Origin of the sequence: Micromonospora sp. NPDC085948 (genome assembly GCF_040686315.1) — a bacterium.
Lineage (GTDB): Bacteria > Actinomycetota > Actinomycetes > Mycobacteriales > Micromonosporaceae > Micromonospora.
In genome coordinates, this window is sequence record NZ_JBFBJW010000004.1 from 484,995 (window position 1) to 575,415 (window position 90,421).

Annotated in this window: 91 protein-coding genes and 1 tRNA gene (1 of these 92 running past the window's edge); 49 read left to right on the forward strand and 43 right to left on the reverse strand. The window is 71.4% G+C overall.

The features are described 5' to 3' along the window. Window positions 1–80, forward strand: the end of a protein-coding gene (locus AB0O48_RS14735; protein ID WP_357244101.1) for an A24 family peptidase. Its footprint begins 601 nt before the window's first position; the window shows 80 of its 681 coding nt (coding positions 602–681); its start codon lies beyond the left edge, outside the window; its stop codon occupies window positions 78–80. A gap of 149 nt (window positions 81–229) precedes the next feature. Here the strand turns inward: AB0O48_RS14735 and AB0O48_RS14740 are convergent, their stop codons facing one another. Then, window positions 230–859 (reverse strand): phosphatase PAP2 family protein, encoded by a 630-nt coding sequence (locus AB0O48_RS14740; RefSeq protein WP_357243677.1) that lies wholly within the window; start codon window positions 857–859, stop codon window positions 230–232. Between the two features lie 170 nt (window positions 860–1,029). Here AB0O48_RS14740 and AB0O48_RS14745 point away from each other — a divergent pair, with 170 nt between their 5' ends. Continuing rightward, window positions 1,030–3,429 carry a glycosyl hydrolase family 65 protein gene (locus tag AB0O48_RS14745; protein WP_365065776.1) on the forward strand — a complete coding sequence of 800 codons (2,400 nt, stop codon included), beginning with the start codon at window positions 1,030–1,032 and terminating at the stop codon, window positions 3,427–3,429. Window positions 3,430–3,508: 79 nt separating this feature from the next. On the opposite strand, the gene AB0O48_RS14750 is transcribed toward AB0O48_RS14745, so the two are convergent. After that, window positions 3,509–3,973, reverse strand: coding sequence for a hypothetical protein (locus AB0O48_RS14750; RefSeq protein ID WP_357243683.1), 465 nt, complete (start codon window positions 3,971–3,973; stop codon window positions 3,509–3,511). Window positions 3,974–4,164: 191 nt separating this feature from the next. On the opposite strand from AB0O48_RS14750, the gene AB0O48_RS14755 reads away from it, so the two are divergent. Together AB0O48_RS14755 and AB0O48_RS14760 are read left to right on the forward strand one after the other, a co-directional pair. Continuing rightward, window positions 4,165–5,325: a low temperature requirement protein A gene (locus tag AB0O48_RS14755; RefSeq protein WP_357243686.1), complete on the forward strand. Its 1,161-nt coding sequence runs from the start codon at window positions 4,165–4,167 to the stop codon at window positions 5,323–5,325. Window positions 5,326–5,339: 14 nt separating this feature from the next. Further along, entirely contained in the window at window positions 5,340–6,236 is an 897-nt protein-coding gene (locus AB0O48_RS14760; RefSeq protein ID WP_357243689.1) for a helix-turn-helix domain-containing GNAT family N-acetyltransferase, read from the forward strand. Window positions 6,237–6,253: 17 nt separating this feature from the next. Here AB0O48_RS14760 and AB0O48_RS14765 read toward each other — a convergent pair whose 3' ends face one another. From AB0O48_RS14765 to AB0O48_RS14775, 3 genes are read right to left on the reverse strand one after another with little or no spacing between them, the layout of a single operon-like run. Beyond that, entirely contained in the window at window positions 6,254–6,655 is a 402-nt protein-coding gene (locus AB0O48_RS14765; protein ID WP_357571701.1) for a hypothetical protein, read from the reverse strand. 52 nt (window positions 6,656–6,707) lie between these two features. Beyond that, window positions 6,708–7,574 carry a class I SAM-dependent methyltransferase gene (locus AB0O48_RS14770; RefSeq protein WP_357571702.1) on the reverse strand — a complete coding sequence of 289 codons (867 nt, stop codon included), beginning with the start codon at window positions 7,572–7,574 and terminating at the stop codon, window positions 6,708–6,710. Then, complete coding sequence (locus tag AB0O48_RS14775) at window positions 7,574–7,867, reverse strand: hypothetical protein (protein WP_357571703.1); 294 nt, start codon at window positions 7,865–7,867, stop codon at window positions 7,574–7,576. The genes AB0O48_RS14770 and AB0O48_RS14775 overlap by 1 nt, the downstream gene beginning before the upstream one ends. 56 nt (window positions 7,868–7,923) lie before the next feature. On the opposite strand from AB0O48_RS14775, the gene AB0O48_RS14780 reads away from it, so the two are divergent. Both AB0O48_RS14780 and AB0O48_RS14785 read left to right on the forward strand, forming a co-directional pair. Beyond that, on the forward strand, window positions 7,924–8,568 hold the full coding sequence (locus AB0O48_RS14780) for a TetR/AcrR family transcriptional regulator (RefSeq protein WP_357243698.1): 645 nt from the start codon (window positions 7,924–7,926) through the stop codon (window positions 8,566–8,568). 83 nt (window positions 8,569–8,651) lie between these two features. Further along, window positions 8,652–9,392 carry a hypothetical protein gene (locus AB0O48_RS14785; protein ID WP_357571704.1) on the forward strand — a complete coding sequence of 247 codons (741 nt, stop codon included), beginning with the start codon at window positions 8,652–8,654 and terminating at the stop codon, window positions 9,390–9,392. Here the strand turns inward: AB0O48_RS14785 and AB0O48_RS14790 are convergent. After that, window positions 9,389–10,261 (reverse strand): LysR family transcriptional regulator, encoded by an 873-nt coding sequence (locus AB0O48_RS14790; RefSeq protein ID WP_357571705.1) that lies wholly within the window; start codon window positions 10,259–10,261, stop codon window positions 9,389–9,391. The two genes, AB0O48_RS14785 and AB0O48_RS14790, sit on opposite strands and share 4 nt — an antisense overlap. A gap of 129 nt (window positions 10,262–10,390) precedes the next feature. Between AB0O48_RS14790 and AB0O48_RS14795 the strand changes: the two genes are divergently transcribed. The 3 genes from AB0O48_RS14795 (at window position 10,391) to AB0O48_RS14805 (ending at window position 12,576) form a co-directional block, all read left to right on the forward strand. Further along, window positions 10,391–11,002 (forward strand): dihydrofolate reductase family protein, encoded by a 612-nt coding sequence (locus tag AB0O48_RS14795; RefSeq protein ID WP_357243706.1) that lies wholly within the window; start codon window positions 10,391–10,393, stop codon window positions 11,000–11,002. Further along, a complete protein-coding gene (locus AB0O48_RS14800; protein ID WP_357571706.1) occupies window positions 10,999–11,946 on the forward strand; it encodes a GNAT family N-acetyltransferase in 948 nt (315 codons plus the stop codon). The genes AB0O48_RS14795 and AB0O48_RS14800 overlap by 4 nt, the downstream gene beginning before the upstream one ends. Window positions 11,947–12,018: 72 nt before the next feature. Next, window positions 12,019–12,576: a GNAT family N-acetyltransferase gene (locus tag AB0O48_RS14805; protein WP_357243712.1), complete on the forward strand. Its 558-nt coding sequence runs from the start codon at window positions 12,019–12,021 to the stop codon at window positions 12,574–12,576. An 85-nt stretch (window positions 12,577–12,661) separates the two neighbouring features. On the opposite strand, the gene AB0O48_RS14810 is transcribed toward AB0O48_RS14805, so the two are convergent. From AB0O48_RS14810 to AB0O48_RS14820, 3 genes are all read right to left on the reverse strand, one after another. Further along, on the reverse strand, window positions 12,662–14,569 hold the full coding sequence (locus tag AB0O48_RS14810) for an ABC transporter permease subunit (protein WP_365065788.1): 1,908 nt from the start codon (window positions 14,567–14,569) through the stop codon (window positions 12,662–12,664). 125 nt (window positions 14,570–14,694) lie between these two features. Further along, a complete protein-coding gene (locus AB0O48_RS14815) occupies window positions 14,695–16,125 on the reverse strand; it encodes an extracellular solute-binding protein (RefSeq protein WP_357243717.1) in 1,431 nt (476 codons plus the stop codon). Window positions 16,126–16,458: 333 nt separating this feature from the next. After that, window positions 16,459–17,226, reverse strand: a complete 768-nt coding sequence (locus AB0O48_RS14820) for an IclR family transcriptional regulator (RefSeq protein ID WP_357243720.1) — start codon at window positions 17,224–17,226, stop codon at window positions 16,459–16,461. A gap of 457 nt (window positions 17,227–17,683) precedes the next feature. On the opposite strand from AB0O48_RS14820, the gene AB0O48_RS14825 reads away from it, so the two are divergent. Continuing rightward, the gene (locus AB0O48_RS14825) at window positions 17,684–18,316 is read left to right on the forward strand and encodes a DUF3995 domain-containing protein (protein ID WP_357243724.1); all 633 of its coding nucleotides are present in this window, start codon (window positions 17,684–17,686) and stop codon (window positions 18,314–18,316) included. Window positions 18,317–18,439: 123 nt separating this feature from the next. Then, window positions 18,440–18,514: transfer RNA gene (locus tag AB0O48_RS14830), tRNA-Lys, on the forward strand. Window positions 18,515–18,638: 124 nt separating this feature from the next. Here the strand turns inward: AB0O48_RS14830 and AB0O48_RS14835 are convergent. Beyond that, on the reverse strand, window positions 18,639–19,139 hold the full coding sequence (locus tag AB0O48_RS14835) for a cupin domain-containing protein (protein WP_357571709.1): 501 nt from the start codon (window positions 19,137–19,139) through the stop codon (window positions 18,639–18,641). Window positions 19,140–19,543: 404 nt separating this feature from the next. Between AB0O48_RS14835 and AB0O48_RS14840 the strand changes: the two genes are divergently transcribed. Then, a complete protein-coding gene (locus AB0O48_RS14840) occupies window positions 19,544–20,626 on the forward strand; it encodes an NAD-dependent epimerase/dehydratase family protein (RefSeq protein ID WP_357571710.1) in 1,083 nt (360 codons plus the stop codon). 9 nt (window positions 20,627–20,635) lie between these two features. Here AB0O48_RS14840 and AB0O48_RS14845 read toward each other — a convergent pair whose 3' ends face one another. The 8 genes from AB0O48_RS14845 to AB0O48_RS14880 form a co-directional block, all read right to left on the reverse strand. Continuing rightward, window positions 20,636–21,835, reverse strand: coding sequence for a hypothetical protein (locus AB0O48_RS14845; protein ID WP_357571752.1), 1,200 nt, complete (start codon window positions 21,833–21,835; stop codon window positions 20,636–20,638). A gap of 86 nt (window positions 21,836–21,921) precedes the next feature. After that, window positions 21,922–22,671: a ZIP family zinc transporter gene (locus AB0O48_RS14850; RefSeq protein WP_357571711.1), complete on the reverse strand. Its 750-nt coding sequence runs from the start codon at window positions 22,669–22,671 to the stop codon at window positions 21,922–21,924. A gap of 54 nt (window positions 22,672–22,725) precedes the next feature. After that, window positions 22,726–23,916, reverse strand: a complete 1,191-nt coding sequence (locus AB0O48_RS14855) for a GNAT family N-acetyltransferase (protein WP_365065793.1) — start codon at window positions 23,914–23,916, stop codon at window positions 22,726–22,728. 59 nt (window positions 23,917–23,975) lie between these two features. Beyond that, window positions 23,976–24,668, reverse strand: coding sequence for a hypothetical protein (locus AB0O48_RS14860; RefSeq protein ID WP_357243864.1), 693 nt, complete (start codon window positions 24,666–24,668; stop codon window positions 23,976–23,978). Beyond that, a complete protein-coding gene (locus tag AB0O48_RS14865) occupies window positions 24,665–25,510 on the reverse strand; it encodes an ATP-binding cassette domain-containing protein (RefSeq protein WP_357243867.1) in 846 nt (281 codons plus the stop codon). The genes AB0O48_RS14860 and AB0O48_RS14865 overlap by 4 nt, the downstream gene beginning before the upstream one ends. Beyond that, window positions 25,507–25,845 carry a PadR family transcriptional regulator gene (locus tag AB0O48_RS14870; RefSeq protein ID WP_179781709.1) on the reverse strand — a complete coding sequence of 113 codons (339 nt, stop codon included), beginning with the start codon at window positions 25,843–25,845 and terminating at the stop codon, window positions 25,507–25,509. Before AB0O48_RS14870 ends, AB0O48_RS14865 begins: the two co-directional genes overlap by 4 nt. A 103-nt stretch (window positions 25,846–25,948) precedes the next feature. Continuing rightward, window positions 25,949–26,668, reverse strand: coding sequence for a protein phosphatase 2C domain-containing protein (locus AB0O48_RS14875; RefSeq protein ID WP_357243871.1), 720 nt, complete (start codon window positions 26,666–26,668; stop codon window positions 25,949–25,951). A gap of 114 nt (window positions 26,669–26,782) precedes the next feature. After that, window positions 26,783–27,349 (reverse strand): XRE family transcriptional regulator, encoded by a 567-nt coding sequence (locus AB0O48_RS14880; RefSeq protein ID WP_357243874.1) that lies wholly within the window; start codon window positions 27,347–27,349, stop codon window positions 26,783–26,785. Window positions 27,350–27,405: 56 nt separating this feature from the next. Between AB0O48_RS14880 and AB0O48_RS14885 the strand changes: the two genes are divergently transcribed. Then, window positions 27,406–28,671 (forward strand): benzoate/H(+) symporter BenE family transporter, encoded by a 1,266-nt coding sequence (locus AB0O48_RS14885; protein WP_357243877.1) that lies wholly within the window; start codon window positions 27,406–27,408, stop codon window positions 28,669–28,671. 67 nt (window positions 28,672–28,738) lie between these two features. Here the strand turns inward: AB0O48_RS14885 and AB0O48_RS14890 are convergent, their stop codons facing one another. From AB0O48_RS14890 to AB0O48_RS14905, 4 genes are all read right to left on the reverse strand, one after another. Beyond that, a complete protein-coding gene (locus AB0O48_RS14890; RefSeq protein ID WP_357243880.1) occupies window positions 28,739–29,110 on the reverse strand; it encodes a hypothetical protein in 372 nt (123 codons plus the stop codon). 200 nt (window positions 29,111–29,310) lie between these two features. Beyond that, on the reverse strand, window positions 29,311–29,562 hold the full coding sequence (locus AB0O48_RS14895; protein WP_238678688.1) for a hypothetical protein: 252 nt from the start codon (window positions 29,560–29,562) through the stop codon (window positions 29,311–29,313). A gap of 82 nt (window positions 29,563–29,644) precedes the next feature. After that, window positions 29,645–30,103 carry a large conductance mechanosensitive channel protein MscL gene (mscL, locus tag AB0O48_RS14900; RefSeq protein WP_357243883.1) on the reverse strand — a complete coding sequence of 153 codons (459 nt, stop codon included), beginning with the start codon at window positions 30,101–30,103 and terminating at the stop codon, window positions 29,645–29,647. Between the two features lie 39 nt (window positions 30,104–30,142). Then, on the reverse strand, window positions 30,143–30,823 hold the full coding sequence (locus tag AB0O48_RS14905) for an FCD domain-containing protein (protein ID WP_357244111.1): 681 nt from the start codon (window positions 30,821–30,823) through the stop codon (window positions 30,143–30,145). 86 nt (window positions 30,824–30,909) lie between these two features. Here AB0O48_RS14905 and AB0O48_RS14910 point away from each other — a divergent pair, with 86 nt between their 5' ends. After that, window positions 30,910–32,190 (forward strand): MFS transporter, encoded by a 1,281-nt coding sequence (locus AB0O48_RS14910; RefSeq protein WP_365065803.1) that lies wholly within the window; start codon window positions 30,910–30,912, stop codon window positions 32,188–32,190. Window positions 32,191–32,203: 13 nt separating this feature from the next. On the opposite strand, the gene AB0O48_RS14915 is transcribed toward AB0O48_RS14910, so the two are convergent. Then, window positions 32,204–32,560: an STAS domain-containing protein gene (locus AB0O48_RS14915; RefSeq protein WP_007454464.1), complete on the reverse strand. Its 357-nt coding sequence runs from the start codon at window positions 32,558–32,560 to the stop codon at window positions 32,204–32,206. Between the two features lie 163 nt (window positions 32,561–32,723). On the opposite strand from AB0O48_RS14915, the gene AB0O48_RS14920 reads away from it, so the two are divergent. From AB0O48_RS14920 to AB0O48_RS14945, 6 genes are read left to right on the forward strand one after another with little or no spacing between them, the layout of a single operon-like run. Further along, window positions 32,724–33,587 carry an STAS domain-containing protein gene (locus AB0O48_RS14920; RefSeq protein ID WP_357571715.1) on the forward strand — a complete coding sequence of 288 codons (864 nt, stop codon included), beginning with the start codon at window positions 32,724–32,726 and terminating at the stop codon, window positions 33,585–33,587. Then, window positions 33,587–33,997: an STAS domain-containing protein gene (locus tag AB0O48_RS14925; protein ID WP_357243892.1), complete on the forward strand. Its 411-nt coding sequence runs from the start codon at window positions 33,587–33,589 to the stop codon at window positions 33,995–33,997. Before AB0O48_RS14920 ends, AB0O48_RS14925 begins: the two co-directional genes overlap by 1 nt. Next, window positions 33,994–34,413, forward strand: a complete 420-nt coding sequence (locus tag AB0O48_RS14930; RefSeq protein ID WP_357243895.1) for an ATP-binding protein — start codon at window positions 33,994–33,996, stop codon at window positions 34,411–34,413. The genes AB0O48_RS14925 and AB0O48_RS14930 overlap by 4 nt, the downstream gene beginning before the upstream one ends. Continuing rightward, complete coding sequence (locus tag AB0O48_RS14935; RefSeq protein ID WP_357243898.1) at window positions 34,410–35,423, forward strand: SpoIIE family protein phosphatase; 1,014 nt, start codon at window positions 34,410–34,412, stop codon at window positions 35,421–35,423. Before AB0O48_RS14930 ends, AB0O48_RS14935 begins: the two co-directional genes overlap by 4 nt. Continuing rightward, the gene (locus AB0O48_RS14940) at window positions 35,420–36,778 is read left to right on the forward strand and encodes a sensor histidine kinase (RefSeq protein ID WP_357243901.1); all 1,359 of its coding nucleotides are present in this window, start codon (window positions 35,420–35,422) and stop codon (window positions 36,776–36,778) included. The genes AB0O48_RS14935 and AB0O48_RS14940 overlap by 4 nt, the downstream gene beginning before the upstream one ends. A 4-nt stretch (window positions 36,779–36,782) precedes the next feature. Then, the gene (locus tag AB0O48_RS14945; RefSeq protein ID WP_357243904.1) at window positions 36,783–38,321 is read left to right on the forward strand and encodes a SpoIIE family protein phosphatase; all 1,539 of its coding nucleotides are present in this window, start codon (window positions 36,783–36,785) and stop codon (window positions 38,319–38,321) included. A gap of 71 nt (window positions 38,322–38,392) precedes the next feature. Here the strand turns inward: AB0O48_RS14945 and AB0O48_RS14950 are convergent, their stop codons facing one another. After that, window positions 38,393–39,190 carry an AraC family transcriptional regulator gene (locus AB0O48_RS14950; protein ID WP_357571717.1) on the reverse strand — a complete coding sequence of 266 codons (798 nt, stop codon included), beginning with the start codon at window positions 39,188–39,190 and terminating at the stop codon, window positions 38,393–38,395. A 31-nt stretch (window positions 39,191–39,221) separates the two neighbouring features. Here AB0O48_RS14950 and AB0O48_RS14955 point away from each other — a divergent pair, with 31 nt between their 5' ends. Continuing rightward, the gene (locus tag AB0O48_RS14955; protein WP_357243910.1) at window positions 39,222–39,818 is read left to right on the forward strand and encodes a TIGR03086 family metal-binding protein; all 597 of its coding nucleotides are present in this window, start codon (window positions 39,222–39,224) and stop codon (window positions 39,816–39,818) included. A 136-nt stretch (window positions 39,819–39,954) separates the two neighbouring features. On the opposite strand, the gene AB0O48_RS14960 is transcribed toward AB0O48_RS14955, so the two are convergent. Both AB0O48_RS14960 and AB0O48_RS14965 read right to left on the reverse strand, forming a co-directional pair. Then, a complete protein-coding gene (locus AB0O48_RS14960; RefSeq protein WP_357243913.1) occupies window positions 39,955–40,140 on the reverse strand; it encodes a hypothetical protein in 186 nt (61 codons plus the stop codon). A gap of 188 nt (window positions 40,141–40,328) precedes the next feature. After that, on the reverse strand, window positions 40,329–42,425 hold the full coding sequence (locus AB0O48_RS14965) for a S9 family peptidase (protein ID WP_357243916.1): 2,097 nt from the start codon (window positions 42,423–42,425) through the stop codon (window positions 40,329–40,331). Window positions 42,426–42,521: 96 nt separating this feature from the next. Between AB0O48_RS14965 and AB0O48_RS14970 the strand changes: the two genes are divergently transcribed. Further along, window positions 42,522–43,880, forward strand: a complete 1,359-nt coding sequence (locus AB0O48_RS14970) for an FAD-binding oxidoreductase (RefSeq protein WP_357571718.1) — start codon at window positions 42,522–42,524, stop codon at window positions 43,878–43,880. Between the two features lie 16 nt (window positions 43,881–43,896). On the opposite strand, the gene AB0O48_RS14975 is transcribed toward AB0O48_RS14970, so the two are convergent. Both AB0O48_RS14975 and AB0O48_RS14980 read right to left on the reverse strand, forming a co-directional pair. Then, window positions 43,897–44,301: a hypothetical protein gene (locus tag AB0O48_RS14975; protein WP_357243922.1), complete on the reverse strand. Its 405-nt coding sequence runs from the start codon at window positions 44,299–44,301 to the stop codon at window positions 43,897–43,899. A 50-nt stretch (window positions 44,302–44,351) separates the two neighbouring features. Further along, window positions 44,352–46,406 (reverse strand): SpoIIE family protein phosphatase, encoded by a 2,055-nt coding sequence (locus AB0O48_RS14980; RefSeq protein ID WP_357243925.1) that lies wholly within the window; start codon window positions 46,404–46,406, stop codon window positions 44,352–44,354. 295 nt (window positions 46,407–46,701) lie between these two features. On the opposite strand from AB0O48_RS14980, the gene AB0O48_RS14985 reads away from it, so the two are divergent. Together AB0O48_RS14985 and AB0O48_RS14990 are read left to right on the forward strand one after the other, a co-directional pair. Further along, complete coding sequence (locus AB0O48_RS14985) at window positions 46,702–51,069, forward strand: HAMP domain-containing protein (RefSeq protein ID WP_357244114.1); 4,368 nt, start codon at window positions 46,702–46,704, stop codon at window positions 51,067–51,069. Further along, window positions 51,066–51,620: a response regulator gene (locus AB0O48_RS14990; RefSeq protein WP_357243928.1), complete on the forward strand. Its 555-nt coding sequence runs from the start codon at window positions 51,066–51,068 to the stop codon at window positions 51,618–51,620. Before AB0O48_RS14985 ends, AB0O48_RS14990 begins: the two co-directional genes overlap by 4 nt. 3 nt (window positions 51,621–51,623) lie before the next feature. On the opposite strand, the gene AB0O48_RS14995 is transcribed toward AB0O48_RS14990, so the two are convergent. Beyond that, window positions 51,624–52,121 (reverse strand): MarR family transcriptional regulator, encoded by a 498-nt coding sequence (locus AB0O48_RS14995; RefSeq protein ID WP_357243931.1) that lies wholly within the window; start codon window positions 52,119–52,121, stop codon window positions 51,624–51,626. Window positions 52,122–52,214: 93 nt separating this feature from the next. On the opposite strand from AB0O48_RS14995, the gene AB0O48_RS15000 reads away from it, so the two are divergent. Both AB0O48_RS15000 and AB0O48_RS15005 read left to right on the forward strand, forming a co-directional pair. Beyond that, window positions 52,215–53,111, forward strand: a complete 897-nt coding sequence (locus tag AB0O48_RS15000) for an ABC transporter ATP-binding protein (RefSeq protein ID WP_357571719.1) — start codon at window positions 52,215–52,217, stop codon at window positions 53,109–53,111. After that, entirely contained in the window at window positions 53,108–54,721 is a 1,614-nt protein-coding gene (locus AB0O48_RS15005; protein ID WP_365065818.1) for an ABC transporter permease, read from the forward strand. The genes AB0O48_RS15000 and AB0O48_RS15005 overlap by 4 nt, the downstream gene beginning before the upstream one ends. A gap of 114 nt (window positions 54,722–54,835) precedes the next feature. Here the strand turns inward: AB0O48_RS15005 and AB0O48_RS15010 are convergent, their stop codons facing one another. Beyond that, window positions 54,836–55,171: an STAS domain-containing protein gene (locus tag AB0O48_RS15010; protein ID WP_007454492.1), complete on the reverse strand. Its 336-nt coding sequence runs from the start codon at window positions 55,169–55,171 to the stop codon at window positions 54,836–54,838. 188 nt (window positions 55,172–55,359) lie between these two features. Here AB0O48_RS15010 and hemL point away from each other — a divergent pair, with 188 nt between their 5' ends. From hemL to AB0O48_RS15045, 7 genes are all read left to right on the forward strand, one after another. Further along, a complete protein-coding gene (gene hemL, locus AB0O48_RS15015) occupies window positions 55,360–56,697 on the forward strand; it encodes a glutamate-1-semialdehyde 2,1-aminomutase (protein WP_357243940.1) in 1,338 nt (445 codons plus the stop codon). A gap of 6 nt (window positions 56,698–56,703) precedes the next feature. Further along, the gene (locus tag AB0O48_RS15020; protein WP_357243943.1) at window positions 56,704–57,351 is read left to right on the forward strand and encodes a histidine phosphatase family protein; all 648 of its coding nucleotides are present in this window, start codon (window positions 56,704–56,706) and stop codon (window positions 57,349–57,351) included. Next, complete coding sequence (locus AB0O48_RS15025; RefSeq protein ID WP_357243947.1) at window positions 57,351–57,920, forward strand: TlpA disulfide reductase family protein; 570 nt, start codon at window positions 57,351–57,353, stop codon at window positions 57,918–57,920. The genes AB0O48_RS15020 and AB0O48_RS15025 overlap by 1 nt, the downstream gene beginning before the upstream one ends. Then, window positions 57,920–58,738, forward strand: a complete 819-nt coding sequence (locus tag AB0O48_RS15030) for a cytochrome c biogenesis protein CcdA (RefSeq protein ID WP_365065822.1) — start codon at window positions 57,920–57,922, stop codon at window positions 58,736–58,738. The genes AB0O48_RS15025 and AB0O48_RS15030 overlap by 1 nt, the downstream gene beginning before the upstream one ends. Then, window positions 58,738–60,381 carry a cytochrome c biogenesis protein ResB gene (locus tag AB0O48_RS15035; protein WP_365065825.1) on the forward strand — a complete coding sequence of 548 codons (1,644 nt, stop codon included), beginning with the start codon at window positions 58,738–58,740 and terminating at the stop codon, window positions 60,379–60,381. Before AB0O48_RS15030 ends, AB0O48_RS15035 begins: the two co-directional genes overlap by 1 nt. Continuing rightward, a complete protein-coding gene (gene ccsB / locus AB0O48_RS15040) occupies window positions 60,381–61,364 on the forward strand; it encodes a c-type cytochrome biogenesis protein CcsB (RefSeq protein WP_357243956.1) in 984 nt (327 codons plus the stop codon). Before AB0O48_RS15035 ends, ccsB begins: the two co-directional genes overlap by 1 nt. A 151-nt stretch (window positions 61,365–61,515) precedes the next feature. Then, window positions 61,516–62,400 carry a hypothetical protein gene (locus AB0O48_RS15045; protein WP_365065829.1) on the forward strand — a complete coding sequence of 295 codons (885 nt, stop codon included), beginning with the start codon at window positions 61,516–61,518 and terminating at the stop codon, window positions 62,398–62,400. On the opposite strand, the gene AB0O48_RS15050 is transcribed toward AB0O48_RS15045, so the two are convergent. Together AB0O48_RS15050 and AB0O48_RS15055 are read right to left on the reverse strand one after the other, a co-directional pair. Continuing rightward, window positions 62,385–62,615: a hypothetical protein gene (locus AB0O48_RS15050; protein ID WP_357571725.1), complete on the reverse strand. Its 231-nt coding sequence runs from the start codon at window positions 62,613–62,615 to the stop codon at window positions 62,385–62,387. The two genes, AB0O48_RS15045 and AB0O48_RS15050, sit on opposite strands and share 16 nt — an antisense overlap. Window positions 62,616–62,967: 352 nt before the next feature. Further along, entirely contained in the window at window positions 62,968–63,444 is a 477-nt protein-coding gene (locus tag AB0O48_RS15055; RefSeq protein WP_357243962.1) for a MarR family winged helix-turn-helix transcriptional regulator, read from the reverse strand. 85 nt (window positions 63,445–63,529) lie between these two features. Between AB0O48_RS15055 and AB0O48_RS15060 the strand changes: the two genes are divergently transcribed. Continuing rightward, a complete protein-coding gene (locus AB0O48_RS15060; protein ID WP_365065833.1) occupies window positions 63,530–64,084 on the forward strand; it encodes a carboxymuconolactone decarboxylase family protein in 555 nt (184 codons plus the stop codon). Window positions 64,085–64,088: 4 nt separating this feature from the next. Here AB0O48_RS15060 and AB0O48_RS15065 read toward each other — a convergent pair whose 3' ends face one another. After that, entirely contained in the window at window positions 64,089–64,964 is an 876-nt protein-coding gene (locus tag AB0O48_RS15065) for an alpha/beta hydrolase (RefSeq protein WP_357243968.1), read from the reverse strand. A gap of 189 nt (window positions 64,965–65,153) precedes the next feature. On the opposite strand from AB0O48_RS15065, the gene AB0O48_RS15070 reads away from it, so the two are divergent. Then, entirely contained in the window at window positions 65,154–66,614 is a 1,461-nt protein-coding gene (locus tag AB0O48_RS15070) for a menaquinone biosynthesis decarboxylase (protein WP_357372979.1), read from the forward strand. Continuing rightward, window positions 66,614–67,525, forward strand: coding sequence for a menaquinone biosynthesis prenyltransferase MqnP (mqnP, locus tag AB0O48_RS15075; RefSeq protein ID WP_357571729.1), 912 nt, complete (start codon window positions 66,614–66,616; stop codon window positions 67,523–67,525). Before AB0O48_RS15070 ends, mqnP begins: the two co-directional genes overlap by 1 nt. Here mqnP and AB0O48_RS15080 read toward each other — a convergent pair. Further along, complete coding sequence (locus AB0O48_RS15080; protein ID WP_357571730.1) at window positions 67,514–68,497, reverse strand: terpene synthase; 984 nt, start codon at window positions 68,495–68,497, stop codon at window positions 67,514–67,516. The genes mqnP and AB0O48_RS15080 overlap by 12 nt on opposite strands. A 150-nt stretch (window positions 68,498–68,647) precedes the next feature. On the opposite strand from AB0O48_RS15080, the gene AB0O48_RS15085 reads away from it, so the two are divergent. Then, complete coding sequence (locus AB0O48_RS15085; RefSeq protein WP_357243980.1) at window positions 68,648–69,277, forward strand: UbiX family flavin prenyltransferase; 630 nt, start codon at window positions 68,648–68,650, stop codon at window positions 69,275–69,277. Window positions 69,278–69,380: 103 nt separating this feature from the next. Here AB0O48_RS15085 and AB0O48_RS15090 read toward each other — a convergent pair whose 3' ends face one another. Continuing rightward, window positions 69,381–69,647: a BldC family transcriptional regulator gene (locus AB0O48_RS15090; protein ID WP_007454516.1), complete on the reverse strand. Its 267-nt coding sequence runs from the start codon at window positions 69,645–69,647 to the stop codon at window positions 69,381–69,383. A 269-nt stretch (window positions 69,648–69,916) separates the two neighbouring features. Between AB0O48_RS15090 and AB0O48_RS15095 the strand changes: the two genes are divergently transcribed. Genes AB0O48_RS15095 through AB0O48_RS15105 form a run of 3 tightly spaced genes read left to right on the forward strand, consistent with a single transcriptional unit; the run spans window position 69,917 to window position 72,380 of the window. Beyond that, complete coding sequence (locus AB0O48_RS15095; protein ID WP_357243983.1) at window positions 69,917–70,375, forward strand: Lrp/AsnC family transcriptional regulator; 459 nt, start codon at window positions 69,917–69,919, stop codon at window positions 70,373–70,375. Window positions 70,376–70,425: 50 nt separating this feature from the next. Beyond that, window positions 70,426–71,256, forward strand: a complete 831-nt coding sequence (locus AB0O48_RS15100) for an SDR family NAD(P)-dependent oxidoreductase (protein ID WP_365065841.1) — start codon at window positions 70,426–70,428, stop codon at window positions 71,254–71,256. Window positions 71,257–71,288: 32 nt separating this feature from the next. Beyond that, window positions 71,289–72,380, forward strand: a complete 1,092-nt coding sequence (locus AB0O48_RS15105) for a PLP-dependent cysteine synthase family protein (protein ID WP_357571732.1) — start codon at window positions 71,289–71,291, stop codon at window positions 72,378–72,380. A gap of 15 nt (window positions 72,381–72,395) precedes the next feature. On the opposite strand, the gene AB0O48_RS15110 is transcribed toward AB0O48_RS15105, so the two are convergent. The 3 genes from AB0O48_RS15110 to AB0O48_RS15120 form a co-directional block, all read right to left on the reverse strand. Further along, complete coding sequence (locus AB0O48_RS15110) at window positions 72,396–73,016, reverse strand: putative glycolipid-binding domain-containing protein (RefSeq protein WP_357244117.1); 621 nt, start codon at window positions 73,014–73,016, stop codon at window positions 72,396–72,398. 107 nt (window positions 73,017–73,123) lie between these two features. Further along, window positions 73,124–74,947: a DEAD/DEAH box helicase gene (locus AB0O48_RS15115; protein WP_365065914.1), complete on the reverse strand. Its 1,824-nt coding sequence runs from the start codon at window positions 74,945–74,947 to the stop codon at window positions 73,124–73,126. Window positions 74,948–75,278: 331 nt separating this feature from the next. Next, complete coding sequence (locus tag AB0O48_RS15120; RefSeq protein ID WP_365065845.1) at window positions 75,279–75,680, reverse strand: hypothetical protein; 402 nt, start codon at window positions 75,678–75,680, stop codon at window positions 75,279–75,281. Window positions 75,681–75,723: 43 nt separating this feature from the next. Between AB0O48_RS15120 and AB0O48_RS15125 the strand changes: the two genes are divergently transcribed. Together AB0O48_RS15125 and AB0O48_RS15130 are read left to right on the forward strand one after the other, a co-directional pair. Beyond that, the gene (locus AB0O48_RS15125) at window positions 75,724–76,467 is read left to right on the forward strand and encodes a hypothetical protein (protein WP_365065848.1); all 744 of its coding nucleotides are present in this window, start codon (window positions 75,724–75,726) and stop codon (window positions 76,465–76,467) included. 243 nt (window positions 76,468–76,710) lie between these two features. Beyond that, entirely contained in the window at window positions 76,711–76,863 is a 153-nt protein-coding gene (locus AB0O48_RS15130) for a hypothetical protein (RefSeq protein WP_365065851.1), read from the forward strand. Window positions 76,864–77,135: 272 nt separating this feature from the next. Here AB0O48_RS15130 and AB0O48_RS15135 read toward each other — a convergent pair whose 3' ends face one another. Beyond that, window positions 77,136–78,746 carry a C40 family peptidase gene (locus tag AB0O48_RS15135; RefSeq protein ID WP_365065854.1) on the reverse strand — a complete coding sequence of 537 codons (1,611 nt, stop codon included), beginning with the start codon at window positions 78,744–78,746 and terminating at the stop codon, window positions 77,136–77,138. Between the two features lie 238 nt (window positions 78,747–78,984). On the opposite strand from AB0O48_RS15135, the gene mqnE reads away from it, so the two are divergent. From mqnE to AB0O48_RS15150, 3 genes are all read left to right on the forward strand, one after another. Further along, entirely contained in the window at window positions 78,985–80,154 is a 1,170-nt protein-coding gene (gene mqnE / locus AB0O48_RS15140; protein ID WP_091395685.1) for an aminofutalosine synthase MqnE, read from the forward strand. Window positions 80,155–80,177: 23 nt separating this feature from the next. After that, window positions 80,178–80,615, forward strand: a complete 438-nt coding sequence (locus tag AB0O48_RS15145) for a hypothetical protein (protein WP_357243998.1) — start codon at window positions 80,178–80,180, stop codon at window positions 80,613–80,615. A 73-nt stretch (window positions 80,616–80,688) separates the two neighbouring features. Then, a complete protein-coding gene (locus AB0O48_RS15150) occupies window positions 80,689–80,982 on the forward strand; it encodes a DUF4229 domain-containing protein (protein WP_365065858.1) in 294 nt (97 codons plus the stop codon). Window positions 80,983–81,087: 105 nt separating this feature from the next. On the opposite strand, the gene AB0O48_RS15155 is transcribed toward AB0O48_RS15150, so the two are convergent. Next, window positions 81,088–82,425 carry a C39 family peptidase gene (locus AB0O48_RS15155; protein ID WP_365065861.1) on the reverse strand — a complete coding sequence of 446 codons (1,338 nt, stop codon included), beginning with the start codon at window positions 82,423–82,425 and terminating at the stop codon, window positions 81,088–81,090. 212 nt (window positions 82,426–82,637) lie between these two features. On the opposite strand from AB0O48_RS15155, the gene AB0O48_RS15160 reads away from it, so the two are divergent. The 4 genes from AB0O48_RS15160 to AB0O48_RS15175 all read left to right on the forward strand — a co-directional run bounded on the left by AB0O48_RS15160 (window position 82,638) and on the right by AB0O48_RS15175 (window position 87,754). After that, the gene (locus tag AB0O48_RS15160; RefSeq protein ID WP_357244003.1) at window positions 82,638–84,518 is read left to right on the forward strand and encodes a M14 family metallopeptidase; all 1,881 of its coding nucleotides are present in this window, start codon (window positions 82,638–82,640) and stop codon (window positions 84,516–84,518) included. A 353-nt stretch (window positions 84,519–84,871) separates the two neighbouring features. Then, window positions 84,872–85,801: an ABC transporter substrate-binding protein gene (locus AB0O48_RS15165; protein ID WP_365065865.1), complete on the forward strand. Its 930-nt coding sequence runs from the start codon at window positions 84,872–84,874 to the stop codon at window positions 85,799–85,801. 55 nt (window positions 85,802–85,856) lie between these two features. After that, window positions 85,857–86,885 carry an iron ABC transporter permease gene (locus AB0O48_RS15170; RefSeq protein ID WP_365065917.1) on the forward strand — a complete coding sequence of 343 codons (1,029 nt, stop codon included), beginning with the start codon at window positions 85,857–85,859 and terminating at the stop codon, window positions 86,883–86,885. Then, window positions 86,882–87,754 (forward strand): ABC transporter ATP-binding protein, encoded by an 873-nt coding sequence (locus tag AB0O48_RS15175; RefSeq protein ID WP_365065868.1) that lies wholly within the window; start codon window positions 86,882–86,884, stop codon window positions 87,752–87,754. Before AB0O48_RS15170 ends, AB0O48_RS15175 begins: the two co-directional genes overlap by 4 nt. Window positions 87,755–87,770: 16 nt before the next feature. On the opposite strand, the gene AB0O48_RS15180 is transcribed toward AB0O48_RS15175, so the two are convergent. The 3 genes from AB0O48_RS15180 to AB0O48_RS15190 all read right to left on the reverse strand — a co-directional run bounded on the left by AB0O48_RS15180 (window position 87,771) and on the right by AB0O48_RS15190 (window position 90,321). Continuing rightward, window positions 87,771–88,535, reverse strand: a complete 765-nt coding sequence (locus tag AB0O48_RS15180; RefSeq protein ID WP_365065871.1) for a VOC family protein — start codon at window positions 88,533–88,535, stop codon at window positions 87,771–87,773. 96 nt (window positions 88,536–88,631) lie between these two features. Beyond that, on the reverse strand, window positions 88,632–89,369 hold the full coding sequence (locus AB0O48_RS15185) for an ABC transporter permease (protein WP_357244015.1): 738 nt from the start codon (window positions 89,367–89,369) through the stop codon (window positions 88,632–88,634). A gap of 10 nt (window positions 89,370–89,379) precedes the next feature. Further along, window positions 89,380–90,321: an ABC transporter ATP-binding protein gene (locus tag AB0O48_RS15190; RefSeq protein ID WP_365065875.1), complete on the reverse strand. Its 942-nt coding sequence runs from the start codon at window positions 90,319–90,321 to the stop codon at window positions 89,380–89,382. Window positions 90,322–90,421: the final 100 nt, after the last annotated feature.

Sequence of the window (90,421 nt, forward strand, 5' to 3'; positions counted from 1 at the left end):
GAGTCAACTGGAGCACACACCTGCCGTTCGGCCCGTTCCTGCTGCTCGGCACGGTCGGCGCGCTCCTGCTGGCCGGCTGACGCCGCCCGCCGCCGCTGCCCGCCGCCCGCCGCCGCTGCCCGCCGCCCGCCCCTCGCCAAGATCGTGCTCGATCCTGGATCTAGTGGCATCGCGCGGGCTGGCAGACCACTACAACCAGGATCGAGCGTGATCTTCTCCGACGCGGAGGTCACTGGCGGGTGCGGCTCGCCAGCTTCGGGACCGGGGGGTCGGCGCGGTCGCCTCGACGGCGGAGCGCCTCGGCGGCCGGGCGGGCCAGCAGTGGGGCTGCCACCACGGCGACCAGCGCACCGAACAGCACGCCCGCGATCACGTCGTGCGGGTAGTGCACGCCCACGAAGACCCGGGAGAAGGCACCCAGTGCGGCAAGCGGCAGCGCGACCAGGCCGAGTCGACGGGAGAGCAGGAGCGTGGTCACCGCCAGCGCGCCGGCGATCGTGGCGTGGTTGCTGGGGAACGACCAGTCGCCCGGGGGTGGGCAGGTGCCCGCGATGATCGCCCGGCCGACCGTCCGACAGGGGCGGTCCTCGTCCACCACTGTCTTGAACCATTCGCTGCCGACGTACGCGAGGATGGCCGGCAGCGGCGCGACCAGGGCGAGGGCCCGGTCGTGCGGACCACCCGACCATCGGGTCAGCGCGGCCAGCACCAGCAGCGCGCCGAGCAGCAGGATCACCCCCTCGGTGGCGTGCCCGACGAACCACTGCACCGGCTCCGGACTGCTGGCAGCGGCGTCGACGACATCGCGATACCACTCAGCACTGATCTCCGGGACGTCCACGCTGCCGTTGGCGGCCATGCATCACCTCACCTCTCGTTCATACCCTGTTCACCTGGGGGACACCCTAGGAACGCCGCAGCGGGTAGCGGAGCAGTCGAAGGTCGGTCGGGCACCCTGACCTTCGTCCAGGATTCGTTCAGGCGGCTCTGCTTGGCTGGTCGAGGACGTCGGCATTCACGGGAGGCTTTGTGCAGACCAGTTCGGCCACCGACCAACCGCCGCCCGCCAGCGGGACGGTGGACGACGAGGCCTGGCGGATCCGGCGTACGAAGGCCGACCTGGACCGGCTCGGCGAGACCGAGTCGATCTTCGCGGTGGGCAACGGGTGGGTCGGTTGGCGTGGCGTGCTCGACGAGGGTGCGCCGTGCGGGATGCCCGGCAGCTACGTCAATGGCTTCCACGAGCGGCGCGAGCTGAGCTACCCCGAGGAGGGGTACGCGTTTCCGCAGGCCAGCGACACCGTCATCAGCGCGCCGAACGCCGCGCTGATCCGGCTCTGGGTCGACGACGAGCCGCTGGACATCCGCACCGGGACGCTACGCGGCCACGAACAGGTGCTCGATCTGCGCGCCGGCGTGCTGCGCCGGGAAACCGAGTGGATCTCGCCGGGCGGGCGGGGAGTGCGCATCCGCAGCACCCGGTTGGTGTCCCTGCCGCGCCGCCCGGTGGCCGCCGTCCAGTACGAGGTCGAGCCGCTGGACGCCCCCGTGGAGGTGCGGGTCTGCTCGGATCTGCTGGCCAACGAGACGGTGCCGGAGCGCTCGGACGACCCCCGGGCCGCCTCGGTGCCCGACAACCCGCTGACCGCCGAGGCGTACCGCGCGGCTGACCTCGACGGGGTGCTGGTACACCGCACCGAACGCAGCGGTCAGCGTGTCGCGGTCGCGGTCAGTCACCTGGTGGACGGGCCGGACACGGTCACGGTCACCGGTGACTGCACTCCGGACCGGGTACGGCTGACCGTGGCGGATCGGCTGCACCCCGGGGAGCGGCTGCGGCTGACGAAGTTCGCGGCCTACGAATGGGCGATGATCGACGGCACGTCGGTCGACGAGTTGGCGGCCCTGGTCACCGCCGAGGCGGACGCGGCGCGCGCGGACGGTTTCGACGCCCTGCTCACCGACCAGCGGGCCGCCCTGGACGCGGCCTGGCAGGTCGCCGACGTGCAGCTCGACGGTGACCCGGAGCTGCAACAGGCGATCCGGTTCGCGATGTTCCACCTGATCCAGGCCGGCCGCCCGGACTCCGACCGGACCATCGCGGCGAAGGGGCTGACCGGCAACGGCTACGACGGGCACGTCCTGTGGGACACCGAGACCTACGTTCTGCCGGTGCTCACCTACCTGGCCCCGGCGGTGGCCCGTTCGGCGCTCAGGTGGCGGCACACCCACCTGCCCGAGGCCCGCGAGCGGGCCACGGAACTGCGGCTGACCGGCGCGGCGTTCCCGTGGCGCACCATCGGCGGCCGGGAGTGCTCCGGCTACTGGCCGGCCGGCACCGCCGCGTTGCACGTCAACGCCGACATCGCCGACGCGGTGCTGCGCTACCTGGCCGCCACGGACGACGAGCGGTTCCTCGCCGAGGCGGGGCTGGAGTTGCTCGTGGAGACGGCCCGGCTCTGGCACGGCTTCGGGCACTGGTCCGGCGAGGATGCCTTCCACCTGCACGGGGTGACCGGCCCGGACGAGTACGCCGCCCTTGTCGATGACAACGTCTTCACCAACCTGATGGCCCGGCGCAACCTGCGGGGAGCGGCGGACGCCGCCGAGCGCCACCCCGACGTGGCCGGTCGGCTCGGCGTGGAGCACGACGAGGTGGCCGGCTGGCGGGCCGCGGCCGACGCGATGTTCGTCCCGTACGACCACGAGCGCGGTGTGCACCAGCAGGCCGCCGGGTTCACCGAGCAGCCCGAGTGGGACTTCGCGAACACGGGCGACGACGACTATCCCCTGCTGCTGCACTTCCCCTACCTGGAGTTGTACCGCAAGCAGGTGGTGAAGCAGGCCGACCTGGTGCTCGCCATGCAGCTCTGCCCCGGCGAGTTCACCGCCGCCGAGAAGGCCCGCAACCTGGCCTACTACGAGGCTCGCACCGTCCGTGACTCGTCGCTGTCGGCGGCCCCGCAGGGGGTGCTGGCCGCCGAGGTCGGGCACCTGGATCTGGCGTACGACCTGTTCGCCGAGTCGGTCCTGCAGGATCTGGCGGACCTGGGGGACAAGACCGCCGACGGGCTGCACCTGGCGTCACTGGCCGGTGCGTGGTTGGCGCTGGTGCAGGGCTTCGGCGGGCTGCGCGACGACCGGGGTGTGCTCTCCTTCGACCCCCGGCTGCCGCGCCGGATCGACCGACTGGCGTTCAGCCTGCACTGGCGTGGCCACCGGCTGCGCGTCACGGTGACTCCGACCGAGGCCCGCTACGAGTTGCCCGGCGCCGGCCCGGACGCCGAGGTCGAGCTGTGGCACCACGGTGAGTCGCTGCGGATCACGGAGGCCGAACCGGCCACCCGGCCGATGCCGGCGGTGCCCGACCCCGGGCCGGAGCCGCACTCCCCGCCCGGCCGCCGCCCCGCCCGCCGCTCGGCCGACTGAGCCACGGACGGTCAGCCCGCGGTTCGCGCGGCACGGCTCAGGCCCGCGCGGCGCGGCCCGGCGTTCCGCGCGGCACGGCTCAGGTCGGTCCGGGGCGGCCGGCCATGCGCTCGCGGACGGCCTCCAGCGCCTCGAAGGCGTACGCCCAGTTGTGGCATTTGAAGCTGCGCAGGCCGTCGATCGCGGTGTGGCAGTCGGCGCAGCGCACACCGGCGATGGCTGCCGGAATCCCGGTGTTGACGTACTTGCGCTCGCCGAGGATGACGGTGGCGATCATGACCTTGTCGTGCACGCCGGAGAGTGCCGACGACACGATGTCGTACCAGGTGACGCGTCGGCCACACTTCGGGCAGTCGGGTTCGTCGCCGCTGACCCAGAGCGGGGCGCCGATGCTGCGCGCCGGCATGCCGAGCAGCTTCTCCAGCCGCCGGACGTCCGCCTCCGGGGTGGTCCAGCGGTGTCGGCCGGGCAGTGCCGCGGGCGAGTCGTACACGGCGCGGAACAGGTCGTGGTCGACAGGCACGGTCTCCCGCTGAGCGGTCATCGTCGTCCCCTCTCGTTGAGTCGGTGCCCCCACCGTGGTCACCGACGACCTTCGGCGCTGCCGGATCAACGACTCGAGGGGTCGACGGGTCGTCGTCGAGGGGGTCGGCCGTTGACCCGTTTCCGCCTCCGGTGGCCGGCCCCGGGTGGTACGACGGAGGCCTGACGTGCGGGCCACCGGGAGGAGCGCCGATGGCGAGCAGGCCCGAACGGCTGCTGCGGGGCGATGACGCACCGCTGAGCGCCTCGTTCCTGGAGCTCTTCTTCGACCTGGCGTTCGTGCTCGCCCTCAGTCAACTCGCGGGGCACCTGCTGCACGACCTCACTCTGCCCGGGGCACTGCGTACCGCCCTGCTGTTGGCCGGCGTGTGGTGGATCTGGGTGACCACCACCTGGTTCGCCGACTGGTACGACCCGGACAGCCCGTGGGTCCGGTGGCTGCTGGTCGCTGCCGCGCTGGGCAGCCTGCTTGCCGGGGTGGCGATTCCGCAGGCGTTGGACGGGCGGGGCCTGCTCTTCGCCGGTGCGTACGTCGCGGTCCACATCGCCCGCGGCGCGGTGACCGCGTTCGCGCTGCGCGGTCACCCTCGACAGAGGAGGGCGCTGCGGATCCTCTGTTGGTTCAGCGTGTCCGCCGTGCCGTGGCTGGTCGGTGGGTTCCTGCCGGAGTGGCGGGTGCCGCTCTGGCTGTTCGCTCTCGCGATCGACTTCACCGGTCCACGAATCGGCTGGCCCACTCCCCGGCTGGGACGGACGTCCCGGCAGGAACTACGCCTCGCCAGCGAACACTTCGCCGAGCGGTACCAGCAGATCATGATCATCGCGCTCGGCGAACTCGTCCTGGTCGCCGGTCTCTCGTACGCCGGCACCCACCTGGACCTTCCGCAGACCGCTGCCTTCCTGCTGGTCTTCGCCACCGCCGTGCTGATCGGTCTGCTCTACGTGACGCCCGCCGGTCAGCGCCTCGGCCCGGCCATCGAGCGCGCCGACCCAGGCCGGCTCGGTGTCATCATCGGCTACCTGCACCTCGTGATGATCGCCGGGTTGGTGGTCACCGCCGTCGGGGCCGAACTGAGCATCGCCCACCCCACGAAGGCGAGTGACCTGACCGCGGCCGTCGTCATCCTGGGAGGTCCGACGCTGTTCCTCCTCGGGCGGACCCTGTTCTCGGTGGCGATCCACCGGCGACTCTCCTGGCCCCGGGTCGCCGCCCTGTTCGTGATGTCCGGTGCGGCGGCCGTTCTGCGACTGCCGCTGCTGGCGGTCAGCGCGGTCGCCACCGGGGTGGTGCTCACGGTGGTCGTCCTGGACCACGCGGGCATCCGCTCCTATCGCCGCGTCAAAAATCCCTGACTAAAGTCAGACGTATGGACTCCGCGCTCATCGCCGCCGTGCGGCGGTTCAACCGGACGGTCACCCAGCGCGTGGGTGCGCTCGACGACGAGTACATGGCACAGGGGCGACCCCTCGGGCAGGCGCGTGTGCTCTGGGAGATCGGCCCCTCCGGCGCCGAGGTCGCCGCGCTACGGGCCCGGCTCAACCTGGACTCCGGCCACCTCAGCCGGCTCCTGCGCGCTCTGGAGAACGACGGCCTGGTCACCGTGGGACCGGCCGATCAGGCCGGGGGCGACGGCCGGGTCCGCACCGCCACGCTCACCGCCGCCGGTCGTACGGCGTGGGCCGATCTCGACCAGCGGTCGGACGACCTCGCCGCCTCGATCCTCGAACCGCTCACCGAGCACCGTCGGGAACGACTCGTCGCGGCCATGGCGGAGGTCGAACGGCTGCTCATCGGCTCGATGGTCGTCATCGAGGCGTGCCCGCCGAGCGACCCGCGGGCCCGCGCCTGCCTGCGCGCGTACGCCCGGGAGATCGGGCGACGGTTCGACGACGGGTTCGACCCGGAGCTGAGCAACCCGGTCCCGGACGAGGCGCTGGTCCCGCCCGCCGGTGTGCTCCTGCTCGCCACCCTCAACGCCGAACCGATCGGCTGCGGCGCGGTCAAACTCCTCCCGGACGGCCAGGCCGAGCTCAAACGCGTCTGGGTGGCCGACGCCGTGCGCGGGCTCGGCATCGGCTGGCGGCTGCTGGGCGAGTTGGAGCGGTACGCCGCGGAGCGTGGCGCGACGGCCGTCCGGCTGGACACCAACCGCAACCTCACCGAGGCGATCGCCATGTACCGCGCGGCCGGTTATGTGGAGATCGAGCCGTACAACACCGAGCACTACGCCCACCACTGGTTCGGCAAGCGGTTGGAGCGGTGAGGGCCGCATCGGGACTACTACAGCCGCTCGAAGCTCTCCATGCCGGCGAGTTTCAGCACCTCGGTACGGGTCGCCGGGCACTCCTGCCGGGTCTGGTCGTCGATCTGACGGCCGGTCGGCACGGGACCCTGCAACTCGTACCAGGAATAGAGATTCACGGTGAGGTTGGCCATCGCGCCCGTCTCGGACCCGATGCCCTTCAGGGTCGGCAACTGGCCGTCCAGGTAGGCGCACACCGCCTTCGCCGACACCGGCGTGGAGTCGCCCTGCGGAGCGGATCCGGCCGCGCTGGACGCGGCGGCGGTTGCGGTGGGGTTGTTCGGCGCCGCAGCCCCGGGACCGGGCGTGTCGGTGTCGGTGCACGCCGTCGCGGCTAGGACAACGCAGACGACCGGCGCGAGCAAACGGATCGTTCTCATCGGGTTTCGTCCTGACGTGGTTGTTGGTGGGTAGCGACTGCGGGATGGGTTGTCAGTCCTCGACGGAGTTCGCGGCGACGAGCCAGAGGCCGGCGGGCAGCCGGTAGCCGCCGCCGGGCGCACGGAAACGGTCGAGCAGCCGGGCGGCCCCCGCCCGAGCCGATGCCTGCCCAGCCGGCGGAGCCGCCCGGTACGCGGCACCGGCCGGGCCGACCTCGACAAGCCATTCGGCCACCGCGTCGGCGTCGTCCGGAGTTTCCAGGGCGACGTCGCACGGTGTGATCGTGACGGCGGTGAAGCCGGCCTCGGTGAGGATCCGGTCGAGCCGCGCCGGGTCCGCGAACGCGAACGGACCGGGCTCGTCACCGACCGGGAGCGGTGGCAACGGTCCGAGATGCGGTGCGGCGCCGAGCATCGCCGCGGACAGCCACGGATTGACGCCGCTGTCGCGGAAGACGGTCGCGGCGAGGCGCCCTCCCGGGCGCAGTGATCGCCGGATCGCGCGACAGCCGGCCACCGGGTCCGCCAACAGCATCAGGGTCATTCGTGAGTACGCCGCGTCGAACGGAGCACCCGGCACGACATCGAGAGTCTCGATGTCGGCCACGTGGAACTGGATGCCCGGGTGCCGGTCGGTGGGGAACCGGCGTCGAGCGGCGGTCACCATCGTCTCGTCGATGTCGACACCTGTCGCCGCGCCGGCCGCGCCGACCGCGGCGGCGATCTCGGCCGTGGTGCCGCCGCAGCCGCAGCCCACATCGAGGATCCGTTCGGCGGGTCGTGCGGCCAGTCGATCCAGGGCCGCCGCTCCCAGCGGTCGACCGGTCTCGTCCTGCCGATCCGCGTGCCGAATCCAGCCAGCCGCCGCTCCCGCCCAGAAAGCGGCGCTGCGGGCCCGCAGGCTGGCGGTGTCGGCCATCAGAACGGCATCTCGGCGCCGTCGACGCTCATCGAGCGGAAGTGCGCCGCCTTCGTCGGGTCGAAGCCGTCCTCCTGTGCCGCCAGGCCAGCAGCCCGGACCAGTCGTTCGGACTGGAACCGACGGAATGCCGCCTCGTCCTGCCAGACGTTGATGATCCGCCAGCCGTCCTCGGTCGCCCCGGCGACATGGGCGAGCAGACCCGGCGGTCGATCCGGTCCAAGGTGTCGCTCCACCTGCCGGTATTCCGCCTCGCTGACGCCGGGCATCTCTTGCAACACACCGAACGGCATGGCCACCACCTCTCGATAGAGTGAGACTCTATCCAATAGAGCACTACACTCGAAGCGTGGTTGTCAAGAGACGTTACGAGTCTTCTCGCCGACAGGAGCAGGCCCGACAGACCCGGCGAGCGATCCTCGAAGCGGCCGGCCGGCTGTTCGTCGACCCGGGCTACGCGGCCACACCGCTGACCGCTGTCGCCGTGGAAGCCGGCGTCGCGGTCCAGACCCTGTACGCGGTGTTCGGCAGCAAGCGGCACCTGCTCTCCCAGTTGGTCGACGTCACCCTGGCCGGCGACGACGAACCGGTGGCCCTGCCGGACCGGCCCTTCGTCGCCGAGATCCGCGCACTCGCCGACCCCCGGGCCAAGCTCGTCCGCTACGCCCGCCACCTGGCCGAGGTCAACGCCCGGCAGGCCCAGGTGATGCTCGCGCTGGCCGGCGCGGCCACGGCCGACCCAGACGTCGCCGAGATCTGGCGCAAGAACGTCGACGACCGCCGCCGCGGCATGGCCATGTTCGCCGCCGAACTCGTCGGCACCGGAGGCGTACGCCCTGACCTGGGCGTCGATCAGGTGGCCGACATCCTCTGGTTGGCCCAGGACGTCCGCAACTTCGACTGGCTCGTCCGGCAACGCGGATGGGAGATCGAGCAGTACCAGCGGTGGTATGTGGACACCGTCGGCGGGGCGATCCTCGCCAGCGTCGAATAACAGGCGGCCGCCGACAATTGCGACGCTGCGGCATCCCGTCCACAGGGCGTAAGACATTGCCGGGCATCGCTACGGTCGGAGGAGTGGCAGAGGAGGCTGGTCCCGGTCAGTGGCGAGATCGTGCCCTGGGGTTCGGCGCCGCTCTGGCCGTCGCCGCTGTCTGCGGGGTGTCGTCCCTCGGCCTGCTGTTTCTCGGCGCGTATCTGGACGGGGTAATACTTCTCGGTGCCATCCTGCGCCTGATCGGGATCCAAGTCGCCTACGCCGGAGTGATGCTCTGCGCCTTCTGCCTTCTCGTCTCCCTGCTGGGCGCGGACCTGTTCGCAAAACTGTTCCTCGTACGCGACAAGGCCATTACTCCCGAGGTCGAGCGTGAGCTGACGGCGATGCGGGAAGCGCCCGCCACGGTGCCGATCACCGCCGGGCACGGGGTGCTGCGGATCCTCGCCGTCAAGCCCCTGTTGTGGCTCGACCCCGATGCCTACGGCGACGACACCACCCCGGTCGTCGTCGTCGACGAGGTCGAGCATCGGTTGCCCGGCTGGGACCCGTACGACATCGTGGCCCTCGCCGGGACCGTCGAGGTGGCGACCTGGCTGCCGCTGCGCATCGGCCGGTCCGGGCGGCAGGTCGACGGCTCCTTCTCGGTCGCGGAGGGGCAGGTCACCGCTGTGGTGTATCGGCCGTCGTCGCTTCCCGAACTCCCCGGAACGTTGGCGACGGTGGCCCGCGAGGTGGAGGGGGACCTGTCACTGTCCCGCTTGAGCTGGGTGACCGCCCTGCTCATCGGGCTCGGCTTCGTGGTGTGGCTGGCCTTCAGCTAACTGAGGCGTTGTGCGGTGTCGGCGAACGAGCGGATGAGTTCCGTCTCATTGTCGGTGCGCCAGATCAGCCCCCACCGGCCCGGCGGGGCGTCACGGATCGGCACGTACGCGATGTCCGGGCGCGCGTAGTAGCGGGCGGCCTGGGCATGGACCGGCGAGACGGCTTCGCCGGTGACGAGGATGGGGATCATCTCCTGGAAGTTGGAGACGGACGGGCCGATGCGGATCAGACGCCCGCTGGGTGTGCGCAGGGGCACCAGGATCTCCCGCCAGTAGTCCGGCCGGGCACCGCCCATCACCGTCACGTCTGCCAGGTCCTCGTAGCAGACCGACTCCCGCGTGGCGAGCGGGTGGCTCGCGCCGACCGCCAGCACGATGGGTTCGGTGTAGATGACCGGCCCGACGGTGAGGTCCGGCTCCCTGACGGGCAACCACACGATCTGTACGTCGATGTCGCCGGCGCGCAGCTGACCGAAGGGGTCGCCGAAGTCGACGTGCCGCAGTTGCACCTCGCACTCGGGGTGGCCCTGCGCGAACGCGGTGAACAGCTCGCGGAAGTCGTGGAGGTTGACGGCGATCGACCCGACCCGCAGCACCCCAGTCTTGCCGCGGGCGGCGAGCCTGGCCCGGTCCATCCCCTCGCACAGTCCCCGGTACATGGGCTGGATGTCGTCGAAGAGCCGTTGCCCGATCGGTGTCAGCGCCACGCGTCGGTTGTTCCGCTCGAACAGGGCGGCGCCGATTCGCCGTTCCTGCTTCTTGATCGCCTGGCTGACCCGGGCCTGGGTCACGTGCAGTCGTTGCGCGGTGCGGGTGAAATGCAGCTCCTCCGCCAGGGTGAGGAAGATTTCGACGTCCCGGAGCTCCACCGCTGATCCCGTTCGTGAATTAGTGAAGGGTTATGGCACGTTACCAGATGTGATCTTGTGGACGGGCCGGTCAACGCGCACGCTGATCTGCGTCGGAGCGAGGAACACGCCTCAGCCAAGGAGATGCTCGTGCGCAAGCTCGTCTACTACATCGCCGCCACCCTGGACGGCTTCATCGCCGGTCCCGACGGTGCCGACCCCACCGGACCGGACGGATTCTGGCCCGTCCCGGACGACTACCTGCACCACCTCGTCGCCGAGTATCCGGAGACCCTGCCCGGCCCGGCCCGGCAGGCGTTCGGCATCACCGACGAGGGCAGCCGGTTCGACACCGTCCTGGAGGGGCGGCACTCCTACGAGGTGGGTCTGCGGGCCGGCGTGACCGACGCGTACCCGCACCTGCGCCACCTGGTGTTCTCCCGCACGCTTGGCGACAGCCCGGACCCGGCCGTCGAGGTCCTGGCCACCGACCCCATCGCCACGGTACGAGAGCTGAAGCGGCACGACGGCAAGGACGTCTGGGTGATCGGCGGCGGCGCCCTGGCCGGTGCCCTCTACCCCGAGATCGACCAGTTGATCGTCAAGCTGGCCCCGTTGACCATCGGCGCCGGTATCCCGCTCTTCGGTCGCGACGCCGTCTTCGCACCGCGTACCTGGCGTCTGACCGACCACACCGTCCTGGACAGCGGCGCGCTGTTCCTCACCTACACCCACGCCCAGACCGGAAACGAGTCCGCATGAGCACAACCCCCGCCACCGTCACGATCCGTCCCATCACCGGGCCGGACGAGGTGGCGCTGTTCAACCGTCTGCCGTACACCATCAACCACGAACTCGCCGACGACCTGGCCGCGCACCGCCGCCGACCGGAGTGGATGTGGGTGGCGCTGGACGGGGATCGCCTGCTCGCCAGGGTGGCCTGGTGGGGCCGCGGCGACGACGGCAGCCCGCTGCTCCTGGACATCCTCGACGTCGACGACGGCGCCGACGACCTGACCGAGGTGGCACGGACGCTGTACGAGACGGCCGCGAAGCAGGTCCTGCCAGCGGGTGCCAACCCACCGGAGTACGGCCGCTTCATCCCGGCGAACTGGCGCGAGGACCCGGACGCGTACCGGGCGGTGCGCACGAGGATGAGCGTCCTGGAGAGCACCGGCGCACGCCTGACCGTCGAACGACTGCGCCTTCAGTGGCAGCCCGACGGCGGTCTGCCCGCGCCCGATCCGCGTCTGGCCTTCCGTTCGGCTCTCGACACCGACGAGCTGATCGCCCTGATGACCCGCGCCCTGGACGGCACCCTGGATGCGCACAGCCGTACCGACCTGGCGCGGATGTCGCCGCACGAGGCTGCCGTCAAGCACTACGAGGAGGAACTCGCCACGTACTCCAGCCCTCGCGAATGGTGGCGGATCGGCACGGTGGGTGAGGACGGTGAGCCGGCCGGGTTCGTCATCCCGGCGCGCAACGCCTACCACCCGGTGATCGCCTATCTCGGCGTCGTACCCGAACACCGGGGGCACGGGTACGTCGACGGCCTCCTCGCCGAAGGCACCCGAATCCTCGCCGCCGAGGACGTCCCCCGCATCCGCGCCGCCACCGACCTGGGCAACGTGCCCATGGCGGCCGCGTTCACCCGCGCCGGCTATGTCAACTTCGAACGGGCCATCAACATGGCCTGGCAGTGAGTGGCGGCCATGCGGCCCCGGGCGGGATAAAGGTCTTCGACGACCCGGGGACCGGGCTCTACGCTCCGCACCATGTTCCCACCAGTGACGATCACCTCGGGTGGTCTGGAGATTCGTGAGTTCGGGCCGCAGGACGCCGCCCAGGTGGCGGCGCTCGTGGCGGCCGGCGACCGGACGGCGCTGCCGCCAGGCTCACCGCAAACCGTCACGGATGTGAACGAGTGGCTGACCGGGACGGTGCGCCGACGAATGGACGGCGAGGGGCTGCTCCTGGCTCTCGTGGACGCGGCCGATGGTGAGATCGTCGGCAGCATTGGGCTGCGGGACATCGACTGGAAGGCCGGACGCGGCGAAATCGGCTACGGGGTACGGGCCAGTCGTCGCGGCCGAGGCCATGCGACCACGGCGGGCCGCGTGGTCGGTCGATGGGCGCTCACCGACGGCGGCATGCGACGTGTCCAGTTGCGCGCCCGGCTCGACAACACTGCGTCCCTGCGGGTCGCGGAGAAGGCCGGATACCAGCGCGAGGGCACCCTACGGCTGGCCGACTGGGATGGCGAGAAGGCGCATGACCTGGCCGTTTTCTCGATGATCGCGACAGATGTCGAACCGGCCGACGCCACTGCCTGACCCGATGCCGACGGGGCACGTCGTTGGTTCCCGATGCCGGGCCGCTGGTGCCCGATCGACACCAGCGGCCCGTCGGTCCGCTCGATCAGCCCTTCACCGCGCCGGCGGTGAGCCCTTCGGTGAGGAAGCGTTGCCCGAAGGCGTACATGATCACCACGGGGATGCTGACGAGCAGCGACGCGGCGGCGAGCTGTCCTTGCGGCACCACGTCTCCGGCGATCATCGACTGCATCCCCACGGGGAGCGTCTTGTACTCGTCCTTCGTGATGAACACGAAGGCGAAGAGGAACTCGTTCCAGGCATTGGTCAGGGTGAAGAGCGCGACCGCCAGCAACCCTGGCTTGGCCAGCGGCAGCACCACCCGGCCGAACGCCTGGACGCGGGTGCAGCCGTCCACGAGCGCGGCCTCCTCCAACTCGATGGGGATCGACGAGAAGTAGCCCACCAGCAGCCAGGTGGCGAACGGAAGCGTGAAGGTCGGGTACGTCAGCACCAGGGACCACAGGGAGTCGGTGAGCCGCACGCCGATGAGCATCTGGTACAGCGGGATGAACAGCAGCGCGCCCGGCATCACATAGGTGAGCAGCACCGTGACGGTGAAGCCCTGCGCCCCCCGGAACCGCAGCCGAGCCAGCGCGTACCCCGCCAGTGCGGCGCAGACAAGTGCCACCGCGGTGGACGCCACGGACACCAGCAGGGTGTTGAGGTACCAGCGGCCGAACGGCTGGTTGTCGAACAGGGCGCCGAACTGCTCGAGCGTCCACGGCGTCGGCCACAAATCGTCGGTACGCATGACGACCTGGCCCTCGGACTTGAAGGCCGTGACGGCGATCCAGTACAGCGGACCCAGCACGAAGAAGAGCAACCCGGCCAGCGCGACCCAGGAACCCAGGCCCGACACCACTGACGACGACCGGCGACCGCCTCGGGACTGGAGGGTCGAGACCACCCGGCCGACCGCCGCAGCGATCAGCAGGATCACCCCGAGGGCCACCGCCGCCTTCCAGAAGATCTTCGGTGACGCCCAGGCCAGCAGACCGGTGACCAGCGCGGCGACGACCCACGGCAGGGCCTTGCGCGCCGTCGGAGCCCACCGTTGTGTCCCGATCCACCGCGCTGTCCGGCGTCGCCGGGGCAGTTTGATGTTGGTGTCCTGGCGCAGCAACCGGACCAGGACGAACACCAGCCCGCCGATGATCGGCAGCATGACGAGCGTGACCGCCGCGCCCGCGCCGTACTGGAGTTGCAGGATCGCCTTCGAGTAGGCGACGAGCACGTACGGCGCGGTCACGTCGCCCGGGCCGCCCTGCGTCAGCAACCAGACGAGGTCGAAGTTGTTGAACGTCCAGATCGACGACAGGGTCACCGTCACCGTGATCACGTGGCGCAGTCCGGGCAGCGTCACGTTTCGGAACCGCTGCCACGCCGAGGCGCCGTCGATGGTCGCCGCCTCGTACAGGTCCGCCGGGATCGCCTTCAACCCCGCCAGGAAACAGACGGTGAAGAACGGCACCCCCTTCCAGACGTTGACGAGGATGACCGACGGCATGGCCAGCGACGGGTCGGACAACCAGCCCGCCGGCCAGCTGTCGACCAGGTGCGCGCTGGCCAGCAGCGGCCCGATCCCCGAGGCGGTGAGCAGAATGTTGACGCTGCCGAAGATCGGGTCGAGCAGCGCGCGCCAACTGAACGCCGTCACCACCGTCGGCACCACCCACGGCAGCAGGAGCAGCCCGGCGAGCACGGCCCGCCCGCGGCGTCGATGGTGCAGCAGCAGGGCCGCGGCCAACCCCAGCACGACCTTGAAGACCTCGGCGTACGCGGTGAAGACGAACGAGTTCACCACGCCGGTGTGGAACTGCTCGTCGCTGGCGAGGGCGAGGTAGTTGTCCAGGCCGACGAACACGGAGTCCTGCCCGTGCCGTTCCGTGGTGCTGGTGATGATCGACCGGACGATCGGCACGAGAACGAGACCGCCGACCAGTACGGCCATGGGTGCCAGGAACAGCGCACCCAGCCGCCAGTCACGACCCAGCCGCCGCTGGGTCGCGGTGAGAGAGCCGGATCCCGGCGGCCGGGTATTCGTCGCCGCCGGGACCCGCGCAGGACGGACCGACCTCACTGCGGCAGCCCCTGCTGGTTGAAGATCTGCACCATCTTCGCGTGGGCGGCCGTCACGGCCTGCGCCGGCGCCGCTCCCTGCACGACCTGCTGCATCATGTCGGTGAGGACGTAGGCCGACCCCACCGCCTGCTGGCCCGCGCTGGCCTTCTGCGGGAAGGCCAGGCCGTTCTTCGTGTTCAGCGGCAGCTTCAGTTCGGTGATCCTGCGCAGCATGGGGAACGCCGGGTCGCCGCTCGTGAAGAACGGGTCGGCGTCCCAGACCTTCTGCCAGGCGGGCATCACCAGGCCGGGCGCTTCCTTCGCCACCCCGAGCAGCGCGGGAGCGCTGACCAGGTACTGCGCCAGGAGCTTGGCGAGCGCCGGATTCTTGGCACCCTTGAAGACGACGAAGCCCTGCGACTGGCCGAGCAGCAGCGGATTGTCGGTCGCCGGCCCGATGCAGTCGGAGAACACGTGGGTGTTCGCGTGCACCGGGTTCTTCTTGGTCCGGGAGTCCGCGTAGACGCTGAACTGGTTGCGGGTGTAACCGAGGACCCCGGCGAGCCAGTTCTCGTTGTTGCTGGTGTCGGTCCAGCTGGCCACCCCGGGCGGCAACATCGGCTTGTACTTGGCATTGGTGTAGATGTCGCCCAGGAAGGTGACTGCCTGCACTGTCTCGGGGGAGTCGAACGTGACCTTCCGGCCGTCATTGGCGGCGATCGACCCGCCGTAGGCGTTGATCAATGCCTCGATCATGCCGTTGCCGTCACCGGACCGGTTCACCGTCATGCCCCAGCCGAACCGGCGCTTGGCCGGATCGGAGATCTCCAGGCACAGGTCTCGCAGCTCCTCCCAGCTGTAGATGTCCTTGGGGGAGATGCCCTTGTCCTGCATCCAGTCCTTGCGCAGGAACGACCCGATCCCGATGAAGTGGTACGGGATGGCGAACCACTTGCCGTCGAAGACGCAGAAGTTCTTGGCCTCGGCGCAGGGTTCGCCGTACTTCGCGGTCAGCGCCTGGACGACGTCCGTCACGTCCTCCAGGTCGCCCAACGCCTGGAACTGCGCGACGAATCGGGAGTCGGTCATGAACGCCAGGTCACGGGCGACTCCACCCTTGACCTCGGCATCGATCTTGGCCACCACGTCGCCGGCGTCGGCCTGGACCAGACTGTTCTCGATCTTCGTACCGGTGCTGTCGGCGAACTTCTTGATCGAGCTGTCGAGAGCTTCGTTCGCCGCCGTCGAATACAACTTCTGCGACAGCATCCCCATCGAGGAGCCCTTCATCGCCGCCGCGGCGTCGATCAGCTCCTGCGGCACTTCCGGCTGCACCTTGCTTGGTGACTCGGAGGTGCCTCCACAGGCGGCCAGGCCGGCCGCGCCGAGCACCCCCACCCCCATCCCGAGAAAGCCGCGCCGGGACCACGCCGGGTTGTCCTGCATGGACGTTCGCCTCCTTCGTTTTCGGCACCGCCGGACGCCGAAGGAGCTCATGGCGAACAGTGCGATGCTCGTGCTCCAAGGTGTGTCTCTGGTCGGCGACCGCGGGAGAGATGTCGCATGCCGCTCGCCGGATGACGCGCCGAAGTGGAGGTGATCGGCGACCGGGCCGAGGAGGTGGCGCTGACGTTCACGTTCGGCCGGGCCACGGGACCACCACCGTTCGAGATTTCGAACTGAGTTCGAGATACCGCATCGAGTGGTCGCGACGCTAGAGCAGGATTGTGACGAGTGTCAATGTTTCGATGGTGTTTCGAACCGAAAGCGCGAGGCTGGCTATCGAGGCTGAGCCCGGTAGCCCATCCGGGCGGACAGCGCGGCGGCACCCTCACGAACCAGCCCGGTCCACCGCACGTGCGCCTGGGGCGTCCAGCGGATGATCGGCGCGGACAGGCTCATCCCGGCGATGGTCGTACCGGAATGATCTCGGATGGCCGCGGCGACGCAGCGCATGGCGCTGTCCGACTCGCCGACGTCGACCGCGACGCTCTCCGCCCGGACCTGGTCGAGGTGGGCGCGCAGGCGGTCCGGGTCGGTGATGCTGTCCGGCGTCATGCCCGGCAGGTCACCCTTCAGGACTTCGTCCAGAGCCGCCTGGTCGAGGCCCGACAGCAGGATCTTGCCGACCGCGGTGCAGTGCGCCGGCAGCCGCCGCCCGACCGCGGAGACCATCCGGACCGGGTGCGTGCTGTCGAACTTGACGAGGTAGATGACATTGGCGCCGTCGAGCACGGCCACGTGGACCGCCTCGTCGCACGCGGCGGCCACGTCCCGCGCGACGCACTGCGCCTCGCGGACCAGGTCAAGACGACCGGAGAACGCCGCGCCGAGCTGAAAAAGCGGCATGCCGAGCCGATACTGCACCGGCTGGCCCGGGACGGAGATCAGGTACGAGCGGGCCTCCAGCGTGACGAGCAGTTCGTGGACGGTGGTGCGGGGCAGGTCGAGCCGCTCCATCACCTGGCGGGCCGACAGTTGGGGATGGTCCAGGAACAGTTCGAGGATGTCGAGTGCGCGGATGACCGCCGATACCACACGGGGCATGTCGATAGTCCCTTCGAAATGCCGGACTCGTGTCAACGCGCCGCACGCGGACGAGCACCTGACGAGGATAACTGCGTAAGCCCCGGCACGGGACGCGGCGACGAGTGTGCTGCCCGCCACCGACGGCGCGTGACTCCTGGCCGGAAGGCGTACGCCGCCAACCGGCCCGGCCCAGCTACCTCGGTGGATGGAAGCCACACCATCTGGCCCCGGCAGACGCGGGCTGCCGAGACCTCGGCCCCGGCCGCCGACCGGTCATGAGAGACCGGTCCGACAGGTCGCCGCCCTGCTGGCGGTGGAGCGGATCGACCGGCACCACGATGAGTGACGTTCTCCGTATGCTCGGTGATCGAATCACGATGAGCGCATCTGCGGTGATCGATCGTGCTGCCCGTTGTCGGAGCCACGAGGATGAAAGCGCGGACGGAAGGTCGGTACCTGGTCGATGACTCAGTTGATGGCTGGCACTGAGACTCCTACTCGCCGTAGACCGGTCTGGGCGGGTTACGCCGCCGCGATCTGGGCACTGCTGTTCGCCATCCGCGGCATCTACTGGGCCCTCGGCGGCAGCGTCGGACTCGCGACCCTCTCCGAGGGGATCAAGGACCTGCACGCGCAGGGCGACCGGATGCTCTTCGCGGCTCTGTGGATGACAGTGGTGCTGGAGCTGTTCGGCGTCGTTCTGGGTCTGGCGCTCGTGCGTCCGTTCGGCCTGGTGTTTCCGCAGTGGGTGCCGGTGGTGGCGAAGCGGCGGGTGCCGAACTGGCTGCTGCTCGTACCCAGCTCGGGCGCCTCTGCTCTGCTGCTGGCGCACGGCGGCACGTTCGTCGGCTTCGGACTGAGCGCCCTGATCAAGGGCGAGACGATGACCACCGAACTCCGCTGGTACGCGATGTTCTGGGGTCCCTGGTTCATGCTCGGAGGAGTTCTGTTCGGTGCTGCGGCGCTCGCCTACCTGCGGTGGACTTCGGACCGACGCTCGTGGCGACGCCGGATCGGGGTCGCCGCCAGTGTGGTCGCCTTCTTCGGCGGTCTGGTGGCTGCCGCCGCGCCGTTCATCGTCACCTGGCTGGCGTCCGGCAGCGAGTAGGCCTAACCTCAGCCGCCGATCAGCACCTCTCAAGAGTCGTGGCGGGCGTAGATCAGCATCGCTCGTCAGGGCGGGGGCGGACATCAACCCGGGCACAGGTGGTCGGGTAGCCTGAGGCGCAGAGGGCCGTTAGCTCAATGGCAGAGCTGAGGACTTTTAATCCTTAGGTTCTGGGTTCGAGTCCCAGGCGGCCTACCACGGGGAAGGCGCAGGCCGTCCAGCGAGGGGTCCCAGCCGCGCACAGGCGGCTCGGACCCCTTCCGCAGTCAGTACGACGGCTGCTTCCCGGCTCGATATCGTCAGAGCGCCGGCGGTTGGCTGGTCACAGGAACTCGCTGCGGTAGGCCGAGGCCAGCTCGACGGAGCGGCGGCGGCGTTCGGCGAGTTCGTCCGGTGAGAGCTGCGGCGGCGGTCCGTCCTTGCCCGCGACGACGTCGCCGATGCGGGTGAAGTACTCGTCCTGCCCGGCCGGGGTGCACATACAGAGCATGTGGGCCGGCGCGCCGGAGGTGTTGCGGAAGTTGTGCGGCGCGTTGGCCGGGATGTTGATCGTGGAGCCGGCCCGCACGACGTGCTTCTCGCCGCGGAAGGTGAACTCGATCTCGCCCTCGAGGATCGTGAACATCTCCTCGAAGTCGTGCCGGTGCGGCGGCGGGCCGCCGCCGTCGGGGATGCGCATGTCGATCAGGCAGTACGCGCCGTTGGTCTGCTCGCCCGTGATCAACATGCCGTAGGTGTTGCCCACCAGGGAGATGTAGGTCGTGTCGGGATCGTCGGGGTTCGCCACGGTCAGCGAGCGGGTGGGATCGTCGTCGGGAATCATCGTCGTCGTCTCCTGGGGTGTGTGCGGACGGTTGGTTCGATCGGCGTGGCGACGGCGCGTCCTCCGGAGGTAGGTCGGCAGCTGCTCGTCTGATCCTCGTGGAGAGCAGCGCCACCTCGCGTGCTTTCCGGTCCAGTGCGGCGAGCGACGCGTCGGCGGGGTAGCGCTCGCCCTTGATCGACTCGGGATGCCGGAAACCGGGCTGTCCTGCCCGCGGTGACACCGCGACTTTCCGGAAGCCGAGTGGATCAAGCCGCGTGGGGCCGTGGATCAAACCGCGTGGGGCCGTGGATCAAGCCGCGGGGCCGCCGGCGAGGCGCGGATCGGGAGCTCGTCGCCCGCGCGGCCGTCCGCACGGGCGGCGTGGGCGATTGAGCGGCCGCTGGGCGGGTACGGGGTCGAGCATGCGGATCGTGGTGGTGGGTGCGAGCGGCAATGTCGGTACGGCGGTGCTGCGGCGTCTGCGCCAGGAGCGGGACGTGGAACTGGCCGGGGTGGTCCGGCGGTTGCCCGGCCCGGATGCCGGTGAGCCGTACGACCAGGTCCAATGGCACTCCTGCGACATTGGTGCGCCGGGCGCGGCGGAGCAGCTCGCCGAGGTGTTCGCGGGTGCGGACGCGGTGGTGCACCTGGCCTGGCAGATCCAGCCCAGCCACGATCAGCGGGTGCTGCGGCGGACCAACGTCGAGGGCAGCCAGGCGGTGTTCGACGCGGTGATCCGGGCCGGTGTGCCGGCGTTGGTGTACGCCTCGTCGGTCGGCACCTACGCCCCGGGTCCGAAGGACCACCCGATCAGTGAGCGGTGGCCGGCCACCGGGGTGCCCGGCTCGTCGTACAGCGAGCACAAGGCCGAGGTGGAGGCGGTGCTGAACCGGATCGAGCGTGATCACCCGACGTTGCGGGTGGTGCGGATGCGACCCGGGCTGATCTTCCAGCGGGCCGCCGGTGCGGAGATCACCCGCTACTTTCTCGGCCCGCTGGCGCCGGTGCGGCTGTTGCGGTTCGGCCGGATCCCGCTGGTCCCGACGAACCGCCGGTTGCGGATGCAGGCGGTGCACGCCGACGACGTGGCCGACGCGTACGCCCGGGCGGTCATGAGTGATGTGCGCGGCGCTTTCAACGTCGCCGCGGACCCGGTGCTCACCCCGGAGCTGGTGGCCCGGCACTTCCACGGTTGGACGGTGCCGGTCGCCGCGCCGGTGCTGCGGGCAGCGGCGGCGCTGACCTGGCGGGCGCGCCTGCAACCGGTGGACGCGGGCTGGGTGGAGCTGGGTCTGAACGCCCCGCTGATGTCCAGCGAGCGCGCGGAGACCGAGCTGGGCTGGCAGCCCAAGATCAGTGCGCTGACGGCGCTCAAGGAACTCTTCGCCGGGATGGCCGACGGCGACCACACGCCGAGCCCACCGATGTCCGGCGCACGGGACCTGCCCGGCCGCCCCGCCGCTCTCCTGCACGCCCGCCCGCCCGGCGAGGGGAACCCCTACTGACCCCCTCGGTCAGGAGAGCTTGGAGTTGGTCACCGTGGGGTTCTGGGCGCCCAGGAAGAAGATGCCGGGAAAGCCTCGGGTCTCGAACTGTCCGCTGGGATTGCGGCGCAGGGTCGAGCTTTCGATCCTCATCGTGCCCGTGCGGTTGTTGCTGACGAAGAAGACCGCGCCGCCGCCCTCGTTGGCCTTGTTGTTCTCGATGATCGTGCCGGCGATCCGTACGGTGAACTCGTTGCCGTCGCAGTAGATCGCGCCGCCGCTGCCGCCGCCGGGCGTGCCGGACTTGGCCGGGTTGGCGCCGCTGCCGATCGCCTCGTTGTGGCTGAGCACGCTGTTCAGCACCACCCAGGAGACGCCGATGCTGCTCAACGCGCCCCCGTTCGAGCAGGAGCCACCCTGGCCGGACGCGCCGCCGAAGGTGCTGCTCACGACGTACACCGGCTTGTTCTCGAACTGGCTGAGCACCCGGATGGCCGCGCCGCCCAGGTCGGGGCCGGTGCGGTCGCAGCGGTTGCGGACGAAGCGCGAGTTGACCACCTTGAACCGCCCGCCGCGAACGAAGATCGCCCCACCGCCGCCGCCCTCGGCCTTCTCGCCTGTGGAGTTGCCGTCGGCGAAGGTGAGGTTCTGCACGGTGAGCTGCGGGTGGTCCTGGTTCTGGCAGTGCGAGGTGGTGAAGCCCTGGGCCTCGTCGCAGGTGTTCATATAGAGGATGCGGCGTTGCCCCTGGCCGCTCAGGGTGACCTTGCCGCCGCCGTCCAGCACGATCTTCGGCCCGTTGGCGTTGCGGACCTTCGCGGTGGCGGTCATCTTGATCGTCACCGGGGCGGGTCCGCAGTTGAACGTGATGACACCGCCGGCAGCGACGGCCTTCACGACCGCCGCGGAGGTGCAGCTCGCCGGGGTGCCGGTGCCGATGGTCCGGGTCGGCTTCGAGGTGTCCACCGCCCGTGCCTCGGCCGGCACGGTGGCCCTGCCGTTCGGGTTGCCGGCCGCGAGCACCTTCGCGGCGGGTTTCGGGCTCGCGCTGGCCCCTGGGCCGCCGAGACCGTCGCGGGTCTGCGGTGCCTGGGTCGGGGCCGTGGTTGGCGTGGCCACCGGCGAGGCGGACGCGCCGGGTTCGAAGGCGGGGGCCGGCTCGGTGGGCGCGCAGGCGGGCAGGGTCGCGGTGGCGACACCGAGGACGAGCAGAGCGGCAAGCGACATCATGCGCACCAGGTGATGCTAGGAGTCGCACCGGCGTCGCGACGAATCCACCGTGCGGGATTAATGCCTGGTTAAGGCGGGGCCGGCGGTCAGGCGTGGGAGAGAGCGAACGCGGTCAGGAAACCGGCGACCGTGATGAGACCGACAAGCAGGTGGGCGTTCTCGAACGCCTCCGGGACCATGGTGTCGGTGATCATGGCGAGGATCGCCCCGGCCGCCAGCGCCGTGATTCCGGCCAGCACCTCCGGCGGCGCACCGCCCAGCAACGTGTTGCCGAGCAGTGCGGCCACCCCGCTGATCAGGGCGATCCCGACCCAGAGCAGGAAGACGTACCGCCGGGACCGGCCGGCCTGGCGCATGCCGGCCGCGCTGGACAGCCCCTCCGGAACGTTGCTGAGGAAGACCGCCGCCACCGTGACCAGGCTGACCGTGCCACCGCCGAGCAGGCTCGCGCCGATCACCACGGATTCTGGTACGCCGTCCAGCAGCGCGCCCACCGCGATCGCCGACCCCGAGCCGGGCTGCTCGCCCTCGGAGGGCTGCTGGTCGCCGGAGCGCTTCCGGTGCCGCGCGCCGTGCCGGGCGAGGGCCAGGTTGGCCAGGGTGTAGACAAGCGCACCGCCGCCCGCGCCGAGCGCGGTGGGCAGCAGCCCGCCCTGCGCGTGTGCCTCGGCGATCAGCTCGAACGACACGGCGGAGAGCAGCACCCCCGCCCCGAACGCCATGATCGACGCGATGACGCGCTGCGGCACCCGGGCGAACCAACCGACCGCCGCCCCGACCAGCAGCGCCGATCCGGCCAGCAGCCCCCACCCACCCGCCTGTAACCACTCCGGCATTCGCGGGACGGTACCCACGCTCGCCGGGGCGACAAACCCGGTTGTGAGGAAGGCTCAGAAGTCGGCGAAGACGTACGGCACCCGGCGCGGGAAGATGCTGCGCAGCTCCGCGGCGGCGTCCACCGGCACCACACCCAGGTCCCGCAACGGCAGCTCGGCAGGATCCAGCACCCCGTACGCCAGGGCGGAGAGCCCGGCCGCCGTGAGGGTGGCGGACGGCGCGCGGCCGGCGGTGTCGGCGGTCAGCTCCAGGGCGCCGCTGGTGCCGTCCAGCAGATGGGTGCCGGCCAGCCAGCGGTCCCCGGTCAGCTCGACCCGCACCCGACCGGGGCCGGCCGGCAGCCCGCGCAACGCGTCAAGCGACAACAGCCGGGCCATCGGGGCGGACGAACCCGGCACGGCTGTCCGTGCCTCGACGTGCACGTCCAGGTCGGTCAACCACAGCTCGGGCAGCTCGTCCGGCGGAACCTGGACGGTGATCCGCTCGACCTGGTCGACGTGCCGGGCGAAGAACTGCAACAGCAACATGCGCGCGAGCGGATCGCTGACCAGCAGCTCGTTGCCGTGCAGTGTGCCGCCGTGCTCGTCGATCCGGTAGGTCACCGCGCCGGTGACCTCACCGTCGACGCGGGCGGTGAGCAGCCAGTACTCGTCCCGGTCGCGCATCCCGTCCGCCCGGTAGTCCGGGAAGAGCGCGAAACCGTGCCGCTCCCGCAGGCAGCGCTCGGTGAACGCGCGCCACGCCGGATAGCCGACGCCGATGCGTTCCCAACTCACCTCACCGGGCAGGTCCGCGCGCAGCAGCGAGCCCAGGTGGGCTGGGGCGAAGGTGGCCCTGCGCGCCTTGGGTAACCCGACGTAGCCGAACCGGGCGTAGAAGCTGGGCCGGAACGGGTAGAGCGCGCTGAGGGAGTGCCCCTCGTCGCGTACCTCGTCGAGGAGTTGGTGCAGCAGCGCCCGCACGTGCCCCTGCCGGCGGGCCAACGGGTGGGTGGCGACCCCGGCGACGCCCGCCATCGGCAACACCGCCCCGCGCAGGTTCTGTCGCATCGGGATGGACGAGGCGGCGGCCAGGGTGACGCCGTCCTCCTCGGTGATCAAAGTCCGGTTGCCCTGGTTGTAGGCCAGGTAGTCGCGGAACTCCTCGGTCCGGGCGGCACCAAGCGGCGACGACTCGAAGGCGTACGCGGCCAGCGGGAAGCTGGTGGTGAGACGCTCGTCGGCGGTCACTCGGCGGATGGTCATCCGCCCATCTCAACCTGCCGTGCTGGTCGGAGCAACCGGATTGGCGGTATCCACGCCGGTCATCCGACCGGGAGGTGCCGCAGGTGTCGGCGGCGACGCAGGCGGACGCTGACCACGGCGGCCACACCGACGACCAGCAGGGCGGTGACGACGAGCCCGTGCAGCACACCACGGGAGAGGTAACCCTGGTCGGTGTGGTCCACCGCCCAGGTGGCGATCTCCCGGGTCGACCAGAACGGCGTCAACTTCGCCCCGGAGCCGGCCGGGTCGATCAACATCTGCACCGTGACCACGGTGAGCAGCAGCAGCGTCCCCTCCATCTCGCGGGGCAGCAGCGCGCCGATCAGCATCCCGAACGGCGCCGCCACCGCGACGGAGCAGAGCAGCGCGGCGGCCAGGCCGCCGTACCGCAGGTCCGCGCCGTCGATCATGGGGAGCAGGAAGAACGGTACGGAGATGATCAGCCCCACCGTCCACAGGCCGAGCACCCGGCCGAGGTAGAGGTGGTGTGGACGGTAACCGGCCAGTCGCAGTCTCGGCTCCAGCTCCCGAGCCGCGGTGGTGGCGAACAGCGCGGCGGTGCTCACCGCCCAACCGACGCCGAGAAGCAGCGACCGGACCGACTGCCCGAGGTAGGCGTCCCGCCGGATCAGGTAGAAGGTCAACGGCATCAACAACAACAACAGGAGTACGCCCCGACGCCGCAGCAACTCCCGCAGGGTCATCTCGGCGACGACGACGAGCCGGTTCACCGGTGGCCTCCCTGGACAGTGGGCGCCTGCCACCCGGTCACCTGTGCCGGGGTCAGGTCGAGCACGATGTCCACCCGGTCGAGGTGGTTGAGCAGGTGGGTCACCACGACGATCGCCGCGCCGGCGTCGCGCAGTCGGCTGAGCTGGTCCCAGAAGTTGACGTAGGTGCCCTGGTCGAAGCCCTGGTACGGCTCGTCGAGCAGCAGCACGTCCGGGGCGCTGAGGGTGGACATGGTCAGGTTGAGCTTCTGCCGGGTGCCGCCGGACAGGTGGCGGGCCTGCACGTCCCCGCCCGCCTCCCAACCGAGCTGCCGAGCCGCCGCCCGACCGGCCCGGCGGGCCGGCCCTCGGGCCACGCCCTGACCTGCGCCGACCAGCACGAAGTGCTCGTCGGCGAGCAGAAAGTCGGCGGTGCCGCCGGACTGTGGGCAGTAGCCGAGCCGCCCGGAGACGGTCACCGCACCGGCGTCGGGTGACATCAGCCCGGCGCAGATCCGCAGGAAGGTGCTCTTGCCGCAGCCGTTCGCGCCGACGACGGCGGCGATCTGTCCGGCCCGGACGGTGAGTGTGGCGTCGCGCAGCACCGTTCGGCGCCCGTACCGCTTGGTGATGCCCTCCGCGTGCAGCCGGACCGGCCCGGGACGCGGTCCGGGCGCGGTGCCGATGCTCTCCACGACCGCGCCCGCGTACTGCTGGGGTGGACCGAAGACGACCCAGGGGTCGCCACCACCCTCGCGCAGGTGCGTGGCCGCCTCGGCGACCACGTGCCGGGCGGCGTCCGCCGCGACCCGGCGCTGGTGCAGCTCGGCGGTGAGCGTGCGCAGCCAATCGTCGGCGTTCACCGGGTGACCCCCTTCGTGACGATGTCGTTCACCGGCTGGACGAAGGTGAGCCAGGCGCTGCCGCCCGCGCGGAGTGCCGCGTACCCGTCGTCGGTGAGCCGGTAGTACTTACGGGCCGGCCCGGCGCTGCCCTCCCGCCACTGGGCGGTCACCAGGCCGGTCTTCTGTAGGCGCAGCAGCACGGGATAGAGCGTGCCGCCCTGGATGGGCCCGACGCCCGCGGCGTCGAGCGCCTGGGCGAGCTGGTAGCCGTAGGACTCGCGGTCGGACAGCAGGGCCAGCACGCAGATGTCGAGCACCCCCCGCAGCCACTGCCCGCGCCGGTCGGAATCCACGCGTCGGACAGTAGCGGCGCAACCTAGATGGCACAACCACCTACTGCGGCCGGCGGAACCCGAACCGGTTGGTTCGGGCGAGCCGCCGGGGGAGCCGTGCCGGTCAGCGGGCGACGACGTCGGAGACCACGACCGTCACGTTGTCCGGTGCGCCGGCGTGGTGGGCGAGCTTCACCAACTGCTCACCACACTGCTGGCGGTCCGCGTACATGCCCAGCGCCGCCGCGATGGCGTCGTCCTCGACGTAGTCGGAGAGCCCATCGCTGCACAGCAGCAGCCGGTCGCCGGGGGTCACGGTGAGCACCCCGATCGCGGGTGGGGTGTCGGCACCCTGCACGGCCCGGGTCACCAGGGACCGCTGTGGGTGGTGGCGGGCCTGCTCCGGGGCGAGGGTGCCCTGGTCGACCAGGGCCTGGACGAACGTGTCGTCCCGGGTGAGCTGGGTCAGTTCGCCGTCGCGCAAGAGGTAGCAGCGGGAGTCGCCGACCTGGGCCAGGACCAGCGTCTCGCCGGCCAGCAGCGCCGCGGTGAGCGTGGTGCCCATCCCGTCGCGGCTCGGGTCGACGGTGATGGCGGCGTGGATGCGCTGGTTGGCGGTGCTGACCACGGCACGCAGGGCGTCGGCGGCACCGTCGGGATCTGTGGGCGGGGCCAGCTCGTCCAGGATCCGGATCACGATCTCGCTCGCCACCTCGCCCGCGGGCAGCCCGCCCATGCCGTCGGCGACGGCGATCAGGCGGTCACCGGCGAGGGCGGAGTCCTCGTTGTTGGTGCGGACCAGGCCGATGTCGTTGAGGATGACCGAGCGGAGGATCAGCGTCATGGGTCAAGCTTGCCAAGAACACCCCGCCTTCGTCTCTACGGCTCCTGCGTGCGTCGAGAAATGATTGCGATTTTCGTCGACGGACCCGACGGAGCGTGACCGGTCGGCCGGGCCTCAGTGCCGCGGGTAGCGCAGCAGGAGGCTGGCGGCGACCTCCTCGTCACCCACCGCCGCGTAGCTGTGTGGCACGTCGGACACCCAGCGGAGGTGACCGCCGGCCGGCGCGGTCAGCGGCGCGTCGGCCGGGCCGGCGCGCAGCACCCCGGCGAAGACGGTGATGTGCTCGGTGACCCCCGGCTGGTGGGCGGGGGAGAGTTGCGCCGGGCCGGGCGCGACCCGCATCCGGTACAGCTCGTAGGTCGCGTCGGTGTCCGCGAACACCTCCAGCAGGGTGGCGGTGACCGCGGTGCCCTGCGCGGTGGGGCCGGCCCCGGCGGTCGGCTCGGCCAGCAGGGCGGTGAACGGTACGCCGAGTTGCGCGGTGACCGCCCAGAGCGTCTCCAGGGTCGGGTTGCGGGTGCCGCGCTCCAGGCCGGAGAGGGTGGCCTTTCCGACGCCGGCGAGCCGGGCCAGTGTGGACAGTGAGATTCCCCGCTCCTCGCGCAGGGCACGGACCCGGCGGCCGACGACGGCGGGATCCACGTCGAGGCCCGGACGGCGGGCTGGTGGTGGCTGCGGCACCCGGCTATCGTGCTACACACTGTCGTTCCGTAAACGGAACACCCCGGGAGGGTGGCATGGCCGGACGCGTCCAACCGGTGTTGGCCGGCGTGGTGACCGCCCTGGTCGGCTTCGCCAGCTCGTTCACCGTCGTGCTGGCCGGGCTCCGCGCGGCCGGCGCGTCGGACGCGCAGGCCGCCTCCGGCCTGCTCGCCCTCTGCGTGGCGTGCGGGCTCTCCGCCGCCTGGCTGGGCTGGCGGCACCGGATACCGATGAGCGTGGCCTGGTCCACACCGGGCGCGGCGCTGCTGGTGGCCACCGGAGCACCGCCGGGCGGTTGGCCGGTCGCGGTGGGCGCCTTCCTCGTCTCCGGTGTGCTGGTCGTGGCGGCCGGGCTGTTTCCGCCACTCGGCCGTGCGGTGGCCGCCATCCCCAAGCCGGTGGCCGGCGCGATGCTCGCCGGGGTGCTGCTCCCGTTGTGCACCGCCCCGGTCCGCGCACTCGTGGAACTGCCGGTGGTGGCGGGTCCGGTGGTGGTCGGCTGGCTGCTGCTGCACCGGTTCGCCCGCCGCTGGGCGGTGCCCGGCGCGTTGCTGGTGGCGGTGGTCGCGATCGCGCTCACCGCGCCGCCGACCGGCCTGACCGGTGCCTCGCTGGCCCCGTCGATCACCGTGACCGTGCCGGCCTGGGACGCGTCCGCGCTTGTCGGCCTCGCCCTACCGCTGTTCCTGGTCACCATGGCCGCGCAGAACGTGCCCGGCATGGCGGTGCTGGTCGGCTACGGCTACCGGCCGCCGTTCGGCGCCGCGCTGCGGGCCACCGGCCTGGCCAGCCTGCTCGCCGCACCGGCCGGCGGGCACGCGGTGAACCTCGCGGCGATCACCGCCGCGCTGGCCGCCGGCCCGGACGCCCATCCGGACCCGGAGCGACGATGGGTCGCCTCGGTCACCGCCGGTGCCGGCCTGGCCCTGCTCGGTCTGGGCGCTGGCGTGGCGACCGCGCTGGTCGCGGTCGCCCCGCCGATCCTCATCGAGGCGGTCGCCGGGCTGGCCCTACTGGGTGCCCTCGCCACCGCGCTCGCCGCGGCGGTGACCGACCCGGCGACCCGGGAGGCCGCCGTGGTCACCTTCGTGGTGACCGCCTCCGGGGTCACCCTGATCGGCGTGGGCGGGGCGTTCTGGGGTCTGATCGCGGGCTGCCTGATGCTGCTGCTCTTCCACCGCCGCCCACCCGCGCCGCCCGCGCCGGACCAGCCGGCCCCCGCCGCGCCGGACCAGCCGGCCCTCAGCGCGTCGGACCAGCCGGCCCCCGCCGTGCCGGGAAGATCCACTCGGGTGTCCTGAAGTCGGGCGGTCCGGAGGCTCCGGACGCACCGATTTCCGTGAACCCGAGTCGATCAGAGCGGTGGGGTCACTCCTCGGGCGGCAGGTCGGCCACGCCCACGGCGAGGAGGACCCGGCCGTCGGCCACCGACCCGATCCGGTCGGCCGGTACGTAGACCGCGCCCGTGCGGGTCAGCTCGGTCGAGACCTTCAGGTAACCGCTGTGCAGCAGCCGCGCCGCCAGATCGGCGGGAACATCCGGCTCCTCGACCGCGGTCGCCTCGATCAGCTCGTCCAGGCTGCTGCCCGGGTCGGCATTCGGTGTCTGGACGGTCACCGCGTTCGGGTCACCCCGCTGGACGAGGTCCACGGTCCCGACCTCGGTGCCGGCTGAGTCGATCACCGGCATCCCGGTGGTGATCCGCGCGATGGTCGCCTGCTGCTCGTCCTGCTGGTCCATCCCATTGCGGTTCCCGGGGCGGTACGCCGCTAAACGCCGTCACCCGCCCGCTGCCCGCCCCGCGCGCGCCGGTCGGCCCGCCCGCCGCCGACCCGACGCGCAGCCGCAACCTCGGCGTGGGCCGGCACCCTTGTCCCAGAGCAGCGGCTCGCAGACGACAGGTCCGGCGCCGATGGCGAGAGGCGACAGGTCGGAGGTGCTCAGCCGTTCGGGAGGGTCCAGCCGCCGGGCGGGCGGGGGGACAGCTCCCGCCAGGTGTCCGGACCGTCGAGAAGCGCCCGGACGGTGTCCTCTGCCTCGTCCGCACTGCCGTACTCGTAGAACCGGGAGATGCCCTCGGCCCCGCCGGCCCGCTGCTCGACGTGCCACCGGTCGGCGTCCACCCGGAGGAAGACGTCCCGTCGGGCCAGCCGCCCCCATTTCCCGTTCCACCAGTGCTTACGCTGCTCCATGGCGGGACTCTATCGAACACACGTACGAGAAGGTGCGGCCCCTGCGGGAATCCCGCAGGGGCCGATGTGCATCCGTTCGGTGTCAGCGCTGCGTCGGCGGCTCCGGGCGGCGGCCCAGCACGTCGTCCAGCGCCCCGCGCTGCTGACCGGGGGTGGTGTGGCCGGCGGAGACCAGCGCGTCCCGGATCTCGGTGAGCAGCTTGACCTCCTCGCTCGGTGCCGCCGGCGGCGGCTCCTCGCCCCGCTGCCGACGCTCGGCCAGCTTGTTCATGGGGAACACCACGAAGAAGTAGAGCACCGCAGCCGTCAGCACGAACGTGATCAGGGCGTTGATGAAGGCCGCCCAGTCGAAGACCTGTCCGTTGAGCGTCCACTTGCCGGCGGTGAGGCCGCTGCCCCCACCGATTGCCTTGATCAGTGGTTCGAGGAACGACTTGGTGAGTTGGGTGACGACGCCGGTGAACGCGGCGCCGATGACGATGCCGACCGCCAGGTCGACGACGTTGCCGCGCATGATGAAGTCTTTGAAGCCCTTGAGCATTCGTACTCCCGAGGTGTCCGCTTTTCTGTCGGGCACAACCTATGCCCGTTCGGCGGGTTCCAGAAAAGCGCCGGCTTCGATCGCCGCCCGGCCCGGATCGCCGGCCCGGATCGCCTCGACCAACCGGGTGTGGTCGACGTAGCGCTCGGACGTGAGCGCGCCCCCCATCGCCTGGGCGACCGTGCTGCGCAGGGCGGTGCCGACCGAGGCGTACAGCTCGGCGAGCATGGCGTTGTGCGCGGCGGCGACCACCGCGACGTGCAGGGCCGCGTCGGCCTCGACGAACGCGTCGACCCGGCCGCCGCGCCAGGCGGCCTCGCGTTCGGCGAGCACGCCGTCGAGCGCCGCCAGGTCCTCCGGGGTACGTCGCAGCGCGGCGAGCCGGGCGGCCTCCACCTCGAAGGCGCGCCGCACCTCGATGACCTCGGTCATCCGGTCGTCACTGAGGTGGCGGGCGACCACCGGCGCCAGCTCGTCGGTGGACACCACGTAGGTGCCGGAGCCCTGCCGGCACTCCAGCACCCCGGCGTGCACCAGGGCTCGGACGGCCTCCCGAACGGTGTTGCGCCCCACGCCCAGCGCGGCGACGAGCTGCGGCTCGGTGGGGATGCGCCCGCCGACGGGCCACTCGCCGCCGAGGATCCGGGCGCGGAGCTGCTCGATGGTCTGCCGGACCCGGTGGCCGCGAGGCGGCACGGCGGGCTGGTCGCGGGGCGGCACCTGCGGTGCGGAGGGGGAATCGCCAGACGGTGGCACTGGTTACAGCACCGGCCCATAATTCATCCCATGATTGTAGGTTAGCGGTCATGACCCCGCCACCCACCGCAGCTCCGGCGCCTCCCGCTCCCGTCCTCGTCGACCCACCCTCGACGGGTGACCCCGGCGCGGGCCGACGGACGCACCCGGCGACCGGTGGCGCGCTCGTACTGGTCGGGATGCTGCTGGTCGCGCTCAACCTGCGCGCCGTGGTGACCAGCCTCGGCGCCCTGCTCGACGAGGTCCGCGACGGGCTGGGGCTCTCCGGCACCATGGCTGGTCTGGTCACCACCCTGCCGACCATCGCGTTCGCCGGGCTCGGCGCGCTCACCCCGTGGCTGGTCCGCCGGGTGGCACCGGCCCGGGTGCTGGTGGTCGCCATGTTCGCCCTCGCCGCCGGTCAGGTGCTCCGGGCCACCACCGACTCGGCCTGGATCTTCGTGCTCACCAGCGCTCTGGCGCTGGCCGGCATCGCGGTCGCCAACATCCTGCTGCCGATGCTGGTCAAGCAACACTTCCCGCACCGGACCGGGCTGGTCACCGGGGCGTACACGATGGCGTTGACCCTCGGCACGACGGTGGCCGCGGCCTCCGCGGTGCCGATCGCGCACGCCTTCGGCTCGTGGCGCGCGGGGCTGGGCGTCTGGGCCGCGATGGCCGCGGTGGCCGTACTTCCGTGGGTGCCACTGGCGCTGCGGACCCGGGCGGGCGCGCGGCGCTCGACCCCGACGGCGGCCGTCGCCGCGCCGGTGCGGGTCCGGCCGGCCCGGACCCGGCTCGGCTGGGCGATGGCCGTCTACTTCGGGGCACAGTCGCTCAGCGGGTACGCGATCATGGGCTGGCTGGCCCAGTTGTTCCGCGACGCCGGCTACCAGCCGGAGTCGGCCGGACTGCTGCTCGCCGGGGTGACCGCGCTCGGTGTGCCGATCGCGCTGCTGATGCCCACCCTGGCCGGTCGACTCGGCAGCCTGCGTCCGTTGGTGCTCGGGCTGACCACCGCGTCGGCGCTCGCCTACCTGGGGTTGGCGTTCGCCCCGCGCGGTGCCGCGCTGCTCTGGGTCGCCCTCCTGGCGATCGGCCAGGGCGCGTTCCCGATGATCCTGACCGCCATCGGTCTACGCGCCCGCACCGCCGAGGGGACGGTCGCGCTCTCCGCGTTCGCGCAGAGCACCGGGTACGTGATCGCGGCCCTCGGCCCGCTGATGGTCGGCATCCTCTACGAGGTCACCGGCGGCTGGACCGCGCCGCTCGGGTTCCTGCTGGGCGCGCTCGCCGTGCAGACGGCGGCGGGTATGGCGATCGCTCGTCCCCGCTACGTCGAGGACGAGTGACGAACGGCAGAGCTCAGGAGGAGGCCGGCGTCGGTTCGCCGGCGACTGCCTCGTCCACCGTCGGGTAGGTGTGCAGCACCTCGACCAGCCCGCTCACCTCGAGGATGCGCAGCACACCCCGCTGCGGGGCGGCCAGACGCACCACGCCGCCGGCCTCGTCGCAGCTGTTCTTGGCGCGGACGAAGACCGACAGACCCGTCGAGTCGCAGAACGAGACGTCCGCCAGGTCGAACACCAGCCGGTTGCGACCCTTGTCGAGCAGGTCGGTGATCTGGTCCTGCAACTGCGGTGCGGTGGCCATGTCCAGCTCGCCCGCGACCGACACGACGACCACGTCGCCGCGCTGTTCCGTGTGCACCGTCAAGGACATTTGCCAGACCTCCTGTTATCGGGGGAACGGTATCCCACGACCGGGGTCGTACGCAGAACGGGAGCCGGGACCCGATGGCCGTCGTCATTCCGTTGCTGAGGGGCAAGTAGTTGATCAGGCCCCGGTGATAGAGTCCGCCCGGTCCAGGTCAAGGGGGTTCCAAATGGCGTTGAGCACCGAAGAAAGTGGTCGGCTCGCCGCGCTGCTCAGCGGGCAGGCCGAACGGGTCACGTCTCGGTGGACCGAGATCGTCACCAGTTCGTTGCGGGGACGGCTGAGCCAGGCCGAGTTGCGTCGGCAGGTCCAGGACCTGCATCGCGTCCTCGTCGCCGCCGGCGAGCAGGGCGACCTCGACCTGTCCGCCGACAGTGCCGCCGAGTTGCGCGCCGCGCTCTCCGAGTTGTCCCGTGGCCGGGCCCGGCAGGGCTTCTCCGCCACCGAGACCACGGTCAGCATCTTCGCGCTCAAGGACGTGCTGGCCGAGCTGGTGCAGGAGGCCGGCGGCGCCAACGCGCTGCACGACTACGTCGCCTTCTCGAGGCTTGTCGACGAGATGGGCCTGTTCACCTTCGAGAGCTTCGTCCGCACCCGGGAGAGCCTGATCGCCGATCAGGCCGAGCAACTGCTCGAACTCTCCACGCCGGTGGTCAAGCTGTGGGAGGGCGTGGTGGCCGTCCCGCTGGTCGGCACCCTCGACTCGGCCCGGGCCCAGGTCGTGATGGAGCGGCTGTTGCAGACGCTCGTCGACACCGGCTCCCCGTACGCGATCATCGACATCACCGGCGTCCCGGCGGTGGACACCCAGGTCGCCCAGCACATCCTGAAGACCGTGGTGGCCGCCCGGCTGATGGGCGCCGACTGCATCATCTCCGGCATCCGTCCGCAGATCGCGCAGACCATCGTGGCGCTCGGCATCGAGTTCGGCGACATCGCCACCAAGGCGAGCCTCGCCGACGCGCTGCGTCACGTGCTGCGCCTCAACGGGGTGGAGACCGCCCGCCGTCAGCAGCCACGCCGGGGCGTCTGATGGAGCGGGTGCCGATTCTCAAGATCGGCGACATCCTGCTCGTCTCCATCCAGCTGGACATGTCGGACCAGACGGCGGTCCAGCTTCAGGAGGATCTCGCCGAGCGGATCGTCGACACCGGCTGCCACGGCGTCATCATCGACATCACCGCGCTGGACATCGTCGACTCCTTCGTCGGGCGGATGCTCTCCACCATCGCGTCGATCTCCAAGGTGCTCGACGCGGAAACGGTGGTGGTCGGGATGCGTCCCGCCGTCGCCATCACCCTTGTCGAACTGGGGCTGTCGCTGAACGGCATCCGTACCGCGCTGAACGTCGAGCGCGGCATGGAGTTGATCGCGGCGGCTCACGCCGACGAGCTCGACCACCAGCTCGACGACGATTCGGACGCCGAGACGGCCACGACGTGACCGCGGGCATCGACCTGGGCCAGCCGCAGGCACAGGCGGTCCGCAGCGACGAGGACGTGGTGCGCGTCCGGCAGTTGGTCCGCGCCGTGGCGGTGGCCGTCAAGCTGTCCCTGGTCGACCAGACCAAGGTGGTCACCGCGGCGAGCGAGCTGGCCCGCAACACCCTGGTGTACGGCGGCGGCGGCTCGGTCGAGGTGACAACCGTGGAGAACGGCCGGCGCAGGGGCGTGCGGATCGTCTTCGCCGATTCCGGGCCGGGTATCCCGGACCTGGACATGGCCCTCACCGACGGCTACACCACCGGCGGCGGCATGGGCCTCGGGCTCAGCGGGTCCCGCCGACTCGTCGACGAATTCGAGATCGAGACGTCCCCGGAGACTGGCACGCGGATCACGGTCACCAAGTGGTCCCGGTGAACGCCGATCTGGTCACCGACAGCGGCATCTGGTTCCGGGTGGAGGCCAGCAGCGCGGCGAGCGCCGTGCGGCGCGCCGCCGAACGCCTCGGCGCGCAGGTGGAGATGAGTGCGGTACGCATCGCCGACCTGGCCATCGTCGCCGCCGAGCTGACCAGCAACCTGGTCAAACACGCCGACGACGGCGTCCTGCTGCTCCGACCGGTACGCGGGGCCGGAGAGGCCGGCGTGGAGTTGATCGCCATCGACTCCGGCCCCGGCATGGCCGACCTGACCGTCTCCTCGCAGGACGGACACTCCACCACCGGCACGCTCGGCATCGGTCTGGGCGCCATCGTCCGGCAGGCCAGCTGGTTCGACGGATACTCGTTGCCGGGCCGGGGCACCGTCCTCGCCGTGCAGGTCTGGCCGGCGGAGCCGGCGCTGCCGTCCTGGACCGGCGCCCTCACCCGACCGCTGACCGGCGAGACGGTCAGCGGCGACGGATACGCCGTCCGGATCGTTGACGGACGGCATCAGGTGCTGGTCAGCGACGGCCTGGGGCACGGCCCGCTGGCCGCCGCCGCCACCGAAGCGGCGCTCGCCGCGTTCCGGAACGCCCCGGCCGGGCCACCGGCGGCGGTGGTGGGTCACCTGCACCGCAGCATGTCGCACACCCGGGGCGCCGCGCTCGCGGTCGCCGAGCTGGAGCCGGCGGCCGGCATGCTGCGCTACGCGGGGCTGGGTAACATCGCCGGCGTGGTCGTCGAGGGTGACGGTCAGCGCCGCGGGCTGGTGTCACTGCCCGGCATCGCCGGCCACCAGCGGCCGACAATCCGGGAGTACGACTACCCGTTCGCTCCGGGCGCCCGACTGGTGATGCACAGCGACGGAGTGGTCGACCGCTGGCGGTTGGCCGACTACCCAGGTCTGGCGGAGCGGTCCCCGCTGGTTATGGCCGCGACCCTCCTGCGCGACGCTGGTGTACGACGTGATGACGCCTGCGTACTGGTCGCGAGGTCCTGGGCATGACCGGCGAGCCGGCGCTGCCCTTGCTGCAGATGGCGCTGCGGGTCGAGCAGGACATCTTCGTGATCCGTCAGCGGGGCCGTGAGGTGGCCGCGGTGGTCGGCCTCGAACGTCAGGACCAGGTGCGGATCGCCACCGCGCTCAGCGAGGTGGCCCGGGATCTGCTGCGCACGACCGGCGGTGCGGACGTCGCCTTCCACGTCGACGAGGGCGCGGACGGCCGGTTCCACCTGCGCGCCGACCTGGCCCCGGTGACCGCGCTCCCGAACGGTGACTACCAGCCCCAGTCCGGCGCGGTGTCCCGCCTGGTCGACACACTGAGCGTGTCGACAGTCGAGGGGGTTACGGTCGTACGGATGTCCCGACGAGTTCCGGCCAACGCGCCGACGCCCACACCGGAGCGGCTCGCCGAGTTCCGCACGGAGCTCGGCCGTACCGCGCCGGCCAGCGCGCTGGACGAGTTGACCGTGCAGAACGGGCAGCTCATCGCCGCGCTCGACGAGGTGCGCAGTCAGCGCGACGAGTTGGCCGTGCTGAACGAGGAGCTGGCCGAGACCAACCGGGGTGTGCTGGCGCTCTACAACCAGCTCACCGAGGAGTTGGAGGAGACCAACCGGGGCGTCGTCGCCCTCTACGCCGAGCTGGACGAGAAGTCGGCGCAACTGCGCGCGGCGAGCGAGTCGAAGAGCCGGTTCCTGGCGAACGTCAGCCACGAGCTGCGCGCCCCGGTCACCGCGATCATCGGGTTGGGGCGGCTGCTCACCGACTCCGCCTCCGACCCGCTCACCGACGAGCAGGGCCGCCAGGTCGACCTGATCCGCTCGTCGGCGGCGGACCTGCTCAACCTGGTCAACGAGTTGTTGGACCTCGCCAAGGCGGAGTCCGGCCGGATCGAACCGGACTGGGCGGACGTCGACCTGCGTCCGGTCTTCGGTCAACTGCGCGGCACACTGCGCGCCCTGGCCACCCGCCCGGGGGTGGAGTTGGTGGTGGAGGAGCCGGCCGCGCCGGCCATGCTGCGCACCGACGAGGTGCTGCTCGGCCAGGTGCTGCGCAACCTGCTGCACAACGGGTTGAAGTTCACCGAGCGCGGCGAGGTGCGACTGCGGGCCCGCCAGCACGGCGACCGGTGGAACTTCGAGGTCAGCGACACCGGCCCCGGCATCGCCGCCGAGCTGCACGACCGGATCTTCGAGGAGTTCTACCAGGTGCCGGGCGCCACCCGGGTCGGCGGCACCGGCCTCGGCCTGCCGTACGCCCGGCGGTTGGTGACACTGCTCGGCGGGACGCTGGAGCTGGCCAGCGTGCCGGGCCGGGGCAGCACATTCACCGTCTCCCTGCCCATCGGCGGGGAGTGAGAGCATGGACGGCATGCCGGCAACCATCCTGGTCGTCGACGACAGTCGTACCAAGCGTTACCTGCTGGTCAGCTGGCTGACGCGGGCCGGTTTCACCGTGCTCGAAGCCGAGAACGGCGCCGAGGCGTTGGCGCGGGTCGAGGTGGACCGGATCGACCTGGTCGTCCTCGACGTCCGGCTGCCCGACCTGAGCGGCTACGAGGTCTGCGAACAGATCAAGGCGCGGCACCCGGCGATGCCGGTCATCCACGTGTCGGCGCACGCCGTCGACGTGGCCGACCGAGCGCAGGGGCTGACCCGGGGCGCGGACGCGTACCTGACCGAGCCGATCGAGCCGGAAGAGCTGATCGCCACCACACGGGCGGTGCTGCGCTACTACCAGGCCCGGCAGCGCGCCGAACTGCTCGCCGAGCGCCTGCTCGGGCTGGCCGACACGACAGTTGCGGTGCACGCCGCGCCGACCTTCGCACGCCTGCTGGAGGCCGCCGCGGAGGGAGCCGCCCAGATCTTCAAGAGCCCGGCGGCGGTGATCGCCGAGACGTTCGACGGGGACTGCCTCGCGGGGATCTGCGCCGGTCCCGACGCCTCAGCCGAGGTGGTGCCGTGGGTCGTCGACGACACCGGAGTGCCGACCGGTGCCACCGTTCGGGTGGAACCCCCGGCGAACTGGGCGCTTGTCGACTGGCCGGCGGACGACACGGTGACGATCGCCGCCGCCCGACTGCGCGAGGACCGCGCCCCGCTGTACGTGGTGGTCCCGACCGCCACCCAGACCGCTCGGACGCCGGTGCTCAAGCAGTTGGCCCAGGCGGTGGCGGCGGCCGTGGAGGGGCAGCGCTCCTTCGACGAGGAGCACCGGATCGCGGTCACCCTCCAACGCAGCCTGCTCCCGCGCGGGCTGCCCACGGTCGCCGGCCTGGACCTCGCCGTGCGCTACGAGCCGGCCAGCGCGCAGACCGAGGTGGGCGGCGACTTCTACGAACTGGTGATGCTCGACGGGCACCTGCTGCTGGCGATCGGCGACGTGGCCGGCCACTCGCTGCACGCGGCGACCGTCATGGCCGAGCTGCGACACGCGGTGCGGGCGTACGCCGTGGAGGGGCACCAGCCCGGCGAGATCCTGCACCGGGTCAACGAGCTGATGCGGACACTGCTGCCCAACGAGATCGCCACGCTCTGCGTACTGCTGCTGCACCCGCCGACCGGGCGGGTCCGGCTGGCCAGCGCCGGGCATCTTCCGCCGGTGCTCAACATGGGGGGCAAGGTCGAGTTCGTGCAGCACTCCGCGCCGCTGCTCGGCGTCCGCGCGCCTCGCCCGGCCGACCTGGAATTCGTGCTGCCGGCCGGTGCCACGCTGGTGTTCTACACCGACGGGCTGATCGAGCGGCGGGACGCCACGATCGACGAGGGGATGGCCGCGCTGGCCGCGGTCGCCGCCACCGTCGACGACGACCTGGACCGGTTCTGCGCCCGGCTGCTTGTCGAGTTGGCCCCACCGGAGATCCAGGACGACGTCGCCGTGGTCGTCCTGCGCCGCCGCTGAGCCTGCGCGGGCTGGCTGTCCTGCGCGCGGGCCGGCTTCCCGGCGGTGCCGGCTGCCCGGCGGTGCCGGCTTCAGTGCACCGAGCGGGCGTACGCGGCGGGGGACACCCCGGCCACGGCGGTGAAGTCCCGGACCAGGTGAGCCTGATCGCTGTAGCCGAGGTCGGCGGCGAGATCCGCCCAGCTCAGCGGACCGCCGACGGCCTGTTCGACGGCCTCCTGGAGTCGGTAGCGGCGGATCACCCACTTCGGCCCGACCCCTACGTGCTCCATGAAGAGTCGCTGCAACCGGCGAACCGGAAGGTCGTGCCGCGCGGCGAAGTCGCCGACCCGCAGCACGGTCCGGTCGGCGCGGATCGCCTCGGCCAGCCGGACGGCCTCCTCGGCCATCGGGTCCGGCTCCGGGTCCCAGGCGGTGAGCAGGGCGTCCAACGCGCGGCAGCGCTCGTCGTCGGTGGCGGCGCACACCCCGTCGTGGGGTACCGCCAGCCGGCCAGCGGGCAGCGGCACCCGGCGGCCGGTCAGTTCGCTGACCGGCCGACGCCAGAACGGGTGGAACCCACCCGGGCGGAACTGCACCCCGCACACCCGGCCGGTGCCGGTGAGCGTGATCCGGAACAGGTCGCGGCCCACCCCGGCCACCTCGCCGCACTCGGGTGTTTCATCGTCCCGCCGGAACACCACGTTCACCGCCGGATGTGGCACGACACGCTGCTCGAACGGTGCGCTCAACGCCCAGTCGATCAGCCAGTAGTGCTCCACCCAGGGGCGGAGCGACTCTACCGGCAGGCGTCGACGGAACCGCACCTCGCGCAGCATGCGCCCGGGGTCGAGGATCCCCCGGCTGTCGCCACGCGGTCGGTGTCGCATTTATTCAAGACCACCCTCATACGCTGGCCCTATGACCACTCAGACTAGCGACCTGCTGGCGGCTGCCGCGCCGCGAACCGTCGCGGTGGTGCGCGGCATCGCCGACGACCAGTTCGATCTGCCCACCCCGTGCCGCGACTACCTGGTCCGCGATCTCCTCAACCACCTGTTCGAGGTGGTGGTCAACTTTCAGGACCTGGCCACCAAGCGGCAGGTGGAATGGGCCGACAAGCCCGACCACCTGACCGACGGCTGGCGGGACCGGTTCAAGACGGAGACCGACAAGTTGATCGGAGCCTGGTCGGACCCGTCGACCCTGGAGGGTGTGTCGCCGGGCATGGGCCTGCCGCAGACCGTCATCGGCGGTATGGCTCTGCTGGACCTGACCGTGCACGGTTGGGACCTCGCCGTCGCCACCGGTCAGCCGTACCAGCCGGCCCCGGAGGCGGTGGCCGAGCTGCACGGACTGGTCGAGCAGTTGGGCCCGACGGCCCGCAAGATGGGCGTCTTCGCCGACCCACCGCCCACCCCGGTCGCGACCCCAGCCACCGCCCAGGCCCCGCCCCCCGACCTGGCCCGCCTCCTGACCCAAACCGGCCGCACCCCCACCTGGCCCCCCACCCCGTAACCCCACCCCCCGCCGGCCCCATCCACCCCGGTCGATCATGAGGTTATTGCGCGTCCGCGCGGCGTGTCGTGGCGATAACTCCATGATCAACGGGCGGAAGGCGGAAGGGGCCTGAGTTGCCGCGCGGTTGGCGCGGTCAGGCGGTGAGTAGTCCAGAGGAGAGTGCGATCAGCGTGCCGACCACAGCCGAGCAGCAGCAGACCAGGAGGCCGGCGACCACCGCGAGGATCAACCAGACCCGGCGGTCCCGCGCCATCGCGGCGAAGCTCGGCCGGCGGACGTCCTCGGCAGGGCCGCCGTCACCATCCGTGGTCCCGGTCACCCCGGAAGTCTAGGCCGCGACATCCGCCCCGAGCGGAAAGGCCAGGTCGCGCGGCGTTCACAGACACGTGATCCATTCCTGATCGCGCTCGATCGCGGAAGTAGTGGTCTCCCCGAGCCGCCGAGGGGACTACTTCCACGATCGAGCGCTTATCGTGCGTACCGGGCCGCACCGGTGTGATCGGCGGGTCAGGCGCGACCGATGCGGTCCAGGATCCAGGCGTTGATGAACGCCTCCTCGCGCCAGGAGTCGTAGCGGCCGCTCGGACCGCCGTGCCCGGCACCCATCTCGGTCTTGAGGAGGTAGTCGCCGTCCGGGGCGACCGCCCGCAGCCGGGCGATCCACTTCGCCGGCTCCGAGTAGAGCACCCGGGTGTCGTTGAGGCTGGTCACCGCGAGGATCGCCGGGTAGTCCACCGCGGTGACGTTCTCGTACGGCGTGTAGGACTTCATGTACGCGTACACCTCGGGGTCCTCAAGCGGGTTGCCCCACTCCTCCCATTCGGTGACGGTCAACGGCAGCGACGGGTCGAGGATCGACGTGAGCGCGTCCACGAACGGCACCTGCGCGACGATGCCGGTGAACGCGTCAGGTGCCAGGTTGGCCACCGCGCCCATCAACAGGCCGCCGGCCGAGGCTCCGCGGGCGACCAGCCGGTCGCTGGCCGTCCAGCCGGACTTGACCAGGTGCCGGGCGCAGGCGACGAAGTCGGTGAAGGTGTTCTTCTTGGCCAGCAGCTTGCCCTGGTCGTACCAGCGTCGGCCCATCTCGCCGCCGCCCCGGGTGTGCGCCACCGCGAAGACCACGCCCCGGTCCAAGAGCGACAGCCGGGCCACCGAGAACCACGGGTCCATGCTGGCCTCGTACGAGCCGTAGCCGTACAGCTCACAGGGTGCCGAGCCGTCCCGGGGGGTGCCGACCCGGCAGACCAGCGAGATCGGCACTCGGGTGCCGTCGTCGGCGAGTGCCCAGTCCCGGTGCTGCTCGTACTCGGCCGGGTCGTACGGCCGTCCGTCCGGGCCGGGCAGCACCGGCTTCTGCTTGCGCAGCACCATCTGCCTGGTGACCAGGTCGTAGTCGTACACGGAGTCGGGCGTGACAAGCGAGGAGTAGCGCAGGCGGACCTGTCCGGTGCGGTACTCCGGGTTGGCGTCGAGACCGACGCTGTACAGCGGCTCGGGGAAGTCGATGTCGTACGAGTCGTCGCTGCCCACCGGCAGCACCCGCAGGCCGGTGAGCCCGTCGGTGCGCAGTGACACGACCAGGTGGTTGGCGAAGGCGTCCACGGCCTCCAGCCGGGTGCCGGGGGTGTGTTCGATCACCGGCACCCAGTCGCCCGGCGCGTCCGCCGAGGTGAACGCCAGCGCGAAGTCCTCCGCGCCGTCGTTGTGCAGGATCAGGAAACGGTGGCCGTGGTGCTCCACCGCGTACTCGACGCCCTGCCGGCGGGGAGCGATGACGGCCGGCGCGCCGGTCGGGTTGCCGGCGGGGATCACCAGGACTTCGCTCGTCACCTTGCTGTGGATGTCGATCAGGATGAACTTCTCCGACCGGGTCAGCTCCACACCCACCCAGAACCGCTCGTCGTCCTCCTGGTGGACCACCACGTCGTCCCCGGCTGCGGATCCGACGGTGTGCCGCCAGACCCGGTTGGGCCGCCAGGCGTCGTCCACCGTCACGTAGAACAGCACCGACGCGTCGGCCGACCAGGCGGTGCCGTAGAACGTGTCCGGTACCTCGTCGGGCAGCACCTCGCCGCTGGACAGGTCCTTCACGCGCAGGGTGAACCGCTCGTCGCCGGAGAAGTCGGTGGAGTAGGCCAACCAGCGACCGTCCGGGCTGACGTCGAACGCGCCCAGCGAGAAGAAGTCGTGCCCCTCGGCGAGCAGGTTGCCGTCGAGCAGCACCTCCTCGCCGTCGAGCGGGGCACCGTCGGTGCTGACCGGAGGCTCGATCTCGCCGTCGCGGACCGCGCGCCGGCACTGCACCCCGTACTGCTGTCCCTCGACGGTCCGGGTGTAGTACCAGTGCCCGCCCTTGCGGGTCGGCACGGACAGGTCGGTTTCCCTGGTGCGTCGGCGGGTCTCCTCGAACAGTGCCTCGCGGAGCGCGGCCAGGTGCGCCGTGCGCGCGTCGGTGTACTCGTTCTCGGCGGTCAGGTAGGCGATCGTCTCCGGGTCGTCCTTGGCGGCGAGCCAGGCGTACTCGTCGACGACGGTGTCGCCGTGGTGCCTGCGCTCGCTGGGCACCCGCTTCGCCGCGGGCGGGGCAGTCTCGGTGGTCACGGCGGCCACGTTACCGGTCGGCGCCCGCGGTGAGCCGAACCAGCGGCATCCCGATCGGCATCACTCCGGCTTTCGAACACATGTACGATAGCCGGCATGGCGGCAGCAGCGAGTTCCCTCGGCCGGTCCGGCGCTCTCGAGATCACCCGACGACTGGCGGCGATCTGCGGTCCGCCGTTCTCCCGGCTCGGGGGTGCGGCCGACGAGGTGGCGGGGCGGCGGGCGCGCTGGGTGGCGGTGCCGGGCGGCCCGCACGCCGCCGCCGAGGTGCTGCGGTTGGCTGCCGCGCACGACCTGGCGGTGGTGCCCCGGGGAGCCGGCACGAAGATCGACTGGGGTGCCACGCCCGTGCAGGTCGACATCATGCTCGACACCGGCCGGCTGGCCGGCATCGGTCACGAGCCGGTTGGCGCGCCGGTGGCCGAGGTGGGTGCCGGCACCCCGCTGCGGGCGGTGCAGTCCACGCTGGAGCGCACCGGGCAGCGGCTGGCGATGGACGCCCCGTCACCGGGCGCGACCCTCGGCGGGGTGCTCGCCGCCGGTGAGGCCGGTCCGCTGCGCCACCGCCACGGCAGCCCCTGCGACCAACTGCTCGGTCTCCGTTACCTCTCCGCCGACGGCGAGTTGGTCAGCGCCGGTGGCGGCGAGCCGGGCCTCGACCTGGCCCGGCTGCTCTGCGGCTCGCAGGGCGCGCTCGGTGTGCTGGTCTCGGCGAGTCTGCGGGTGCAGCCGATGCCGGCGAGCCGGCTCTGGGTGTCGCGGCCGGTGTGGACGCCGCTGGAGGTGCACGAGCTGATCCGGACGATCCTCGCCGCCCGACTGGAGCCGGCGGCCGTCGAGCTGGACCTGCCGGGAGCCACCCCCCGACCACGTACGCCGTACCCGCCCGGCCACCCGTCCGCGGCGGCTCGGGAGCGCCATCCGTCGATGTCCGGGCGGTCCGATGTCCCGTCCCGGGCGGGCAGCCTGGTGGTGCTGCTGGAGGGCGGGCCGGCCGACGTCACCGAGCGCGCCGAGCGGCTGGTCAGCCTGCTGCACGGGGAGGCGACGATCGCCCACTCCGCGCCGACGTGGTGGCGTCGCTACCCGTTCGCGCCCGGCGACACGGCGCTGCGCCTGGAGGTGCCGATCGGCGACCTGCACGCCGCCGTCTACGCGCTCCGCGACGCGGCCGGCGCGCCGGTGCCGGTGCGCGGGTCCGCCGGGCTGGGCGTGGTGCACGCGGCACTGCCCGGAGCGTTGGCCCCCGACCGGGTGGCGTCCATCCTGGCCGCCGTCCGGGGGGTGCTGCTGGCCCGGCAGGGCCGCTGTGTGGTGGTCTCCGCTCCGGCGGCGGTCCGCCAGGCCGTCGACCTCTGGGGCGAGTTGGCCGGTCTGGCCCAACTGCGCGCCGCCAAGGAGCACCTCGATCCGGACCACCGGCTCGCCCCTGGGCGCCTCCCCGGCGGTCTGTGAGACCCGCCCGGGCCGGTCAGTCCATCCACCAGCTGTGCATGTCCAGCAGCGGCGGGGTAAGCCGGACCACCAGCACCAGCAGGGTGCCCGCCGCGCCGGCCAGCAGCAGCGTTCGGGTTACCCGGGGGAGACTCTCCCGCTCTCGGACTGCCCTGATCACCGCGACGATCGCCAGCGGCGGCCCGACCACCGCTCCCACCAGGTAGAGCATCGCCAGCACGCCGTGGACCCAGTAGGACAGCATGTCCTTCGGGTCGTACGCGCCGCTCAGCATCTCGGCCGGGCCGACGCCGGAGGCTGCCATCCGACCCAGGTAGAGCAGCAGCACGGCGAGGAACGCGCCGATGGCCACCAGTTGCGCGCCGATCAGGGCGCGGACCGTTGGCCGGGAGTACGACATGTCCTGCGCGACACTCGACATGGCCGTCAATCTACCGAGCGTGCCCCGGAATCGTGGGCCGCACGTGCCGGTCAGGTCGCGTCGTTGCGGAGCACCAGGATGGCGATGTCGTCCCGGGGCGGCTCCACCGAGAAGTTGATCGCGGCGGAGCGCAGCCGGGCGGCCACCACGTCCGCCGAGTATCCGGCCAGGGGCGCAGCCGCGTCCCGCAGTCGGTCGGTGCCGAACAGTTCCCGGCCGCGCCGTCGTTCGGTGACGCCATCGGTGTAGAAGATCAGTGAGTCACCCGGCGCGAGCGTGATCTTCGCCGTCGGCGAGGTGATCGTGTCGAGCAGGCCGAGCGCGGTCCCGCTGGTGCCGACGAACCCCGCGCCACCCGTGGCGGCCAGCAGCACCGGCTGGTCGTGCCCGGCCAGATGCAGCGACACGTCCAACTGGCCGCCCTGGCCCGGCCCCACGGCCGCCAGCGCCAACGTGCAGTATCGTCCGCCACCCCGCTCGACGAGCGTCTCGTTGAGCCGCGCCAACGCCTCCGGTAACGGCTTGCCGTCGCCCACCAGCACCCGGATCACGTCCCGGACCAGCCCGGTCACCGCGGCGGCTTGGACGCCCTTGCCCGAGACGTCACCGATCACCACCAGCCACCGTCCGTCGGGCAGCGGTACCACGTCGTAGAAGTCGCCTCCCACCTCGGCGTCGTCGCCGGTGGGCACGTACTCGGCGGCGAAGCCGATCCCGTCCACGAGCGGCAGCACCGGCGGCAGCAGCGACTGCTGGAGCGTCTGCGCCACCCGGCGACGTTCGGCGTGGATCCGGGCGTTCTCGATGGCCAGCGCGGCCCGCCGGGCCACGTCCTCCAACACGGCCACCTCGTCCGGATCGTGCCGGTGCCGCTGGTGCCGGCCCACCGCCAGGGTCCCGAGCCGCTGCCCCCGCGCGATCAGCGGGACCGCGAAACCCTCCATCGGCCCGCCGAGGGGAATCTGCGCCGCGCTGCGGGACGCCTCACGCAGGCGGGCCTGGATGGAATCCGGCCCGGTCTCGGCCAGCACCTTGTGCAGTTGCGGCAGCATCGACTCGTCGGCGTGGCTGGCCGCCGCGAGCCGGAGCCGGCCCCACTCGTCGGCGGTGTGCACCGCGCACCACTGGCCGAGCCGGGGAACCACCAGCTGCGGAACCAGGGCCATGGTCAGGTCCACGTCCAACGACTGGGCGAGCAGCTCACTCGCCTCGGCCAGGAACGTCAACCACACCTGCCGTCGAACGTCGGCCCGGCGCAGCCGGTCGTTCTCCAGGTGCAGCGACAGCCGCTCGGCGGTGAGCACCGCCAACGGCCGGGCGTACGCCGACGGCGCGGCGTCCAACTCCAGCTCCCCGGCGTACGGGCGGTGCACCGTCAGCGGCACCCGGAGCAGTTCGCTGCCGGGGCGGGGTGGCCGACCGAAGCGGGCCAACACCTGGCGCCCCTGCCCGTCGCCCCGGTCCAGGCGGATCGTGCCGCCGGCCGCTCCCACCATCTCGGCGACCCGGCTGAGCAGGCTGGTGGCGAAGTCGGGCAGCGGATCGTCCGCGTACAGGTCGGGGGCGGTTTGCATGAGTTCGCTCATCGCGCTGGCGCTCGGCGCGGATTTGTCGGTGCTCACCCAGGGGTCGCCACCGGTGGTGCCCTCGGTCTGCGGGTCGGCGCCGGGGCGGTCCAGCCGGAACCAGACACCCTTGCCGGTGGGCAGGTACGTGGTGCCCCAGCGGCTGGCGAAGTGGTCGACCAGGAGCAGACCTCGGCCCCGTTCGGAGACCTCGTCGATCTCCGTGAAGTCGTTGCGGGCGCCGACGGTCAGCTCGTCGCCGGAGCCGGGGGCGAAGTCGGAGACGGTGACGGTCAGCCCGACCTGGTCGGCGACGACCTCGATGTCCAACTCGGTGCGGGCGTGCTCGACGGCGTTCGTGGTCAGCTCGGTGGTGAGCAGCAGGGCCTCGTTGACCAGTTCGTCCAGGTGTGACTCGGTCAACACGGAGCGGACCACGGCGCGGGCGGCGGCCGGCGTACGGCGGTCGGCGGGCAGGCGCACGCGCCGGGTCGCCCCGCCCCGGGCCCCGGCCGTCGCGGGCCCCGCCTCGGCTGACACCCTCGTATCCTCCACCGTTCCCCCGTCGGGTGCCAAGCCGATCTTCAGTCGCGCGTCGCCCGTCCCCCCATCGGAGGGGAGAGCTGATTGCCCATGCCGCGCCCCGGTGCGGCTTGTTGAGCCGCTCTGCGAGGTCTGCGAAGCCACGGGCCAGTCTCGCCCCGATCGGGCGGATCGGGCGGCGGTCGGGGCCACCTGGCGGGTCGCGCACCCTGGCACCACGGCGCGCGCGGGCACAATATGGGGTGCCGGTGTGTCCGTACGGACCGGCAGCCCCCGAGTGGAGCGAGGAATGATGACCACGGCGAAGCAGTCGGTGGCGGATCCGTCCGCGCCCGACCACGAGGCGCTCCTCGGTGAGTTGACCGAGGCACTGCGACGGATCGGTCGGGGCGACCTGAAGGTGCGGCTTCCCCGCCGCGCCGGCGCGGCCGGTGAGGTGGCGGACGCCTTCAACGAGGTGGTCTCGCTCCAGGAGCGGCAGTACCTGGACCTGCGGCGGATCAGCCGGATCGTCGGTCGCGACGGCCGGCTCACCGAGCGGCTCGACGACGAGGGGCTGGACGGCTCCTGGGCGGAGGGGCAGCGGGCCATCAACTCGCTGATCGACGACCTGGGCCGACCGACCACCGAGATCGCCCGGGTCATCGTGGCGGTCGCGGACGGCGACCTGTCCCAGCACATGGCGTTGGAGATCGACGGCCGGCCGTTGCGCGGTGAGTACCTGCGCATCGGGCGCACCGTGAACACGATGGTCGACCAGTTGTCCTCGTTCTCGAACGAGGTGACCCGGGTGGCCCGTGAGGTGGGCACCGAGGGCAAGCTGGGTGGTCAGGCCGACGTTCGGGGCGTCGCCGGCACCTGGAAGGACCTCACCGACTCGGTGAACACCATGGCGTCGAACCTCACCGGCCAGGTGCGGTCGATCTCGCAGGTGGCGACGGCGGTGGCCAAGGGCGACCTGTCGCAGAAGATCACGGTGGGCGCGCGCGGTGAGGTCGCCGAGTTGGCCGCCACGATGAACTACCTCACCGACACGCTGCGGCTCTTCGCCGAGCAGGTGACCCGGGTGGCCCGCGAGGTGGGCACCGAGGGCAAGTTGGGCGGCCAGGCCGAGGTGCCGAACGTGGCCGGCACCTGGAAGGACCTGACCGACAGCGTCAACTCGATGGCGTCGAACCTGACCGCCCAGGTCCGCAACATCGCGCAGGTCTCCACGGCGGTGGCGCGCGGTGACCTGTCGCAGAAGATCACGGTCGCGGCGCAGGGCGAGATCCTGGAGCTGAAGGACACCGTCAACACGATGGTGGACCAGTTGTCGTCGTTCGCCGACGAGGTGACGCGGGTGGCCCGTGAGGTGGGCATCGAGGGCAAGCTGGGCGGCCAGGCGCAGGTGCGCGGGGTCTCCGGCACCTGGCGCGACCTCACCGAGAACGTCAACCAGTTGGCCGGCAACCTGACCAGCCAGGTCCGGAACATCTCCCAGGTCTCCACCGCCGTGGCGAAGGGCGACCTGTCGCAGAAGATCACCGTCGACGCCCAGGGCGAGATCCTGGAGCTGAAGAACACCGTCAACACGATGGTGGACCAGTTGTCGTCGTTCGCCGACGAGGTGACGCGGGTGGCCCGCGAGGTGGGCACCGAGGGCAACCTGGGTGGTCAGGCCCAGGTCAAGGGCGTCAGCGGTACGTGGCGCGACCTGACCGACAACGTGAACTCGATGGCGTCGAACCTGACCAGCCAGGTCCGCAACATCGCCTCGGTGACGACGGCGGTGGCGAAGGGTGACCTGTCGCAGAAGATCACGGTGGACGCCCGGGGCGAGATCCTGGAGCTGAAGTCGACTGTCAACACGATGGTGGATCAGCTCTCGTCGTTCGCCGACGAGGTGACGCGGGTGGCCCGTGAGGTGGGCACCGAGGGCAAGCTCGGCGGCCAGGCCCAGGTGCGCGGGGTCGCCGGCACCTGGCGGGACCTGACCGACAACGTGAACTCGATGGCGTCGAACCTGACCGCCCAGGTCCGCAACATCGCCCAGGTCTCCACGGCGGTGGCGAAGGGCGACCTGTCGCAGAAGATCACGGTGGACGCCCGGGGCGAGATCCTGGAGCTGAAGTCGACTGTCAACACGATGGTGGATCAGCTCTCGTCGTTCGCCGACGAGGTGACGCGGGTGGCCCGCGAGGTGGGCACGGAAGGCAAGTTGGGCGGCCAGGCCCAGGTCAAGGGCGTCAGCGGTACGTGGCGCGACCTGACCGACAACGTCAACTCGATGGCGTCGAACCTGACCAGCCAGGTCCGCAACATCGCCTCGGTGACCACGGCGGTGGCGAAGGGTGACCTGAGCCAGAAGATCACGGTGGACGCCCAGGGCGAGATCCTGGAGCTGAAGTCGACTGTCAACACGATGGTGGACCAGCTCTCGTCGTTCGCCGACGAGGTGACCCGGGTGGCCCGCGAGGTCGGCATCGAGGGCAAGCTCGGCGGCCAGGCGCAGGTGAAGGGCGTGTCCGGCACCTGGCGCGACCTGACCGAGAACGTCAACCAGCTCGCCTCGACGCTGACCACGCAGCTGCGGGCCATCGCCCAGGTGTCCACCTCGGTGACCCGGGGCGACCTGACCCAGCGGATCGCCGTCAAGGCGCAGGGCGAGGTCGCCGAGCTGAAGGACAACATCAACCAGATGATCGTCACCCTCCGGGAGACGACCAAGAAGAACGCCGAGCAGGGCTGGTTGGACTCCAACCTGGCGCGGATCGGCGGCCTGTTGCAGGGCCAGCGCGATCTCGGCGAGGTCTGCCGCATGATCATGATGGAGGTGACCCCGCTCGTCGACGCCCAGCTCGGTGCCTTCTTCCTGGCCGACGACACCGACGGCAGCATGCGGCTGCGGCTGACCTCGTCGTACGGGTACGTGGCACGGGGCAACGACGTCACCTTCGGGCCGGGCGAGGGGCTGGTCGGGCAGACCGCGCTGTCCCGCCGCACGATCCGGGTCAGCGCCTCTCCGAACAGCCGGCTCACCCTGCGGTCCGGGCTGGCCGAGACACCTCCGTCCGACCTGGTGGTGCTCCCCGTGCTGTTCGAGGGTGAGCTGCTCGGCGTGATCGAGTTCGCGAGCGTGTCGGCCTTCTCCGGTCTGCACCTCGCGTTCCTGGAGCGGCTGGTGCTGACCATCGGCATCGCGGTCAACACCATCCAGGCCAACCGTCGTACGGAGGAGCTGCTGGCCCAGTCGCAGCGGCTGGCGCACGAGATGCAGGAGCAGTCGGCGGAGTTGCAGCGCACCAACGCCGAGTTGGAGGAGAAGGCGACTCTGCTCTCCGAGCAGAAGGGCAACATCGAGACGAAGAACCGGGAGATCGAGCTGGCGCGGCTGGGCCTGGAGGAGAAGGCGCAGCAGTTGACTCGGGCCTCGGCCTACAAGTCCGAGTTCCTGGCCAACATGAGCCACGAGCTGCGTACGCCGCTGAACTCGCTGCTGCTGCTGGCTCGCCTGCTGGCGGAGAACTCGGAGCAGAACCTCAGTCCGAAGCAGATCGAGTTCGCCCGGACCATCCACGGCTCCGGCTCGGACCTGCTGCGCCTGATCGACGACATCCTCGACCTGTCCAAGATCGAGGCGGGCCGGATGGACGTCGAGCCGACCGAGATCCGCTTCGCCGAGCTGCGCGGCTACGTCGAGCAGGCGTTCGCGCCGCAGGCCGAGGAGAAGAACCTGGACTTCCAGGTACGGGTGAGCAAGGATCTGCCGCCAGCGCTGGTGACCGATGCGCAGCGGTTGCAGCAGATCCTGCGCAACCTGCTCTCCAACGCGGTGAAGTTCACCGACAACGGCGCGGTGACGTTGCGGATCGCCCCGGCGGCGGAGAACGCGGTCTTTGACGTACCGGCGTTGACGAACGCTCAGCAGGTGATCGCGTTCACCGTGATCGACACCGGGATCGGTATCTCCGACGACAAGTTGTCGATCATCTTCGAGGCGTTCCAGCAGGCCGACGGCACGACCAGTCGCCGCTACGGCGGCACCGGCCTGGGCCTGTCGATCAGCCGCGACCTGGCTCGGTTGATCGGCGGCACGATCACCGTGTCGTCCGCTCCCGGTCAGGGCTCGACCTTCACCCTGTTCGTACCGCAGGTGTTGGCCCCGGATGCCGTGGTCGCGCCCCAGCTACCGTCGCCACAGCGCGCCGGCCTGCCGTCGTCGCTGCTGATGCCGCCGCTGGAGTTGTTGCCGGAGCGGCCGGAGGCGCCGGTCACCCGTCAGCTGGACGGTGCCACGGTGCTGATCGTGGACGACGACGTCCGCAACGTCTTCGCCTTGACCAGCGCATTGGAGCTGCACGGGATGACCGTGCTGTACTCGGACAACGGGGCGGACGGTGTCCGCCTGTTGGCCGAGCATCCGGAGGTGGACATCGTGCTGATGGACGCCATGATGCCGGACCAGGACGGCTACGAGACCACCCGCCAGATTCGCCGCAACCATCGGTTCGCTGATCTGCCGGTGGTGTTCCTGACCGCGAAGGCCATGCCGGGTGACCGGGAGTCGGCGCTCGCGGCCGGCGGCAGCGACTACATCACCAAGCCGGTCGACCTGGATGACCTGATCGAGTTGATGTCGTCGTGGATCAACGGCAGTCGGACCGAGGAGACTTCGTGACCCAGATCGCCAAGGCGCTGCTCGTGGACGACCGGCGGCAGAATCTGACGGCCCTGGAGGCGATCCTCCAGGGGCTGCCGGTCCAGTCCGTGGCGGTGGAGAGCGGCGAGGCGGCGCTCAAGCAGCTCCTGGTGGACGACTTCGCGGTGATCCTGCTGGACGCGCAGATGCCGGACATGGACGGGTTCGAGACGGCGAGCCACATCAAGCGCCGGGAGCGGACCCGGCACGTGCCGATCATCTTCCTGACCGCCGCGGACCGGGACGCCCAGCTCGCTCTCCGGGGCTACCAGGTGGGTGCGGTGGACTACCTGACCAAGCCGTTCGACCCGTGGGTGCTGCGGGCCAAGGTGTCGGTCTTCGTCGAGCTGTGGGTGAAGACCCGGCAGTTGGCCACCCAGTCGGACCTGGTCCGGGAGCGCGACACGCAGTGGCGGCGGCTCACCGACGCGGTCGACGAGGCGACCACGCTGCTCCGCTCCGACGACGGGGAGGCCCGCGACCGGGCGGTACGCATGCTTGAGCAGGCCCGCTGGGGCAACACCGCCTGAGGTTCAGACCTCGCCGGGGCGGGTGTGGCCGGTGGCGGCCCGCCGGATTCGCCACCGCTCGCCCAGTGAGTCGATTTCCTCCTGAACGAAGATGAAGAAGTCGCGCATCTCGGCCACGCGCTCGCCGGCCGGCGTCTCCGGGCCGCCGAGGGCGACGACACCGCCCGCGGCCGCGTCGATGAACGTCTTGTAGATCGCGGTCTTGGTGATGGTCGCCTCGTACCAGGGGTCGTCTGGCATTCGGTAGCGGTCCCGGCGGGACCGGGGGACCGGCTCGCGGATCAGCATGCCGAACTGGGTGAGGTAGCGGACCGCGCCGCTGACCGCCGCCGCGCTGACCCCGAGCCGCTCGCCGATCTCGGCGGCGGTGAGGGGGTCGTCCGCGCTCATCACGGTGAACAGCACCCGGGCTGCCATTCGCGGGAAACCGACCTCGGCGAAGGTCAGGGCCATCCGCTCGACGAAGAGGTGGACCGGGTCGTGGCCGTCGCCGGTTGCCATGGTGGTCCCCTCCCGCATTGCCGATGTGACAGTCGATGCTGCCCAGATCTCACAGTCTTCACAACTTTGTGAAACGAGTGTAGCTTCCGATACATGGAAACTCCCATTGCGGTGTCCGGCTTGGTCAAGACCTTCGGCCGGACCCGGGCACTCGACGGTCTGGACCTGACCGTCCGCTCCGGCGAGGTGCACGGCTTCCTTGGCCCGAACGGCGCGGGCAAGTCGACAACCATCCGGGCACTGCTCGGCCTGCTGCGGACGGACGCGGGGGCTGTCCGCCTGCTCGGCGGTGACCCGTGGCGCGACGCGGTGGCCCTGCACCGCCGGCTGGCGTACGTGCCGGGCGACGTGACGCTCTGGCCCAACCTCTCCGGCGGCGAGGTCATCGACCTGCTGGGCCGGATGCGTGGAGGGCTGGACCCGGCCCGCCGGGCCGAACTGCTGGACTCCTTCGAGCTGGACCCACGCAAGAAGGGACGGGCCTACTCCAAGGGCAACCGGCAGAAGGTCGGCCTGGTGGCAGCCCTCGCCTCGGACGCCGAACTGCTCATCCTGGACGAGCCGACCTCCGGGCTGGACCCACTGATGGAGGAGGTGTTCCAACACTGGGTCCGCCGGGCCAAGGCGGACGGTCGCACCGTGCTGCTCTCCAGCCACATCCTGGCCGAGGTGGAGGCGCTCTGCGACCGGGTGACGATCATCCGCAACGGCCGGGACGTGGAGACCGGCACCCTGACCGAGCTGCGCCACCTGCGCCGCACCTCGATCGACGCCGAGCTGACCGGCCCGGCGGACGCGCTGGGTCAACTCGACGGCGTCCACGACCTGCGGGTGGACGGGCACCGGGTGCGCTTCGACGTGGAGAACGCCGCACTGGACACCGCGCTGCGCCGGCTCACCGAGATCGGCGTACGGAGTCTGGTCAGCCAGCCGCCGACACTCGAGGAGCTGTTCCTGCGCCACTACCAGGCCGAGCAGGTGCGGTCATGACGGCCCTCACCGGGACCCGGCATCTCGTGCGCCTCATCCTGCGCCGGGACCGGGTGTTGCTGCCGGTCTGGATCCTGCCGTTGGCGCTGCTCCCGGCCAGCTACGCCAGCGCGTACGCCGAGCTGTACCCAACCGCCGCCGAGCGGGCCGCGTACCTCGCCGGAACGGCGAGCAACCCCTCGATCGTCGCGCTGCTCGGCCCGGTGTACGGCGACAGCATCGGCGCGCTCACCGTCCAGCGCGCCGGCCTGCTGGCGTTGATCGCCGGGCTGATCAGCGTGCTCACCGTGGTCCGGCACACCCGGACCGAGGAGGAGGCCGGTCGGCGGGAGCTGCTCGGTGCGACAGTGCTGGGTCGGTACGCCGGCCTGACCGCCGCGCTGCTGGTGACGTACGCCGCGAATGTGCTGCTCGGCCTGCTCGCCGCCGGCGGCCTGGTCGCGGCCGGCCTGCCCGGCGCGGGTTCGGTGCTCTTCGGCGGTGGCGTGGCGCTCACCGGAGTGGCCTTCGCGACGGTCGGCGGGTTGGCCGCGCAGCTCACCGAGGGCGCGGGTGGGGCGCGTGGGCTCGGCCTGGGTGCGCTCGGGTTGGCCTTCGTGCTGCGGCTGGCTGGCGACGCCGGGGGGTCCGGCGGCGCCGGTGGGGACACCGAGTGGCTGAGCTGGCTCTCGCCGCTGGGCTGGTCGGCACGCAGCCGCGCCTACGCCGACGAGCGATGGTGGGTGCTGCTGCTACCGGTGCTGTTCAGCGTGGTGGTCGCGCTCGTCGCGTACCCCGTCTCGGTCCGCCGTGATCTCGGTGCGGGAGTGTTTCCCTCCCGGCTCGGTCCCGCCACCGCCGGTGCCGGCCTGGCTGGCCCGCTCGGGTTGGCCTGGCGGCTGCACCGGACCCAACTGTTCGGCTGGACCGTCGGCTTCGGGCTGCTCGGCCTGGTGCTCGGCGGGGCGGCGGATGCCGCCGGGGAGGCGGTGCGGGGCAACCAGCAGGTGGCCGAGATCCTGTCCCGGCTGGGTGGCACGTCGGCGCTCGCCGAGGCGTACCTCGGTGGGACGTTGAGCCTGACCGCGCTGGCCGCCGCCGGGTACGGCATCCAGGCCGCGCTGCGGGTCCGGGCGGAGGAGACCGCCGGACGGGCCGAACCGCTGCTCGCGACGCCGGTGAGCCGGACCCGCTGGCTGGCGGCGCACCTGGTCTTCGCGCTGCTCGGCCCCGCGGTGGTGCTGGGCGTCGCCGGGCTCGCCACCGGGCTGGCCTACGGGATCAGCACCTCCGACGTCGGTGGCGAGCTGCCGCGGTTGCTCGGTGCCGGGCTGGCCCAGGTGCCCGCGGCCTGGGTGCTGTCCGGGCTGGCGGCGCTGCTGGTCGGTTGGCTGCCCCGCCTGTCCGCGGGTGCCTGGGCGGTGCTCGCCGGCTGTCTGCTGCTCGGTCAGCTCGGTGCGGTGGTGGGGCTGGACCAGTGGGCGCTGGACATCTCCCCGTTCACCCACACCCCCCAGGTCCTCGGCGAGGACTGGCCGGCAACCCCGCTGGTCGTCCTGACGGCGGTAGCGGCGGCCCTGCTGACGGCAGCCCTGCTGACCTTCCGCACAAGAGACATCCCCACCCCCTGACCCCCCTTGACCTCGTCGATCATGAGGTTATTGCCGTCCGCCTCCCGGCGTGTCGGCGCTATAACCCCATGATCAACGGGGGGGCGGATGGGAGGCCGGGACCGGGGACCGGGGTTAGCCGGTGGGTTGGTCGTTGCGGATCATCAGGGCGCTGCGGAGGCCGGTGATGTCCAGGACGCGGATCAGGAAATCGCCCACGTGGGTCAGCATCAGCAGGCTCTGCGCGTGGCTGGCCTTGCGGCTGAGCACGACCAGGGTGCCCAGGCCCTGCGAGTCGCAGAAGGTGACACCGCCCAGATCGAGCACGATCCGCGGGGGTGGGTCCGCCAGCACCTCGTTGACCACCGTGGAGAGCTGGGCGGCCGTGAGCATGTCGATCTCACCGGCCAGGCGCAGCACTGCTTCGTCGCCCGTCCGGTGTAGCGTGATGGACAGTTCGGCACGATCCACCCGGTCAGCCTAGCGCGATCTGCCCGGCCCGGCCTGTTGAGGCCGCGAGCCGTCGCCCACCGAGGTCACGAGCCGTCGCCTCGACCTCGCGTTGCCGCCGCTGCCCACCGCCGGCCAGGGTGAGCCCGGTAACCCCAGCGCGGGGTGGCTGCTGGTTGACGGTGTGGCGCTGACACAATGGCCGCATCGTGACCGACATCTTTTCCGCCGGATCCGGCCGCTACCCAGCCGATGCGCCGGCCTCCGAGGCCCTGTTCGACCGCGCCCGCGCCATCGTGCCGGGCGGGGTGAACTCCCCTGTGCGCGCCTTCCAGGCGGTCGGCGGCACCCCGCGTTTCATGGTCCGTGGTGAGGGTCCGTGGCTGTACGACGCCGACGGCCGCCGCTACGTCGACCTGGTCTGCTCGTGGGGTCCGCTGATCCTCGGGCACGCCCACCCCGAGGTGGTGGACGCCGTGCAGGCCGCCGCCGCCCGGGGCACCAGCTTCGGCACCCCCACCCCGGGTGAGGTGGAGTTGGCCACCGAGTTGGTCGACCGGACCCCGATGGAGCAGGTCCGCCTGGTCAACTCCGGCACCGAGGCGACCATGTCGGCGATCCGGCTGGCCCGCGGCTTCACCGGCCGCTCCAAGATCATCAAGTTCGCGGGCTGCTACCACGGACACGTGGACGCGCTGCTCGCCGCCGCCGGTTCCGGCGTGGCCACCCTGGGCCTGCCCGACTCGCCCGGCGTGACCGGCGCGGCGGCCAGCGAGACGATCGTCCTGCCGTACAACGACATCCGGGCCGTCGAGGAGGCCTTCGCCGCCGAGGGTCCGCACATCGCCGCGGTGATCACCGAGGCCGCCGCCGGCAACATGGGCGTGGTCGCCCCCCGCGACGGCTTCAACCAGCAGCTCGCCCGGATCGCGCACGCGCACGGCGCCCTGCTGGTGGTCGACGAGGTGATGACCGGGTTCCGGGTCTCCCGCGCCGGGTGGCACGGCCTCGACGCCTCCGATGCCGACCTGTGGACGTACGGCAAGGTCATGGGTGGTGGCCTGCCCGCCGCGGCGTTCGGCGGGCGGGCGGACATCATGGCGCGGCTCGCGCCGGCCGGCCCGGTCTACCAGGCCGGCACCCTCTCCGGTAACCCGCTGGCCTGCGCCGCCGGCCTGGCCACGCTGCGACTCGCCGACGACGCGCTCTACCGCCGCCTCGACGACACGGCCGCCGTCGTGGGCAAGCTGGCGTCCGACGCGCTGGCCACCGCCGGGGTCCCGCACCGACTCTCGTACGCGGGCAGCATGTTCTCGATCTTCTTCACCGACGCCGACGTGGTCGACTACGACAGCGCCCGCACCCAGCAGGTGCCGGCGTTCAAGGCGTTCTTCCACGCGATGCTCGCCGCCGGCGTCTACCTGCCGCCGAGCGCGTTCGAGTCGTGGTTCGTGTCGGCGGCGATCGACGACGCCGCTCTGGAGCACATCGCCGCAGCGCTGCCCACGGCGGCGAACGCGGCGGCAGCGGCTGGTCACGGGGGGTAAAAAACCTTGAGCAAGACGGTGGTCCACGTGCTCCGGCACGGCGAGGTGCACAACCCCGACCAGATCCTCTACGGCCGGCTGCCCGGTTTCCGCCTCTCCGAGCTGGGTGTGCAGATGGCCAAGGCCGCCGCGCAGGGCCTGGCCGAGCGGGAGATCGTGCACGTGGTGGCCAGCCCGCTGGAGCGCGCCCAGCAGACCGCCGAGCCGATCGCCGCCCAGTTCGGGCTGCCCGTCGGCGTGGACGAGCGGCTGATCGAGAGCGCCAACTGGTTCGAGGGCAAGAAGGTGTCCCCGGGTGACGGGTCGTTCCGCGACCCGCGCAACTGGTGGGTGCTGCGCGACCCGGTGACCCCGTCCTGGGGTGAGGCGTACCGGGTGATCGCCGAGCGGATGTTCGCGGCCGTGCACGCCGCCCGGGTCGCCGCCGAGGGGCGTGAGGCGGTGCTGGTGTCGCACCAGCTCCCGATCTGGACGCTGCGCCGCCACGTCGAGCGCAAGCGGCTCTGGCACGACCCGCGCAAGCGGCAGTGCGGACTGGCGAGCCTCACCTCGTTCCACTTCGACGGCGCGAAGGTGGAGGGCATCGGCTACAGCGAGCCGGCCGCGCACCTGATCGCTCTCTCCGCGACAGCCAGGACGGCCAAGGGGGCCTGATGAACGCCCGGAGGTGGACCGCCGGTCTGCTCGCCGCCGTCGCCGCGGTGGCGCTGGTCGGCTGCACGTCGTCGAAGGGGCAGGAGAAGACCTGCACGACCACCACCGACGGGATCTTCGAGTGCGCACCGGACCAGCGCTCGGCACCCCCGAAGCTCGCGGGTGAGCTGCTGGACGGCGGCAGTTACGACGTCAGCCAGGCCCGCGGCCAGGTGGTGGTGCTCAACTTCTGGGGTTCCTGGTGCGCGCCGTGTCGAGCCGAGGCCGACGACCTGGAAGCGACCTACCAGGCCACCAAGGGCTCCGGGGTGAGCTTCCTCGGCATCAACGTGCAGGACGAGCGGGACAAGGCCAAGGCGTTCGAGGAGGGTCGGGTCACCTTTACGAGCCTCTTCGACCCGAGCAGCAAGCTGGCGCTCAACCTGGACATCCCGCCGAACACCGTTCCGGCGACAGTGGTGCTGGACCGGGAGGGTCGGATCGCCGTGGTGATCCGGGCCGCCGTCAAGCAGGAGGGCCTGCAACCGATCGTCGAGCGGATCGCGGCCGAGAAGCCGGCGTCGGGCTGATGGGCGAGACCTTCAGGGAGTTGGCCCTCAGCGGTCCGCTGCTGCTCGCCATCGGCGCGGCGGCGCTCGCCGGCCTGGTCAGCTTCCTGTCCCCATGTGTGCTCCCGCTCGTCCCCGGCTACCTGTCGTACGTCACCGGTCTGGCCGGCGCCGACCTGGAGGGCCGCCGGCCGGCGGCCGATCCCGCGCCGGCCACCGGGGGTGTCGCGGTCAAGGAGCGGGTCGCGCGAGTCGGCGCGGTCAAGGGCCGGGTACTCGCGGGCACACTCCTCTTCATCGGCGGCTTCACAGTCGTCTTCGTGGCCACCGCGATCCTCTTCGCCAGCATCGGCCGGGTGTTCTTCGACTACAAGCGCGAGTTGCAGATCGGCGTGGGCGTGCTGGTCATCGTGGCGGGGTTGAGCTACCTCGGGATGATCCCGGCCCTGCAACGGGAGTTCCGGATCTCCCGGCTGCCGTCGGCCGGGCTGCTCGGCGCACCGGTCTTCGGGGCGGTCTTCGCGCTCAGTTGGGTGCCCTGCACCGGCCCCACGCTCGGCGCGGTGATGGGCATGGCCACCGCCAGCGGCCAGAGCGACCGCGCGGTGGTGCTCGCTGTGGCGTACTGCCTCGGGTTGGGGATACCGTTCGTCGTCTTCGGGCTGGGCTTCGAACGCCTGCTCGGGGTCTTCCGCGCCGTCCGGCGCAACAGCCGCTGGGTCACCCGGGTCGGCGGCGCCCTGCTCATCCTGATCGGCCTGGCGCTCGTCACCGGCGGATGGCAGAGCTTCGTGATCTGGTTGCAGACCACCGTCGGGGTGGGCGAGGTGAGCATCTGATGACGGTCGTCGACGACCGACCGGAGACCGTGGCCCCGGCGCCACGGCGTCGGCCCAACCGGCTGCTGGCCCTGCTGCGCAACTCGTGGCGACAGCTCACCAGCATGCGTACGGCGCTGATCCTGCTCTTCCTGCTCGCCGTCGCCGCGATTCCCGGCTCGGTGCTGCCGCAGCGCGGGATCAGCCCGGAGAAGGTCAACCAGTACTTCGTCGACCACCCGGACTGGGCCCCTCGACTGGACCGGATCGGCGCGTTCGAGGTCTTCGGCTCGATCTGGTTCTCCGCGATCTACCTGCTGCTGTTCACCTCCCTGATCGGGTGCATCACGCCCCGGTTGCGCGACCATGTCCGGGCGTTGCGGGCCCGGCCGCCGGCCGCGCCGAAGCGGATGGCGCGGCTGCCGCAGCACACCGTGCTGCCCGCACCGGCCGGTGGCGCCACGGCGATCGCCGAGGTGCTGCGCAAGCGCCGCTGGCGGGTGCAGGTGCGCGGCGACGAGGTCTCCGCCGAGAAGGGCTACCTCAAGGAGACCGGCAACCTGCTGTTCCACCTGTCGCTGATCGCGGTGTTGATCGGCGTCGCGCTCGGCTCCTGGTACGGCTGGAGCGGCAACCGGCTGCTGGTGGCCGGCGCGGACAACACGTTCTGCAACACCCGCCAGCAGTTCGCCGAGGCCAAGCTCGGCCCTCGGGTGGACAGCGCGGACCTGCCCCGCTTCTGCCTGCGGCTGGACGACTTCCAGGCCCGGTTCCTGCCGTCCGGCCAGCCGCAGTTCTTCAACGCCACGGTCACCGTCGACGGCCCGGACGAGCCGACCCGCCGCGCGGACTTCTCGGTGAACGCGCCGCTGCGGTTGAGGGACGCGAGCGTCTACCTGCTCGGCCACGGGTACGCCCCGGTGATCCGCTACACCGACCGGTTCGGCAACAGCCAGCTCAGCGACGACCCGTTCCTCACCACCGGTGACATGGGTCTGACCAGCGAGGGGCTGGCCGCCTTCCCGGACGCGAACGTCGACCCGGCCACCGGGCAGCGCGCACCGGATCAGCAGATGGCGTTCACCGGCATCTACCTGCCCACGGCACCCGAGCAGGGGCCGTTCGTGCGCTCGCAGTATCCGGACGAGCGCAACCCGGTGCTGAACCTGGTCGCCTACCGGGGCAACCTCGGCCGGGACGCCGGCATCCCCGGCTCGATCTACCAACTCGACCAGCGGCAGGTGCGGTCCGGCAAGGTCAAGGAGGTCGGCACCAAACTGCTGCACAAGGGCGAGACCTGGACGTTGGACGACGGCTCCACCGTCGAGTTCCTGGACACCAAGCGGTACGTCACCCTCTCCGTCCGGCACGATCCCGGCGCGACTCCGCTGCTGTTCAGCTGCGGTGCTCTGCTTGTCGGGTTGATGGGCTCGCTGTTCGGGCGACGTCGCCGCGTGTTCTTCCGGGTGGTACCGGCCGACCCCGCGGAAGGATCTCCGACGAGCGGTAGTAGCTTGATGGAGGTCGGTGGGTTGCCGCGTACCGACTACCCAGGGTTCGCCGACGAGTTCACCCAGCTCGTCGCCGCCGTCAGCGGTGCCGAACGGGCTGGTGCTGACGCTGACTCCACTGACCGGGCCGGCGTGCGAGAAGGAGCCGAGTGATGTCCGCACTCTCCGACAATCTGGTGACCTTCGCGATCTTCGCGTACCTGGTCGCGATGATCGGGCACGCCGTCGAGTACGCGCTGGGCAACGCGCGTACCCGAATCGCCGCGGCGGCTCCGGTCCGTGAGCTGGTGGGTGCGGGAGTCGGTGTCGGTGGCGGCGTCACCGTCAACCCGAAGTCGCCCGCACCGGTCCCGCCGTCGGCCGACGCTTCGGCGCGTCGGGCACGAATCGCCGGCCTGGTCGCGGTGGGCGCCACCGCGGTAGCCGCCGTGCTGCACCTGGCGGCGCTGGTCACGCGCGGCCTCGCCGCGGACCGGATGCCGTGGGGCAACATGTACGAGTTCGTGCTCACGGTGACGTTCATCGGTGTCGCCGCCTGGCTGGTGGTGCTCTGGAAGCGGCCGTCGCTGCGCAAACTCGGGCTGTTCCTGACCCTGGTGATGGTGCTGCTGGTCGCCACCGCCGAGCTGGTGCTGTACGTGCCGATCGTGCCGCTGGTGCCGGCGCTGAACTCGTACTGGTTCGTCATCCACGTCTCGACAATCGTCTTCGCGTCCGGCATCTTCCTGCTCGGTGTGGTGCCGGCGGTCGGCTACCTGATGCGCAACGGGTACGAGCGGGGCAAGCGGAGCTTCCCGTACACCCTGGCCAAGCGCCTGCCCGGCGCGGTGGGCCTGGAGCGGCTGACCTTCGCGCTGCACGCCTTCGCTTTCCCGATCTTCACCTTCGCGGTGATCGCCGGCGCCATCTGGGCCGAGGCGGCGTGGGGTCGGCCGTGGGGCTGGGACCCGAAGGAGACCTGGGCCTTCATCTCCTGGGTCGTGTACGCCGGTTACCTGCACGCCCGTGCCACGCCCAGCGTCAAGCGCAACGTGGCCACCTGGCTGGCGGTGCTCGGCTTCCTCACCATGCTGATGAACCTGTTCGGCGTGAACATCTTCTTCACCGGCCTGCACTCGTACGGCGGGCTGGACTGACCCCAGTCGGCAAAATATAGAACTACACTTCTTGGAAGCGTAGTTCTATATTTTGCGGGGATGTGGCAGTGAAGCTTTGCCCGTCCCGCCGCTGGACTATCGGGCCGCTGCGACGTTCTGGGGGATCGATGATCCTTCACTCGCTGCCCGCGTGTTCGCCATCGTCGGGGGAACCCCGGCCTACCGGCGGGAGTACGTCCAGGACGACGTGCCCGACGGGCCAGACGATTTCGACGACTGGGTCGTGCGCGCCGTGCTGAATCCGGCCCGCCCGTTGTTCCGCGAGGCTCGCTACCTGCTTGCCGAGGATCCCGACCTGCGGGACACCGCTCTCTACCATTCCGTGCTGTCCGCGGTCGCCGAAGGCAACGGCACCCGAGGCGGGATCGCCGGGTACATCGGACGGAAGGCCACCGACCTCCAGCATCCGCTCACCGTCCTCGAGGATGCCGGTCTCCTCCTTCGCGAGCCCGATCCGCTCCGCAGTGGGCGCAGCCGTTACCGCATCACCGAACCCCTGATCACCTTCTACCAGGCTGTCATGCGGCCCTCCTGGACGGCCTTGGAGCAACGGCGTGGTTCGGACGTCTGGAGGCGTTCCAACCGCCGGTACTCGAGCGCGGTGCTGGGGCCAGCGTTCGAGGACATCGTCCGGCAGTGGGCTCTGCGCTTCGCCACGCCGGACACTTTCGGTGGTGTCGTTGCGGACGCCAGCGCGGCCGTCCTCACCGACCCCGCCACCCGTACCAGCCAGGAACTCGACCTGGTGGCGTTCGGCGAGCCGCCATTCGGCGACGGCGCTCGGCCGCTGCTCGCCATCGGAGAGGTCAAGTGGGGTCGCACGCTGGGGCGGCCCGAGTTGGAACGGTTGGGCCGCGCACGTGATCTGCTCGCCGCGCGTCCCAGCCTGGACGTGCGGGATACCCGGTTGCTGCTCGCGAGCGCCGCGGGGTTCACCGACGAACTGCGGCACGCGGCCAGTCAGCGTCCCGATGTCGTCCTCGTTGATCCGTTGCGGCTCTATTCGGGCGACTGAGAGCGTCGGAATCGCTGGGGAGGATTTCGGGTGCGGTGCAGGGTCTCGTCCACGCGCAGAGTGACCTGGTAGGACACCTCCGGCAGGTCGGCCAGCTCGATCCGTTCGCCGCGCAGCGCCAGTTGGGCGTGCAGCTCCCGGGCGATGGCGTCGCGAATCGCGACCAGCAGGGGAGACAACCCGTCCGGGTCGCCGAAGACGAAGGCGTCCGACATGTGCCCACCCTGCCCCGGCGTCGCATCGATCCACCAGGATCGGTGACATGTGTCCGCCGGGCTTGACCCGGCCCCGGTCGGCAGTGTCGCGGTGCCGCACGCCCAGCCGGCCGTTGATCCACTCGCCTTGCGAGGAAGTCGCGGTGCCGCGCGCCTGGATCGGCCGTTGATCCACTCGGTTTCCGTGAAGTCGCGGTGTTCAGCGGGCCAGAGGCACCGACTTCATGAAACCCGAGTGGATCTTGTCGTGGCGCGCGGCCTTGTCGTCGCGCGCGGCCTTGTCGTTTTGCGCGGCCTGGTCGTTGTGCGCCGGCCTTGTCGTTCTGCGCGGTGGGATCGCCGTGCCGTCGGTTCAGCCGCCGAACCAGCCGGGCACGTCGAGCCGGAACCAGTTGGCCGAGGCCACGGTGAGCAGGTCGTCCTCCATGGCGTCGACCCGGTCCGGGCCGAGGGTCTCGACCCACCGCTCGCGCAGCCGATCGAAGATCTCGGCCGAGCGGCGTAACCCGTCGGCCCCGCGCGGTGTCACCCGGACCAGCCGGCGTCGGGCGTCGGTGGGGTCGTCGACCCGTTCCAGGTAGCCGACGGCGACCAGCCGGTCGACCGTCTTGCCGGCGGCCTGTTTGGAGATGCCGAGCCGCTGGCCCAACTCGGTGGCTGTGGTGCCGTCCGCGCCGACGGCCTGGAGCACGAATCCGTGCAGCGGTCGCAGCTCCGGATGTCCTTCCCGGGCCAGCTCGGCGTGCAGGTCGTCGATGAGCGTCCGAAAGCCGGCCAGCAGCAACAGTGGCAGCGCGAAGCCGGGCCGCGCGGGATCAGTCGTTGCCATGTTCGACAACCACGTTTACTATTTCGTCAACCACGTTGACTATCGTACCGGGTCCCCGATCCGGGCTCTGGAAAGCAGGTAACCCATGCCCGTCTTCACCGCCCACACCGCTGAGACCGCACCCGCCGCCGCCCGTCGGTCCATCGAGGGAGTACGCGGCCGGTTCGGCTGGCTGCCCACCCCGGTGGCGCTGATGGCCGACTCGCCGCAGTTGCTCACCGGCTTCCTCACCGCCAGCACGGGCTTCGAGCAGACCGACCTCGCCCCGCTGGACCGGGAGGTGGTCATCCTGGCGGTCTCCACCAGTCACGAATGCCATTTCTGCGTTGCCCTGCACACCGACAAGCTCACCCGACTCGGCGCGACCCCCGAGCTGATCACCGCGCTGCGTGCCGGCTCGGTGCTGCCCGACCCGCGCCTGGAGGCGCTGCGCCGCTTCACGCTGGCCGTGCTCGACCACCGGGGCGCCGTGCCGGATGACGAGCTGGACGACTTCCTGGCCGCCGGCTACCAGCCCCGGCACGCGCTGGACGTGGTGCTCGGCGTCGGGGCGTACACGATGTCGACATTCGCCAACCGGCTCACCCGCGCCCCGCTCGACCAGCCCCTGGCCGCCCACGCCTGGACGCCGGTGGCCTGACCGGTCAGGCCACCGGAAGGAAGTCGCGCAGCAGGGCGAGCATCTCGTCCGGGCGCTCCTCGTACAGCCAGTGGCCGCAGTCCTCGATCACCTCGCCGCGGACGGTGTCGGCGTACCGGCGAACCTGTTCGGCGACCTGCCCACCGAGGCTGGCCGCCGCGCCGACCGCCAGCACCGGCATCGTCAGCTTCGTTGATCGGTACGACGCGTTGTCGGCGACGTCCTGCTCGAAGGCCCGGAAGTAGGCGAAGCTGGCCCGCAGATGCGCCGGGTCGCGCAGGTGACCGGCGAACTCCTCGATGTCCGGCGCGGCGATGCTGCCCCTGCGCACCATCAGCGCGTCGGTGAACCGGTCCACCCACCGCGACTCCCGCCCGCTGACCAGGTCCTCCGGAAGCCCGTTGCCGAGCGAGAAGAAGCCGAAGTTCCACACCCCGGGTCCGGCCTGGGTGAGCGCGGGAAAGGTGTAGATGCTCTCGTCGGGGATCGGCGCCTCGCTGAGCACCAGTCGACTCACCCGCTGCGGATGGGCGGCCGCGTACGCGTACGCCACCATCGTCCCCAGGTCGTGCCCGACCAGCCGGAGGTCACCGACCAGGCCGAGCTGGTCGAGCAGGCCGTGCAGGTCGGCGGCGACAGTCTTCTTGTCGTAGCCGCCGGCCGGGGCGTCGCTGTCCCCGAAGCCGCGCAGGTCGGGTGCGACCACGTCGAAGGAGCGTCCCAGGTCGGGCAGCAGGTGCCGCCACATGTACCAGCACTGCGGGTACCCGTGCAGCAACACCAGTGGCGGGCCGCTGCCGCCCCGGACGTAGTTCATGGCGATCTGGCCGACCCGCGCCCGCTGCTCGGTGAACCCCGCCGGAACCCGCTCCGCGCCCATCGCCGCCTCCGTCCGCCGGCTGCCCGGCTACCCGCTGTGCCGCCCGCCATGCCTGCGGGGGCGGGACCGCGCGGACGGCTCGGGAGGCGCGGCCCGCGTCCACTGGCCGGGTGCTGCTTCCCGGTTCATCGCGTGTGTCACAGCACCCGGCTTGGGCCGTGCGGCACCCGGTGCGGGAGACTGGGCGACATGGCGGCTCGTGGCTTCCCGTACACCGATCTCAAGGACTTCCTCGCGGCGCTTGAGCGCGCGGGGGAGCTGCGCCGGATCGACGTCCCCGTCGACCCGACACTGGAGATCAGCGAGGTGGTCACCCGCACGGTGCGGGCCGGCGGCCCGGCGCTGCTCTTCGAACGCCCGACCCGGGGCGAGATGCCGGTGGCGATCAACCTGTTCGGCACCGAGAAGCGGATGGCGATGGCGCTCGGCGTCGAGTCGCTCGACGAGATCGGCGCCCGGATCGGCGCGCTGGTCAAGCCGGAGCTGCCGGTCGGCTGGTCCGGCATCCGGGAGGGCCTCGGCAAGGTCATGCAGCTCAAGTCGGTGCCGCCGCGCAAGGTCAAGACCGCACCCTGCCAGGAGGTCGTCTACCGGGGCGAGGACGTCGACCTGAACCGGCTGCCGGGGTTGCAGGTCTGGCCCGACGACGGTGGGATCTTCCACAACTACGGGCTGACCCACACCAAGCACCCGGAGACCGGCAAGCGCAACCTCGGCCTGTACCGACTCCAGCAGCACGGCCGCAACACCCTCGGCATGCACTGGCAGATCCACAAGGACTCGACCGCCCACCACGCGGTCGCCGAGCGACTCGGGCAGCGCCTGCCGGTCGCGATCGCGATCGGCTGCGACCCGGTCGTCTCGTACGCGGCCAGCGCCCCACTGCCCGGCGACATCGACGAGTACCTGTTCGCCGGGTTCCTGCGCGGCGAACGGGTGGAGATGGTCGACTGCCTTACCGTGCCATTGCAGGTGCCGGCGCACGCGCAGATCGTGCTGGAGGGCTACCTGGAGCCAGGTGAGCGGCTGCCCGAGGGGCCGTTCGGCGACCACACCGGCTACTACACCCCGGTCGAGCCGTTCCCCGTGCTGCACATCGAGGCGATGACCATGCAGCGCAAGCCGGTCTACCACTCGATCGTCACCTCGAAGCCGCCGCAGGAGGACCACGGCCTCGGCAAGGCCACCGAGCGGATCTTCCAGCCGCTGCTCAAGCTGATGATCCCGGACATCGTCGACTACGACCTGCCGGCCGCCGGGGTCTTCCACAACTGCGCGATCGTGTCGATCCGCAAGCGCTACCCGAAGCACGCGCAGAAGGTCATGAACGCGATCTGGGGCGCGCACCTCATGTCGCTGACCAAGCTCATCGTGATCGTCGACGAGGACTGCGACGTGCACGACTACAACGAGGTCGCCTTCCGGGCCTTCGGCAACGTCGACTACGCCCGCGACCTGCTGCTCACCGAGGGGCCGGTGGACCACCTCGACCACTCGTCGTACCAGCAGTTCTGGGGCGGCAAGGCCGGCGTCGACGCGACCCGCAAGCTGCCCACCGAGGGTTACACCCGTGGCTGGCCGGAGGAGATGAGCATGGCCCCCGAGGTCACGGCCCTGGTCGACAAGCGCTGGAAGGAGTACGGGATCTGATGGTCGTCCTCGACGCACCGGCCGAGAAGCCGGGCCGGGTCAAGTCCTTCCTCAAGCTCGTCGCGATCGAGCACTCGGTGTTCGCGTTGCCGTTCGCGTTCCTCTCCGCACTCGCCGCCATGCGGGTCTCCGGGGGGCACGTCCGGTGGGTGGACCTGCTGCTGATCACGGTGGCGATGGTCGGGGCGCGGACGTTCGCGATGGCCGCCAACCGGATCCTCGACCGGCGGATCGACGCGCGGAACCCGCGTACCGCCGGCCGGGAACTGGTGACCGGCGCGGTGAGCGTGCGGACGGCCTGGACCGGCGCGGCCGTCGCGTTGGTGGTCTTCCTCGCCGCCGCCGCCCTGCTCAACCCGCTCTGCCTGGTGCTCGCGCCGCTCGCCGTGGTGCCGTTGGTCGTCTACCCCTACGCCAAGCGGTTCACCAACTGGCCGCACGCCATCCTCGGGATCGCCCAGGCGGTCGGCCCGGTCGGCGCGTGGCTGGCGGTCACCGGCACCCTGGACGGCTCCGGGCCGGCCTGGCTGCTCGGCGCGGCGGTCGGGCTGTGGATCGGCGGCTTCGACCTGATCTACGCCTGCCAGGATTCCGAGATCGACCGGGAGATCGGCGTGCACAGCGTGCCCGCACGCTACGGTCGGCGCTTCGCGTTGCACGCCTCGACTGTCGCGCACGTGGTGACCTTCGCGCTGTTCGTCTGGTTCGGCGGGCTGATCGGTCTGGGCTGGCTCTGGTGGATCGGGCTCGCACTGACCGCCGTGGCGTTCGGCTACCAACATCTGGTGGTGACCCCGACCGATCTCAGCAAGGTCAACCGCGCGTTCTTCACCGCCAACGGGTTCGTCGGCATCGCGCTGTTCGTCTTCGCCCTGCTCGACCTGGTGATCCGGCTCGACCTACGCCCCTGAGGCGCGTTGGAAGGTGGCGGCGGGGTAACGGGCGCTCTCTACGGTCCAGTCGATGGTGCCCCGGACGGCGTACGCGATCCCGTCGAGATGGTCGCTGACCGCCCCGTCCAGCGCCGGGCCGAACGACGGCACCACGGCCCGCAACCCGACGAAGCGCCGCATCGAATCCCGCCAGCGGCCGGCCGCCAGCTCGACCGCCTCCGCCGACGACACGGCCAGCTCGCCCTCCAGGGCCAGGACCAGGTTGTGCCCGCCCGCGGTGGCCCGGTCCCGCTCCAGGGAGGCCAGGTCGTTGTACCAGGAGAGCAGGTCGTTGCCGACCTGGGCGATCTCGCGCAGCAGCGGGTGGTGGTAGACCGGGTCGGGCAGCGGCCGTCCGCCGGCGAACTCCACAAGCGGGTACGACACCTCGGCCGCCGACGTCGCCCGCCGCAGCTCGACGTACTCGCGGACGGCGGGTCGGTGACCGGTCTCCTTGTTGAGCGCCTCCTGCCGGGTGCCGTCGAGATGCCGGGCCACCGCGTTGGCGACGCGCAGCCGCCACCAGGCCGGCATCCGCTGGTGCGGCTCCCGCCACGCCAGCACCAGCAGTTGTCGTAGCGGGCCGGTCAGCCCGGCGTGGCGCGCCCGCGGCCCGTCGTGCAGCAGTGCCAGCGTGCCGTCGCGGAGTGCCCGGATCTGCTCCGGGGTGAGTCGGTCCGGCCCGTCGCAGGCGTCATCGACGAGGAAGAACCAGGTGAATAGGGCGGTCAGCACCCGCAGGTCGGCTTCGGTCGCGGCCGGGTAGAGCCGCCCGGCGTACCTGGCGAAAGCTCCCCTGGACAGCCGGTGCAGCGCGGTGTCGTCCAGCGGGAGGTCGAGCGTGGGCAGCACACCGAGCAGCCACTCCTGCACCTGGTCGGCGTGGGGCGAGAGCCGCGGTGGGATCGGACAGTCGGCACGGAGCGCCCAGAGGATCTCGCCGGTCGTCACCCGATGCCTCCTGCGCGAGATGTGTCCGGTGCGAATCGCCAGCGGCAGCATGTCAGGTCGGCGTTACGCCCACCCACCCATTTGGCCTGTCGGATCCGGGATCCCGGGGGTGCGCACCAGCGGACCAGCCGGACCAGGCAGGCTGGGGGCATGCGGGAACCATGGGTGATCGGGGTCTCCGGGGCCTCCGGCACGCCGTACGCGGCGGCCGTTCTCGGCGGACTGCTCGACGCGGGCGAGGCGGTGGACCTGATCGTGTCCCGGGCGGCCCGACTCACCGTGCTCGACGAGACCGGCCGACCGTTCCGCGACGGGCACTGGGCCGAGGACCTCGCCGGTTGGCTCGACCGGGACCTGACCGGAGCGGACGTGCGGTACTGGCCGGCGGGCGATCTGGCCGCAGGGCCGAGTAGCGGCTCCTACCGGGTACGCGGCATGGCAGTGGTCCCGGCCAGCACGGCGGCCTGCGCGGGCATCGCGATCGGGCTGTCCAAGGACCTGTTGCAGCGCGCCGCCGAGGTCAACCTCAAGGAACGGCGGCCCGTGGTGGTGGTCCCCCGGGAGACACCGGTGACCCGCAGCCACCTGGAGCACCTGATCGCGCTGCACGACGCCGGCGCGGTGGTGCTGCCGGCGAGCCCCGGCTTCTACGGTGCCGGCGCGGCAGCCAGCGCCCAGCAGTTGGTCGACTTCGTCGCCGGCAAGGTGCTGGACGCGCTCGGCGTCCCGCACAGCCTGTTCCGCAGGTGGTCCGGCCAGCTCGGCGCGGACCGGAGCTGAGCTGTCGGCTCAGCGCGTGTCGTCGTGCCGCCCGACCCGATCCGGCCGAAGCGGTACGCGGACCGGACTGACGTCCGGTCCGCGTGGCGTAGTCCGCACCAGTTCAGTACATGCCGGCGTTGGCCGGACCCGGCCCCGTGGATGCGGCCGGCCCCACATTGCGGGGCTTTCCGACCTCGTCCACCTCGTCCAGCATGCCCTCCCCCTCAAGCAGGGCTCGCACCTCGGATTCCCGAAACCGGCGATGCCCGCCTGGAGTCCGGATGCTTCCTATCCGGCCGGCCGCCGCCCATCTCGTCACAGTCTTCGGGTCCACCCGAAACAGCGCGGCGACCTCACCCGGTGTCAGCAGGCGATCTCCAGTGTCCACAGCCCCCTCCTCGCGTCGACGAAGCCCCTGGCTGAACACACTGCCCCCGGCTGGTGCGAGCCCAGAGCCGTCATGAGGGACGTATGGCAATTACAGCACCAGGGACCTGGCCTGTCCGCCAAACGCGAAAAATGCACTGACTGGGAAGTTAGTAAATGGTACTGGTGCAACCCCTGCCTTGACCGTCGGTTCTTGAACAGTTACTCACTGTTTGGTCCAACGGATACTGAAGGCGTCGCGTTACGCGTAACCGGCTAAGGTCACTCTCCGTGGACGCCATCGACCTGACCCTCGTCGACCTGCTGCGCGGCAACGCCCGCCTGTCGTACGCCGAGTTGGCCCGGCAGGTGGGCCTCTCGGCCCCGGCCGTGCACGAGCGGGTCGGCAAGCTGGAGAGCAGCGGCGTGGTCCTCGGCTACCGCGCGGACGTGGCCCCGGAGGCGATCGGGCTGGGAGTCACCGCGCTGATCGGCATCGTCGAGGACTCCGGCGCGGACAGCGACGACATGCTCGAGTCGCTGCGCGTGCTGCCCGAGATCGAGTCCTGCTACTTCATGGCCGGGGTGGAGTCGTTCCTGCTGAAGGCGCGGGTCGGCACGATCGCCGAGTTGGAGCGGTTGATCGTGCGGTTGAACCGGACCCCCGGGGTGGCCTCCACCCGCACCGCCATCGCGCTCTCCACGAAATGGGAGAACCGCCCCCAGTCGGTCGGCCCGACCACGGCCTGACCGTCGCGTACCCCTGGTGTCGCCGGATCGGCCGGCGGTAGCGTGCGCCGATGACCCCGCAGGGACGTCGCGTGGCAGTGGTGACCGGTGCTGCCGGCGGCCTGGGCCGCGCCATCGCCGCCGCGCTGCACGCCGACGGCTGGTCGGTGCTGCTCACCGACCTCGACGCCCGGGCGGTGGGCGCCGCCGCGGCACCGCTCTCCGGGTGGTCGGCCGTCCTGGACGTCCGGGACGAGGACGCCTGCGCCGGCATCGCCGCGACGGCGGCCGGCCGCGGTGACCTCGCCCTCTGGGTCAACAACGCCGGCATCCTGAGCACCGGGCCGTCGTGGGAGCACGACGGCGCGACCCGCCGCCGGATGCTCGACGTCAACGCCCACGGCGCCATGAACGGCACCCTCGCCGCGCTGGCCGTCATGCGCGAACAGGGCCACGGCCACGTGCTCAACGTCGTCTCGCTGGCCGGGTTGGTCGCCGCGCCCGGCGAGACGGTGTACGCGGCCAGCAAGCACGCCCTGCTGGCCTTCAGCCTCGGCACCCTCTCCGACCTGCGGATGGCCGGCTACCGGCGGATCCACGTCTCCTGCCTCTGCCCGGACGGCATCTGGACCCCGATGCTGCACGATCGGCTGGACGACCCGGGGGCGGTGGCCTCGTTCACCGGGTCGATGCTGACCGCCCAGCGGGTGGCCGCCCGGGCGGTCCGGCTGGCCCGCCAACCACGCCCGGTGGTCAGCCTGCCGCGCTGGCGGGGAGCACAGGTACGCCTGCTGGACGCGCTGCCCCGGCTCGCCGTCGCGCTCACCCCGCTGGTCCGGGCCGCCGGCCGGGCCGGCCAACGCCGGCAACTCCGCAGGTCCACGCCACCGGACCGGCGCTGACCGCCCCTGACCTGCTTGCTACGTTTCCGAGCGTGACTCATCTCGACCGGTGCGACGAGGCCAGCCGGACCTGGGTGACGGAGGCGATCGCCACCGTCGAGGCGGACGCGAACCGCTCGGCCGACACCCACCTGCTGCCATTCCCCCTGCCCCGGGCCTGGGGGATCGACCTCTACCTCAAGGACGAGTCGTCCCACCCCACCGGCTCACTGAAGCACCGCCTGGCCCGTTCGCTGTTTCTCTACGGGCTCTGCAACGGCTGGATCGGGCCGAGCACCACGATCGTCGAAGCGTCGTCGGGCTCCACGGCGGTCTCCGAGGCGTACTTCGCCCGGATGCTCGGTCTGCCGTTCATCGCCGTGATGCCCTCCTCCACCTCGCCCGAGAAGATCGCGCAGATCGAGTTCCAGGGCGGGCGGTGTCACCTGGTGGACGACCCCGCGACAGTGGTGGTCGAGGCGCGCTGGCTCGCCGAGGACTCCGGCGGGCACTTCATGGACCAGTTCACCTACGCCGAGCGGGCAACCGACTGGCGGGGCAACAACAACATCGCCGAGTCGATCTACGCGCAGTTGGAGTTGGAGCGGCACCCGATTCCGGCCTGGGTCGTCGTGGGCGCCGGCACCGGGGGCACCAGCGCGACCATCGGCCGGTATGCCCGGTACCGCCGGCTCGCCACCAAACTCTGCGTGGTCGACCCGGAGAACTCGGCGTTCTACCCGGCCTGGCTGGCCGCCGACTGGTCGGTACGGACCGGAAAGGGCTCCCGGATCGAGGGGATCGGCCGCCCCACCGTGGAGGCGTCGTTCCTGCCCTCGGTGGTGGACCGGATGGTCCAGGTGCCGGACGCGGCGTCACTGGCCGCGATGCGCGCCGGATCGACGCTCCTCGGGCGCCGCGTGGGCGGCTCCACCGGCACCAACCTGTGGGGTGCGTTCGGCCTGATCGCCGGGATGCTCGCCGAGGGCCGGACCGGCTCGGTGGTCACCCTGATCTGCGATCCGGGCGACCGGTACGCCGACACCTACTACTCCGACGACTGGGTGACCGCCCAGGGCCTCGACCTGACGCCGCACCTGGCCACGATCGAACATTTCCTGACCAGCGGCACCTGGCCCCGCTGAGATCGGCGGGCGCGGTCAGCGCGGATCGATCCGCTCGGCCAGCCCGGGGTAGCGGACCACGTAACCGCTGTCGTCCAGATCGATGTCGGCGGTGAAGGTGCCGCTGGCGAAGCGCACCCGACCCGGCCCGAGCCCGCTGTAGATCTGCTCCGCCGCCACCACCTCCAGACCGGGCAGCAGCACCCAGGCAACGGTGATCCGGTGGGCCAGATCGGCCGGCTCGGCGGCCAACCCGAGCCGGTGGACCGGCAGGGTGTTGAACAGCGGCGAACCGCTCAGGTCGACGTCGAGCGCGTCGGCCAGCCGGTCCGGGTCGTCCGTGCCCGGCAGACCGGCCCGCGGGTGACCGGCGGCGACCAGTGCCGCGTCCAGGTCCCCCTGCTCGGCGGTGGTCACCCGCCACCGGTCCGCGGACCGCTCCAGCTTGACCCTGCGCAGCCAGCCCAGCCCTTCGGCCTCGACCTCGACCCGCGTGGTGGTCCAGTCCGGCGCGGTGGTCAGCTGGTAACGGGCGGTCCAGGGGATCGGGTCCACGGCGAGCAGCGTGCCCCGAGCCGTCAACCCGCGACCATCGTCGAGCAGCACCTGCTCGCTGCCGGCGGTGTCCGTCCGGGACCAGAAGATCGACTTAGGCATGGTCGGCATGAGCCGGACGTTACGCGACCGGGCCGACATCGGCAGGGCATGCGCGAACGCCGCCGCGAAGGACGAGCTCCGCGACGGCGTTCGGGTGGATCAGTGGATCAGTGGGTACGCGCTGGCGGTCGCCCGCCGAAACCGCGCCGGTCGTCGCGCGGGCGGTCGTCGCGCGGCCGGTCGTCCCGAACACGGCTCTCCGGGCGGAAGCCACCCCGGGTGTCGCGGTCACCGAAGCGACGCTCACCGGTCGGGCGGTCCCCGTACTGGCGGTCACCCTGCGGACGGTCGCCGAAGCGACGCTCGCCGGTCGGACGAGCGTCCCGGTCGCCGAACTGCGGCCGGTCGCCGAACCGGCGCTCGCCCTGCGGCCGGTCGCCGTAACCCCGGGTGTCCCGATCGGCGTAACGCCGCTCGCCCTGCGGGCGGTCGCTGTGCTGCCGCTCGCCCTGCGGGCGGTCGCTGTGCTGACGGTCCCCGTACTGGCGGTCGCCCTGGGGGCGGTCGCCGAAGCGACGCTCGCCGGTCGGCCGGTCGCCGTAACGCCGCTCGCCCTGCGGGCGGTCCCCGTACTGGCGGTCGCCCTGCGGGCGGTCGCCGAAGCGACGCTCGCCGGTCGGGCGGTCGCCGTAACGCCGCTCGCCCTGCGGGCGATCACCGAACCGGCGCGGGCCGCCGGAGCGGTCGTCGAAGCGACGCGAGCCGCCGGAACGGTCGCCGTAGCCCCGGGGCTCCGCCTCGAGGCGAACCGGGACGCCGCTGGGCTCGCGGGCACCGACCAGCTCGGCCAGAGCCTGGTCGCCGACCCGCACCCGGGTCTCGGCCGGCGCGACGCCGGCCTTCTCCATCATCGCCAGGGTGGTGCGGCGCTGCTTGGGCAGCACCAGGGTCGCGACCGCGCCGGACTCGCCAGCGCGAGCCGTACGCCCCGCGCGGTGCAGGTAGTCCTTGGGGTCCTTCGGCGGGTCGACGTGCAGCACCAGGGTGACGCCGTCGACGTGGATGCCCCGAGCCGCCACGTCCGTGGCGACCAGCACGTTCATCCGGCCCTCACGGAACTCGGCCAACGTCTTGGTACGCATCCGCTGGGTCTTGCCGCCGTGCAGCCCACCGGCGCGTACGCCGACCGCCGCGAGTTGCTCGACCAGACGGTCCACGCCGAGCTGGGTGCGGGCGAAGACCATCGTCCGGCCGTCCCGCGCGGCGATCGAGGCCGCCACCGGGAACTTCTCGTGCGGCGGAATCAACAGCATGTGGTGATCCATGGTGGACACCGACGCGGTGGAGGGCGCCGTGGAGTGCGTCACCGGATCGGTCATGAACCGCCTGACCAGCGCGTCGACGTCACCGTCGAGAGTGGCCGAGAAGAGCAGCCGCTGACCGTTCGCGGGGGTCTTCGACAGCAGGTCGGTCACCTCGGGCAGGAAGCCCATGTCGGCCATCTGGTCGGCCTCGTCGAGCACCGTGACCTCGACGTCGTCGAGCTGGCAGATGCCCCGCTCGATCAGGTCGCCGAGCCGGCCCGGGGTGGCGACGATGATCTCCACGCCGCGCCGCAACGCGTCGATCTGACGGTCGTACGGGACACCGCCGACGGCGGTCTTGAGGAAGATGCCGACGGACTTGCCCAGCGGCAGGAGCGCGTCGTTGACCTGCATGGCCAGCTCGCGGGTGGGAACCAGGACCAGGGCGCGCGGACGCATCGGCCGGGCCCGGTTGCGCTTGGCCAGCCGGGCGATCATCGGCAGACCGAAGGCCAACGTCTTGCCCGAACCGGTCTGCCCCCGGCCCAGCACGTCACGGCCGGCCAGCGCGTCCGGAACGGTGGCCCGCTGGATCTCGAACGGGCTGGTGATGCCCTGCTGGCTCAGCGCCCGGACCAGCGGCTCGGGCAGGCCGAGGGAGGCGAAGGTGATCGGATCGGGGGCCACCGTCGGGGCGGCGGTCTCGGCCGGCGCGGTGCCGGCCTCGCTCGGGGAGGCGTCGAGTTGCTCCCGGGCGGTGTCGGTCGTCGGAGCTGAGTGGGTAACGGACGTAACAGTGCTGGGGTCAGCAGAGGTGGTCAACAAAAGCCTTTCGAGCGGGGCGCATCTTCGCGATGGCCTGCCGCGGCTGTGCCGCCGGATCGCCCGCAAGATCGCCCAGGGGCGCACACCACGCGCGCCGGGTCAGTGATCTCAGCAAGTGTACGGCGATCCGGCGAAGCCGCCAGCCGGTTGCCGGACGGTAGTGGGCGGACTCACCATCGTCCCGCTCGGTGGCTCACCCGTTGAGCACGTTGCCCACCAGACCGTCAAGCGCGTCACCAGCGAGGAGTACGACCATGACGCTGATCGCCACCAGCAGCCCGAGGGCGGCGGCCAGGACGATCATCACCCGGGTGTTCCGGGATCGTTCGGCCGGCGTGTCCGCCCATCCCTGGGCCAGGATGTGCCCGGTCAGCGACCCGGAATTCTCCACCGCGTTGGCGGGGATCGCGATCGTGGCGAAGCCCGGCCCATCGCCGCTGCCGTAGACGGTGCCGGCCAGGTCAGAGCCGCCGTCGTGCCGGCCGCCGCTGGCCGCGCCCCGGGCGGTGGAGCCACCCGAAGGCTTGCCTGTCGACGCGGCCCCGAGCGGGCTTCCGCCGCCATCCCCGGTCGAGCGGGAAGCGCCGGAGGCCACGCGCGGCTGTCCGCTGTCACTCCCGGCCGACCGGGAAACGCCGGTGGTGGACGGCGGCCAACTCGGCAGGGCGGGCGCGGGCACCACGGGCGGCGCGGAGACGGGTGCCCCGGTCCACCCGTCGCCGGAGGCCGGGCGTGCCGTCCCGACGGTGGACGGCCACCCACCCGACGGTGCGGAAACCGCCGCGCTGGCCCGCACGCCGGGCGTGTCGATCATCGCTGGCGGCGGCGGGAACGGTGGTGCCGGCATCGGGCCGGGCGGGCCGGGTGGCGCCGGCACCGGCGGACCGGGTGGCGGCACGGGCGGGCTCGGAATGGGCGGCGCCGGCGGACCCGGAATGGGCGGCATCGGCGAGGGCGGCGGGATGGGTGGACCCGGAACGGGCGGGACCGGACCGGGGGACGGCGTGGGCCGGGGGGCCGGCCCGGGCGTCGGCCTCGGGTCGGGCGGGTACGGCCCCGGGGCGGGAGCGGGCTCCGGTTCGGCTGGCGACGGCTGGGTCGGCCCAGGACCGGGTGGCGGGGGTGTCGGCTCCGGCGGCTGGGCGGGCTCGGGTGCCTGCCCCGGGTCGGCTGGCTCGGGGCGCACCGGTCCGGCCCGGTACACGCCGGGCGTGCTGCTCCGGGCGTCCGGAGCGCCCAGGGCATCGGGCGTGGCCCGACTGCTGCCGGGAACCGTGGCGCTGGCCCGGGCGGGCGCGGCCGAGTCGTTGCGCTGCCCCGGCAACGAGACGTCGACGGGGCCGGGTGACCCGGACGAACCGGCTGAGCCGGTCGCGCGGTAGGTGGTCGCGCTGACCGGGGCGCTGGCCGGCAGGTCACTGCGGAGAGCCCCGGCGGTCGCGACGCTGGCGCGGGCGCGTACCGGTGCGGCGGCCTGCTCCGGTTGATCTCCGGCGGGGGCAGACTGGCCGCCGCTGGGGCCGGTGACTACCGGCTGTCCGGCGTCCGGGCCGGGAACGTCCGCGCCGACCCCGCTGCTGCCGAGAGCAGCGCCAGCGTCGCCGGAGGCGTCGTCACCGGTGGCGATGTCGTCCGAAACCGGGCTGGCGGCGGTGCTGGCCGGGCCGGCGTCCGTGCTGGCCGGGCCGGCGTCCGTGCTGGCCGGGCTGGCGGCGGTGCTGGCCGGGCCGGCGTCCGTGCTGGCCGGGCTGGCGGCGGTGCTGGCCGGGCCGGCGTGAGGGTCCGCCGGGCTGGAGGCGGTGCGGGCCGGGCGGGCGGCAGGGGACGCCGCGGAGGCGTCGGTGGGGGACGCCGGGTCGACGGTGCCCGGCCCGGATGGGTCGGCTTGCTCGACCCTGGGGTCGACAGTCTCCGCCGGATCACTCTGCTCGGCCATCTCCGCCCTCCGTGCCACGCTCGCACCCGGACCCGAGACGTCGGGTCGGATGTGCCTGGATGTCACGGTGCCACAGATCGTCCCGAGCGGACAGCCGGAGCCGGTCGTGGCGGATCAACCAGTGGCGCTGGGGCTGCCAGTCGAGCTGCCGCTGCCCGTCCCGCTCGTGCTGGCCTTCGGTGTGCTCGGCGGTTCGCCGCTGCTCGGTGCGCTGGTGGGCGCCGAGGGCAGCGTCGACGGCGTGTTGTCCGGGGTGGCCGGCGGGGTCTCCGAGGCGCTCTCGGTCGGCGTGGGCGGCGGTGGCGTCGTCGTCGGCGGTGGCGTCGTCGGTGGCGGCGTCGTGGGCGGTGGCGTCGTCGCGCTGTCCGTCGGCGTCGGGGTGTTGGTCGGTCCGCTCGGCGGCGGCGTGGCCGACCCGGTGGGCGTCGGATTGGTCGTCGGCGTGGGCGTCGGCTTCGGGGTGGGCTTGATGGTGGGCGGCGTGACCGGCACGGTGGGAACGGTCACGATCGGTGCCGGCACCGCGCCGATCACCCGGGTCGCGGCATACAGCCGAGACCAGCTGACCACCGAGATCTTGACGACGTCGCCGGTGGTGGGCGCCTGCACCATCTTGCCGTTGCCGATGTACATGGCGACGTGGTGGATCGTCGTCCAGCTGCTGCCGGACGCGAAGAAGAGCAGGTCGCCGGGGAGCAGCGCGCTCTGCGGCACGGTCCGGCTCCGGGTGGCGGCGTACTGGTCGCGGGAGACCCGCGGCAGGTCGAAGTAGTCGGCGCCCGGGGACCGGTACGCCGCCCACATCAGACCGGAGCAGTCGAACTGATTCGGGCCCTCCTCGGACCACTTGTACGGGTCGCCGAGCTGGGCCAGCGCGTAGCGGACCGCGGCCATCGCGCGGGGGTGCGCGGCCATCCCGCTGATGTTCTGGTTGGTGACGTAGCCGGCGCCGAACTGCTGCTCGGTGGCTTCCTGCTGGCGCTCGATCTCGATCAGCTGGGTGGCGTTGTTCTTGCGCAGCGTGAGCAGGCTCGCCTCGGCCGCGCGGAGTGCCGTCTCGCCCGTCGTGAACTGCGACTGGGCGGCGGTGAGCAGATCCTTGGCTTCGGTGTGCTTCTGGTAGGCGGCCTGCTCGTCGGCGCGGGCCCGGGCCAACGCCCCGGCCACCCCGGTGGTGCCGCCGTCGACCTTCTCGCCGCGGGTGATCTGCTGCAGGCGGCTCAGCCCACGGAGGTCCTGGGCGAAATCGCCGGGCGGCAGCGCGGCGTCTGCCTTGACGGCGTCCGCGGCGGCCGCGTCGGCGTCCTGCTGAGCCCGGAGCAGGGCGTCCTGCGCGGTCGCGAGCACCTTGCCGGCCGCGTCGAGCTGGGCCTGGGCGTCGGTGCGTTTCTGCCGACTCTTCAGCAACTCCTCGCCGAGCGTGCCGACCTGGGTCTCGGCGGCGTAGATCTGTGCGGCCAGCGGGCCGGTGCCGATGTTGCCCACCGGAGGCGTCGGGGCACCGCCGAAGGGCGGGACGCCGGGCGGCTGGAGCGCGCCGACCGCCGGCGGGCGGGCGCCGATGTCCGGCACGGTCGTGGGCACCGCGGGATCGGCGTAGACGGGGGTGGCCATCACGGCGGCGGCGATCGCGCCGAGCAGGGCGGCCCAGAGCTTCGGACGCAGGACCGGCGAGATCACCGGGCTCCGTCGTCGCTGCCGTCGCCCGCGCCCGCTGTAGACCATTCCGCTCCCCGTTCGACCGCTCGTCGCCGCGCTCGGTGGGCGCGGCCGCCGGGACGGTACCAGTGTGTGTGTTCCGCCCCACCTTGTTACTACCGCACCTCGCCACTCATGTCGATGCGTTGCAGGGTTACGGGAGGCTGAGAGTCTGGTGAAGTGGGTCGCTGTCGCCGACCGTGCCGCCGGGGTGCTCGGCCCCTCGACGTACGCTCGATTCGACCGCAGGTGGAAGGGACGTGCCATGGACGCCGGACTCAAGCGTGAGCTCGAAGCGAAGGTGTACGCCGGTGAGCGGCTGACCCGCGAGGACGGGGTCGCCCTCTACGAGAGCGACGACCTGACCTGGCTGGGGCGGCTGGCGCACCACAAGCGCACCGAGCTGAACGGCGAGCGGGTGATGTTCAACGTCAACCGGCACCTCAACCTGACGAACGTCTGCTCGGCGTCCTGTGCGTACTGCTCGTTCCAGCGCAAGCCGGGCGAGAAGGACGCGTACACGATGCGCATCGACGAGGCGGTCCGCAAGGCCAAGGAGATGGAGGACGAGCAGCTCACCGAGCTGCACATCGTCAACGGCCTGCACCCCACGCTGCCCTGGCGCTACTACCCGAAGGTGCTGCGTGAGCTGAAGGCGGCGCTGCCGAACGTCAAGCTCAAGTGCTTCACGGCGACCGAGGTGCAGTGGTTCGAGAAGATCAGCGGCCTGAGCGCCGACGAGATCCTCGACGAGCTGATGGACGCCGGCCTGGAGTCGCTGACCGGTGGTGGCGCGGAGATCTTCGACTGGGAGGTCCGGCAGCACATCGTCGACCACGCCTGCCACTGGGAGGACTGGTCGCGCATCCACGCCCTGGCGCACAGCAAGGGCATGAAGACCCCGGCCACCATGCTGTACGGCCACATCGAGGAGCCCCGGCACCGGGTCGACCACGTGCTGCGGCTGCGCGAGTTGCAGGACGAGACCGGCGGCTTCGCGGTCTTCATCCCGCTGCGCTACCAGCACGACTTCGTCGACTCGGCGGACGGCAAGATCCGTAACCGGATCCAGGCGCGCACCACGATGGCCTCGCCGGCCGAGTCGCTGAAGACGTTCGCCGTGTCCCGGCTGCTCTTCGACAACGTGCCGCACCTGAAGAACTTCTGGGTGATGCACGGGCTGTCGGTTGCCCAGCTCTCGCTGAACTTCGGCGTGGACGACCTGGACGGCTCGGTCGTCGAATACAAGATCACGCACGATGCCGACTCGTACGGCACCCCGAACACGATGCACCGCGACGACCTGCTGCACCTGATCTGGGACGCCGGTTTCCAGCCGGTCGAGCGGGACACCCGCTACAACGTGGTGCGCGAGTACGACAAGGCTCCGTCGCTGGCCGAGCGCCGCGCCGAGCCGCAGCAGGTCTGGGCCTGAGCCGCCACGTACCCTCGCAGTCGATGACCGAGCAGAGTGGTTCCGAGCAGCAGGGCGGGTTTCCCCGTCGGGACGCCGAGGGGCGCGTTCGTACCCTTGGTGATCTGCTCGGGGTCTGCCTGGCCGGTCTGGTGATCGGTGCGCTGGCGTTGGTGTTGTTCGACTGGGCGTTCGCCTCGCTCGGGGCCGGCGACTTCGGGCACACCAACGGCTGGCTGGCCGTGATCCTGCCCGCCTGGCTGTTCTGGGACGATTTCCGGGCCTGGTCGTTCGGCGCGGCCCGGGTGGTGGCAGCGGTGGTCGCCGCCGCCGTCGGGGTGTTCGTCGGGCTGCTGATCGCCGGTCTGGCCGCCGACCTGCCGACGCTGCTCTCCGGGACGTTGGCGGCGGGGGCCTTCACCGTGGCGTACGCGATGATCTGGTTCCCGGGGGTCCGCTGGCTGACCCGCCGGACCGGCTGACCGGGACCGCCCGCCGGGCGGATCGACTGTCCCGCCGGCACCGGCGGGCGACGGAGAGAACGGAGTGGTGCAGGTGAGCGCCGCGCTCAAGTACACGCTGGGCCGGATCGGGCTGTTCGTCGCCGTGCTGGCGGGCCTCTGGCTGGTCGACATGAACGTGTTCCTGAAGCTGATGTTGGCGCTGGCCTTCTCCGCCGCGCTCTCCTTCTTCCTGCTGCGCGGTTGGCGCGACGAGTTGGCGGGGGAGATGGCCGACGCCACCGAGCGCCGCCGTACGGAGAAGGAACGCCTCCGCTCCGCCCTGGCCGGCGAAGACCAAGATCCCACCCCCACCGAAGGCCCCCAAGGCCCCGACACCACGCGTTGATCAAGAGGTTTGCGTCACCGCAAGCGGATTCCTTGACGCAAACCTCTTGATCAACCGCGTTCGGCGGGCCGGGTTGGGTGGGTTGGGGGCGGTGGGTTGGGTCGGCTACCAGTTGGTGGAGTTGTCGGCCTTGGGCCAGGGCTTCGAGACCGGCTTGATCAGGTACGCGATGCCGCCGGAGCCACCGGAGACGCCGCCGCTGGCGTTCGTGCGCTTGGTCCGCAGCCAGATCTGCTCGAACTGCGCGCGCTTGTAGACGTTGCGCACCACCTCGTTGCTGGACGACGCGGGGTCGTTGACGATCACGTCTCCGTCGGCGGTGAAGCCGACCACCACGAAGAGGTGCCCGGAGGTGCCGTAGTTCGCCCCGTCCAGCTCGCTGGCGAGGAAGGACTGGCTGGTCACGACGGGGATGCCCGCGGCGATGAACCGCTCCAGCTCGTCCAGTGAGTGCAGTCGGGTCACCCGACCCTCCAACCCCGGGAAGCTGGCCGCGTACGCGGTGTTGAACGGCCAGTTGCCCGCGCCGTCGTACGCGTAGTCGAAGGTCATCCGGGCGGCGTGGTTGACGGTCGGGTCGGGGTAGGTCGGGTCCACCCAGGAGGTGTCGGCCGCCGACGGCTTGCGACCCCAGTACTCGACCACCATCTCGGTGGAGGTGGGCGAGCACCACGCCTCGCCGCCGCCGTCGTACTCGGGGTAGTGCCCGGCGTGCACGTTCTGCGAGTAGCGCGGCACCGGCAGCTCGACGCCCCAGGCGATGTGCCCGGCGCTCGGCGGCACGGTGAAGCGGTCCGGCACCGTCGAACTCATCGCGCCGAGCATCCGGACCACCGGCGCGGCGGTCTGCCCGGGTGCCCGGTAGAGGGTCAGCCGCAGCTGGTACGACCGCAGAAGCACCCCGGCGGCGGCGTCGTCGATGCTAAAGGTGTCGGTCCAGATCGTCGACCAGGGATCGCCCTGCGGCTCGACGCTCGTCCGCTTGATGTCGGTGTCGCCGGACGCCCAGCGACCCAGGACGTACCACGGGGTGTGGTCTCCGCTGGTGTAGCCGCCCTGCATCTCCACCTGGATCCAGGTGCCGGCGGGGGTCTCCGCGTTCCACGAGGCGATCAGTTCGGTGGCGTCGAACCCGATCCGGGTCACCGGTGAGGTCCAGGTGCCGTACTCCCAGGTGCGGGTGCTGCCGGTGTGTGGGTCGGCGTACTCGGTGGTGCCGGCGGGGCGGGCCAGGGTGAGGCCCGCTCGGGCGCCGGGCACGACGCGGGTGCCGTCCCGGCTGCCCCGGTGCCAGTCGGCGGGCCCGGACCAGTCCTGGTAGGTGATCTGCTCGTCGTGGCGGGCGGCGGGTGGGCGGCCGGCCATCGCGGGCGCGGTGGTGGCGAGCAGGGTGAGCGCGGTGACGCCGGCGAGGGCGCCCGCGCGCAAGCGGGATCTGGCCATGAGTGCTCCGCGGGTGTCGAGAGGGGCATCGTCGCTGGTCAGTTTTCCGCTCGGAAGGAAGTTTCGCCAGATGTTGGCGCATGGAAAATCATTGCCGCCGCGATGATCCGCCTGGGATGGACCAGCTAACGATCAATATTGATATGACCATGTGACAGATGGTGAAGTGTCCTTCACCGAGCGGGATCTCCCGCCCATCGAGGAGGTAGTCCATGGCCCTCCGCACTCCCACCCCTCTCCGCCGCGTCCTGGTGCTCGCTGTCGTCACCGGGCTGGGCATCGTCACCGTCGCCGCCGGTCCGGTATCCGCCCGACCAGCGCCGGACCGCACCTCCGAGCCGGCCGCCGCCGCCAGCTACCGGGTGCTCGGGCCCCGGACCCTCGCCGACCGCAACGCGGTGGCCCGCACCGGAGCCGCCATCGACTACTCCGAACACGGAGTCCTGCACATCTCGGCGACCGCCGGTGAGGCCGCCGCGATCGGCAAGCTCGGCTTCCGGCTCGAACCGCTCGCCCCGCCGCCCAACGCCGAGCGCGGCGCCGGCGACTTCGGCGCGCTGGCCTTCCCGCCCGCCGACTCCAACTACCACGACTACGCGGAACTGACCGCCGTCGTGAACCAGGTCGTCGCCGACCACCCGGCGATCGCCCGCAAGATCAGCATCGGATCGTCGTACGAGGGCCGCGACCTGATGGCGGTGAAGATCTCCGACAACGTCGGCACCGACGAGAGCGAGCCGGAGATCCTCTTCAACTCCCAGCAGCACGCCCGCGAGCACCTGACCGTGGAGATGGCGATCTACCTGCTGAACCTCTTCACCGACAGCTATGGCAACGACTCCCGGATCACCAACATCGTCAACGGTCGCGAGATCTGGATCGTGCCGACGGTCAACCCGGACGGCAGCGAGTACGACATCGCCACCGGGTCGTACCGGTCCTGGCGCAAGAACCGGCAGCCCAACAGTGGTTCGTCGAACGTCGGCACCGACCTGAACCGCAACTGGTCCTACAACTGGGGTTGCTGCGGCGGCTCGTCCGGCACCACCTCGTCGGAGACCTACCGTGGCCCGTCGGCGTTCTCCGCCCCGGAAACGCAGGCGCTGCGCAACTTCGTCAACGGCCGGGTGGTCGGCGGCGTGCAGCAGATCAAGGCGAACATCGACTTCCACACGTACTCGCAGTTGGTGCTCTGGCCGTACGGCTACACCACGGCGAACACCGCGACCGGGATGAGCGCGGACCAGTACAACACCTTCGCCACCATCGGCCAGCAGATGGCCGCCACCAACAGCTACACCCCGGAGCAGTCCAGCGACCTCTACATCACCGACGGGGACAGCCTCGACTGGATGTGGGCCACCCACAACATCTGGGCGTACACCTTCGAGATGTACCCCGGTTCGTCCGGCGGCGGCGGCTTCTACCCGCCCGACGAGGTGATCCCCGCCCAGACCACGCGCAACCGGGAGGCCGTGCTGCTGCTCAGCGAGTACGCCGACTGCCCGTACCGGGCCATCGGCAAGCAGGCGCAGTACTGCGGCGGTGGTGGCGGCACCACGGTCTGGTCGGACACCTTCGAGACCGCCACCGGGTGGACCATCAACCCGTCCGGTACCGACACCGCCACCCTCGGCGCGTTCGAGCGGGGTGCCGCCCAGGCGACCACGTCCTCCGGCGCCAAGCAGCTCACCCCGTACGCCGGGTCCAACGATCTGGTGACCGGCCGGCTGGCCGGCTCGGCGGCCGGTGACTACGACGTCGACGGCGGCGTGACAAGTGCCCGGTCCCCGGCGGTGACCCTGCCGTCGTCCGGGACGCTTACCCTCTCGCTCGCCTGGTACCTGGCGCACGGCTCGAACGCCTCGTCGGCGGACTACCTGCGGGTGAGCGTGGTGCACAGCGGCGGCACCACCGCGCTGCTCAGCCAGGCCGGCGCGGCCAGCAACCGCAACGGGAGCTGGGCGGTAGCCAACCTCAACCTCACCCCGTACGCCGGGCAGTCGGTCCGCATCCTCGTCGAGGCGGCGGACGCCTCCGGAGCCAGCCTCGTGGAGGCCGCTGTGGACAACGTCACCATCACGTCCTCCTGAGCGGGTGGGGTCCCGTCCCGCCCCGACGGGGCCCCACCACCCCTCCCGAGCCTCCAGATCCGGGACATATGCCTCCCTGTGGCGGTCACGCCAATCGACGTACGACGATCGAAGCTTGATCGATCTGGCCTGTCCCGACGGTGCGCTACCGTCTTAGCGACCAGTCCGCAGCGAAGCCGGTGCGAAACCCGGCGCTGTCCCGCAACTGTGATGCCCCACCGGCCGGTGGGGATGAGCCAGGTCGCCTACGGATCGGTCGCGATACGCGCTCTCGAGGAAGGGCGCCTCGTGGGCGGGCGTACGAAAGTCCCTGTCGGCGAAGCACCACACTCCTCGACCGACAGGAGGCCCCCATGTTCAGACGTACCCCTCGGCTCTTCGCCGCGACCCTCGCGGTCGCCGCGCTCGCCCTCGGCGCCTGCGCCGAGAAGGCCGACGACAAGCCCAGTGCCGGCACCGCGGCCGCGACGTACCCGGTCACGGTCGGCGCGCTCACCCTCGACAAGCGCCCCGAGAAGATCGTTGCGCTGTCGCCCACCGCCACCGAGATGCTCTTCGCGATCGGTGCCGGCCCGCAGGTCACCGCCGTCGACGACCAGTCGAACTACCCGACCGACGCGCCGAAGACCGACCTCTCCGCCTTCCAGCCGAACGCCGAGGCGATCGCCGGTAGGAATCCCGATCTCGTGGTGCTCTCCGACGACCGCAACAAGATCGTCGAGCAGCTCGGCAAGCTGAAGATCCCGGTCTACCTGACGCCGGCGGCGACCACGCTCGACGACTCGTACCGGCAGATCACCGAGCTGGGCACGCTGACCGGGCACGCCGACCAGGCCACCGACGTCGCCACCCGGATGAAGGACGACATCGCCAAGCTGGTCAAGGACCTGCCGCAGCGCACCGAGAAGCTCACCTACTTCCACGAGCTGGGCCCGGAGCTGTACAGCGCGACGAGCAAGACCTTCATCGGCTCGCTCTACAGCCAGGCCGGCCTGACGAACATCGCCGACCCGGCCGACGCGGACGGCAAGAGCGCCGGCTACCCGCAGCTGTCGCAGGAGTTCATCGTCAAGGCCGACCCGGACTTCGTCTTCCTGGCCGACGCCAAGTGCTGCCAGCAGAGCGCCGACACGGTCAAGGCTCGCAGCGGCTGGGCGGGCCTCACCGCGGTGAAGAACAACCAGGTGATCGCGCTGGACGACGACATCGCCTCCCGCTGGGGGCCACGAGTCGTGGACCTGCTCCGGGTGATCATCGACGCGGTCGCCAAGGTGCCCGCGTGACAGTCGTCCGTCGGTGACCGGGCCGCTGCCCGCGGCCCGGCCTGCCGGGCTGCGGATGCGTTGGCTGGTCGCCGGGGTGTTCGCGGTGCTCGTCGCGCTCGTCGTCGGGGTGTCGCTCGGCCCGGTGAGCCTGCCCCCGGGCAGCGTCGCCGCCGAGCTGCTCAACCTGATCCCGGGCGTGCACCTCGACAGTGGGCTGACCGAGCGGGAGACCGCGATCGTCACCGAACTGCGACTGCCCCGGGTGGTTCTGGGCCTGCTCGTGGGCGGTCTGCTCGCCATGGCCGGCGGGTGCTACCAGGGTGTGTTCCGCAACCCGCTGGCCGACCCGTACCTGCTCGGTGTGGCCGCGGGCGCCGGCCTCGCGGTCACCGCGGCGATCGCCCTCGGCGGCGCCGGTCGGGAGGGCACGCTCTCCGGGCTGCCGATGACCATCCCGTTGGCCGCGTTCGCCGGTTCGCTGCTGGCCGTCACGATGACCTACGTGCTCGGCGCGGCCGGCGGGCGACGCGGCTCGCCCGCGATGCTGATCCTGGCCGGGGTGGCGGTCTCCGCGTTCCTCTCCGCCGGGCAGACGTACCTGCTGCAACGACACTCCGACAGCATCCAGCCGGTCTACTCCTGGCTGCTCGGTCGGCTGGCCACCGCCGGTTGGCACGACGTGCTGCTGGTGCTGCCGTACGCCGCGCTGACCACGATCGTGGTGCTGCTGCACCGCCGTGAGCTGGACGTCCTCGCGGTCGGCGACGACGAGGCGAGGAGTCTGGGCCTGCACCCGCAGCGCACCCGGTACCTGCTGATCGCCGCCGCCTCCCTGGGCACCGCGGCGGCGGTCTCCGCCACCGGGCTGATCGGCTTCGTCGGCATCATCGTGCCGCACACCGTCCGGCTGCTCGCCGGATCGAGCTACCGGGTGATCCTGCCGATGTCGTTGCTGTTCGGCGGCGCGTTCCTGGCGCTCACCGACGTGGTGGCCCGCACCGCCGCCGCTCCCTCCGAGGTGCCGATCGGGGTGGTTACCGCACTACTGGGCGGCCCGTTCTTCGTGCTGGTGCTGCGGACCGCCCGACGGGTGCTCACATGAGCCGCGAGCCCGCCGCCGGCCGGTCCGGGGACCTCCCGTCCGGCGGTCTTTCGTCCGGCGGTCTTTCGTCCGTGGGGGGCGGCGGCGTCGTGCCGGCGGTCGAGGTGCGCGGGCTGCACGTGCGCCTGGACGGCACGCCGATCCTGACCGGCGTCGACCTCACCGTCGCCGTGGGCGAGTGGGTCACCGTGATCGGCCCGAACGGCGCCGGCAAGTCGACCCTGCTGCGCGCCGTCGGCGGCCTGCTGCCCGCGCCGGGGACGATCACCCTCTTCGGTACGGCGAGCGCCGCGCTGCGTCGGCGGGACCGCGCCCGGGTGGTGGCCACGGTGGCGCAGTCCCCGGTGGTGCCGCCCGGCATGTCGGTGCTGGACTACGTGCTGCTCGGACGCACCCCGTACATCCCCACGCTGGGCCGGGAGTCGACCGCCGACCTCGACGCCGTGCACGAGGTGCTCGGCCGGTTGGACCTCACCGGCTTCCACCGCCGTGAGCTGGCCACCCTCTCCGGAGGCGAGCGGCAGCGGGTGTTCCTCGCGCGGGCGCTCGCCCAGGGCGCGACGCTGCTGCTGCTCGACGAGCCGACGAGCGCGCTCGACATCGGGCACCAGCAGGAGGTGCTGGAACTGGTCGACCAGTTGCGCCGCGAGCACGGCCTGACCGTCCTCGCCACGATGCACGACCTCTCCCTGGCCGGCGAGTACGCCGACCGGATGGTCATGCTCGCCGGCGGTCAGGTGGTGGCCGCCGGAACCCCGGCCGAGGTGCTGACCGAGCACCTGCTCGCCGCCCACTACCGGGCCAGCGTGCGGGTCGTCCCCGGCGCCCACGGCCCGCTGGTGGTCCCGGTCCGCCCCACCCGGCCCTGAGCGCGCACGCGCCGGGTCAGGGACCCAGGTCGATGACGGAGAAGAGGGCGCCCTGGGGATCGCGGAGTGCGGCGAAGCGGCCCGCCGGGATGTCGCGGGGTGGGACGAGGATCGTGCCGCCCAGCTCGGCGGCGCGGGCCGCGGCGGCGTCCGCGTCGGTCACCGCGAAGTACACCGTCCAGTACGCGGGCAGGTCGGCCGGGAAGTCGTCGGCCAGCGGCGGCATCATCCCGGCGACGATCTGCGTCCCGAGCCGCCACCCGGTGTACGTCATCGGGCCGACCGCCTGGTCGTCGGGCTGCCAGCCGAACACCAGCTCGTAGAAGACCTTCGCGCCCTCGGGGTCGGGGGTGACCAGTTCGTTCCAGCTCATCGCGCCCGGCACGTTGAACACCTCGGCGCCGGCCATCGCCAGCGGCTGCCAGACGCTGAACGTGGCGCCCGCCGGGTCGGCGAAGACCGCCATCCAGCCGCGGTCGAATACCTCGAACGGCGGCACCACCACCTGCCCACCGGCCCGTTCGACCCGGCCGGCGACCAGTTCCGCGTCGTCGGTGGCGAGGTACGTCGACCAGATGGGCACCTGGTCCGGGATCGCGGGCGGCCCGGCCCCGGCCACCGGTTTGCCGTCGAGCAGGAAGACCGTGTAACCGCCCGCCTCGGGCTCCGGGGTGACCCGGCCGGTCCATCCGAACAGCTCGGGGTAGAAGCGCCGCGCGTCGGTCAGGTCCGGGGTGGCCAGGTCGGCCCAGCAGGGCGTGCCCGGCGGGACGGTGCTCACGGTCAAAGACCCCTCTCGGCCCGGGTGGCCACCGCGGCCCCCTGCCGGAATCCTGGCACCGTCCCGCTGCGGCGCGGGGCGGAAACGGACGAATCGTCAGCTGAACCGGCGACCCTCGTCCCGTCGGTACGCCCAGGCGGCGAGCGCCGCGAGCAGCACCACCCAGACGCCGAGCATGATCATTGCCAGCGGCTCGACGGGGTAGTCACCGACCCCCGACCACATCAGTTCGGCCGCGCCCCGGGTGGGCAGGAACGGCGCGATCGTCTCGATGAAACCGGGCGCTTCTCCCGGCGCGGAGAGCAGGCCGCCGCCGAACGCGAGCGGCAGGAAGACCACCTGGGCCACCACGATCGCGGCCTTGCTCGGCAGCGAGTAGCCGATGGCGAGGCCCATCAGCGTGAACGGCACCGAGATGACGGCCACCGTGACGGCGGTCAACAGGAACGCCGCCAGCGTGATCCGGGCCGCCGTGAGCGTCGCGCCGATGACCACGACCGGGATCAGCGAGAGGTACGTCAACGCCAGGCCGGCCAGCACTCGACCCGCGAAGCGGGGCGCCGCACCGGCCGGCAGGGTCCGGGTGTACGGGTTCCACGGCTGGTCGCGGTCCTCCGCGACGCCGACCCCGTACTGGAAGATGTTGGCGCTCATCACCGAGAAGGTGACCATCGACGCGGTGGCGAAGGTGGCACCGACCGCGTCGTCGCGGGCGAACGGCACCACGAAGAAGATCATGGCAGCGGCCGGGAAGAAGGCGCTGCCGACGACGGCCACCGGGATCCGGATGGTCTCCAGAAGCTGGTAGCGGGCGTGGACCAGGGCAAGCGGCACGGTGGCCTCCTCAGGCGGTGGTGGTGAGGCCGCCGGCAGCGGCGGTAGCGGGCCGGTCGCCGCTGGCGGGTCGGTCCCCGCCGGGCGCGTCCTCGCTGGTGATGGCGAGGAACGCCTCCTCCAGCGAGGTCGGCCGCACCTCCAGGTCGCTGAAGGGGGTCCCGGCCGTGACCAACGCCCGGACCAACTCGTCGGCGTCGGTGGTGAGCAGGTGCAGCCGCCCGTCGATCCGTTCACTGCGAACGACCCCGGGCAGGTCGGGGAGGTCGTCGGTGACCAGGCTGACCCGACGTACGCCGACGATGCCGCGCACCGCGTCCACCGTGTCGTCGGCGAGCACCCGGCCCTGCCCGATGACGACCACCCGGTGTGCCAGCGCCTCCACCTCCTCCAGGTAGTGGCTGCTCAACAGCACCGTCCCGCCGTCGGTGTGGAACGCGCGGATCGCCTCCCACAGGGTGTGCCGGGCGGCCACGTCCAGGCCGGTGGTCGGTTCGTCGAGCAGCACCAGGCGGGGCCGGCCGACGAACGCCAGCGCCACCGCCAGCCGACGCCGCTGCCCACCGGAGAGGCCACCACACTGCCGTCGGACGAGATCGTCCAGACCGAAGCGGTCGAGCAACTCCCCACGCGGCACCGGGTCCGGGTAGTGCGCCGAGACGAAGTCGACGACCTCACCGACGCGCAGCGTGCCCGGCAGGCCGGTCTCCTGCGGAGTGACGCCGATCTGCCGGCGGCTCACCGGGTCGCGGGGGTCGCCGCCAAACAGCTCGACCCGCCCGGACGTGGGGCGGCGCAGACCCACCAGCAGGTTCATCAGGGTGCTCTTGCCGGCGCCGTTCGGCCCGAGGAGGCCGACCAGCTCACCGGCCCGGACCTCCAGGTCGACGCGGTCGAGGGCCAGGACGTCGCCGTACCGGCGGCTGGCCTGGTCGGCGCGGACGAGGGTCATGACTGCTCCATAAGATTGTTGATGTCCGGGATCGATGTCTCGGATGCCCGGAGCGGTGGGGTGTGGCTGATGGCTGCTTGCCCGTGGTGGTTCCGAAGGA

Excerpts from the sequence above, each read along its gene's own strand:
- AB0O48_RS14740 (WP_357243677.1), bottom strand. The coding sequence starts at position 859 with ATGGCCGCCAACGGCAGCGTGGACGTCCCGGAGATCAGTGCTGAGTGG.
- AB0O48_RS14820 (WP_357243720.1), bottom strand. The coding sequence starts at position 17,226 with ATGCCCCGTGTGGTATCGGCGGTCATCCGCGCACTCGACATCCTCGAA.
- AB0O48_RS14940 (WP_357243901.1), top strand. The coding sequence starts at position 35,420 with ATGACCGGCGAGCCGGCGCTGCCCTTGCTGCAGATGGCGCTGCGGGTC.
- AB0O48_RS14875 (WP_357243871.1), bottom strand. The coding sequence starts at position 26,668 with ATGACGCTGATCCTCCGCTCGGTCATCCTCAACGACATCGGCCTGGTC.
- AB0O48_RS15005 (WP_365065818.1), top strand. The coding sequence starts at position 53,108 with ATGACGGCCCTCACCGGGACCCGGCATCTCGTGCGCCTCATCCTGCGC.
- AB0O48_RS14800 (WP_357571706.1), top strand. The coding sequence starts at position 10,999 with ATGAGCACAACCCCCGCCACCGTCACGATCCGTCCCATCACCGGGCCG.
- AB0O48_RS14890 (WP_357243880.1), bottom strand. The coding sequence starts at position 29,110 with ATGGACCAGCAGGACGAGCAGCAGGCGACCATCGCGCGGATCACCACC.
- AB0O48_RS14810 (WP_365065788.1), bottom strand. The coding sequence starts at position 14,569 with ATGGCCGTACTGGTCGGCGGTCTCGTTCTCGTGCCGATCGTCCGGTCG.
- AB0O48_RS15190 (WP_365065875.1), bottom strand. The coding sequence starts at position 90,321 with ATGACCCTCGTCCGCGCCGACCAGGCCAGCCGCCGGTACGGCGACGTC.
- AB0O48_RS15025 (WP_357243947.1), top strand. The coding sequence starts at position 57,351 with ATGAACGCCCGGAGGTGGACCGCCGGTCTGCTCGCCGCCGTCGCCGCG.
- AB0O48_RS15175 (WP_365065868.1), top strand. The coding sequence starts at position 86,882 with ATGAGCCGCGAGCCCGCCGCCGGCCGGTCCGGGGACCTCCCGTCCGGC.
- AB0O48_RS14915 (WP_007454464.1), bottom strand. The coding sequence starts at position 32,560 with ATGTCCTTGACGGTGCACACGGAACAGCGCGGCGACGTGGTCGTCGTG.
- AB0O48_RS14775 (WP_357571703.1), bottom strand. The coding sequence starts at position 7,867 with ATGCCGTTCGGTGTGTTGCAAGAGATGCCCGGCGTCAGCGAGGCGGAA.
- AB0O48_RS14920 (WP_357571715.1), top strand. The coding sequence starts at position 32,724 with ATGGCGTTGAGCACCGAAGAAAGTGGTCGGCTCGCCGCGCTGCTCAGC.
- AB0O48_RS15165 (WP_365065865.1), top strand. The coding sequence starts at position 84,872 with ATGTTCAGACGTACCCCTCGGCTCTTCGCCGCGACCCTCGCGGTCGCC.
- AB0O48_RS14970 (WP_357571718.1), top strand. The coding sequence starts at position 42,522 with ATGGCGGCAGCAGCGAGTTCCCTCGGCCGGTCCGGCGCTCTCGAGATC.
- AB0O48_RS15170 (WP_365065917.1), top strand. The coding sequence starts at position 85,857 with ATGCGTTGGCTGGTCGCCGGGGTGTTCGCGGTGCTCGTCGCGCTCGTC.
- AB0O48_RS14815 (WP_357243717.1), bottom strand. The coding sequence starts at position 16,125 with ATGCAGGACAACCCGGCGTGGTCCCGGCGCGGCTTTCTCGGGATGGGG.
- AB0O48_RS14995 (WP_357243931.1), bottom strand. The coding sequence starts at position 52,121 with ATGGCAACCGGCGACGGCCACGACCCGGTCCACCTCTTCGTCGAGCGG.
- AB0O48_RS15135 (WP_365065854.1), bottom strand. The coding sequence starts at position 78,746 with ATGGTCTACAGCGGGCGCGGGCGACGGCAGCGACGACGGAGCCCGGTG.
- AB0O48_RS15060 (WP_365065833.1), top strand. The coding sequence starts at position 63,530 with ATGCCCGTCTTCACCGCCCACACCGCTGAGACCGCACCCGCCGCCGCC.
- AB0O48_RS15155 (WP_365065861.1), bottom strand. The coding sequence starts at position 82,425 with ATGGCCAGATCCCGCTTGCGCGCGGGCGCCCTCGCCGGCGTCACCGCG.
- AB0O48_RS15000 (WP_357571719.1), top strand. The coding sequence starts at position 52,215 with ATGGAAACTCCCATTGCGGTGTCCGGCTTGGTCAAGACCTTCGGCCGG.
- AB0O48_RS15035 (WP_365065825.1), top strand. The coding sequence starts at position 58,738 with ATGACGGTCGTCGACGACCGACCGGAGACCGTGGCCCCGGCGCCACGG.
- AB0O48_RS14825 (WP_357243724.1), top strand. The coding sequence starts at position 17,684 with ATGGCTGGCACTGAGACTCCTACTCGCCGTAGACCGGTCTGGGCGGGT.
- AB0O48_RS14855 (WP_365065793.1), bottom strand. The coding sequence starts at position 23,916 with ATGACCATCCGCCGAGTGACCGCCGACGAGCGTCTCACCACCAGCTTC.
- AB0O48_RS14765 (WP_357571701.1), bottom strand. The coding sequence starts at position 6,655 with ATGAGAACGATCCGTTTGCTCGCGCCGGTCGTCTGCGTTGTCCTAGCC.
- AB0O48_RS14805 (WP_357243712.1), top strand. The coding sequence starts at position 12,019 with ATGTTCCCACCAGTGACGATCACCTCGGGTGGTCTGGAGATTCGTGAG.
- AB0O48_RS14850 (WP_357571711.1), bottom strand. The coding sequence starts at position 22,671 with ATGCCGGAGTGGTTACAGGCGGGTGGGTGGGGGCTGCTGGCCGGATCG.
- AB0O48_RS15055 (WP_357243962.1), bottom strand. The coding sequence starts at position 63,444 with ATGGCAACGACTGATCCCGCGCGGCCCGGCTTCGCGCTGCCACTGTTG.
- AB0O48_RS15145 (WP_357243998.1), top strand. The coding sequence starts at position 80,178 with ATGACCGAGCAGAGTGGTTCCGAGCAGCAGGGCGGGTTTCCCCGTCGG.
- ccsB (WP_357243956.1), top strand. The coding sequence starts at position 60,381 with ATGTCCGCACTCTCCGACAATCTGGTGACCTTCGCGATCTTCGCGTAC.
- AB0O48_RS14760 (WP_357243689.1), top strand. The coding sequence starts at position 5,340 with ATGGACTCCGCGCTCATCGCCGCCGTGCGGCGGTTCAACCGGACGGTC.
- AB0O48_RS15085 (WP_357243980.1), top strand. The coding sequence starts at position 68,648 with ATGCGGGAACCATGGGTGATCGGGGTCTCCGGGGCCTCCGGCACGCCG.
- AB0O48_RS14925 (WP_357243892.1), top strand. The coding sequence starts at position 33,587 with ATGGAGCGGGTGCCGATTCTCAAGATCGGCGACATCCTGCTCGTCTCC.
- AB0O48_RS14910 (WP_365065803.1), top strand. The coding sequence starts at position 30,910 with ATGACCCCGCCACCCACCGCAGCTCCGGCGCCTCCCGCTCCCGTCCTC.
- AB0O48_RS14985 (WP_357244114.1), top strand. The coding sequence starts at position 46,702 with ATGACCACGGCGAAGCAGTCGGTGGCGGATCCGTCCGCGCCCGACCAC.
- AB0O48_RS14750 (WP_357243683.1), bottom strand. The coding sequence starts at position 3,973 with ATGACCGCTCAGCGGGAGACCGTGCCTGTCGACCACGACCTGTTCCGC.
- AB0O48_RS15070 (WP_357372979.1), top strand. The coding sequence starts at position 65,154 with ATGGCGGCTCGTGGCTTCCCGTACACCGATCTCAAGGACTTCCTCGCG.
- AB0O48_RS15030 (WP_365065822.1), top strand. The coding sequence starts at position 57,920 with ATGGGCGAGACCTTCAGGGAGTTGGCCCTCAGCGGTCCGCTGCTGCTC.
- AB0O48_RS14950 (WP_357571717.1), bottom strand. The coding sequence starts at position 39,190 with ATGCGACACCGACCGCGTGGCGACAGCCGGGGGATCCTCGACCCCGGG.
- AB0O48_RS15160 (WP_357244003.1), top strand. The coding sequence starts at position 82,638 with ATGGCCCTCCGCACTCCCACCCCTCTCCGCCGCGTCCTGGTGCTCGCT.
- AB0O48_RS14840 (WP_357571710.1), top strand. The coding sequence starts at position 19,544 with ATGCGGATCGTGGTGGTGGGTGCGAGCGGCAATGTCGGTACGGCGGTG.
- AB0O48_RS15050 (WP_357571725.1), bottom strand. The coding sequence starts at position 62,615 with ATGTCGGACGCCTTCGTCTTCGGCGACCCGGACGGGTTGTCTCCCCTG.
- AB0O48_RS14945 (WP_357243904.1), top strand. The coding sequence starts at position 36,783 with ATGGACGGCATGCCGGCAACCATCCTGGTCGTCGACGACAGTCGTACC.
- AB0O48_RS14835 (WP_357571709.1), bottom strand. The coding sequence starts at position 19,139 with ATGATTCCCGACGACGATCCCACCCGCTCGCTGACCGTGGCGAACCCC.
- AB0O48_RS14770 (WP_357571702.1), bottom strand. The coding sequence starts at position 7,574 with ATGGCCGACACCGCCAGCCTGCGGGCCCGCAGCGCCGCTTTCTGGGCG.
- AB0O48_RS14975 (WP_357243922.1), bottom strand. The coding sequence starts at position 44,301 with ATGTCGAGTGTCGCGCAGGACATGTCGTACTCCCGGCCAACGGTCCGC.
- mqnE (WP_091395685.1), top strand. The coding sequence starts at position 78,985 with ATGGACGCCGGACTCAAGCGTGAGCTCGAAGCGAAGGTGTACGCCGGT.
- AB0O48_RS15065 (WP_357243968.1), bottom strand. The coding sequence starts at position 64,964 with ATGGGCGCGGAGCGGGTTCCGGCGGGGTTCACCGAGCAGCGGGCGCGG.
- AB0O48_RS15110 (WP_357244117.1), bottom strand. The coding sequence starts at position 73,016 with ATGCCTAAGTCGATCTTCTGGTCCCGGACGGACACCGCCGGCAGCGAG.
- AB0O48_RS15100 (WP_365065841.1), top strand. The coding sequence starts at position 70,426 with ATGACCCCGCAGGGACGTCGCGTGGCAGTGGTGACCGGTGCTGCCGGC.
- AB0O48_RS15130 (WP_365065851.1), top strand. The coding sequence starts at position 76,711 with ATGTCGTCCGAAACCGGGCTGGCGGCGGTGCTGGCCGGGCCGGCGTCC.
- AB0O48_RS14755 (WP_357243686.1), top strand. The coding sequence starts at position 4,165 with ATGGCGAGCAGGCCCGAACGGCTGCTGCGGGGCGATGACGCACCGCTG.
- AB0O48_RS14845 (WP_357571752.1), bottom strand. The coding sequence starts at position 21,835 with ATGATGTCGCTTGCCGCTCTGCTCGTCCTCGGTGTCGCCACCGCGACC.
- AB0O48_RS14895 (WP_238678688.1), bottom strand. The coding sequence starts at position 29,562 with ATGGAGCAGCGTAAGCACTGGTGGAACGGGAAATGGGGGCGGCTGGCC.
- mqnP (WP_357571729.1), top strand. The coding sequence starts at position 66,614 with ATGGTCGTCCTCGACGCACCGGCCGAGAAGCCGGGCCGGGTCAAGTCC.
- AB0O48_RS14955 (WP_357243910.1), top strand. The coding sequence starts at position 39,222 with ATGACCACTCAGACTAGCGACCTGCTGGCGGCTGCCGCGCCGCGAACC.
- mscL (WP_357243883.1), bottom strand. The coding sequence starts at position 30,103 with ATGCTCAAGGGCTTCAAAGACTTCATCATGCGCGGCAACGTCGTCGAC.
- AB0O48_RS14885 (WP_357243877.1), top strand. The coding sequence starts at position 27,406 with ATGGCCGGACGCGTCCAACCGGTGTTGGCCGGCGTGGTGACCGCCCTG.